Source organism: Shimia sp., assembly GCF_965227725.1.
In the GTDB taxonomy this organism is placed as follows: domain Bacteria; phylum Pseudomonadota; class Alphaproteobacteria; order Rhodobacterales; family Rhodobacteraceae; genus Shimia.
The window spans coordinates 115344-227914 of sequence record NZ_CBDDGH010000005.1 but is presented as its reverse complement, the minus strand read 5'-3'; the positions used below and the strand labels follow the sequence as shown (position 1 = coordinate 227914).

111 protein-coding genes, 2 tRNA genes, 1 pseudogene and 1 riboswitch (2 of these 115 cut by a window edge) are annotated in these 112571 nt (G+C 60.2%); of the genes and pseudogenes, 44 read left to right on the top strand and 70 right to left on the bottom strand.

Annotation, left to right across the window (positions count from 1 at the left end):
• The 13 genes and pseudogenes from speB to ACO07T_RS11315 form a co-directional block, all read right to left on the bottom strand.
• On the bottom strand, positions 1-174 hold the 5' portion of the coding sequence (gene speB / locus ACO07T_RS11375) for an agmatinase (protein ID WP_422049513.1). Its footprint begins 786 nt before the window's first position; only the first 174 of its 960 coding nucleotides appear in the window; it begins with the start codon at positions 172-174; its stop codon lies off the left edge, out of view.
• A gap of 112 nt (positions 175-286) precedes the next feature.
• Positions 287-2183: pseudogene (locus ACO07T_RS11370) on the bottom strand (acyl-CoA synthetase).
• 242 nt (positions 2184-2425) lie between these two features.
• Positions 2426-4219: an ABC transporter transmembrane domain-containing protein gene (locus ACO07T_RS11365; RefSeq protein ID WP_422049512.1), complete on the bottom strand. Its 1794-nt coding sequence runs from the start codon at positions 4217-4219 to the stop codon at positions 2426-2428.
• A 164-nt stretch (positions 4220-4383) separates the two neighbouring features.
• A tRNA-Gly gene (locus ACO07T_RS11360) sits at positions 4384-4457 on the bottom strand.
• 86 nt (positions 4458-4543) lie between these two features.
• Entirely contained in the window at positions 4544-4945 is a 402-nt protein-coding gene (locus tag ACO07T_RS11355; protein ID WP_422049511.1) for a RidA family protein, read from the bottom strand.
• 9 nt (positions 4946-4954) lie between these two features.
• Positions 4955-6148 carry a kynureninase gene (gene kynU / locus ACO07T_RS11350; RefSeq protein ID WP_422049510.1) on the bottom strand — a complete coding sequence of 398 codons (1194 nt, stop codon included), beginning with the start codon at positions 6146-6148 and terminating at the stop codon, positions 4955-4957.
• Between the two features lie 2 nt (positions 6149-6150).
• Entirely contained in the window at positions 6151-6990 is an 840-nt protein-coding gene (gene kynA, locus ACO07T_RS11345; RefSeq protein WP_422049509.1) for a tryptophan 2,3-dioxygenase, read from the bottom strand.
• Positions 6987-8603, bottom strand: a complete 1617-nt coding sequence (locus tag ACO07T_RS11340) for an AMP-binding protein (RefSeq protein ID WP_422049508.1) — start codon at positions 8601-8603, stop codon at positions 6987-6989. The genes kynA and ACO07T_RS11340 overlap by 4 nt, the downstream gene beginning before the upstream one ends.
• 2 nt (positions 8604-8605) lie before the next feature.
• Positions 8606-9766: an acyl-CoA dehydrogenase family protein gene (locus tag ACO07T_RS11335; RefSeq protein ID WP_422049507.1), complete on the bottom strand. Its 1161-nt coding sequence runs from the start codon at positions 9764-9766 to the stop codon at positions 8606-8608.
• Between the two features lie 140 nt (positions 9767-9906).
• On the bottom strand, positions 9907-10707 hold the full coding sequence (locus tag ACO07T_RS11330; RefSeq protein ID WP_422049506.1) for an enoyl-CoA hydratase family protein: 801 nt from the start codon (positions 10705-10707) through the stop codon (positions 9907-9909).
• 3 nt (positions 10708-10710) lie between these two features.
• Positions 10711-11160 (bottom strand): MarR family winged helix-turn-helix transcriptional regulator, encoded by a 450-nt coding sequence (locus ACO07T_RS11325; RefSeq protein ID WP_422049505.1) that lies wholly within the window; start codon positions 11158-11160, stop codon positions 10711-10713.
• Positions 11157-11915 (bottom strand): SDR family NAD(P)-dependent oxidoreductase, encoded by a 759-nt coding sequence (locus tag ACO07T_RS11320; protein ID WP_422049504.1) that lies wholly within the window; start codon positions 11913-11915, stop codon positions 11157-11159. Before ACO07T_RS11320 ends, ACO07T_RS11325 begins: the two co-directional genes overlap by 4 nt.
• On the bottom strand, positions 11912-14206 hold the full coding sequence (locus ACO07T_RS11315) for a bifunctional salicylyl-CoA 5-hydroxylase/oxidoreductase (RefSeq protein WP_422049503.1): 2295 nt from the start codon (positions 14204-14206) through the stop codon (positions 11912-11914). The genes ACO07T_RS11320 and ACO07T_RS11315 overlap by 4 nt, the downstream gene beginning before the upstream one ends.
• A 205-nt stretch (positions 14207-14411) precedes the next feature.
• On the opposite strand from ACO07T_RS11315, the gene ACO07T_RS11310 reads away from it, so the two are divergent.
• Positions 14412-15494 (top strand): alcohol dehydrogenase family protein, encoded by a 1083-nt coding sequence (locus ACO07T_RS11310; RefSeq protein ID WP_422049502.1) that lies wholly within the window; start codon positions 14412-14414, stop codon positions 15492-15494.
• A 2-nt stretch (positions 15495-15496) separates the two neighbouring features.
• Positions 15497-15880, top strand: coding sequence for a DUF1801 domain-containing protein (locus tag ACO07T_RS11305; RefSeq protein WP_422049501.1), 384 nt, complete (start codon positions 15497-15499; stop codon positions 15878-15880).
• Here ACO07T_RS11305 and guaD read toward each other — a convergent pair.
• Genes guaD through xdhA form a run of 4 tightly spaced genes read right to left on the bottom strand, consistent with a single transcriptional unit; the run spans position 15862 to position 21818 of the window.
• Positions 15862-17169, bottom strand: a complete 1308-nt coding sequence (gene guaD, locus ACO07T_RS11300) for a guanine deaminase (protein ID WP_422049500.1) — start codon at positions 17167-17169, stop codon at positions 15862-15864. The genes ACO07T_RS11305 and guaD overlap by 19 nt on opposite strands.
• 23 nt (positions 17170-17192) lie before the next feature.
• On the bottom strand, positions 17193-18035 hold the full coding sequence (xdhC, locus tag ACO07T_RS11295) for a xanthine dehydrogenase accessory protein XdhC (protein ID WP_422049499.1): 843 nt from the start codon (positions 18033-18035) through the stop codon (positions 17193-17195).
• Complete coding sequence (gene xdhB, locus ACO07T_RS11290; RefSeq protein ID WP_422049498.1) at positions 18032-20344, bottom strand: xanthine dehydrogenase molybdopterin binding subunit; 2313 nt, start codon at positions 20342-20344, stop codon at positions 18032-18034. Before xdhB ends, xdhC begins: the two co-directional genes overlap by 4 nt.
• Positions 20345-20354: 10 nt before the next feature.
• Entirely contained in the window at positions 20355-21818 is a 1464-nt protein-coding gene (gene xdhA / locus ACO07T_RS11285) for a xanthine dehydrogenase small subunit (protein ID WP_422049497.1), read from the bottom strand.
• 165 nt (positions 21819-21983) lie between these two features.
• Between xdhA and ACO07T_RS11280 the strand changes: the two genes are divergently transcribed.
• Positions 21984-22889: a LysR family transcriptional regulator gene (locus ACO07T_RS11280; RefSeq protein ID WP_422049496.1), complete on the top strand. Its 906-nt coding sequence runs from the start codon at positions 21984-21986 to the stop codon at positions 22887-22889.
• Positions 22890-23043: 154 nt separating this feature from the next.
• On the opposite strand, the gene ACO07T_RS11275 is transcribed toward ACO07T_RS11280, so the two are convergent.
• The 6 genes from ACO07T_RS11275 to ACO07T_RS11250 all read right to left on the bottom strand — a co-directional run bounded on the left by ACO07T_RS11275 (position 23044) and on the right by ACO07T_RS11250 (position 29413).
• The gene (locus tag ACO07T_RS11275) at positions 23044-24060 is read right to left on the bottom strand and encodes a diguanylate cyclase (RefSeq protein ID WP_348540476.1); all 1017 of its coding nucleotides are present in this window, start codon (positions 24058-24060) and stop codon (positions 23044-23046) included.
• Positions 24057-24644, bottom strand: coding sequence for a heme NO-binding domain-containing protein (locus ACO07T_RS11270; RefSeq protein WP_209060831.1), 588 nt, complete (start codon positions 24642-24644; stop codon positions 24057-24059). Before ACO07T_RS11270 ends, ACO07T_RS11275 begins: the two co-directional genes overlap by 4 nt.
• A gap of 68 nt (positions 24645-24712) precedes the next feature.
• Positions 24713-26464, bottom strand: coding sequence for a DUF4153 domain-containing protein (locus ACO07T_RS11265; protein WP_422049495.1), 1752 nt, complete (start codon positions 26462-26464; stop codon positions 24713-24715).
• A 129-nt stretch (positions 26465-26593) separates the two neighbouring features.
• The gene (locus ACO07T_RS11260) at positions 26594-28156 is read right to left on the bottom strand and encodes a trimethylamine methyltransferase family protein (RefSeq protein WP_422049494.1); all 1563 of its coding nucleotides are present in this window, start codon (positions 28154-28156) and stop codon (positions 26594-26596) included.
• A gap of 191 nt (positions 28157-28347) precedes the next feature.
• Complete coding sequence (locus ACO07T_RS11255; RefSeq protein ID WP_422049493.1) at positions 28348-29037, bottom strand: HAD family hydrolase; 690 nt, start codon at positions 29035-29037, stop codon at positions 28348-28350.
• A gap of 91 nt (positions 29038-29128) precedes the next feature.
• Complete coding sequence (locus ACO07T_RS11250; protein WP_422049492.1) at positions 29129-29413, bottom strand: DUF3572 domain-containing protein; 285 nt, start codon at positions 29411-29413, stop codon at positions 29129-29131.
• 84 nt (positions 29414-29497) lie between these two features.
• On the opposite strand from ACO07T_RS11250, the gene ACO07T_RS11245 reads away from it, so the two are divergent.
• The gene (locus tag ACO07T_RS11245; RefSeq protein ID WP_422049491.1) at positions 29498-30931 is read left to right on the top strand and encodes a diguanylate cyclase; all 1434 of its coding nucleotides are present in this window, start codon (positions 29498-29500) and stop codon (positions 30929-30931) included.
• A gap of 121 nt (positions 30932-31052) precedes the next feature.
• On the opposite strand, the gene ACO07T_RS11240 is transcribed toward ACO07T_RS11245, so the two are convergent.
• The 4 genes from ACO07T_RS11240 to ACO07T_RS11225 all read right to left on the bottom strand — a co-directional run bounded on the left by ACO07T_RS11240 (position 31053) and on the right by ACO07T_RS11225 (position 33328).
• Entirely contained in the window at positions 31053-31598 is a 546-nt protein-coding gene (locus tag ACO07T_RS11240) for a periplasmic heavy metal sensor (RefSeq protein WP_422049490.1), read from the bottom strand.
• Positions 31598-32017, bottom strand: a complete 420-nt coding sequence (locus ACO07T_RS11235) for a hypothetical protein (protein WP_422049489.1) — start codon at positions 32015-32017, stop codon at positions 31598-31600. Before ACO07T_RS11235 ends, ACO07T_RS11240 begins: the two co-directional genes overlap by 1 nt.
• Positions 32010-32594, bottom strand: a complete 585-nt coding sequence (locus tag ACO07T_RS11230; RefSeq protein WP_422049488.1) for an RNA polymerase sigma factor — start codon at positions 32592-32594, stop codon at positions 32010-32012. Before ACO07T_RS11230 ends, ACO07T_RS11235 begins: the two co-directional genes overlap by 8 nt.
• Positions 32595-32728: 134 nt before the next feature.
• Positions 32729-33328, bottom strand: coding sequence for an EF-hand domain-containing protein (locus tag ACO07T_RS11225; protein ID WP_422049487.1), 600 nt, complete (start codon positions 33326-33328; stop codon positions 32729-32731).
• A 253-nt stretch (positions 33329-33581) separates the two neighbouring features.
• On the opposite strand from ACO07T_RS11225, the gene ACO07T_RS11220 reads away from it, so the two are divergent.
• Both ACO07T_RS11220 and ACO07T_RS11215 read left to right on the top strand, forming a co-directional pair.
• Positions 33582-33959: a DUF983 domain-containing protein gene (locus ACO07T_RS11220; protein ID WP_209060847.1), complete on the top strand. Its 378-nt coding sequence runs from the start codon at positions 33582-33584 to the stop codon at positions 33957-33959.
• Between the two features lie 43 nt (positions 33960-34002).
• Positions 34003-34698, top strand: a complete 696-nt coding sequence (locus ACO07T_RS11215) for an NUDIX hydrolase (protein ID WP_422049486.1) — start codon at positions 34003-34005, stop codon at positions 34696-34698.
• 2 nt (positions 34699-34700) lie between these two features.
• On the opposite strand, the gene ACO07T_RS11210 is transcribed toward ACO07T_RS11215, so the two are convergent.
• The 3 genes from ACO07T_RS11210 to ACO07T_RS11200 form a co-directional block, all read right to left on the bottom strand.
• A complete protein-coding gene (locus tag ACO07T_RS11210; RefSeq protein WP_422049485.1) occupies positions 34701-35603 on the bottom strand; it encodes an EamA/RhaT family transporter in 903 nt (300 codons plus the stop codon).
• A gap of 62 nt (positions 35604-35665) precedes the next feature.
• Positions 35666-36553, bottom strand: a complete 888-nt coding sequence (locus ACO07T_RS11205; protein ID WP_422050499.1) for a fatty acid desaturase — start codon at positions 36551-36553, stop codon at positions 35666-35668.
• A gap of 22 nt (positions 36554-36575) precedes the next feature.
• On the bottom strand, positions 36576-36782 hold the full coding sequence (locus tag ACO07T_RS11200) for a DUF2061 domain-containing protein (protein WP_422049484.1): 207 nt from the start codon (positions 36780-36782) through the stop codon (positions 36576-36578).
• A gap of 130 nt (positions 36783-36912) precedes the next feature.
• Here ACO07T_RS11200 and ACO07T_RS11195 point away from each other — a divergent pair, with 130 nt between their 5' ends.
• Positions 36913-37770, top strand: a complete 858-nt coding sequence (locus ACO07T_RS11195) for a helix-turn-helix domain-containing protein (protein WP_422049483.1) — start codon at positions 36913-36915, stop codon at positions 37768-37770.
• Between the two features lie 69 nt (positions 37771-37839).
• On the opposite strand, the gene ACO07T_RS11190 is transcribed toward ACO07T_RS11195, so the two are convergent.
• Complete coding sequence (locus ACO07T_RS11190; protein WP_422049482.1) at positions 37840-38601, bottom strand: SDR family oxidoreductase; 762 nt, start codon at positions 38599-38601, stop codon at positions 37840-37842.
• On the bottom strand, positions 38598-40073 hold the full coding sequence (locus ACO07T_RS11185; protein ID WP_422049481.1) for a carnitine 3-dehydrogenase: 1476 nt from the start codon (positions 40071-40073) through the stop codon (positions 38598-38600). The genes ACO07T_RS11190 and ACO07T_RS11185 overlap by 4 nt, the downstream gene beginning before the upstream one ends.
• Before the next feature lie 77 nt (positions 40074-40150).
• On the opposite strand from ACO07T_RS11185, the gene ACO07T_RS11180 reads away from it, so the two are divergent.
• Positions 40151-40615: a DUF1203 domain-containing protein gene (locus tag ACO07T_RS11180; protein ID WP_422049480.1), complete on the top strand. Its 465-nt coding sequence runs from the start codon at positions 40151-40153 to the stop codon at positions 40613-40615.
• A gap of 220 nt (positions 40616-40835) precedes the next feature.
• On the opposite strand, the gene ACO07T_RS11175 is transcribed toward ACO07T_RS11180, so the two are convergent.
• Entirely contained in the window at positions 40836-41747 is a 912-nt protein-coding gene (locus tag ACO07T_RS11175; protein WP_422049479.1) for a 3-keto-5-aminohexanoate cleavage protein, read from the bottom strand.
• Between the two features lie 74 nt (positions 41748-41821).
• On the opposite strand from ACO07T_RS11175, the gene ACO07T_RS11170 reads away from it, so the two are divergent.
• On the top strand, positions 41822-42799 hold the full coding sequence (locus ACO07T_RS11170; RefSeq protein WP_422049478.1) for a GlxA family transcriptional regulator: 978 nt from the start codon (positions 41822-41824) through the stop codon (positions 42797-42799).
• 45 nt (positions 42800-42844) lie between these two features.
• Here ACO07T_RS11170 and ACO07T_RS11165 read toward each other — a convergent pair whose 3' ends face one another.
• The 4 genes from ACO07T_RS11165 to cobO are packed head-to-tail and all read right to left on the bottom strand — an operon-like array spanning position 42845 to position 45605.
• Positions 42845-44293 (bottom strand): cobyric acid synthase, encoded by a 1449-nt coding sequence (locus ACO07T_RS11165; RefSeq protein ID WP_422049477.1) that lies wholly within the window; start codon positions 44291-44293, stop codon positions 42845-42847.
• A gap of 3 nt (positions 44294-44296) precedes the next feature.
• Positions 44297-44641, bottom strand: a complete 345-nt coding sequence (locus tag ACO07T_RS11160; RefSeq protein ID WP_422049476.1) for a Lin0512 family protein — start codon at positions 44639-44641, stop codon at positions 44297-44299.
• Entirely contained in the window at positions 44638-44988 is a 351-nt protein-coding gene (locus ACO07T_RS11155) for a Lin0512 family protein (RefSeq protein ID WP_422049475.1), read from the bottom strand. Before ACO07T_RS11155 ends, ACO07T_RS11160 begins: the two co-directional genes overlap by 4 nt.
• On the bottom strand, positions 44988-45605 hold the full coding sequence (cobO, locus tag ACO07T_RS11150) for a cob(I)yrinic acid a,c-diamide adenosyltransferase (RefSeq protein WP_422049474.1): 618 nt from the start codon (positions 45603-45605) through the stop codon (positions 44988-44990). Before cobO ends, ACO07T_RS11155 begins: the two co-directional genes overlap by 1 nt.
• Positions 45606-45646: 41 nt before the next feature.
• Positions 45647-45863: riboswitch (cobalamin riboswitch) on the top strand.
• A 77-nt stretch (positions 45864-45940) separates the two neighbouring features.
• Between cobO and ACO07T_RS11145 the strand changes: the two genes are divergently transcribed.
• Genes ACO07T_RS11145 through cobJ form a run of 7 tightly spaced genes read left to right on the top strand, consistent with a single transcriptional unit; the run spans position 45941 to position 53927 of the window.
• Positions 45941-46324, top strand: coding sequence for a DUF1636 family protein (locus ACO07T_RS11145; RefSeq protein WP_209060876.1), 384 nt, complete (start codon positions 45941-45943; stop codon positions 46322-46324).
• A complete protein-coding gene (gene cobW / locus ACO07T_RS11140) occupies positions 46321-47358 on the top strand; it encodes a cobalamin biosynthesis protein CobW (protein ID WP_422049473.1) in 1038 nt (345 codons plus the stop codon). Before ACO07T_RS11145 ends, cobW begins: the two co-directional genes overlap by 4 nt.
• A 6-nt stretch (positions 47359-47364) precedes the next feature.
• A complete protein-coding gene (gene cobN, locus ACO07T_RS11135) occupies positions 47365-50655 on the top strand; it encodes a cobaltochelatase subunit CobN (protein ID WP_422049472.1) in 3291 nt (1096 codons plus the stop codon).
• On the top strand, positions 50652-51785 hold the full coding sequence (locus ACO07T_RS11130) for a cobalamin biosynthesis protein CobG (protein ID WP_422049471.1): 1134 nt from the start codon (positions 50652-50654) through the stop codon (positions 51783-51785). The genes cobN and ACO07T_RS11130 overlap by 4 nt, the downstream gene beginning before the upstream one ends.
• Positions 51785-52414, top strand: coding sequence for a precorrin-8X methylmutase (locus ACO07T_RS11125; RefSeq protein ID WP_422049470.1), 630 nt, complete (start codon positions 51785-51787; stop codon positions 52412-52414). The genes ACO07T_RS11130 and ACO07T_RS11125 overlap by 1 nt, the downstream gene beginning before the upstream one ends.
• The gene (gene cobI / locus ACO07T_RS11120) at positions 52411-53166 is read left to right on the top strand and encodes a precorrin-2 C(20)-methyltransferase (RefSeq protein ID WP_422049469.1); all 756 of its coding nucleotides are present in this window, start codon (positions 52411-52413) and stop codon (positions 53164-53166) included. Before ACO07T_RS11125 ends, cobI begins: the two co-directional genes overlap by 4 nt.
• Positions 53163-53927: a precorrin-3B C(17)-methyltransferase gene (cobJ, locus tag ACO07T_RS11115; RefSeq protein WP_422049468.1), complete on the top strand. Its 765-nt coding sequence runs from the start codon at positions 53163-53165 to the stop codon at positions 53925-53927. Before cobI ends, cobJ begins: the two co-directional genes overlap by 4 nt.
• Before the next feature lie 108 nt (positions 53928-54035).
• Here the strand turns inward: cobJ and ACO07T_RS11110 are convergent, their stop codons facing one another.
• A complete protein-coding gene (locus ACO07T_RS11110; RefSeq protein WP_422049467.1) occupies positions 54036-54770 on the bottom strand; it encodes a cobalt-precorrin-6A reductase in 735 nt (244 codons plus the stop codon).
• Between ACO07T_RS11110 and cbiE the strand changes: the two genes are divergently transcribed.
• Genes cbiE through cobF form a run of 6 tightly spaced genes read left to right on the top strand, consistent with a single transcriptional unit; the run spans position 54769 to position 59907 of the window.
• Positions 54769-55965: a precorrin-6y C5,15-methyltransferase (decarboxylating) subunit CbiE gene (cbiE, locus tag ACO07T_RS11105; protein WP_422049466.1), complete on the top strand. Its 1197-nt coding sequence runs from the start codon at positions 54769-54771 to the stop codon at positions 55963-55965. The two genes, ACO07T_RS11110 and cbiE, sit on opposite strands and share 2 nt — an antisense overlap.
• Complete coding sequence (locus ACO07T_RS11100; RefSeq protein ID WP_422049465.1) at positions 55962-56327, top strand: cobalamin biosynthesis protein; 366 nt, start codon at positions 55962-55964, stop codon at positions 56325-56327. Before cbiE ends, ACO07T_RS11100 begins: the two co-directional genes overlap by 4 nt.
• Positions 56324-57118, top strand: a complete 795-nt coding sequence (gene cobM / locus ACO07T_RS11095; protein ID WP_422049464.1) for a precorrin-4 C(11)-methyltransferase — start codon at positions 56324-56326, stop codon at positions 57116-57118. Before ACO07T_RS11100 ends, cobM begins: the two co-directional genes overlap by 4 nt.
• Before the next feature lies 1 nt (position 57119).
• Complete coding sequence (locus tag ACO07T_RS11090) at positions 57120-58436, top strand: cobyrinate a,c-diamide synthase (protein ID WP_422049463.1); 1317 nt, start codon at positions 57120-57122, stop codon at positions 58434-58436.
• Entirely contained in the window at positions 58433-59155 is a 723-nt protein-coding gene (cobA, locus tag ACO07T_RS11085) for a uroporphyrinogen-III C-methyltransferase (RefSeq protein WP_422049462.1), read from the top strand. The genes ACO07T_RS11090 and cobA overlap by 4 nt, the downstream gene beginning before the upstream one ends.
• Positions 59152-59907: a precorrin-6A synthase (deacetylating) gene (gene cobF, locus ACO07T_RS11080; RefSeq protein WP_422049461.1), complete on the top strand. Its 756-nt coding sequence runs from the start codon at positions 59152-59154 to the stop codon at positions 59905-59907. The genes cobA and cobF overlap by 4 nt, the downstream gene beginning before the upstream one ends.
• Here cobF and ACO07T_RS11075 read toward each other — a convergent pair.
• The 7 genes from ACO07T_RS11075 to ACO07T_RS11045 all read right to left on the bottom strand — a co-directional run bounded on the left by ACO07T_RS11075 (position 59904) and on the right by ACO07T_RS11045 (position 67734).
• Positions 59904-61049, bottom strand: coding sequence for an iron-containing alcohol dehydrogenase (locus ACO07T_RS11075; RefSeq protein WP_422049460.1), 1146 nt, complete (start codon positions 61047-61049; stop codon positions 59904-59906). The two genes, cobF and ACO07T_RS11075, sit on opposite strands and share 4 nt — an antisense overlap.
• Positions 61046-62428, bottom strand: a complete 1383-nt coding sequence (locus ACO07T_RS11070; RefSeq protein ID WP_422049459.1) for an aldehyde dehydrogenase family protein — start codon at positions 62426-62428, stop codon at positions 61046-61048. Before ACO07T_RS11070 ends, ACO07T_RS11075 begins: the two co-directional genes overlap by 4 nt.
• A gap of 95 nt (positions 62429-62523) precedes the next feature.
• Positions 62524-63888 (bottom strand): glutamine synthetase family protein, encoded by a 1365-nt coding sequence (locus ACO07T_RS11065; RefSeq protein WP_422049458.1) that lies wholly within the window; start codon positions 63886-63888, stop codon positions 62524-62526.
• Positions 63889-63963: 75 nt separating this feature from the next.
• Positions 63964-64998 carry a TRAP transporter substrate-binding protein gene (locus ACO07T_RS11060; RefSeq protein WP_209060911.1) on the bottom strand — a complete coding sequence of 345 codons (1035 nt, stop codon included), beginning with the start codon at positions 64996-64998 and terminating at the stop codon, positions 63964-63966.
• 52 nt (positions 64999-65050) lie between these two features.
• Positions 65051-66373, bottom strand: coding sequence for a TRAP transporter large permease (locus ACO07T_RS11055; protein ID WP_209060912.1), 1323 nt, complete (start codon positions 66371-66373; stop codon positions 65051-65053).
• On the bottom strand, positions 66373-66969 hold the full coding sequence (locus tag ACO07T_RS11050) for a TRAP transporter small permease subunit (protein ID WP_209060914.1): 597 nt from the start codon (positions 66967-66969) through the stop codon (positions 66373-66375). The genes ACO07T_RS11055 and ACO07T_RS11050 overlap by 1 nt, the downstream gene beginning before the upstream one ends.
• Entirely contained in the window at positions 66970-67734 is a 765-nt protein-coding gene (locus tag ACO07T_RS11045) for an N-formylglutamate amidohydrolase (protein ID WP_422049457.1), read from the bottom strand.
• A 130-nt stretch (positions 67735-67864) separates the two neighbouring features.
• On the opposite strand from ACO07T_RS11045, the gene ACO07T_RS11040 reads away from it, so the two are divergent.
• Both ACO07T_RS11040 and ACO07T_RS11035 read left to right on the top strand, forming a co-directional pair.
• The gene (locus ACO07T_RS11040; protein ID WP_247743799.1) at positions 67865-68728 is read left to right on the top strand and encodes a MurR/RpiR family transcriptional regulator; all 864 of its coding nucleotides are present in this window, start codon (positions 67865-67867) and stop codon (positions 68726-68728) included.
• Positions 68729-68997: 269 nt separating this feature from the next.
• Entirely contained in the window at positions 68998-70077 is a 1080-nt protein-coding gene (locus ACO07T_RS11035; protein WP_422049456.1) for a response regulator, read from the top strand.
• A 4-nt stretch (positions 70078-70081) separates the two neighbouring features.
• Here the strand turns inward: ACO07T_RS11035 and ACO07T_RS11030 are convergent, their stop codons facing one another.
• On the bottom strand, positions 70082-70672 hold the full coding sequence (locus ACO07T_RS11030; RefSeq protein WP_209060927.1) for an acyl-homoserine-lactone synthase: 591 nt from the start codon (positions 70670-70672) through the stop codon (positions 70082-70084).
• Between the two features lie 561 nt (positions 70673-71233).
• Between ACO07T_RS11030 and ACO07T_RS11025 the strand changes: the two genes are divergently transcribed.
• The 3 genes from ACO07T_RS11025 (at position 71234) to ACO07T_RS11015 (ending at position 73552) form a co-directional block, all read left to right on the top strand.
• The gene (locus ACO07T_RS11025; RefSeq protein WP_209078004.1) at positions 71234-71614 is read left to right on the top strand and encodes a hypothetical protein; all 381 of its coding nucleotides are present in this window, start codon (positions 71234-71236) and stop codon (positions 71612-71614) included.
• Between the two features lie 113 nt (positions 71615-71727).
• A complete protein-coding gene (locus tag ACO07T_RS11020) occupies positions 71728-73203 on the top strand; it encodes a sensor histidine kinase (protein WP_422049455.1) in 1476 nt (491 codons plus the stop codon).
• Between the two features lie 10 nt (positions 73204-73213).
• Positions 73214-73552, top strand: a complete 339-nt coding sequence (locus tag ACO07T_RS11015) for an Hpt domain-containing protein (protein ID WP_422049454.1) — start codon at positions 73214-73216, stop codon at positions 73550-73552.
• 9 nt (positions 73553-73561) lie between these two features.
• On the opposite strand, the gene ACO07T_RS11010 is transcribed toward ACO07T_RS11015, so the two are convergent.
• Positions 73562-73951 carry a response regulator gene (locus ACO07T_RS11010; RefSeq protein ID WP_422049453.1) on the bottom strand — a complete coding sequence of 130 codons (390 nt, stop codon included), beginning with the start codon at positions 73949-73951 and terminating at the stop codon, positions 73562-73564.
• A 196-nt stretch (positions 73952-74147) separates the two neighbouring features.
• Here ACO07T_RS11010 and ACO07T_RS11005 point away from each other — a divergent pair, with 196 nt between their 5' ends.
• A complete protein-coding gene (locus ACO07T_RS11005; protein ID WP_422049452.1) occupies positions 74148-74912 on the top strand; it encodes an enoyl-CoA hydratase/isomerase family protein in 765 nt (254 codons plus the stop codon).
• A gap of 56 nt (positions 74913-74968) precedes the next feature.
• Here ACO07T_RS11005 and ACO07T_RS11000 read toward each other — a convergent pair whose 3' ends face one another.
• Together ACO07T_RS11000 and ACO07T_RS10995 are read right to left on the bottom strand one after the other, a co-directional pair.
• Positions 74969-77212, bottom strand: coding sequence for a molybdopterin cofactor-binding domain-containing protein (locus ACO07T_RS11000; protein WP_422049451.1), 2244 nt, complete (start codon positions 77210-77212; stop codon positions 74969-74971).
• A gap of 3 nt (positions 77213-77215) precedes the next feature.
• A complete protein-coding gene (locus ACO07T_RS10995) occupies positions 77216-77674 on the bottom strand; it encodes a (2Fe-2S)-binding protein (protein WP_209060935.1) in 459 nt (152 codons plus the stop codon).
• Positions 77675-78089: 415 nt separating this feature from the next.
• Here ACO07T_RS10995 and gap point away from each other — a divergent pair, with 415 nt between their 5' ends.
• The gene (gene gap / locus ACO07T_RS10990) at positions 78090-79088 is read left to right on the top strand and encodes a type I glyceraldehyde-3-phosphate dehydrogenase (RefSeq protein ID WP_209060937.1); all 999 of its coding nucleotides are present in this window, start codon (positions 78090-78092) and stop codon (positions 79086-79088) included.
• A gap of 84 nt (positions 79089-79172) precedes the next feature.
• Positions 79173-79316: a hypothetical protein gene (locus ACO07T_RS10985; protein WP_209060938.1), complete on the top strand. Its 144-nt coding sequence runs from the start codon at positions 79173-79175 to the stop codon at positions 79314-79316.
• A gap of 82 nt (positions 79317-79398) precedes the next feature.
• Here the strand turns inward: ACO07T_RS10985 and ACO07T_RS10980 are convergent, their stop codons facing one another.
• Positions 79399-80211, bottom strand: coding sequence for an ABC transporter permease (locus tag ACO07T_RS10980; RefSeq protein WP_422049450.1), 813 nt, complete (start codon positions 80209-80211; stop codon positions 79399-79401).
• Between the two features lie 169 nt (positions 80212-80380).
• Here ACO07T_RS10980 and ACO07T_RS10975 point away from each other — a divergent pair, with 169 nt between their 5' ends.
• Positions 80381-80977, top strand: coding sequence for a GcrA family cell cycle regulator (locus ACO07T_RS10975; RefSeq protein WP_422049449.1), 597 nt, complete (start codon positions 80381-80383; stop codon positions 80975-80977).
• 191 nt (positions 80978-81168) lie between these two features.
• Here ACO07T_RS10975 and ACO07T_RS10970 read toward each other — a convergent pair whose 3' ends face one another.
• The 3 genes from ACO07T_RS10970 to ACO07T_RS10960 form a co-directional block, all read right to left on the bottom strand.
• Complete coding sequence (locus ACO07T_RS10970; RefSeq protein WP_422049448.1) at positions 81169-81990, bottom strand: prephenate dehydrogenase/arogenate dehydrogenase family protein; 822 nt, start codon at positions 81988-81990, stop codon at positions 81169-81171.
• Between the two features lie 194 nt (positions 81991-82184).
• Entirely contained in the window at positions 82185-83402 is a 1218-nt protein-coding gene (locus ACO07T_RS10965) for a multidrug effflux MFS transporter (RefSeq protein WP_422049447.1), read from the bottom strand.
• A 5-nt stretch (positions 83403-83407) separates the two neighbouring features.
• Positions 83408-85342: an AsmA family protein gene (locus ACO07T_RS10960; RefSeq protein WP_422049446.1), complete on the bottom strand. Its 1935-nt coding sequence runs from the start codon at positions 85340-85342 to the stop codon at positions 83408-83410.
• Between the two features lie 238 nt (positions 85343-85580).
• Here ACO07T_RS10960 and rimO point away from each other — a divergent pair, with 238 nt between their 5' ends.
• Both rimO and ACO07T_RS10950 read left to right on the top strand, forming a co-directional pair.
• Entirely contained in the window at positions 85581-86969 is a 1389-nt protein-coding gene (gene rimO / locus ACO07T_RS10955; RefSeq protein ID WP_209060948.1) for a 30S ribosomal protein S12 methylthiotransferase RimO, read from the top strand.
• A 44-nt stretch (positions 86970-87013) separates the two neighbouring features.
• The gene (locus ACO07T_RS10950; protein WP_422049445.1) at positions 87014-87382 is read left to right on the top strand and encodes a thiol-disulfide oxidoreductase DCC family protein; all 369 of its coding nucleotides are present in this window, start codon (positions 87014-87016) and stop codon (positions 87380-87382) included.
• On the opposite strand, the gene ACO07T_RS10945 is transcribed toward ACO07T_RS10950, so the two are convergent.
• From ACO07T_RS10945 to ACO07T_RS10930, 4 genes are all read right to left on the bottom strand, one after another.
• Positions 87379-87642 carry a DUF6455 family protein gene (locus tag ACO07T_RS10945; RefSeq protein ID WP_422049444.1) on the bottom strand — a complete coding sequence of 88 codons (264 nt, stop codon included), beginning with the start codon at positions 87640-87642 and terminating at the stop codon, positions 87379-87381. The genes ACO07T_RS10950 and ACO07T_RS10945 overlap by 4 nt on opposite strands.
• Positions 87642-87902, bottom strand: a complete 261-nt coding sequence (locus ACO07T_RS10940; protein ID WP_422049443.1) for a DUF6455 family protein — start codon at positions 87900-87902, stop codon at positions 87642-87644. The genes ACO07T_RS10945 and ACO07T_RS10940 overlap by 1 nt, the downstream gene beginning before the upstream one ends.
• Positions 87903-87974: 72 nt before the next feature.
• Positions 87975-88331 carry a YigZ family protein gene (locus tag ACO07T_RS10935; RefSeq protein WP_209083800.1) on the bottom strand — a complete coding sequence of 119 codons (357 nt, stop codon included), beginning with the start codon at positions 88329-88331 and terminating at the stop codon, positions 87975-87977.
• 3 nt (positions 88332-88334) lie between these two features.
• Positions 88335-89036: a M48 family metalloprotease gene (locus tag ACO07T_RS10930; protein ID WP_422049442.1), complete on the bottom strand. Its 702-nt coding sequence runs from the start codon at positions 89034-89036 to the stop codon at positions 88335-88337.
• 172 nt (positions 89037-89208) lie between these two features.
• On the opposite strand from ACO07T_RS10930, the gene ACO07T_RS10925 reads away from it, so the two are divergent.
• The gene (locus ACO07T_RS10925) at positions 89209-89454 is read left to right on the top strand and encodes a hypothetical protein (protein WP_422049441.1); all 246 of its coding nucleotides are present in this window, start codon (positions 89209-89211) and stop codon (positions 89452-89454) included.
• A gap of 1 nt (position 89455) precedes the next feature.
• On the opposite strand, the gene ACO07T_RS10920 is transcribed toward ACO07T_RS10925, so the two are convergent.
• Positions 89456-89707, bottom strand: a complete 252-nt coding sequence (locus ACO07T_RS10920; protein ID WP_422049440.1) for a DUF167 domain-containing protein — start codon at positions 89705-89707, stop codon at positions 89456-89458.
• 100 nt (positions 89708-89807) lie between these two features.
• On the opposite strand from ACO07T_RS10920, the gene ACO07T_RS10915 reads away from it, so the two are divergent.
• From ACO07T_RS10915 to ACO07T_RS10905, 3 genes are read left to right on the top strand one after another with little or no spacing between them, the layout of a single operon-like run.
• Complete coding sequence (locus tag ACO07T_RS10915; RefSeq protein ID WP_422049439.1) at positions 89808-90935, top strand: class II histone deacetylase; 1128 nt, start codon at positions 89808-89810, stop codon at positions 90933-90935.
• A 51-nt stretch (positions 90936-90986) separates the two neighbouring features.
• Positions 90987-91565, top strand: coding sequence for a nitroreductase family protein (locus ACO07T_RS10910; protein ID WP_422049438.1), 579 nt, complete (start codon positions 90987-90989; stop codon positions 91563-91565).
• Positions 91550-92272: an EI24 domain-containing protein gene (locus ACO07T_RS10905; protein ID WP_422049437.1), complete on the top strand. Its 723-nt coding sequence runs from the start codon at positions 91550-91552 to the stop codon at positions 92270-92272. The genes ACO07T_RS10910 and ACO07T_RS10905 overlap by 16 nt, the downstream gene beginning before the upstream one ends.
• On the opposite strand, the gene ACO07T_RS10900 is transcribed toward ACO07T_RS10905, so the two are convergent.
• Positions 92217-92522: a DUF1467 family protein gene (locus tag ACO07T_RS10900; RefSeq protein ID WP_422049436.1), complete on the bottom strand. Its 306-nt coding sequence runs from the start codon at positions 92520-92522 to the stop codon at positions 92217-92219. The genes ACO07T_RS10905 and ACO07T_RS10900 overlap by 56 nt on opposite strands.
• A 66-nt stretch (positions 92523-92588) precedes the next feature.
• Positions 92589-92993: a methylmalonyl-CoA epimerase gene (mce, locus tag ACO07T_RS10895; protein WP_209060970.1), complete on the bottom strand. Its 405-nt coding sequence runs from the start codon at positions 92991-92993 to the stop codon at positions 92589-92591.
• 173 nt (positions 92994-93166) lie between these two features.
• Here mce and ACO07T_RS10890 point away from each other — a divergent pair, with 173 nt between their 5' ends.
• Positions 93167-93895, top strand: a complete 729-nt coding sequence (locus ACO07T_RS10890) for a response regulator (RefSeq protein ID WP_422049435.1) — start codon at positions 93167-93169, stop codon at positions 93893-93895.
• Positions 93896-93982: 87 nt separating this feature from the next.
• Here the strand turns inward: ACO07T_RS10890 and ACO07T_RS10885 are convergent, their stop codons facing one another.
• From ACO07T_RS10885 to ACO07T_RS10865, 5 genes are all read right to left on the bottom strand, one after another.
• Positions 93983-94699 (bottom strand): GNAT family N-acetyltransferase, encoded by a 717-nt coding sequence (locus ACO07T_RS10885; RefSeq protein ID WP_422049434.1) that lies wholly within the window; start codon positions 94697-94699, stop codon positions 93983-93985.
• A gap of 144 nt (positions 94700-94843) precedes the next feature.
• Entirely contained in the window at positions 94844-96700 is a 1857-nt protein-coding gene (aspS, locus tag ACO07T_RS10880) for an aspartate--tRNA ligase (protein WP_209060975.1), read from the bottom strand.
• A gap of 92 nt (positions 96701-96792) precedes the next feature.
• A complete protein-coding gene (locus ACO07T_RS10875) occupies positions 96793-97440 on the bottom strand; it encodes a CPBP family intramembrane glutamic endopeptidase (RefSeq protein ID WP_422049433.1) in 648 nt (215 codons plus the stop codon).
• 103 nt (positions 97441-97543) lie between these two features.
• Positions 97544-98188 (bottom strand): aminotransferase class IV family protein, encoded by a 645-nt coding sequence (locus tag ACO07T_RS10870; protein WP_422049432.1) that lies wholly within the window; start codon positions 98186-98188, stop codon positions 97544-97546.
• Positions 98143-99270 carry an aminodeoxychorismate synthase component I gene (locus tag ACO07T_RS10865; protein ID WP_422049431.1) on the bottom strand — a complete coding sequence of 376 codons (1128 nt, stop codon included), beginning with the start codon at positions 99268-99270 and terminating at the stop codon, positions 98143-98145. The genes ACO07T_RS10870 and ACO07T_RS10865 overlap by 46 nt, the downstream gene beginning before the upstream one ends.
• Before the next feature lie 199 nt (positions 99271-99469).
• On the opposite strand from ACO07T_RS10865, the gene carB reads away from it, so the two are divergent.
• From carB to ACO07T_RS10845, 4 genes are all read left to right on the top strand, one after another.
• Complete coding sequence (gene carB, locus ACO07T_RS10860; protein WP_422049430.1) at positions 99470-102811, top strand: carbamoyl-phosphate synthase large subunit; 3342 nt, start codon at positions 99470-99472, stop codon at positions 102809-102811.
• Between the two features lie 287 nt (positions 102812-103098).
• Complete coding sequence (locus ACO07T_RS10855; RefSeq protein ID WP_422049429.1) at positions 103099-103920, top strand: hypothetical protein; 822 nt, start codon at positions 103099-103101, stop codon at positions 103918-103920.
• Positions 103921-104086: 166 nt separating this feature from the next.
• Complete coding sequence (locus tag ACO07T_RS10850; RefSeq protein ID WP_422049428.1) at positions 104087-105340, top strand: Hsp70 family protein; 1254 nt, start codon at positions 104087-104089, stop codon at positions 105338-105340.
• Positions 105341-105412: 72 nt separating this feature from the next.
• Complete coding sequence (locus ACO07T_RS10845) at positions 105413-106381, top strand: hypothetical protein (RefSeq protein WP_422049427.1); 969 nt, start codon at positions 105413-105415, stop codon at positions 106379-106381.
• Between the two features lie 258 nt (positions 106382-106639).
• Here ACO07T_RS10845 and ACO07T_RS10840 read toward each other — a convergent pair whose 3' ends face one another.
• Complete coding sequence (locus ACO07T_RS10840; RefSeq protein ID WP_422049426.1) at positions 106640-107869, bottom strand: acyl-CoA dehydrogenase family protein; 1230 nt, start codon at positions 107867-107869, stop codon at positions 106640-106642.
• 222 nt (positions 107870-108091) lie between these two features.
• On the opposite strand from ACO07T_RS10840, the gene ACO07T_RS10835 reads away from it, so the two are divergent.
• Positions 108092-108166, top strand: a tRNA-Gln gene (locus ACO07T_RS10835).
• A gap of 231 nt (positions 108167-108397) precedes the next feature.
• Positions 108398-109429 (top strand): AraC family transcriptional regulator, encoded by a 1032-nt coding sequence (locus ACO07T_RS10830; protein WP_422049425.1) that lies wholly within the window; start codon positions 108398-108400, stop codon positions 109427-109429.
• Between the two features lie 98 nt (positions 109430-109527).
• Here ACO07T_RS10830 and ACO07T_RS10825 read toward each other — a convergent pair whose 3' ends face one another.
• The 4 genes from ACO07T_RS10825 to ACO07T_RS10810 all read right to left on the bottom strand — a co-directional run.
• Positions 109528-109926 carry a tautomerase family protein gene (locus ACO07T_RS10825; RefSeq protein WP_422049424.1) on the bottom strand — a complete coding sequence of 133 codons (399 nt, stop codon included), beginning with the start codon at positions 109924-109926 and terminating at the stop codon, positions 109528-109530.
• A 112-nt stretch (positions 109927-110038) separates the two neighbouring features.
• On the bottom strand, positions 110039-110353 hold the full coding sequence (locus ACO07T_RS10820; RefSeq protein WP_422049423.1) for a hypothetical protein: 315 nt from the start codon (positions 110351-110353) through the stop codon (positions 110039-110041).
• A 31-nt stretch (positions 110354-110384) separates the two neighbouring features.
• On the bottom strand, positions 110385-111596 hold the full coding sequence (locus ACO07T_RS10815; protein ID WP_422049422.1) for an iron-containing alcohol dehydrogenase: 1212 nt from the start codon (positions 111594-111596) through the stop codon (positions 110385-110387).
• Positions 111597-111763: 167 nt separating this feature from the next.
• A protein-coding gene (locus tag ACO07T_RS10810) for a coniferyl aldehyde dehydrogenase (RefSeq protein WP_422049421.1) crosses the window boundary here: on the bottom strand, positions 111764-112571 show its 3' portion. It continues 644 nt past the right edge of the window; 808 of the gene's 1452 nt are visible here — the last part of the coding sequence; its start codon lies beyond the right edge, outside the window; the stop codon is at positions 111764-111766.

Genomic DNA, 112571 nt, shown 5'->3' with positions numbered 1-112571 from the left:
CGGGCCAAACCGCGCGCCGCTGCGCCATTGCGTGCCAAAATCAAACGGAGCACCAAGGATGGCCACATCCGCCTCCAGCGCGTCCCAATCGGCGACATAGGGCCGCTTGCCAAAGGTCGAAATCCCCACAAACGGCAAATCCAGCCGCCCGCTCTCATACCCGTGTCCCGCCATCTGCCGCTCCCTCTGTCCAGTTGCACCGGAGCGTGACCGCTTTTGCCCGCGGCGTAAAGAAAAAGGGTGCAGCCCGTGCCGCACCCTTTTGATTTTTCACGAAACTCAGCCGTTATGCCGCATCTTCGCCCAGCCATTCCCAGGCGTTGATGAAATCACCGAGCACTTTGCTGACCTCTTCATCAGAGGCGTCTCCGGTGCGCTTCACCTGAGCGATCAGACCGCGCTTTTTGTCGTCAATCACGTGGTCGATATGCGCAGGCACGCCCGCTTTGGTCAGCGCAGCATCATAGACGCGGGTGATCGCCGCCTTGCGCAGGTCCGGCTTGAAGATCTTGCCCACCGCCGTTTTGGGCAGCTCCGGCATGATCTCCACATATTTCGGGTGGGCGGCGCGCTCATGCACATGCACCTTGGCATGTTCCATCAGCGCCTCTTTGGACACGCTCGCCCCCTCAATCAGCTCCACATAGACACAAGGCACCTCTCCGGCATGGGCATCAGGCTGACCAATCGCACCCGCAAAGGCCACGTCATGGTGCGCCAGCAGCGCCTCTTCGATCTCTGCCGGATCGATGTTGTGACCACCACGGATGATCAGATCCTTGGCGCGCCCGGTGATCCAGAGATAGCCGTCCTCGTCAATCCGACCCAAGTCACCCGTGCGCAGATATTTTTCGTGGTGGTAAAGATCGACGTTCTTTTCCGCCTCGGTATAGGTGTTGCCCGCAAAGACCCCCGGGTTCGAGATACAGATCTCCCCCACCTCATCGCTGGCGCAATCCACCGGCCCTTCTGCTGTGTTCTTAATGATGCGCACATCCGTGTAGGGGAACGGCACACCAACAGAGCCCACCTTTTTGTTGCCTGTCGGTGGGTTACAGGACACCAGACAGGTCGCCTCGGTCAGACCATAGCCTTCCACGATGTCCACACCACAGGTGCTTTCAAACCGTTTGAACAGCTCCATCGGCATGGGTGCCGAGCCGGAGAAGGCGGTTTTCACTGAGGAGATATCCGCATCCACCGGACGCTGCATCAGCGCGGAAACGGCGGTCGGCACTGTGATGATGAAGGAAATCTTCCAGCGTTCGATCAGCTTCCAGAAGTTGTCGAAACACCCCTTCCCCGCGATAGCCCTGCGGCGTCGGGAAGACCACATGCGCGCCAGAGCTGATGGCGGCCTGCATGATCACATGCACCGCGAACACGTGGAACAGCGGCAGCGGGCACATGATGCTGTCTTTCTCGGTAAAGAGCAGACGATGGCCCAGCCAGCCGTTGTAGATCATGCCGGAATACATGTGCTGTGCCACTTTGGGCATGCCGGTGGTGCCGCCGGTGTGGAAATAAGCGCCCACGCGGTCCACCTTGCTGTCTTCAAAGTCCAGCGTGGTGTTGTATTTCGCCAGTTCCTTGTTGAAGTCCTTGAAGTCCGCATGGTGCGGGCCGCTCACCTTCGGACGGATCAGAGGCACAATCCAGGACTTTGGCGGGGTCAGATATTTGACCAGATCAATTTCCAGAACAGTGTGCACATGCGGCGCGTGGCGCACGGCCTCGGCCACTTTCTGGGCCACATCGGTCTTTGGGAAGCCTTTGAGCGTCACCACAACCTTGGCGTCCGTTTCCCGCAAGATCGCAGAGATCTGCTCCGGCTCCAGCAGCGGGTTGATCGGGTTTGCGATCCCGGCAACCATACCGCCCAGCAAGGTGATCAGTGTTTCGTTACAGTTGGGCAGCACGTAGGCCACAGTGTCCTTTTCACCGACGCCCAGATCGCGGAACATGTTGGCCGCCTGCGCCGTCTTGGCGTGCAGCTCTGCCCAGGTCAGCGTCTCCGCTTTGTCTTTGGGACCAGAGAAAATCTGGTAGCTCACAGCCGGACGATTTGGAAACTTCTCTTTGGTCCGGGTCAGCATCTCAAAGATGGTGCCCGGCAGGTCGCGCTCCTCCCACGGAGACTCCTGTTCAATCGCCTTCAGGTCCGCCAGCGTCTCAAAGGTCATAGTTGTCTTCTCCCCCCTCTTTATATTTGGGTTACGCCCGCCGTGCCCCAACACAAGCAAGCTTCCTTCCTCTCAGCATTAACAAAAACACTCTGTCCCCACACCTAGTCCAGCCGAACGTAAGGTAAGCCACCTTCAAAACATTACGTCAAGGTAAACCTAAAAGGGCACTGACCACGCCATCCCCCTCCAAAAGGTGATCTCCAAACGCACAGCGAATGGCGCTTGGAGATTGGCAATGCTCAGGCCGCGCCGGCGGTGAACTGTAGTCTGGCCAGCTTAGCATAAAGACCGCCTTCAGCCACCAGATCATCATGGCGTCCCTGCGCCACAATGCGCCCCTCTTCCATCACGATGATCCGATCAGCTTTCTTCACGGTTGCCAGACGGTGGGCCACGATGATGGTGGTCCGGCTCTGTGCCAGCTCATCCACCGCCGCCTGCACCAGACGCTCGCTTTCTGCATCCAACGCCGATGTCGCCTCATCCAGCAGCAGCACAGGCGCATCACGCAGAATGGCACGCGCAATGGCGATGCGCTGTTTCTGACCACCGGAAATCATCACGCCACGCTCGCCAAGCTGGCTGTCATAGCCCTCAGGCAGCGCTGTTATGAAGTCATGCGCCGCGGCCGCCTTGGCAGCGGCTTCCACCTCTGCATCGGTGGCATCAGGGCGGCCAAAGCGGATGTTTTCCCGCGCGCTATTGGCAAAAATCACCGGATCCTGCGGCACCAGCGCCATGTGCTGACGGAACTGATCCCGTTGCAGGTAAGCCAGCGGCATGCCGTCAAGCGTCACCTGACCCTCTTTGGGGTCATAAAACCGCTGGATCATTTGAATGATCGTGGTCTTACCCGCACCAGACGGGCCAACCAGCGCCACCGTCTCGCCCGGAGCAATGGTCAGATCAACCCCATCAAGGGCTGAGACATTGGGCCGCGATGGATATTGGAAAGACACATTGTCAAACACGATCTCCCCGCGCACCGGCGCGGCCAGCGCTTTGGGCTGTTCGGGGTCATTCACGCTATCCTGCGCAAAGAGCAGCTCCACCAGACGTTCGGTCGCCCCAGCCGCGCGCTGCAACTCGCTCCAGATTTCGGAAAGCGCGCCCACCGCGCCCGCCACCATCACGGAATAGATCACAAACTGCACCAGCACACCGACGCTCATGCCCCCGGCCCGCACGTCGCGCGCGCCCATCCAGAGCACGATCACAACGCCGGTGAAGATCAGAAAGATCACGATCATGGTCAGCAGTGCACGGGTGTTGATCCGCCGCATCGCCGCCGCCAGCGACAGGTTGGTCACCCGATCAAAAGCGTCACGCGATTGGGCTTCGTGGGTGAAGGCTTGCACGGTCTGCACCGACAGCAACGCCTCAGAAGCATTGCCGGAGCTTTCCGCGATCCAGTCCTGGTTTTCGCGGCTCAGCTTGCGCAGGCGCCGCCCCAGAACGAGGATCGGCACAATCACCATCGGCACTACCAAAAGCACCATCAATGTGAGCTTGGTGGAGGTGTAAAGCATCAGCACCAGACCACCGAGGAACAACAGCATATTGCGCAGTGCGATGGACACCGAGGAGCCGATCACCGACTGAATAACCGTTGTGTCCGTCGTAATGCGGCTCAGCACTTCGCCGGTCATCACGTTCTCATAAAACGCCGGGCTCATGCCGATCACGCGGGCAAACACCGCCTTGCGGATGTCGGTCACCACCAGCTCGCCAAGGCGCGTCACCAGTAGATAGCGCAGCGCCGTGCCCACAGCGAGCAGCGACGCAAAACCAAGCGCGGCGAGGAAATACTTGTCCAAAAGCGCATCGCTTTCGGTGCCAAAATTGTCCACCACGCGGCGTACCGCCACCGGCAGCATCAGCGAGACCGAGGCCGTCAGCGACAGCGCACAGAGCGCCAGAAACGCCAGCACACGATAGGGGCGCAAAAACGGGCCCAACCCGCGCAGCGCGCCAATGTTCTTGCTTTTTGCGCGGTCCTGGTCAGTTTCCGCGGCTTGTGGCCGTCTTGCCATCTGTCGCCCTTACTCTGGCTGAGGTGTTAAGCGTTAGTGACCAAGGAGCGCCCAAGGGTCAAGCGGTCAAAACCGCTACCGCGACAATAGCACCCCAAGAAACAGGGCAAAGCGGCCCACCGGCGGGTGGTTTGGAGCGTGTTTCATCTGAGGGAGATTGACCTTGGAGCGGGTAGCGGGAATCGAACCCGCACCTTAAGCTTGGAAGGCTCTTATGATACCATTTCACCATACCCGCCCGAGGTCCGGTTGATGTATTTCAGCGATTTGGGGAGGTCAAGAGACTTCCCCCATCCAATCGAAATTTATCGCAGATTTTTTGTCTCAGCCCTGCGCGATATGCGCCGTGGCCTCGATCTCCAACAGCGCCTCATCCTCCAGCAGATCCGCCACCACAACCAGTGACATGGCCGGGAAATGGCGCCCCATCACAGAGCGATAAGCCGCGCCGATCTCCTTCTGATGCGCCATATACTCTGCCTTGCTTTTCACAAACCAGGTGAGCCGCGCGATGTCACTTGGCGCACCGCCCGCTGCCTCCACAACGGCGCGAATGTTTCTCAAGACCTGCGTCATCTGGCCGATGAAATCGTGACATTCAAAGACCTTCTGACTGTTCCAGCCAATCTGCCCGCCGATGTGCAGCGTCCCATCCTCTGCCAACATGCCATTGGCATAGCCCAGCGCCGGGGCCCAGCCTTGCGGATGTATCTCCTTTAACGCCATCCTTCCCCCTCAGGTCACACGCGACCGCGTTTGATATTTTTCATATTTCCACAGATGGTTAGACATTACATCTTCAAGCACTTCAGCTGCGGCAACGATGTCTGCCTCATCCAGATAGAGCGGCGTGAAGCCAAACCGCATGATATTGGGCGCGCGGAAGTCCCCGATCACGCCACGATCAATCAGCGCCTGCATCGCCGGATAGCCGTGCTCAAAGGCAAAAGACACCTGCGAGCCGCGCAGCGTCGCCTCCCGCGGACTGGCCAATGTCAGCTCCGGACAGCGCGCTTCCACCTCAGAGATGAACAACTCAGACAGGCGCACAGACGCGGCGCGCAGATCCGCCATATCCACGCCTTCCCAGGCCTTTAACGCCTCCTGCAACACGGCAAGCTGCAAAATCGGCGGTGTGCCCACCCGCATCCGCTCCGTGGCGTTCGCGGGGCGGTAGTTCAGCTCCATGGCAAAGGGCGCATCATGGCCCAGCCAGCCGGACAGAGCAGGCGCAATGCTGTCAACAATATCAGGGCGCACATAGATGAACGCAGGCGCGCCCGGCCCGCCGTTCAGGTATTTATAGCTGCAGCCCACCGCGAACTCGGCACCGGATGCCGCGATGTCCACCGGCACGGCTCCGGCGGAATGCGCCAGATCCCAGATCATCACCGCGCCAACCTCATGCGCGCGTTTGGTGATCGCCGCCATGTCATGCATCCGGCCAGAGCGGTAATCAACCTGCGTCAGCATGACCACGGCCACCTCTTCGGTGATCGCGTCCATAACCTCGTCCGGCGCAGGCGTGCGCAGCGTGTAGCCCTGATCCAGTGTCTTGATCAGCCCTTCGGCCATATAAAGATCAGAGGGGAAATTGCCGTTGTCGCTCAAAATGACCTTGCGCTCAGGCCGCATCTTCAGTGATGCCGCCAACGCCTGATAGACTTTGATCGACAGGGTGTCACCGGTGGCAACAGAGCCTTCAGGCGCACCGATCAGCCCGGCGATCTGATCCCCGACCACTTGGGGTAAAGCCATCCAGCCCGCCGAGTTCCATGCGCGAATGAGCTGTGCGCCCCACTCCTCGGTGATGGTTTTCTGCGCCCGTTCGGCGGCTCCCTTGGGCAATACGCCCAGCGAGTTGCCATCCAAATAGATCACGCCCTCAGGCACATCAAAAAGCTCTTTTCTGGGAAGCGAAACGCCCATCGTCATAAGTCTCCGCGCAGATGCCAAAGTTCCGGGAACAGCTCCACATCCAGCATCCTGCGCAGATACTGCACGCCCGAGGTGCCACCCGTGCCGCGTTTGAACCCAATCACACGCTCAACGGTCGTAACATGATTGAATCTCCATCGGCGAAAATAGTCTTCCAGATCAACCAGTTTCTCGCCCAGCTCATAAAGCCGCCAATGGGTGTCCACATCCTCATAAACGATCTTCCAGCGCGCCTGCACTTCTGCCTCGGCTTGATGCGGCTGGGTCAGTTGCGGCGCGGGCATCTTGGCGGCATCGCCGTCCAGTTCCTCAAACAGAAAGCGGATCACCTCGTCATAAAAACTCGGCTGCGCCAGCTCGGCCTCCAGCACCGCTTTGGCCTCCGGCACATGCGCATGGGGTTTCACCATATTCGGATTGCGGTTGCCCAGCACATATTCGATCAGCCGATACTGATGGCTCTGAAACCCGGAGGACGGCCCCAGCGCCTCACGAAACGTGGTGTAATCCGCCGGTGTCATGGTGCGCAGCACATCCCAGGCCGAATTGAGCTGTTCAAAAATCCGGCTGACCCGCGCTAGCATCTTGAACATCGGCGAGAGATCCCGCGCCCGCAGCGCCTCCCGCGCAGCGCTCAGCTCATGCAAGGCAAGCTTCATCCACAGCTCACTGGTCTGATGCTGAATGATGAACAGCATCTCGTCATGCGCATCGCTCTGGGGGTGCTGCTGGCTCAGAATGCCGTCCAGATGCAAATAGTCCCCATAGGACATCGCATCCGCAAATCCCATTTTCGCCCCATCCGTTGCCGGATCGTAAGCCTTTGGTGTCATGTGTTTTCTTTCAGTCTGAACCGTTGAATTTTGCCGGTTTCTGTCTTGGGCAGCGCTGTGGTGAACACCACAGAGCGCGGATATTTGTAAGGCGCAATTGCCGCTTTCACATGGGTCTGCAGCGCCTCGGCCAAAGCCGCGTCTCCGGCAAAACCTTCCGCCAGCACCACATGCGCCTGCACGATCTCGCCGCGCGCCTCATCGGCCAACCCAATCACCGCGCATTCCGCCACGGCCTCATGGCCAAGCAAGGCGGCCTCCACCTCTGGCCCGGCGATATTGTAGCCCGAGGAGATGATCATATCGTCGTTGCGCGCGGCAAAATGGAAATAGCCATCCTCGTCCTGCCAAAACGCATCACCGGTGATGTTCCAGCCGTCCTGCACATAGTCCACCTGACGATCCCCGCGCAGATAGCGGCATCCGGTTGGACCACGCACCGCCAGCCGGCCAACCTCGCCACGTGGCAGCGTCGCGCCATCCGGCCCGATCACCTTGGCTTCATAGCCGGTCACAGGCTTGCCGGTGCAGGCCGGGCGATGATCGTCAAAGCGATTGGAGAGGAAGATATGCAGCATCTCCGTCGCCCCGATGCCATCCAGCATCGGCTTGCCGGTCTTCTCCATCCAAGCCTCATAGACCGGCGCAGGCAGGGTCTCTCCCGCACTCACAGCGGCGCGCAGGCTCGACAGATCCGCGCCTTCTTCCATGGCCGCCAACATCGCGCGATAGGCCGTCGGCGCGGTGAAACACACCGTCGCCTTAAAGGTCTCGATGATCTCAATCATATTGGGCGGCGTGGCCTGCTCCAGAAGCGTTGCCGCCGCCCCAAATCGCAGTGGGAAAATCGCCAGACCACCCAGCCCGAAGGTAAAAGCCAGCGGCGGGGAGCCGACAAACACATCATTTGGCGTAACATCCAGCACCTCCCGCGCATAGCCATCCGCAATGATCATCAGATCGCGGTGAAAATGCATCGTGCCTTTGGGTTGCCCCGTGCTGCCGGAGGTAAACCCGATCAGCGCCACATCATCCGCGCTGGTGGCAACCGTTTCAAACATCACAGGTTTTTCCAGCGCCAGACGGTCCAGCTCCGCATCATGATTGGCGGTGCCGTCAAAGCCGGTCACCTTCAGCCCGTCACATTGCGCCGCACAGGCCTCCATCTCTACCATCAGGCGGGTGTCACAAATCGCGTGGCTGATCTCTGCGGTCTGCACATATTTGCTCAGCTCCACCGCGCGCAGCATGGGCATGGTGTTGACCACGACCGTCCCCGCTTTGGTCGCCGCCAGCCAACAGGCCACCATGGCCGGATTGTTGGCCGAGCGAATGAGCACCCGATTGCCGGGTTTCACCCCCAGATCTTCGACCAGCACATGGGCCAGCCGGTTGGTCCAATCGGTCAGCTCCTTATAGGTCCGCCGGCGTCCGTTCCCGATCAGCGCGGTGTGATCCCCAAACCCCTTGGCCACCATCCCATCGGTCAGCTCCCAGCCCGCATTGAGCTGTTCCGGATAGTCAAATCCCGCCAGCAAAAGCTCCGACCAAAGCGCTTCGTCCGGCAGGTTGTCCCGCGTGAATGTGTCCTGATGTGCCGATGGTCCCAACATGTTCAAACACCTCCTGCCGCATGTGCCGCCAATGTCTGACGCGCGATCACCACGCGCTGCACATCGCTGGCCCCTTCATAGATCCGGAGCGCGCGGATCTCGCGATAAAGCCGCTCGACCACCTCGCCGGATTTCACCCCGTCCCCGCCAAAAAGCTGCACCGCCTTGTCGATCACCTGCTGCGCCTGATCGGTGGCAAAGAGCTTGGCCATGGCGGCCTCTCGCGTCACCCGCGGGGCGCCGCTGTCTTTGGTCCAGGCCGCGCGGTAGATCAGCAAAGCTGCGGCATCCACGTCCAACGCCATATCCGCAATATGCCCCTGCACCATCTGCAAGTCACTCAGCGGCGCGCCCTGCACCTTGCGCGCCTGCACCCGCGCCAAGGCCTCATCCAGCGCCCGCCGCGCAAAGCCCAGCGCTGCAGCGGCAACGGTGGAACGGAACACATCCAGCACCGACATCGCAATGCGAAACCCCTGCCCAGGCGCGCCAATCAAGGCCTCTGCCGGAACGCGGCAATTCTCAAAACGCAGGGTCGCAAGCGGATGCGGCGCAATGGTTTCAAGCCGCGCCACCACCGACAGCCCCGGCGTGTCCGCCGGCACCACAAAGGCGCTCAGCCCCTTGGCACCCTCCCCTTCACCGGTGCGGGCAAACACAGTGTAGACATCGGCAATCCCGCCGTTGGAAATCCATGTCTTCTCGCCATTGAGAACAAACCATTCCCCCTCGCGCGTTGCCGTCATCGTGCTGTTCGCCACGTCAGATCCCGACTGCGGCTCCGTCAGCGCAAAGGCCGCAATCGCCTCTCCAGCGCGTGTCTTTGGCAGCCACTCAGCTTTCTGCGCCTCGGTGCCAAACAGGGAAATCGCGCCGGTCCCCAGCCCCTGCATGGCAAAGGCAAAATCCGCCAGACCGTCATGCCGCGCCAGAATTTCCCGGCTCAGGCAGAGGCTGCGCACATCCAGCACGCCATCCATCGAGGCCGTGGCGTTCAGCAAACCCGCCTGCCCCATCCGCGCCACAAGATCTCGACAGCTCTGATCCACATCGCCATGATCCACAGCCCCAAGCACCTCAGCCGCCCAGGCCTCCACCTCACGCGCCCGCGCGCGATGTGCCTCCTCAAAGAAAGGCCAGTCCAAAAACGTCTGATCCGCCAAGTCAAAGCCTCCTTTGCTTCCTCTTGCCCCAAGTATCCCGGGGGTGTGGGGGCTGGCCCCCATCTAAACCTGCGTATGGGGGCTGGCCCCCATTTAAACCTGCGTATGGGGGCTGGCCCCCACTTAAGCCTGCGCGCGCCTCAATCCCCCACAAAGACAGGCCGTTCCTTGGCCACAAAAGCCTCATAGGCCCGCCGGAAATCCTGCCCCTGCATACAGATCGCCTGCGCCTGCGCCTCCGCCTCAATCGCCTGCTCAATCGACATGGCCCATTCTTGCGCCAGCATGGTCTTGGTCATCATATTGGCAAAACCCGGCCCCGCCGCGATCCGCTGCGCCATAGACTGCGCCGCGCCATAAAGCTCCTCTGCCGCCACCAAACGGTTGAAAAAGCCCCAGCGTTCGCCTTCCTCAGCGGTCATGGCGCGGCCCATATAGAGCAGCTCCGCCGCGCGGCCCTGCCCGATGATCCGCGGCAGGATCGCACAGGCGCCCATGTCACAGCCCGCAAGCCCGACACGGTTGAACAGAAACGCGGTCTTGGCCTCAGGCGTACCGATGCGCAGATCGCTCGCCATGGCAATGATCGCCCCGGCCCCGGCGCACACACCATCCACTGCCGCAATGATCGGCTTGCCGCAATTCACCATCGCTTTGACCAGATCCCCAGTCATCCGGGTGAAGGCCAGCAGCTCTTTCATGTTCATCTCTGTGAGCGGCCCGATGATCTCATGCACATCGCCGCCGGAGCTGAAATTGCCGCCATTTGGAGCAAAGACCACCGCCTTCACCTCATCATCATAGGCGAGATCGCGAAACCAGTCGCGCAGCTCGGCATAGCTGTCAAAGGTCAGCGGGTTTTTCCGCTCCGGCCGGTTCAGCTGCACCGTCGCAATGCCATCCACAACCGTGCAAAGAAAATGCTCCACATCTGTGCGCATCGCTCAGATCTCCCTGTCTTCCAAAGTCTCAATCAGACGCTCAAGCCGCGTGGCCATGCCGTCCACATCTTCCGCGTTAAGCCCGCCCAGCATCTCGTCAATCCAGCCTTCATGGGTGTCCGCATGCTCGGCAAAGGCTGCGATGCCCTTCTCGGTCAGCTTCACTTTAGAGGCCCGCCGATCGCCAGGGACCGCCACCCGCTGCGCCAGACCTTCGTCTGAGAGCTTGTCGACAATCCCCGTGACATTGCCATTAGAAACGCGCAGCAAATCGCTGATCTCACTCATCTTTTTCCCTTCAGGGAAACGCGCAAGGACGCTCATCACATCAAAGCGCGGCAGGGTGCTGTCAAACTCCCGGCGCAGACGGCGGCGCACCTCATCCTCGATCATGCCCGAGGCCTTCAAAAGCTTTAGCCACAACCGCAGCCGCGCTTTGCTCAGCTCACTCATATTTCGCCTCCCGACAGGCTCATCGCCGTCCCGTTGACCGAGCGCGCGGTCTCACTGCAGAGCCACAGCGCCGCGCCTGCGACCTCATCAACCTCGATGAACCGCCTCTGCGGATTGCCCCGCATAAGGCTCGCGCGCGCCTTCTCCGCATCCATCCCGGTCTTCTCCATGATATTGGCCACAGAGCGGTCCAGCATCGGCGTGTCCACAAACCCGGGGCAAATCGCATTCACGGTGATCCCGCTCTCCGCCATCTCCAGCGCCGCCGCGCGGGTCAGCCCCACTACCCCGTGTTTCGCCGCGCAATAGCCGCTCACATAGGGGTAGCCTTTCAGCCCCGCGGTCGAGGCCACCGCAATCAGCCGCCCCCAGCCCGCGCTCTGCATATCGCCCAGCGCCGCCTGCCAGATGTTCATCACACCCAGCAGGTTCACCTCCAACATGTCCCGCATCTGATCAGGCTGCATCTTGGCAAAGGGCACGCTGTCTGCCGCGCCCGCATTGGCCACGGCCACCGCGACGGGTCCGGACAACGCGCGCGCCTCCGACAGTGCGGTGCCCAGCGCGGCGGCGTCGGTCACATCCGCCACTTTCCAGCCAATGAAGCGGTGTTTGCCAGCGACCTCGCGAAGCGGCCCTTCGCGTCTGCCCACAACGGTGACCCTTGCACCGGCGTGCGCCATCGCTTCGGCAATCGCCGCGCCGACGCCGGTGCCGCCGCCCGTGACCACCACATGTTTGCCCTCAACACTCATACCCGGATCATCTCCGCGTCTCGGTCGGCCAACCGCCAGGCCTGATCGCGCCCGGCCTCATAAGGCAGCGGCCAGCGCGCATGCCGATCGCCAATCCGCGCGGCCTCATGCAGCGTCCAGTAAGGATCAGCCAGATGCGGGCGTCCAACCGCCACCAGATCAGCGCGCCCTGCCATCAGTATCGAATTGGCGTGATCGGCCTCATAGATATTGCCCACAGCCATGGTCGCGATTGCTGCCTCATTGCGGATGCGATCAGAAAACGGTGTCTGGAACATGCGCCCATAGACCGGTTTGGCCTCGGTGCTGGTCTGCCCCGCACTCACATCAATGATGTCGGCCCCCGCCTCTTTGAACGCTTTGGCAATCTCAACCGCCTCCTGCGGTGTCACACCATCCTCACCGAGCCAATCATTGGCCGAAATCCGCACTGACATCGGCTTTTCCGCAGGCCAGACCGCCCGCATCGCCGCAAACACCTCCAGAGGATAACGCAGCCGGTTCTCCAGAATGCCGCCATAATCGTCTTTGCGCTGATTGCTCACCGGAGAGATGAAGCTCGACAACAAATACCCATGCGCCGCGTGCAGCTCGATCATGTCAAAGCCAGCGCGCTCCGCCATCTGCGCCGCCGCCACAAACTGATCCCGGATCATGTCCATATCTGCCCGCGTGGCTTCGCGCGGCACCGCATTCTGTCCGCTCCATGGGATCGCTGAGGCAGAGATAAGCTCCCAATTGCCACTCCCCAAAGGCGCATCCATCTCTTCCCAGCCCACTTGGGTGGAGCCTTTGCGCCCCGAATGGCCTATCTGGCAGCAGATCTTCGCATCCGTCTCCTGATGCACAAAATTCGTCAGCCGCGTCCAGGCCGCCTCATGCTCCGGCGCATAAAGCCCCGGACAGCCCGGCGTGATCCGCCCCTGAGCACTCACACAGGTCATCTCGGTAAACACCAGCCCTGCCCCGCCTTTGGCGCGCTCGCCATAGTGGATCAGGTGCCAGTCGGTGGGACAGCCCTCAACCGCTTTATATTGCGCCATCGGCGACACCACGATGCGGTTTTGCAGATCCATCTCGCGCAATTTATACGGCGTAAACATCGGGGGACGCACGGGTGCATCTTTTGAAACGCCTGCCTGCGCCTGAAACCAAGCCTCCGCGCTCTCAAGCCAATCTGCATCGCGCAGACGCAGGTTTTCGTGGCTGATCCGCTGGCTGCGCGTCAACAGCGCATAGTTGAACTGCACCGGATCAAGATCAAGATAGCGCTCAACCTCCTCAAACCACTCCAGCGAATTGCGCGCTGCCGATTGCAGCCGCAGCACATCGAGCCGCCGCTCGTCCTGATACCGCTCAAACGCCGCCGCCATGGTTGGCTCGCTGTGCAGAAACTCCGCCAGCGCAATCGCACTGTCAAAGGCCAGCCTTGTGCCAGACCCAATAGAAAAATGGGCCGTGGCTGAGGCATCGCCCAACAGCACCACATTCTCATGATGCCAGGTCTCACAGAGCACGCGCGGGAAGTTCATGAACACCGCCGAACCCCGCAAATGCGCCGCATTGCTCATCAGATCATGCCCACCAAGGTGATCGGCAAAGACCACGCGGCAGGTCTCCACGATCTCCTCTTTGGACATGTCTTCAAACCCGAAGCTATCCCAGGTCTCCTGCCCGCATTCCACAATGAAGGTCGCGGTGTCATCGTCAAACTGATAGACATGCGCCCAGATCCAACCGTGCTCGGTTTTCTCAAAAATGAAGGTAAAGGCGTCGTCAAATTTCTGATGCGTGCCCAACCAAACAAATTTGCAGGCCCGCACATCTATCTCAGGCTTGAAGTGATCGGCATAGGCCTCCCGCACACGGCTGTTCAGCCCATCACAGCCCACCACCAGATCATACTCCGCGCGGATCGCCTCCACATCGTCAAACTCCGCCTCAAAGCGCAGTTCGACCCCAAGCTCCCTTGCACGATCCTGCAGCAGGATCAGCATCTGCCGCCGGCCAATCCCGGCAAACCCATGCCCGCCAGAGACCGTCCGCACCCCGTCATGCACCACCGCAATGTCGTCCCAATAGGCAAAGTGATCGCGGATCATCTGCGCGCTTTTGGGATCATTTTGGGAGAGGTTCTCCAGCGCGTCATCTGACAGCACCACGCCCCAGCCAAAGGTGTCATTGGCGCGGTTGCGCTCATACACCGTGATCTCATGCGACGGGTCGCGCAGCTTCATGGAAATGGCAAAGTACAGCCCGGCGGGACCGCCGCCCAAACACGCAATACGCATACACCCCTCCTGATGCGTCTTTCGCGAGGCCCAAACGCCCCGTCACACAATCAGGCTAGGGTGAGTCGGAATTTACTTCAAGCTTGAAATTTCAAACTTAAAGATTTCTCCTGCGCGGGATTTCCAAGCCCCCGCTGTCGAAAACCCATTGCACCGCGCCCACGCCCATGGTTCGATCCAAGTCCCAAAACGCAAAGGACACGCCATGACCCTGCCCGCCTCAATGTCCGCCATGATCCTCACCGGCCACGGAGATATGGACAAATACGAATGGCGCACCAACTGGCCCGTGCCACAGCCTAGCGCTGGCGAAGTGCTTGTGCGCGTGCGGGCCTGCGGCATGAACAACACCGATGTGAACACCCGCGCGGGCTGGTATTCCAAGGCGGTCACCGGCGCGACGTCAGGTGCCACCGAGGAAACGCCCGACGGCGAAGACCCAAGCTGGGGCGGCAAGCCGCTCGCCTTCCCCCGCATCCAAGGCGCAGACATCTGCGGCGAAGTGGTGGCCGTGGGCGATGGTGTCGCCGCTTCGCGCATTGGCGAGCGCATCATCACCGACTGCTGGGTGCGCGACCCGGAGGATCTCACTGACAAAACCAAAACCGGCTATGTGGGATCCGAGATTGATGGCGGCTTTGCGGAATACTGCGTCCTGCCCGCACGCAATGCGCTCAAAGTGGTCTCGGACCTCTCAGACGCCGAGCTTGCCACTTTCTCCTGCTCCTACTCCACCGCCGAAGGCATGTTGACCCGCGCGCAGGTCACAGCCGCTGACACGGTGCTCGTGCCCGGCGCATCCGGTGGCGTCGGCGGCGCGTTGATCCAACTCGCCAAACGGCGCGGCGCGCAGGTGATCGCCATGGCCAGCGAAGCCAAACACGCCAATGTGGCCGAACTTGGCCCCGACCGCATCCTGCCCCGCGCACCAGACAACCTGCGCGCCGCTTTGGGCGCTGAGAAAATCACCGTGGTCGCAGACGTAGTGGGTGGCCCCTACTGGCCCAAGCTCATCGACATTCTGGATCGCGGCGGGCGCTACACCTGCTCCGGTGCGATTGCCGGGCCGATGGTGGATTTGGACCTGCGCACTATGTATTTGCGCGACCTCACCTTCACCGGCTCCACCGTGATCGATCTGGAGGTCATGCCCAACTTGATCCGTTACATTGAGGCCGGCGAAATCAAGCCCGCGCTTGCCGCCACCTACCCGCTCTCAGAGCTTAAGGCCGCGCAATCTGCCTTCATCGCCAAAGAGCACACCGGCAATATCGTGGTCACCCCCTGAGCATGTCTGTTGACGCCTATTTCGCCGCGCTGCCCGAAGCTCCACGCGCCCAGCTCACTGCGGTGCGTGCGGTGCTTCAGGACGCGGCAAAGGCGAAAAACATCCCGCTCAGCGAAAGCCTGAAATGGGGGCAGCCCAGCTTTGCCCCGCCCCGCAAACTGGGCACCCCCGTGCGCTTGTCCTGGTCCGAGAAAGCCCCGGACCATTGCGCTTTTCTGGTGCATTGCCAGACCACTCTGGTGGAAAGCTGGCGCCACATGTATGGCGCGCGCTTCACCTATGACGGCTCCCGTGCCGTGCATCTCCCGCTTGCGTCAAGCTTGCCTGAAGATACCCTGCATCAGATGGCCGTCATGGCCTTCACCTATCACGCAGCCAAAACCTGAGCTTTCTGCGCCGCACCGGCCACATAGGTCTGTGCCACCGCGCGGTCATCACCCATCATCATCAGAACAAACAGCTCCTCAGCCAGCGTTTCGGCAGCCTCCATCCGCAGCGCCATGGCAGAGGTCGCACGCGCATCAAGCACCACAACATCCGCCGCGCTGCCCAACTCCAGCGTGCCAATCTCATCCGCCATGCCAAGCGTCTGCGCATTGCCGCGCGTGATCCAGTGAAACGCCTGATAAGGATGCAGCGCCTGCCCCTGAAGCTGCAACACCTTGTAGCCCTCATTCAACGTCTGCAGCATCGAATAGCTCGTGCCCGCGCCAATATCGGTGGCGATCCCGCTCTGAATGCCCCGCGCTTTCAGCCCACCCTGATCAAACAGGCCGGAGCCGAGAAACAGGTTGGAGGTCGGGCAAAACACCGGATGCGCCCCGGTTTCTGCCAGCGCGTCAATCTCGCGCGGCTCCAGATGGATGGCGTGGCCCAAAAACAGCTTATCGGTCACCAAACCGGCCCGCTGATAGACATCCAGATAGTCCCGCGCCTCCGGATAAAGCTCCTTGGTGAAGGCGATCTCAGCTTTGTTTTCGCTCAGATGCGTCTGCACAAAACAGTGCGGATGCTCCGCCACCAGCGCGCCAGACATCTCCAGCTGTTCGGGGGTCGAGGTGATCGCAAACCGTGGGGTGATGGCATAGCGCGCACGGCCCTGACCATGCCATTTGGCGATCAGCCGCTTGGTCGCGTCATAGCCCTCCTGCGCGCTGTCCATCAGGCCCTCTGGCGCATTGCGGTCCATCATGGTTTTGCCGCCGATCACGCACATGTCGCGCCGCGCGGCCTCAGCAAAGAAAGCCTCAGCAGAGGTTTCATGCACCGAGCAAAACGCCATCGCAGTTGTGGTGCCATGACCGGTCAGCTGGTCATAAAACGCCGCCGCCATCCGCGTGGCATGGTTGGCATCCGCAAAGCCCAACTCGGCGGGGAATGTGTAGTTGTTTAGCCAATCCAGCAGCTGTGAGCCCCAGCTGGCAATCACCTGCACCTGCGGAAAATGCAGATGCATATCAATGAACCCCGGCATCAGCAGATGCGGACGGTGATCCACCACCTCCGCACCCTGCGCCTTGGCCACCACATCGGCGTGCTCCCCCATGGCGATGATCCGGCCATCCGAAATCAGGATCGCGCCATCCTCAAGATATTGAAAGCTCGCCACATCTTCGGGCCCCTGCGGCTCTGCCACAAAGTTCAACACGCGTCCGCGCAACAGTTTTTGCACCATTCTTTGACCTCTCTAAGGCCGCCTCACATGGTGGGTGAAGCAACCGGTTCTGCGGCAGGTTCAGAGGTCAATGCCGCGATCACATCTGCCACAACAAGGGCTGCAATCACGGACGGCCGCTTGTCGCGGCTACCGCGCACCCCCGGGACCATCCCGATGGGGCAATTCAGTGTTTCCGTGCTTTGCCCCTCACAATGCGTGCGGGCAAAACTCTCAAATTTCGCACGTTTTGTGGCGGATCCGATCATCCCCACCCAACATGCGTTTCCTTTTGCAAGCGCTTCAGATGTCAGCAGAAAATCCAAAGCGTGATCATGCGTCAGAACAATGAACGCACTGCCGTGAGGCGCGCTGCGCACCTCGGCTTCCGGCAATGCGGTCAGGCGCTTTTCAACACAAGCGCCTGCCATGTCAAGTTCCTCGGCGCGGCTGTCCACCAGCACGCAACGCACGGGCAAATGCTGAAACTGATCCGCCAAGGCACGCCCCACGTGGCCCGCGCCAAAGACATAGACATGGGGCAGCGCCGCCTCAGAGCGCGTAACGTCTGCCACCGCCTCTGCACGCGCTGCCGTATCCATCTTGTTCAGTGTCAGCTCCACACGTCCGCCGCAGCACTGGCCGATCTCCGGCCCCAGCGGCACATCCATGTGACCGGTCTCCGCGCCAAGGCGCAGCAGTTTGCGCGCCTCATCCAGCGCCATATACTCAAGCTGCCCGCCCCCAATGGTGCCGGTCATGGCGTGGGGCGCGACAAACATCACAGCGCCTTCTTCGCGGGGCGAACTGCCCCGCACGCGCGTGATCTCCACCCGCATCACCGCGGGTTCGCGGTCCAGAAACGCTATGAGGTTTGCTGCTTTCATCCGCGCATCCGCTCCACCGCCATCAGCACACGCTCCGGCGTTGCCGGCGCATCCAGACGTGGGCATTCGGCGTAATCCGCAACTGAGGCCACCGCCATGCCCAGTGCTTCAAACACACAGATCGGCAACATAAACGGCGGCTCGCCGACTGCTTTGGAGCGTTTGATGGTCAGCTCGCGGTTTTCGGACCAATCCGCCAGATTGACGTTGAACTCGCGCGGAATGTCCCCCGCCAGCGGGATCTTATAGGTGCTTGGCGCATGGGTCTTCAGCTGGCCTTTCTGGTCCCACCAAAGCTCCTCGGTGGTAAGCCAGCCCATGCCCTGCACAAAGGCGCCCTCAACCTGCCCTTTGTCTAGAACAGGGTTCAAAGACTTGCCCACATCATGCAGCACGTCGGCACGATCCACCGTGTACTCGCCGGTCAGCGTATCCACCGAAACCTCGGCCACCGCCGCACCGTATGCATAGTAATAGAACGGGCGCCCCTGCCCCTTTTCGCGGTCCCAATGGATCTTCGGCGTTTTGTAGAACCCCGCCGCCCAAAGCTGCACCCGCGCCATATAGGCCTGTTTGATGAACTCGCCAAAGGTGAACACCTGATCGCCCACATGCACCTCATTAGGCGCAAACTTCACGAGCAGTGCATCCACACCAAAGTGATCACAGGCCCAACGGATCAGCCGTTCCTTGATCTGGTCACAAGCATTCAGCGCCGCCATACCGTTCAGATCGGTGCCGGAACTCGCCGCCGTGGCGGAGGTATTGGGCACTTTCTCCGTGGTGGTTTTGGTGATCTTGATGTGATCAATATCCACCTGAAACGCCTCGGCCACCACCTGCGCAATCTTGGTGTTCAGCCCTTGACCCATCTCTGTGCCGCCATGGTTCAGCATGATCGAGCCGTCATTGTAGATATGCACCAGCGCCCCGGCCTGATTGTACCAGGTGGCGGTAAAGCTGATCCCGAATTTCACCGGCGTCAGCGAGATCCCTTTGCGGATGATCCCACCTTTGGCGTTGTGCGCCAGCACCGCTGCGCGACGCGCCTGATAGTCCGAACTCTGCTCCAGCTCCTCGACCAGCCGCGGCATGACATTGTCTTCTACCGTCTGGTGATAGGGCGTCACATTGCGATCCGTGGTGCCGTAGAAATTCGCCTTGCGGACCTCCAGCGGGTCTTTGCCAAGCTTGTAGGCAATCTCTTCGATCATCCGTTCCGCAGCAACAACACCCTGCGGCCCGCCAAAGCCGCGAAACGCGGTGTTGGAGACCGTGTTGGTCTTCATCGGGCGGCTTTGCAGCTTCACATGCGGATAGAAATAGGCGTTGTCGGCGTGAAACAGCGCGCGGTCGGTCACCGGTCCTGACAGATCAGAGGTCCAGCCACAGCGCGCAGCAAAGACATTGTCCACCGCCTCGATCCGGCCCGCGTCATCAAAGGCCACGTCATAGTCCACGACAAAATCATGGCGCTTGCCGGTGCTCTCCATATCCTGATCACGGTCAGGGCGGATTTTTACCGCACGGTTCCACTTCTTTGCGGCCAGCGCGGCCACGGCGGCAAACTGGTTCATCTGGCTTTCCTTGCCGCCAAACCCGCCGCCCATGCGCCGCACATTCACCACCACCGCATTGTTGGGCACACCCAGAACATGGGCCACCATATGCTGCGCCTCACTGGGGTGCTGGGTGGAGGAATGCACAATCACATCGTCATCTTCGCCCGGCATGGCAAAGGCAATGTGCCCTTCCAGATACATGTGATCCTGCCCGCCAATACGCATCTGCCCCGCGATGCGATGGGCCGCATTGGCCTGCCCTTCGGCGACATCTCCGCGCTGCAAGGTCATCGGATCGGTCACATGCGGATAGCCCTTGGCCACCGCCTCATCCGCTTCAATCACGTGATCCAGCGGCGCATACTCGATCTGCGCCAGCTCCACTGCGCGGCGGGCAATGTCGCGGCTTTCGGCCACCACGGCAAAAAGCACCTGCCCCCAGAACTCGACGGTTTCAGTGGCAAACAGCGGCTCGTCATGCCGCCCCGTGGGGCTCACGTCATTCACGCCGGGCACATCCTCAGCGGTCAGCACATCCACCACACCGGGGGCCGCGCGCACCGCGCTCAGATCCATCGACACGATCTTTGCATGGGCCACTTTTGCCGTGCCAAAATAGGCGTGCAACGTGCCCACCGGCTCGGCGATGTCATCACAGTAATCCGCCCCGCCGGAGACATGTTTGATCGCACTGTCATGAATAAGGTCGGTGTGCGCCGAACCACGGATAGAGACATTCTGTTTCATCATTCTCTCCTCACGCGCTCGCTAGGCGGGCATCTTCGCCCTGCTGTTCCAGCCAGAACCGGCGGAACAGGTTCTGGGCCACTTTCATCCGGTAATCCGCCGTTGCGCGCATATCGCTGAGCGGTTGGAAATCCTCAGGCAGTTTCGCTGCCGCCGCCAAAAGGCTGGCCTCGCTCCAGGGCTGGCCAACCAAAGCCGCCTCTGCCGCCGTTGCCCGTTTGGGCGTGGCCGCCATGCCGCCAAAGGCCAGCACCGCTTGGGTGATAATACCATTTTCAACGGCAACATTCATCCCAACCGCCACAGAGGAGATATCCTCCTCGCGTCGCTTGGAAATCTTATAGGCCGCATGATGCGCCCCAGCATTCTCTGCTGACAGGCGCGGAATGGTGATGCTCTCCACAAACTCACCAGCGGCGCGGTCCTGTTTGCCATAGGCGATGAAGAAATCTTCCAATGGCAGCACCCGCCGTGCATCGCACTTGCGCAGAGTGATAGATGCGCCAAGCGCAATCAGCACCGGCGGCGTGTCACCAATCGGGCTGCCGTTGGCGATATTGCCGCCAATCGTGCCCATATTGCGCACCTGCCAGCCGGCAATGCGATCCCAATAATCCACCAGATGCGGATAATGTTGCGCAATCACATCCTGCGCCTCGGTGTAGGTCACCCCGGCGCCAAATGTCACCGCATCCTCGGTGACCGCAATTTCTTTCAGCCCGTCAAGCTGGCCGATGAAAACCGCAGGCGAAATGCGTTTCAGAAACTTGGTCACCCAAAGCCCCACATCGGTGGAGCCCGCCACAATGGTCGCCTCCGGCTCGGCTTCCAGAACCGCGGCCAGATCATCCACATCCGCAGGCAGGATCGCGCGGCTCTCGCCTTTGGCCACTTCCACCCGCGCCCCGTCTTTCAACGCGCCCAATTTTGCGGCCACCGCCTCGCGCTCAGTTGCCAGATGTTCGGCGGAGAGCGTGCCATATTCCGTCACCGCCTGCGCAGCGCGAATGATCGGCGCATAGCCGGTGCAGCGGCACAGATTACCCTGCAGCGCGGTTTCCACCTGCTTCACCGTCGGGTGCGCATGGGCCATCCACAGCGCGTAAAGCGACATGACAATCCCCGGTGTGCAGAAGCCACATTGGCTGCCGTGGTGCTCTACCATGGCCTGCTGAACCGGCGACAAACGCCCGTTGGTGCCGCCGAGATATTCAATGGTCACCACATGACAGCCATCCAGAGTCGCCAGAAAGCGAATGCAAGCATTCACTGTCTCATAATGCAGCCCCTGCGGTGTCAGCCGCCCGACCATCACGGTGCAGGCGCCACAATCGCCCTCCGCACAGCCTTCTTTGCTGCCCGTAAGGCGTTGATCAATCCGCAAAAAATCCAGAAGCGTGTCGTCCGCTCCCACATCGGAAAGAGAGACCTCACGGCCGTTGAGTAAAAAGCGTATTTCGCTGCGGTGCTGCATCCTGACCTCTTGCTGGGAGTCGGCACTTAGGTGGCCACAAGCTACTCTATCTGCTCTTTCGTCTTCAATGAAACGAGGGTTTTAGAAAATCTATTTCAATGATTTATTGAAAATCGCCCGCCATTCCGGCAGTAAACTGTCCCTCAGCCACATATGGAGCGAGAAATGCCGTATCTTGAAAGCCTGAGAGTCTTTGTGCGTGTTGTGGAGCTGGGCTCGATCACCTCTGGTGGGCGGGATCTGCGGCTGACCCCGGCCGTGGCTTCAAACCGGGTGAAGGAGCTTGAGACCCGTTTGGGCGTGCGTTTGTTCAACCGCACCACCCGCAACCTCTCGCCCACCGAGGTCGGCAAGGTGTTTTATGAACACGCCCGCAAAGTGATCACCACCTTGGAGGAAGCCGAAGCGGTGGTCGCCGGGTTCTCCGACAATCCGCGTGGCACCATCCGGGTCACCGCGCCCTTGGGCGTGGGTCGCCGCATCATTGCGCCGCTTATCCCTGCCTTCACCGAACAGCACCCGCATGTGGACGTGCGCCTGCGCCTGTCTGATCGCACGGTGGATATGTTTGAGGACGGTCTGGATGTGGCCTTTGTCCTGGGCGAGCTGAAAGACAGCAATCTCAAACTGCGCAAAATCGCCGATTGTGAGCGCGTGCTTGTGGCCTCTCCGGAATATCTCGCCCGCGCCGGCACCCCGCAAACCCCCGAAGATCTGCTCGCAAATCACAACTGCCTCTTGCTGCGCTTCCCGCGGTCACCGGAATATTTCTGGACCCTGCAAACCGACGCAGGCCCGCAGAAAATCGAGGCCAAAGGTCGGTTTGATGCGGACGACGGGGATGTGCTCACCCAATGGGCACTTGAAGGGGCCGGGATTGCCAACAAACCGCGTTTTGACGTTTCCGCCGATCTTGCCAGCGGCGCGCTGGTTGAGGTGCTGCCTAACACCCCGCCGCTACCTGCATCCTTTGGTTGCCTCTATCCGCACCGCAAGCTGCAAGACCCGAAAGTGCGCCTGTTTGTCGATTACATCGCCACCGAAAGCCGCAACCGCATCGCCCAGCTATAGAACCTCCGCCAGCAGGAAAATGAGCTTGAACTCTTCCTCTTAAGACTCTGGCAACCTTCTATTTAAATGCAGTCTGGGTGCGCCCCCAAAAGAAAAAGCCCCGCAACACGCGGGGCCATCATCTCGACATATCGGCGCTGCTCAGGCGCGCAGATCAGGATCCCACCGCCAGCGGGCCGTTCTCACGCAGCTCGGGCCGATAAAGCGTGAAGGTCGCGCGCCCATCGTGCTTGGAGGCATAGAGCGCCGTATCAGCATCATCCATCAGCTCTTCAACGCTGGTGTCCGCCGTGCCGGTGTAGATCGAAATCCCCACGCTCGCAGAGACCTCGCACACAGCGTCTTTATAGGGTACCGGTGCCTCCACCTCTTTGATGATCCGCTCAGAAATCCGGCCCAGCACCTCCTCATCGGTGTTGCCCTTGATCACCAGCACAAATTCATCGCCGCCCACACGGGCAACCACATCCGCATCCCGGCTGCTTTCCACAAGCACCCGCGCCACATGCTGCAGAACCACATCGCCCGCCGCGTGACCCTTGGTGTCATTGACCTCTTTGAAGAAGTCCAGATCCACATGCAGCAGGCCAAAGGGCTTACGCTCCTCCACCAGACGCGGCAGGATCAGATCCAGCGCACGGCGGTTTTTCAGCCCGGTCAGCGTATCGGTGTAGGCCTGCTCCTCAGCGGCAACCTTGGCGCCCTGCAGGCGCTGATTGAGCTTGCGGCTGGCTTCCATGGCGGCTGATTTGGCCTCCACCAGATAGAGCATCTCAATCGTCAGATCGGTGGCCGCAAAATCCGCCGCATTCAGATCATAGTCGCGCACCGCATCCAGGATCGAAATCCCAAAGCTCAGGTTCACAACCGCACCACCTTTGCCGTCGTGCATCAGCACGCCTTTTAATCCGGTCGGCGGATCAGAGCGTTTCTTGAGGTGCAGTTTCTTACCCGCCGAGGCCATCAGGCGCGACATGGAGGTGATGGCATGCGGGCGGTTCAGTTCAAAAACGTCAAAGAAGCCCGCGCCGATCAGCGCCTGATCGGGGAAAATCTTGGTCAGCGTGGGGCCCGCATGGGTGATGCGCCCCTCTTTGTCGAGCTGCACATGCATCGGACACATCACGTCCAGCATTTGCGTCATCTCACAGATCTGGTCCAATTCGCTCACTGGGCACGCGCCCCCAACTCAAACTCACGCCCACTGGCAAAGGCATTCACAACCAGTGTAATATCAACCACCTCAGCATCCTGCTCTGCGCCCTTGTGCTCCAGAAAGACCAGCGCGCCATAGTCATCCGCCATGGTGCGCAAAATGCCAATCATCACATGGCCAAACCCCAGCTGGGGGTGTCGACAGGTCAGGCTATAGCATTCCGATGAATGCTCGCGAAGTTCCATACTCGGCAGAATAAGGTCATCCACCGCCAATCTCGCGCGTTCCGGCAAATCGTCCAGCGAATGCAAAAAATCCACAAAATCCACGCCGCCAAAGCGTAACAATCGCCTGAGCGCTTCGACATTCGGGTGGGTCACAAGATAGGTGCCAATGTCCTCAAGCACCGTTTCAAGCGGCGCGCCGATAACCTCGGACGCGGCTTTGATCAGGTCCTCGGTCACGCTGTCTTCGTAGTGCAGCATGGCTTCAAAATCGGTGGTGTCCACATCGGCAAGCCGGCACACCTCAACCCACCGCGGCTGACCATAGCTGTCGCGGACAAAGCACTGAATCGCTCTGTTGATCAAGCCGTGCATGCATTCACCTTTCTTACCAAGACCCATAAGATCAGAGCGGTGTTAAGATTTCCCCAACGCGCCCAAAACTAAAACTCTGGTGTAAGCTCCATATCACCGATCCACAGCGATTGACGACTGCTCGGAGCCACCTCAAACTTTCCATCCAGTATATCCCTCAGTTGTCTGAGGGTCACCCGATCACCTTCTGATCTGGCGATTTTTTCTCCCACAGCGAGCGACCTGCCGACCTCATACACGCTAAATACGTCAACTTTGCGTGCTGCCACTGGCAAAAATAGGATCCCCACACGCCCAGCGTGTGTAGGATGGAAATCACCAAACAGCAAAACGCATCCGGGATCCGGCGCGCTTTCGCAAATATCCGCCCAATCTTCCAAACGATAGAGCGCAATATCGCTCATATCACGCGCGGTCACCACCGCTTCCGGCGGCAGAACCGTCAGATTGGCGGCAAATCTTTCTGCAGGTGCAACTCGCGCGTTGCCATGAAAGCCCTGCGCATATTCCCAAGAGCTCTCCGCCGACTGCGCCGCCTCCACGGCGGCCTGCCACTCGGGTTTACCGGCGGCAAAATCCGCGCTCAAAGCAGCCAATCCGGCCTGCCCTGCATGGCCCCATTCCGCTTGCATCTCCCAAAGCGCCGCATCCTGCGGCGTCACTTTCTCTGCCACGATACGGGCCAGCTGAGATTGGGTCGAAATGCGCTCCACATTCAGCACCGGCGTCTGCCAAAGCGCCAGCAGCAACAGCATGCCCACCGCGATGGTGATATTGGCCTGACGGATCCGCGCCATCCACGCGCCGCGCAGCACCACCGCCACCGCATAGCTGACCGCATGCAGCCCCACCACCAGTACCGTGCAGGCCGCTGCCAGCCGCGCCGGTGTCCAACCGTATTGCGCCACGCGCAGCCACAGCGCATAGCCGGCCAGCCCGGTCAAAACCGGCAACAACAACGCCAAGGCCGAGGTCGCTGCGCGCATCAACGGAGTTTGCACCGCATCCACATCGCTGCGGTCCAGCGCCACGCTGATCAGCGTGATCATGGCCAGCGCCACCGCAAGCAAAGTTGTCGCGCGGCTCAAATTGCCAAACAGATCGCCTGGCGCCTGCATCAAGGCCGCGCCCACAAACACCAGCACCACCACCAGCACCACCGGCACCAGAAGGCGCAGCAGACGCATCACCAGAAATGGCGAGATATAGTCGCGCAACTCATGCACCACAGAGAGGCCAACCCCCAGCGCCGCGCCGGAGATCACAAAGGCCGCGCCCTCAATGTCCAAGAGATCCTCAATGATCGTGAGACCCACAATCTCCAACAGCGCATTGCTCAGGAAGATCACCGCCCAGATCAGCCCGACAAACAGCCAGGCCGCAGAGTAGCGCACAAGGATGCCCCAGCTCACATCAAACAGATGGCCATAATCCCGCAGGCTGTGACGATCCCGCAGCGTCGCGGCGGCAAAGGGCGTGCCAATCAGCAGAAACAGCGCCCAGGCGATAATGGGATGCTGCGCTGCGCCAAAAGCGTCCAACGTGTCAAAGCGCAGCCCCGACCATGTCAGCAGGGCCGCCGCCAGCGCAGAGAGACCAAGCGCAGGCAAAGCCGCACGTACAATGCGATGCGGGCCGCTCAGCCCCATCAAAACAGCAAAGAAGCCGGAAACAAATCCCGTCAGGGCAAGATAAGCCAGTGGATGGCTGACAATCTCATGCGCTTTTTCAATCAGCGCCCAGATGGCCAATCCAGCCAAACCGCCCACACCAGCCATTTCCGCACGCCCTGCGGCCGCGTAGCCTTCCCGCTTGTGCATGGCCTACCTCCAACCAAACTTGCGGACTCTCTATATCGGGTTGGCGATAAAAAACAACGTCTTGATAAGCCTACCTTGAAGTGAGGCGGCCTGCCGCCACCCCGCCGCAACCACACTGTGTGCCACGTCTCAGAAATCTGTGGGCGCGCCACCTTCGGCTTTGCGCCGTTCTACAAATTCGGCCAATTCCTCGCGGATTGCCGCGTCCATGGGCGGTTCTTCATATTGGCTCAGCACATCCTTGAAGATGTGATGCGCGCGTTCGGCGGTCCATGTGCCACCCGCCGCCTGAAAGGCTTCAAAGTTGCGCCAGTCCGAAGCAAAGGGCTGATAAAACGCGGTGGTGTAGCGCTCCTGCGTGTGTTCGATCCCGAAGAAATGACCGTCAGAGCCCACCTCGCGGATCGCCTCCAGCGCAACCTCCGCCTCCCCCGTGGCCCAGATATCCGGCTCCAGATAGCGCTGGATCATCTGCACCACTTCGCAATCCATGATGAACTTCTCAGGGCTGGCAATCAGCCCGCCCTCCAGCCATCCGGCGGCGTGATAGACCATATTGGTGCCCGACTGCACAGCGCTCCACAGGCTGTTGGAGGTCTCCCACATGGCCTGCCCGTCCGGCACATTGGCCGCGCAGACGCCGCTGGCGCGCATCGGCAGACCGTAAAACCTCGCCATCTGCCCAGTCATCTGGGTCGCCCTCATATATTCGGGCGTGCCAAAGGCGGGCGCACCGGATTTCATGTCTACATTGGAGGTAAACGTGCCAATCGCGCAGGCCACACCGGGGCGGATATACTGCGCCAGCGCCACCGCGCTCAACGCCTCCGCCAGCGATTGCGCCACCGCACCCGCCATGGTGACCGGTGCCATCGCCCCCGCCAGCGTGAAAGGCGTGACCACCAGCGCCTGATTGCGCCGCGCCAGCCGCATCCAGCCATCGATCATCGGCTCATCATGTTTCAGCGGCGAGGTGGAATTGATGTTGGTGAAGATATGGGGCCGCGCTTCAAAGGCCTTATGGCTCAATCCGGCGGCAATCCGCACCATCTCCATGGCATCTTCCACCCGCTCCGCCCCCAGCGAATAGGTGTGTACCGCTTTGTCGGTCAGGGTCAGCGTGTCAAACAGCACATCCAGATGGCGCACGGAAGCATGGATGTCCTGCGGCTCCACCGGATAACCGCCGGAGAAATGGATGCAGTTGAAAAACTGTGTGAGCCGCAGCAGGTCCGCACATTGCGCCCGTGTGCCCGGCACCTTCCGGCCCAGCTCCAGATCCCAGTAGTTTGGCGGGCTCGACACATTGCCAAACAGGATGTGCCCTTCCCCCATCACCAGTTGCCGATCCGGGTTGCGTGGGGTCAGAGTCCAGCTGCGCGGCGCCTTGGCGACCATCTCCATGACAAAGCTGCGGTCCATGAACACGCGGTCCTCCACCACGCGACAGCCTGCCTCTTTCAGGATCTGGAGCGCTTCGCCGTTGAAGAACTGAATGCCGATTTCCTCAAGGATACGCATCGCCCCGTCATGAAGGCGCGCCACCCCGTCCTCTGACAAAGGCTCCGTCGGCCGATCCGTGTTGACCGGCAAGCGCCATGGCATCTGTTCCAGACCAACCGAGCGCCCGCGTCGAGCGGCCCGTCCGCCGCTGCGCTTGCCCCTGCGGGATGTCTCTTCTGCTTCAGACATGGCGCTCTCCTTCTCCGCGTCCTTTTCAGGAAACGCTGACCCGCGTGAGATTCCTGCGCTTTTTCGACAAAACCTGTCGCTTTTGAACTCCGTCTGTGCCTTGGGGACCGAGCGCAGCCCAAAAGAAAACCCCGCCACCTCTTGGTGCGGGGTCTTTTGACTTTCTCAAATGGTGCTATCTGCCGGTCAGATCAGGCGCCCAGCCACTCCGGCAAATGGCCAATGTTGGGCAGTACCACATCCGCCAGCGGGGCCAGCTCCGCCTCTTCTGCCACACCGGTCAGCACGGCCACGGTCTGCATGCCTGCCCGCCGGCCGGCCAAAAGATCATGGCTGCTGTCGCCAACCATCGCCACCCGCGCCGGATCAAGCGCCACATGCCGGGCAAAGGCCAACAGCGGGTCCGGATCAGGTTTCGCCCCAAAGCCGCTGTCAAACCCGGCGATGAAGTTGAAACGATCCACAACCCCGGCTTCCTGCAGATGCGCCCGCGCGCCAAACTCCGTGTCATTGGTCATCACGCCAAGCTTGAGCCCCTGCGCAATAAACCCGTCCATCAACGGCCCAAGCGGCACCGCCGGTGCAAGCGAAGCCTCTGCCGCCTCAAGCATCAACGTGTGCTCAATCGCGTCCACATCGCCGCCCGGCACCACGCTGGCCACAGCCTCAGCCGCCTCGCGGTTGGTGCCTGCAATCACAAAGCTCTCCGGCAAAAAGGCCTCCGCGCTCAGGTCAAACTGCAGCGCCCCTGCGATCTGCGCCGCCAGCGCCGCGTCCCCATCGGCAAAGCGCGTGATCATCCGCGCTGCCCATCCGTTCCACGTCGCCCCAAAATCAAACAGCGTGCCGTCTTTATCAAACAGAAGCCCGTCTACCCGCATCCTATCGCCTTTGTTCCTTCGCCCCGCGCCAAGCGCCTCACCCGCGCACCCTGCACCGGCGGTGCCCCCGCGCGCAAGAGGCGTCCTATATTCAGGTCCAATGGGCCCGCGACTCACCCAAAAGAAGATTCGCCGCCATCAGCGGCACGTCATAGGGGAGATCATTGGCATCACAAAATGAGACCACCCAGGCATCGTCCATCGTTAAGAACTCCAGCACAGAGCCCATGAAATCAGAATCACTTGCCCGCTCGCGCAGGTCGTTAACCGAGGCACCAGTAGCCCCCATGAAGACTCCGACCACTTCATCTTGGGTCACCAACCAGCCTAAAGCCTTAATAGCAACGGTTTCCGCCACTTCTTGAGAAACTCTCATTTGCTCCCACTTTCGAAAGAGTTTGTTAACCAATGATAAGCCAAAATGAACAGGTCCCGTTTTTCACAGTTTTCAGGTTTTCTTATGGCAGCTCATGTCTTGATCGTCGACAGTATCTCGGCGAACCGCATCTTGTTAAAAGTCAAACTGACTGGTGTTTTTGCTCGTGTTGAGCAGGCCGCCAGCGCAGGGGAAGCTTTGGATCTGCTCCACGCAGAAACACCGGACCTGCTGGTTCTGGGCGGTGACCTTGTGGACATGAGCGCACTGAAACTTTGCAAACTCGTTAAAGAGAACCCGGCTTTTGCCCATCTGCCCGTGTTGATCGCCAACACCGAAGGCACCCGCATGGATCGGATCGACGCCCTGCGCGCCGGTGCCGATGACGCCTTTGACATGTCTGTCAGCACCGATGCGCTTTTGGCGCGCATCCGCAGCATCATCCGCGCCCGCAGCTCTTATGAAGAGTTGCGCCTGCGCGAACAGGCGGGCCAGATCCCCGGCCTTGCAGAGCAGGTGTCAGGCTTTGAAGGTCCGGCACAGGTGCTGATCGCCTCCTGGAACGCCGCTGAAGGGCTGCTGTGGAACGCGCAACTGCAAGCCTGCGTGCCGTATGGCCTACGCCAACAGCCGATCTCCCAGATCGCGCAGGACATGTCGCAGTTTGCTGCGCCGGATGCGATTGTGATTTCCCTGCGCACCGCAACGCCTGATGAGTCCCTGCGCCTTCTGGCAGAGGTGCGCGCCCGCGCCACCACCCGTCAGGCCGCTGTGCTTGTGGTGCTGGACGCCGAAGACGACACTGCCCGCATCAACGCGCTTGATCTGGGCGCCAACGATGTGTTGATCGACGGCTTTGATGCCGAAGAGGCCGCCTTGCGGCTCGATGCGATGATTGCCCGCAAGCGCCTGACTGACCGTCTGCGCAAACGCGTTGAGGATGGCCTCACCGCCGCCGTCACCGATCCGCTCACCGGTCTGTTCAACCGCCGCTACGCGATGCCGCATCTCACCAAACTGGCGCAGCGCGCCCACAGCCAGCGCGGCGATTTTGCTGTGATGCTGGCCGATCTGGACCACTTCAAAGAGGTCAACGACCGCTATGGCCACGCCGCTGGCGACATCGTTCTGGCCGAGATCGCCCGCCGGATGCGCCGCTGCCTGTCTCAGGCAGATCTGATTGCCCGCATGGGCGGTGAAGAATTCATGATTGTGGTGCCGGTTGAGGATGTGACCGCCGCCGAGCAGGTCGCCCAGCGCCTCTGCGATGTGGTGCGCAGCGAGCCTGTCTACCTGCGCGGCCGCGACATTCAGATCCCCGTGACCGTCAGCATTGGTGTGGCCATGGGCAGCGACCTGATCAAGGCCAAGTCACCGGACTGCAAATCGACACAGCACCTGCGCCTTGCCGCCCATGACGGCATTGCCTCTGCCCTGCTGGACCGCGCGGATCAGGCACTTTACGGCGCGAAAGCCGAAGGTCGGGACAAGGTCACCCTGTCCTGCTCCGCAGCCTGACACAGCCGCCTACGCCAACAAAAAAGCGCTTCCAATCAAAGCGCCTCTCTGCCCTCGGGCACCTTTTTTTTCAGACAGGCCAGCTCGCCTTTGTCAGACCTGAGCCGCCTGCCCCACAAGGTCAGTTTTTGTGCTTGCCGTCCTTGTGGCCATCGCCGTGTTTGCCTTTGCGGCCATGTTTCAGCTCTTCTTCCAGACGATCGGCATAAGCAGCACGCTCCGCATCACTCATATCGCTGATCCGCTTCAGAAAGCTCTCCCGCGCGAGCGTCCGCCGGTTCACCCCCGCCTCATCCAGAGCCACCACGGTGGCCTTCAGCGCTTCGCCGTCAAACGGGCTCTGCCGCAACAAGCTCAGCGCCTCAAGGTAGCGCGCCTGATCTGCCTGCCGATCCACAGAGGCAGAACGGTAGCTGCGGCGGATCTCCCGCCCCACGGCGCGTTTGTCCTCAAAGCTCATCGCCCGCACAAAGGGCGCGGTGAACCTGTCTCCGGCCACGGGGGGGCCGTCGTGACGTTTGAAACTGAAAATCGCGCCGCCGACCAACCCGATGATCAGCACATTGAGGGTCACGGACCCGATCAACAGCACCCGCAGCGCGCGGCGTTTTTTGCCCTTTGGCGGCTGCCCATCGGTTGCGCCGTTTGCACCAGTGTCTTGTGTCATCATTCTTCCTCCACGCCCAGGGTCAGGGCGTAGCTCACATCCAGATCAGAAAGGTAAGTTTGCGCAACTTCCCCATAGAGATCGAGGCCCAAAGTGTTCTGCATCAGGGCCGTGCCTGAGGAAACACCAATCCACACCCCGGCCAACCCGGCCACAGCCACCCCGCTGAGCGAGGGCCATCCGCCCAGCGCCTGCAACAGCGCGCGCCACCAGCCGCCCGCTTCGCGGCTTGGGCTTTGGGGGGCACCCTGTGCGGCTTGCTGTGCCGCCTGCTGGTCTGCCTGAACGGTCTCGGCACTCTCCAGCACCCGCGCCATCAAGTCAGGCGACGGCTCTGCCAGCGCATCGCTCTTGGCAGAGGCAAACAGATCCTCAAGCATGTCGTCGTCAAACATCTTGTCATCAAACTTATCAGCCATCTGTATACCCCAGTGCTTCGCGCTGTCCGGCCAGTGCCTGTGCCAGCGCCCGTTTTCCGCGCGAGGTCAGGCTTTCTACCGCCTCTACGCTGATCTCCATGATCTCGGCAATCTCAGGATTGCCCAACCCTTCTATGTGACGCAACACCACCGCCAGACGCTGCCGCTCCGGCAGGCTGTTGAGCGCGGCTTGCAAAGCGTCATTGCGCGCCTGATCCTGCATCTGCTGCGCCGCCGATTTGGCGTCATCTTCCGGCTCCGGCACAGCGTCCAGCGCCACGCCCCGCGACTTGCGCAGCCGGTCGGTGCAGAGGTTGGCCACCACACGATAGAGCCATGTGGTCACTTTGGCCTCGCCCTGCCGCCAATCCGGCGCTTGTTTGAAAAGGCGGATCATCGCCTCCTGCGCCACATCTTCGGCCTCCGCCCGATCCCCCAGCATGCGAAACGCCTGCGCAAACGCCCGCGGCGTCAGCCGCAGCGTCAAGCTGCGCGCCGCAGCACCGTCTCCATTGGCGTATAACACCAACAAAGCGTCATCGGGCATCTCGTCCTGTTGATCGTAAGGCATCGTCATCGTCTCAAGGGCTACCCGCTGCGCCGGTGCTGCGCAATCGCTCCGGTGATAAGGCCGGATAAGCGATGCGCAGCAGGCTCAGGCCGGGACGGTTGGACGGGACATCTCCCACCGCCCCGGTCAGCTCGACCGGATCAGTTGTCCTGTGTCGCTGCCTCACCCCGTTTGACTGTGCCGCGCGCTTCCTTGGCCGCGTCCCATTCTTCCTGACTGATGCTGCCGTCACCATCGGTATCAAGCGCCTTGAACATCTTGGCCTTGCGCTCTGCGCGCTTGTTTGCGTGCTTTTCCTTCATGGCGTCATATTCCGCCTTGCTGATCTGGCCATCCGCGTCGCTGTCCAGCCGCTCCAGCATCTTGCCGATCCGGTCGCCCTTGGGTTTCATCTCCTCTGCAGAGAGCTGACCGTCCTCATTGGCATCCAGCCGGTCAAACATCCGGTCCACACCTTTGGCCATACGCGCATTGCCAGAGGCCTCCGCATGGGCCCGCATCTCATCGCGGGAGATCAGATCATCGTCATTGGCATCCACCCCGTCAAAACGCGCCTGCGCCTGTGCCTCAAGCTCCGCGCGGGTCACCACACCGTCGCCATTGGTGTCCAGCATTTCAAAAGCGGGCATGTGGTGGCCGCGATGGGAACGGTCCTTGCCACCCTCTTTGGCGGAGGCCCCAACAGCCGTCACACCCAATGCTGCGATCACAACCGCGCCGATCATCAGTTTGCTTTGCATCTCGATCTCTCCTCTTTAGGCATCGTCCAATGTGGCTCATTGCCTGTTTGGTGCAGATAGAACGCGCCGCCCCCACCATTCCGTCGCAACTTTTTTCGATTTTTTTGCGCGCGCCCTTCTTTGGCCTTTCCCAGCCCTCGCAAGTGCCCCCGCAAGCCCCTTCCTTTGCGACATCCCGCCGCAAGGCATTTTGACCTCTTTAATCTGCACGCCCGCTACATCATTTTGACCGGATCGAACGCGAGGACATGTGATGAGCGAGACAACGGCAGCATTGGAAGACAGACCTTTAAAACCTGCCCTGATGCGCGGCTGGCGCCGCAAATGCCCAAATTGTGGCAATGGCCCGATGCTGAAGGGCTATCTGAAGGTGCGCGACCATTGCCCGGTCTGCAAACAAGAGCTGCATCACCACCGCGCAGATGATGGCCCCGCCTATCTGACCATTCTGATCGTCGGCCACCTCATGGCCCCGCTCCTGCACGTGGCCTTTGTGCACTGGCGACCAGAACCTCTTATCCTCTTTACAATTTTTGCGGTTGGCTGCGTCGCGCTCTCGCTCTACCTTCTTCCTCGACTGAAGGGGGGCGTGGTCGCGTTTCAATGGGCGCGCCGCATGCACGGGTTCTAGTGATCCGTCCCAAGACCCCTCAAGCTGAGGGGAGCATACGGGCATGACGATCGACAAAACCGCCATTCGGGACGCCGCAACGGTCATCGTTCTGCGGGATCGGTACACCGATCCCCGCATTCTGATGGGCCAGCGCGGCGCCAAAGCGGCTTTCATGCCCAACAAGGTGGTCTTCCCCGGCGGCGCGGTGGACGCGGGGGATGCGGACATCGCCCTTGCCACACGTATCTCCGATTTCTGCGCCGACCGTCTGCGCGAAGACAGCGCCCGCGATCTGTCTCATGCGCTCTGCGTGGCCGCCATTCGCGAGCTGTGGGAAGAAACCGGGCTGATCCTTGGGCAGAAAGGCAGCTGGTCAGAACCGCCAGCGCCGGATTGGGAAAGCTTTGCCGCCACCGGCCATGTCCCCACCGCCGAAGCGCTGCAATTTGTCTTCCGCGCCATCACGCCCCCGGGCCGCCCGCGCCGCTTTGATGCGCGCTTCTTCCTTCTGGACGCCGATGAAATCGCCACCGATCTGGATGATTTCTCTGCCGCCTGCGAAGAGCTCTCCCACCTTCAGTGGATCCCGCTGAAAGACGTGCGCGCCTTTGACCTGCCTTTCATCACCGAGGTTGTGCTCGCCGAAATCGAAGCCCGCGTGACCGACCGCGATCCCCCGCCCTCGGTACCGTTCTTCAAAAACTACGACGAAGCCAGCCTGTTCATGCAACTCTATGGCCGCATACAGGACCGCTGAGCCTAGGCCAACAGGATCAGCCCCACAATCGACGCCGCCAAAAGCGCCATGCCAAGGTATTCCCGCCGGCTGATCGTCTCACGGAAGATCAGCACCGTGCCCAGAATGCCAAACACCAGCTCGATCTGCCCCACGGTTTTCACATAAGCCGCGTTTTGCAGCGTGAAGGCCGTGAACCAGCAGAAGGTGCCGCCCATGCTGGTCAGCCCGATGAAGCCCGCACTGCGCCAGGCGCTCAGCACCTTGGCCACTTCGCCGGGCTCGCGCAGCTTCAGCCAGACCCACATGCCCGCCATCTGCATCGCCGTCACCGCCGCCAACGTCACCAACGCCCGCTGCATCGGCGCATCCAGTGCCACCTGCAAAGAGGCCCCACGATAACAGACCGCCGACACGCCAAAGAGCGCCCCGGCCAACAGGCCCAGCGCCGCCGAAGGGCTGAGAAACCGCCGCCAGCCCTGCTGGTTGGCCTCAATCGGCCCCGACAGTACCAAAACTCCGGCCACACCGACAAAAATCGCCGCCATCCCAAGGGCAGAGACCGCCTCACCCAGCACCAAAATGCCAATCAGCACCGTCAGCAGCACCTCGGTTTTGATGAAAGCCATGCCCACGGCAAAATTGCGTCGCCCAAACAGCATCACCGTACACACGGTCGCGGTGATCTGCGCCGCGCCGCCCACAATGCCATAGCCCCAGAAGGCCCAGGACAGCGCAGGCAGCGCTACCTGCCCCAAGGCGACAAGCGTCAGCAGAATGGCCGCGGCAATCGGCGCGGAATACACAAACCGCGCAAATGTGGCCCCGGCGGCGGAGAGCTTCACCTGTGCGAGGTGTTTTTGCAGCATAAAACGCACGGTCTGAAAGGCGGCTGCGGCGACGGAGGCAATGATCCAGAGTTCCATGCCGCTCTTGATGCACGCCTAAGACGCTGTTGTCACTGTGGAATAGCCACCCGCGGCAGGTCTCACCCGCCTTTGCGCCACAGCGGATGCGCCACCGGATCTTTGCGCTGCCAGAAATAGCGCCGGAACACCTCACCGTAAGAGGCAAAATAATAGCCGTCATTGCGCGACAGATAGCGCGCCCGATGGCTGCGAAACAGTTTGGGCAGCTGATACCACGCCACTTTGGGGTGCATATGATGCACCACATGCAGGTTGTTGTTGAGAAAGACCCAGGACAAAGGCCCGCGATCCTCAATGATTACCGTCCGCCCCCGCGCACGCTCATGCGCCTGATGCTCCAGAAAGGTGCGGATTTTCAAAATCGCCATCGCCACATAGGCACAGCACCCAAACGCCCATCCCGGCATTTGCCCAACACCCACCAGCCACCAGATCACCACTGCCACCGCAGGCACATGCCACAGCCAGCCGCGCAGCACCGCGCCATTCCCTGCCCGAATGGCCCGCCAATCCGCAGCCATGAAACAGATCTGCCCCACCAGCGGCCCCAGCAAAAGCCTGCCCGCCAGCGTGTTGTTCCACAGCAAAACCCGCTGTCGCCATTTGGGCAGCGCCGCCCAATCCTCGGCATAAAGGTAATTGCTCTCCGGATCGTCATAAGGATCGGTCAGCCGGCTGTCCAAATGATGCGCCAGATGGGTGTCGCGAAACCGCAGATACGGCACAAAAAGCCCCAGCGCCGGAAACACCAAAACGGCATTCAACGCCTTGTTTTCAAACGGGTGTCCGTGCAGGATCTCATGGCTCAGCGAGCTGTGCAGCGCCATGGCCACAACCGTCAGCCCCATACCCAAAGGCAGCCACAACGCCGCGCCCCAGACAGTGCCCAGCGCAAACAGCGCATAGCACAAAAGAAGCAACCCAAGGGTGGGCCATTCCACCCGCATCTGCACTTTCTTGGGCTGCGCCCTATCCACACACACGCCCCCAGGACACCCGCGCCCAGACCCGCTCATAGATCACATAGCAGCTCAAGCCGATGGCTGTGTTGATCGCCGCCATCTTGCCGCCCATCGCCAAAGAGCCCGTCGCCCAAAGCCCCACCATGGCCATGGACATCAGCCCAATCACATTCCAGATCACCGCTTTCACAATCGAGCGTTTGGGAGTTTCCATCGCCGCGCCTTTTCTTCGTTCTAGTCCCGCTCACGATCTCGTGAGCACAAACAGAGCTATCGCGCCGCGGTGCGTTTCAGAATTCCGAATATGATTAACAAAAATCGCCATAGGTGATATTAATCATCACATGATCGAAAATATCGACAAACGGCTCCGCGCCGACCGCTTCCGCCAGCGCCTTGCCACCGCCATGCAGACCAGCGCCATGTCTCAGGCCGCGCTCGCGCGCACCATCGGCGTGGACCGCTCCACCATCAGCCAACTCCTCAAAGACGAGGGCGCGCGGCTGCCCAATGCGCAGGTTGTCGGCGAATGCGCGGCGGCGCTTGGGGTCTCTGCCGACTGGCTGCTCTCGCTCACCGACCGCCCGGAAAACACCGCCGATATTCTCGCCAATGCCCTCACTGTCACCAAAGCCCCCCGTGCGCTGGTGGATGAACAGATCTTCGCCTGGCACCAAGAAGCCGCAGGCTACAAAATCCGCCACGTCCCCGCCGCGCTGCCTGACATGCTCAAAACCGATGAGATGTTGAACTGGGAATACTCGCCGCATCTGGGCCGCACCGCAGAACAGGCCATCAACGCCTCGCGCGACCGGCTGGATCTGATGCGCGCCTCTCAATCGGATTATGAAATCGCCCTGCCGCGCCACGATATGGAATCCTTTGCCCGTGGCGAAGGCTACTATCGCGGCCTGCCCGCCGACATCCGCGCCCGGCAACTCGCCCATTTCGCAACCCTCACAGAACAGCTCTACCCGCGCCTGCGCCTCTACCTGTTTGACGCCCGCCGCCTCTACTCCAGCCCGATCACCGTCTTCGGCCCCCTGCTCGCCGTGCTCTATCTTGGCCGCAACTACCTCGCCTTTCGCGACACAGAGCGCGTGACCTCCTTCACCGAGCATTTTGACAATTTGGTGCGTCAGGCCGACATCAGCGCCCGCGACATCCCCGCCCATCTGGAAAGCCTCAAGGCCAGGCTGTAACCCGCCAAGGCTTCTCATTCGGAAAATATCCTGGGGTGGCCACCGCTTGCGGTGGCAGGGGCAAAGCCCCTAAACCTTCGGGTCCGGATTCACGGTAAACCCGTCCACGGCAATCACCTGCCCGCTGACCATCCGGGCTTTGTCGGAACAGAGAAACACCGCCATATCAGCCACATCGCCCGCCTCCACAAAGGCCCCCAGCGCCGTACCACTGGCATAGCCCTCATAGACATCATCGCGGCTCATGCCCTTGGCGGCAGCCTCCCGCGCCAGCACTCCCTCCATCCGTGGCCCCTCCACCGCGCCGGGGCAGATCACATTGGCCCGCACGCCATAGCCGCCCAGCTCCATCGCCAGGGTTTTGGTCAACCCGATCACCGCCCATTTTGCAGCCGCATAAGGCGCACGATACGGGTAGCCATATTGCCCCGCCGTGGAGCTGGTCACCACAATCGCCCCCCGCCCGGCGGCTTTCATCATTGGCGCGGCGTATTTGGCGGCCAGAAACGCGCCTTCCAGATTGACCGCCACACAGGCCTGCCAGTCCTGCAGTTTTACATCCTCCACTGCCGCTGTCGGCCCCGCAACTCCGGCATTTGCGCAAAGCGCGTCGAGCCCGCCCCAGGCGGCCTGCACCTCCGCTAACAGCGCAGCCACGCCTGCCTCATCGGTCACATCAAGCTGCGTTTTGAGCCAGCTCTCAGGCACGCCAGCCAAAGCCGCGCCATCCAGATCCGCCACCCAGACCTGCCAGCCGTCGCGCGCAAATGCCTCCGCCATCGCGCGCCCAATGCCAGAGCCGCCCGCCGTGATCAGAACCCGCCTGCTCATCGCGGCTGCCCCACATAGCGCCCAGCGCCCTCAGGGGCGGGCAGCGCCGCCTGCGCGTCACAGATCATCGTCAGATTGGCGGCAATTTCGGCGCTAAACGGCGCAGGCCGCCGCGTCTCAAGGCTCACATGGATCAGGATATGCTCCCCCGTCGCCAGAAGTCTCTCACCCGCATACATCTCATGCCAGACATGCATCTTCTTGCCTTCGCCCATCAGCACGCGGGTGCGCACCTCGATCACGCTGCCCAGATGGGTCTCGTCAATGTGCCGGATATGGGTCTCCGCCGTGAAAAAGCTCCCGCCCGTGGCGATATAGGCCTGATCACAGCCAATAATCTCCATCAGCCGGTCAGTGGCATCGGCAAAGGCATGCAGATAGCGGCTCTCGGTCATATGCCCGTTGTAATCCAACCAATCGATCGGCACCGCCCGGCGCACCGTCACAATCGGCTGGCTTGGGTCCACAATCTCGCTGGCCTTGCGCACCATGCCCGCCTCGGCAGAGAGCTTTGCGTCATGTTTGTTCAGAACCGCTCCGGAGGCAAAATCCTGCGCCTTCAAGGCCCGCATCATCGACACAAGGTTGTTGTCGCGAATGCGCTCCATCTCGCGAATGCTCATATGGCCAGATTGGTCATCAGACTGCCCCGCAATCAGATCCACCAGCTCCTCGGTGAATTCCGGCACATCCATCAGCTTGGTCCAGGGCCATTCCAGCGCGGGGCCAAACTGCGCCATGAAATGCTTCATCCCGGCCTCGCCACCCGCCACACGATAGGTGTCAAACAGCCCCATCTGCGCCCAGCGAATGCCAAAGCCCATACGGATCGCCTCATCAATCTCCTCGGTGGTGGCAATCCCGTCTTTCACCAGCCACAGCGCCTCACGCCAAACCGCCTCCAAGAAACGGTCCGCAATATGGGCATCAATCTCCTTGCGCACATGCAGCGGGAACATCCCTACCCCGGTCAGAATCTCCTTCACCCGCGCCACCATCTCCGGTGGGTTTTTCTCGGTGGGCACCACTTCAACCAGCGGCATCAGATAAACCGGGTTAAACGGATGGGTCACCACAATCTGCGCAGGCCGTGTGGCACAGCCCTGCAATTCACTTGGCTTAAAGCCACTGGTGGAGCTGCCAATCACCGCGTCTTCAGCGCAATGCTCCTGCAGCGTCTGATAGACCTTCCGCTTCAGCTCCAGCCGCTCCGGCACGCTCTCCTGAATCCAAGCCGCGCCGTCCACAGCTTCAGACATGGTCTCATGAAAACTCAGCGCGCCCTCAGCCGGCAAAGCCGTGTCGCTCAGCCCCGGCAAGCTCACCCGCGCATTGGCAATCACCTCGCCAATCTTGCGCTCTGCCTCCGGGTCCGGGTCAAACACCCGTACATCCCAGCCATTGAGGAGAAACCGCGCCGCCCATCCGCCGCCAATCACCCCGCCGCCAATAATCGCTGCTGTCTTTGTCATCCCGTGTCCTTTCCGCATGATACGGGTCGCTGCACCTCTGTGCGCGCCCTAGTCTCCCTCAAAAAAGGAGACCGCCTATGTCTGTTCATTTTCATCCGCTACCCGCCGCCGCGGTGGCCGCAATCCGCGCGAGCGGCATCGACGCCTACGGCAATCTCGTGGAGCGCGCGATTTGCGAAGGCCCCGGTCACCCCTGCCGTGCCTGCCTGACAGAAACCGCCGCTGGGCAGCCATTCCTCACGCTCGCCCATCGCCCCTTTGAAGGGCAGAATGCCTTCACCGAAACCGGCCCGATCTATCTCTGTGAGAACTGCGCAGGCACGCCGCCAAGCGCCGACCTTCCGGCGATCCTCAGCGCGCCCAGCCATATTGTGCGCGGCTACAGCGTGGACGAGCGCATTGTTTACGGCACCGGCCAGGTCACCCCGACGGCAGAGATCAGCACCTATGCCGCCACGCTGCTGGCGAGGGACGACATCGCCTTTGTCGATGTGCGCAGCGCGTCTAACAACTGCTTCCTGTGCCGGATCAAACCCGCCTGAAACCCGCCGCTCTGCCGCGCGCACAAAAGGCCGCGCAACGGCCTTTCTTAACCATTGCACCGCCGACTCAGGGGCCGTTTTTGGCACCGACGCAATACCGTAGGGATACCGACGCGATACTGACGTGTTGTGTTTTTGGCCAAACAGCGCGCGGTGGGCCCAAAAACCCGCAAGCCTTACCCCGCCGCGCGCAGCTGTTGCGCCGCCCTCCCGCAAGGCCTCAGCCCTTCGGCGCGCGTTTCACCAAGCCAAGCTTTTCGCGCACTTCCGCCGGGCCAATCACCCGCGCGCCCATGTTCTCAATGATGGTGCCCGCACGCTCCACAAGCTGCCAGTTTTCCGCCAGCACCCCTTTGTCGAGCCACAGGTTGTCCTCCAGCCCCACGCGCACATTGCCCCCGGCCAACACCGCTGCCGCGACATAGGCCATCTGATTGCGCCCCAAGGAAAACGCGCTAAACGTCCAGTCTTCCGGCACATTGTTGACCATCGCCATAAAGGTGTTGAGATCATCCGGCGCGCCCCACGGCACGCCCATGCAGAGCTGAACAAGCGCATTGGGCTCCAGCACACCATCTTTCACAAGCTGTTTGGCATACCACAGATGCCCGGTGTCAAAGGCTTCAATCTCAGGCTTAACCCCCAGATCTGTCATCATTTTTCCCATCGCCGTCAGCATGCCCGGCGTGTTGGTCATCACATAATCGGCTTCGGCAAAGTTCATCGTACCGCAATCCAATGTGCAGATTTCCGGCAGGCATTCCGCCACATGGGCCACCCGCTCGGTGGCCCCCACCATATCCGTGCCCGCCACGGTGGGCAGAGGGGTTTCCACCCCGCCAAACACCATGTCGCCGCCCATGCCAGCGGTCAGGTTCAACACCATATCGACCTCACTGTCGCGAATGCGGTCTGTCACCTCGCGATAAAGCCCCAGATCACGGCTCGGCGCACCTGTTTCCGGATCGCGCACATGGCAATGCACCACCGCCGCACCGGCCTTGGCCGCGGCAATCGCGCTGTCGGCAATTTGCTTCGGGCTGCGCGGCACATGCGGGCTGCGATCCTGCGTCCCACCGGATCCGGTCACGGCACAGGTGATGAAAACCTCACGATTCATTTGCAGCGGCATGGCGATTCCTTTCTTGCTCCTTGCCCAACCGTACTGCTCTTGCGGCGCAACACTTTTCATTTTACGAAAATTACATGACTGAATCCGCAGAAATTGGCGTTTTTCACCGCAACCCCGCGCCGCTCAACACCGCCATTCTGGTGCTGGATGAGTGCAACACGCTGAGCTTTGCCGCCACCGTAGACCCCATGCGCGCCGCCAACCGCCGCGCCGGAAAAACGCTCTTCAAATGGCAGTTTTTCACCGCAGAGGGCACGCCTGCTGCCCTCACCAGCGGCCTTGAAATCACCGGCCCCGCGCTCTCAGACCTGGATAAATGTGATCTCCTGTTTGTGGTGGCGGGCTTTCGTCTGGAAGAACAATCCACCCCGCGTCTGCGCGCCTCGCTGCGCCGAATTTATAGTGCAGGTGCCTCGCTCGCCGCCATCGACGGCGGACCCTGGCTGCTCGCGCGCGCTGGCCTTCTGGATGGTCATGAAGCCACCACCCACTGGGAAGACCTCGAAAAATTCTCTCAACAATTTCCGCAGGTTAAAACGCTTCAAGACCGGTTTTGCCTGTCAGGGCGCATCGCCACCTCGGGCGGTGCCAGCCCCTGCATCGATATGATGCTGCATCTAATTTCCACCCGCTTCAGCCCCGATCTCGCGCGCCGCGTCGGCAGTGCTTTTCTCTATGATCCGATGCCCTCTCAGGCACAAAGCCCCACCTCAACCCCACGCCAGATGCGCCAGCACCCGCAGGTCGGGCGCGCGCTGGATGTCATGGCCCGCGCTCTTGACACGCCGCTATCCATCCCCGCCATCGCCTCCATCATCGGCACCTCAACCCGCACGCTGGAGATGCGCTTTGCCGCGCATCTGAACAGCTCCCCACAGGCGACTTACATGCATCTGCGCCTCGAAGAAGCCCTGCGCCTCGCCACAGACACCCGCCTGCCAGTGCGTGACATCGCCCTCGCAACAGGCTTCAACAGCCCCACCAGCTTCGCCCGCGCCTTCAAAAATGCCCACGGCAAATCCGTCCGCGACCTGCGCCGCAGCCGGAGCTAAACCCTTCATTCTGCTAAAAATACTCCCGCCGGAGGCATCGAAGTTTTAGCGCGCGGCTGCCAGGATACCGTCCACATCCAGATGCGCTTCAACGTGATCTGCCAGACGATCCAGCACCGCCTGCACGGTGGCGTCATAGCCCTCGTTGCCTACCTGCGCTCCCAGCGCGCTCAGCCAGGCCCGGCGGAACCCATCATCGCGGAACATACCGTGCAGATAGCTCCCCGACACCTGCCCACCCGCAGAAACCGCGCCCTCATCGCGCCCGTCCACCTGTGCAAAAGGCCGCGCCCGATCCGGACCATCCGTGCGCCCGATGTGGATTTCATAGCCCCGGAAGGCCTCGCCGGAGGCCACATGCACGGCTTCGGTTTCCGTCAGACGTTTGTCCGGTGTCATCACCGTTTCCACGTCCAAAAGACCAAGACCTTCGGTTTCTCCAGCCGGGCCTTCGATGCCCTCAGGGTCCTTCACAACCGTGCCAAGCATCTGATATCCGCCACAAATCCCAAGCACATGGCCACCGCGCCGCACATGCGCCGCCAGATCCACATCCCAGCCCTGCTCGCGCAGAAACGCCATATCGCCGCGGGTCGACTTGCTGCCCGGAATGATCACCACATCTGCATCGCCGGGGATCGGCTCCCCCGCGCGCAGCATGGTCAACGACACGCCCGGCTCCTGTGCCAGCGGGTCCAAATCGTCAAAATTCGCAATCCGCGACAGCCCCAGACAAACCACTTTCAAGCCGCCGTCACGCTCAGCATTTTTGATGTCCAGCGCGTCCTCGGCAGGCAATTTCCACGCCTCCCCGAAGTAGGGCAACACCCCAAATCCGGCCCAGCCTGTGGTCTCTTTGATCAGGTCATAGCCATCGTCAAACAGACTCGGATCGCCGCGAAACTTGTTGATCAGAAAGCCCACAACCAGCGCCGCGTCCTCTTCCGATATCACCGCCTGCGTCCCGACAACTTGCGCAATCACGCCGCCCCGGTCGATGTCTCCGGCCAGCACCACGGGCACATTCGCGGCCTGCGCAAAGCCCATATTGGCGATGTCACCGGCCCGCAGATTGACCTCCGCCGGGCTGCCCGCGCCTTCAACGATCACCAGATCACTTTTTGATTTCAACCGGTTAAAGCTCTCAAGCACCGCCTCTAGCAGTTGCGGCTTAAGCTTGGCATATTCCCGCGCCTTCACCGTGGTCAGCCTCTTGCCCTGCACCACCACCTGCGAGCCCACATCGGTCTCCGGTTTCAACAACACCGGGTTCATATCCACGGTGAGCGCCTTGCCGCAGGCCAGCGCCTGCAACGCCTGCGCCCGCCCGATCTCGCCCCCGTCAGAGGTCACCGCCGCGTTGTTGGACATGTTCTGCGGCTTGAACGGTGCAACCGACAGACCGCGCCGCGCCGCCGCCCGGCACAGCCCCGCCACCAGCATCGACTTGCCCACGTTGGAGCCTGTGCCCTGAATCATAATTGCCTTGCCCATGGCTCAGCCCTGTTTGGGGAGGAAGGCCTCCACCGCCGCTGAGGCGATGACAAGCACGTTTCCATCATCGGGATTGGTCACATTCATCCCCCCAAAGACCGCTTTCACCTCGGCGCGCCCACGCGGCAAACGTTCTGCCAAAGCGTCACAATCGACCTCCTCCGGCTCTTGCACCCCCACGGTAACTTGCACGCGCATCTCTTTGGGATCTTTACCTAAAGCGGCAAACATCGGGATTGAAGAATGCCGGATTGCATCCTCGATCGCACGGGCGGCGGCCTTGGTGTAGTCCTGTCCGTATTGGTCGCTGCCCATGCCCATTTCGATGATGAAACGCTGCTCGCTCATGCCGCGACCTCCACGTCCAAAGCAACCGAGATCGCCACATTGGCCATCACCGTCGGGTTGCCGCCATCAGTGCGCGGCACGTCCAGCCCGCCTTTCACCGGCACAACCGTGACCTGCCCATAAGGGAAAATCGCCGCGATCACTGCTGTGTCAATCTTGTCTGGCTGCTGCACCGCCACCTCAACGGTGATGATCATCTCTGATTTGTCTTTGCCAAAAAGCTCCGCCAGATTGATCGAATTGTGCCAAAGCGCGTCTTTTACAGCGCGGCTCGCCGCCTCGGTGTAATCCTGACGTCTGAGCGAAGAGCCCATGCCAAATTCGGTGAGCAGACGTTTGATCGCCATCAGAATTCCACCCCCGCCTGCGCCTTGATGCCATCGCGGAACGGATGTTTCAGCAGGGTCATCTCCGTCACCAGATCAGCGGCCTCAATCAGCTCCGGCTTGGCATTGCGGCCGGTCAAAAGAACGTGAGTCATCTCCGGCTTTTCGTTCAGCAGAAAATCGACCACGTCGTCGATATCGAGATAATCATTGCGCAGCGCGATGTTGATTTCATCGAGCATCACAAAGCGGTTCTCAGGGTTGCGGATCAGCTCCTTGGCCAATTCCCAGCCCGCCTGCGCTTTGGCAATGTCGCGCTCGCGGTCTTGCGTTTCCCAGGTAAACCCTTCCCCCGACACATGAAATTGCACTTCATCGGGGAAGTGCTCTTCCAGAAAGGCCCGCTCTCCCGTGGCCATCGCGCCTTTGATAAACTGCACCACAGCCACCGGCATACCATGTGCGATACAGCGCATAATCATGCCAAAGCCCGACGAGCTTTTGCCTTTGCCCGGCCCGGTGTGCACGATGATCAGACCTTTTTCTTCGGTCTTTGTGGCCATCATCCTGTCTCGCGCCGCTTTGATTTTGGCCATCTTGGCCTTGTGGCGTTCGTTCTGATCCGTGTTTTCAGACATTCCTGCCCCTCCGTTCGCGCTTGACTTAGCCGCAATCATTGCCCATTCGGGTTGTCGCTGGTTTCTGCTCGATTTGAGCAGGTGAAAAGGGAATGTGAAACGGGTCCAACGTCAAGGCCCAAAGCGCAGCCGCCCCCGCGACCGTGACCGGAGAGGTCCGCCACAGCCACTGGAGAGATCCGGGAAGGCAGGTGGACCACCAGAGCCCAAGCTCTGAGATCCGCAAGCCGGGAGACCTGCCAGCGCAAATGACATAAACCGGACGGGGTGTTTCGGTGTCGGGCTCTCCACAGATGTCCCGTGTTTGCCCCGTCCCTGAAAAGGGACCAGATCTGATGGCTGATGCAAATGCTCCAGTCGAATTGCTTGTCTGCACCACCTGCCGTGCCGGCCAGCCAACCGACGTCGAAGGGCCGCGCCCCGGCACGCAATTGTTTGATGCGCTCACCGCCTCAGACCTGCCGGAAAACGTGACGGTGAAAGGCGTTGAGTGCTTTTCCAACTGCGATTTTGGCTGCTCGATCACCGTGCGTGGCGGCGATGAGCGCTGGACCTATGTCTATGGCAATTTCACCGGTGCAGAAGACGCGGAACTGGTCGCGGACGGCGTGAGCAAATATGCCGCCACCGCTGACGGGCTGGTCCCGTGGCGCGAACGCTCCACCCATTTCCGCAAAAACTGCATCGCCCGCATTCCCCCATTGGAGATCCCCGAATGAGCACTCTTGAAAAACTCCCCGTCACCGTCATCACCGGCTTTCTGGGATCCGGCAAAACGACACTGGTGCGCAACCTGATGACCAAGCCACAGGGCAAACGCCTTGCGGTGATCGTCAATGAATTTGGCGATGTGGGTGTGGACGGCGAGATCCTGAAATCCTGCGCCATCCCGGATTGCCCGGCAGAAAACATCATGGAGCTGGCCAACGGCTGCATCTGCTGCACCGTTGCGGATGATTTCATCCCCACCATCGAAGCGCTCATGCAGCTTGAGCCGCGCCCGGAGCACATCCTGATTGAAACCTCTGGCCTGGCTCTGCCAAAGCCGCTGCTGAAGGCTTTTGACTGGCCCGATATCCGCTCCAAAATCACGGTGGACGGCGTGATCGCACTGGCCGATGCAGAGGCTGTGGCCGATGGCCGTTTTGCCCCAGATGTGGCCGCAGTGGATGCCCAGCGTGAGGCCGACGAAGGTCTGGATCACGAAACCCCGCTTTCCGAGGTATTTGAAGATCAGATCAGCTGCGCGGACATCGTTTTGCTGACCAAACCGGATCTCGCAGGCCCCGAAGGTGTGGCCAAAGCCAAGGAAATCGTGCTGGCCGAAGCGCCGCGCCCCCTGCCCGTGGTCGAAGTGGCCGAAGGCGAAGTGGACCCGCGCGTGATCCTCGGCCTGGAAGCCGCCGCCGAAGATGATCTGGAGGCTCGCCCCTCCCATCACGATGGGCACCACGACCATGAACATGACGATTTCGAAAGCGTTGTGATTGACGTGCCAGAGCAAACCGATCCCGCAGCTTTTGCCGCCAAGATCGAGAAAATGGCAAAAGATCTCAACATCCTGCGCGTCAAAGGCTATGCCGCCGTCGAAGGCAAACCCATGCGTCTTCTGGTGCAGGCTGTGGGCGCGCGCGTGCGCCATCAGTTTGACCGCCCATGGAAGCCTGAGGAAGGCCGTCAGGGCCGCATGGTCGTGATTGCGGAACATGATGACGTAAATGTGGATGCGATCCGCGCCGCTCTGGTAGACTAAACGCCCATGCATGTAGTCTTTCGCGAAAGTCACGGCCTTGATGAGGCCGAAACCCCAATGGATCTGGGTCAGTCACCGGCTGACCTTGTGGTACTGTCGTTTTCCGACAGCGATCTGGGGGCTTTCGCGGCAGGCTGGCATCGCAGCAATGGCGATCTGCCAACGCTGCGCCTTGCCAATCTGACAGCATTGAAACACCCGCTGTCCGTCGACACCTACATCGAACAGACGCTGTCTGGTGCCAAAGCCATCCTGATCCGTCTGATTGGCGGCATCTCTTACTGGCAATATGGCATCCAACAAGTTCAGGCACTTGCGGCGGAAAAAGGCATCGCCCTTGCCGTGCTGCCTGCTGACGGACGCCCGGACACCCGGTTGGACGAGGTCTCAACCCTGCCCGTATCCACCCTGCACCGCCTGACCCACCTCTGTGACACCGGAGGCGCTGTGGCCGCGCAGGCCGCGCTCGCGCAACTGGCACTGGCCGCAGGGCTCTATGCAAAGCCGGTCATGGGCTCCAAAGCGCTGCCCGACCACGGCGGCTGGACACCCGAGACAGGTCTGTCTGACCCGCTCAGCGGGCGCGACGCTGCAAAGCCACTGATAGCCCTGACGTTCTATCGCGCCTACGTCAGCGCCGCTGACACCGCGCCGATTGAGGCACTTTTTGCAGAATTTCGCGGACGCGGCTTTGATGTGGTGGGCCTGTTTGCCCCCTCCCTCAAAGTCCCTTCCTCTGCCGCCTGGCTGGCCGACACCCTGCGCGCTCTGAAACCCGCCGCCATTGTCAACGCCACCTCTTTCTCCGGCAAAGGCGCGGATGGCACTTCGCCTCTGGACGCCACCGAGGCACCGGTCTTTCAGGTCGCACTGGCCACCTCCCGAAAGAAAGCCTGGGCCGAGGCAGAGCGCGGCCTCGCGCCCTCTGATCTCGCCATGCACGTTGTGTTGCCAGAGGTCGACGGCCGTCTCTTTGCCGGTGTGGTCTCTTTCAAGGAACCCGGCAAAAAAGACGCCGCGCTGGAATATTCCCGCTTTGCCCACCGCCCGCTACCCGACCGCATCACCGCTGTTGCAGACAAGGTTGAGGGCTGGGTGCGGCTGGCGCAAAAACCCAACGCTGACAAACACATGGCCTGTGTGCTGTCGACCTATCCGGGCAAAGACTGGAACATGGCACACGCCGTGGGTCTTGATCCGCTGGCCAGTGTCGAGGCGATCCTGTCTGACTTTGCCGAGGACGGCTTTGACACGGGAGAAGGTGAGACAGCGCCTCTCGCAGACGCCCTGCTCGGCGAAACGATCTCTTGGTCGCTGGCCGACTACAAAGCCGCCCTCTCCACCCTGCCGGAAACGCTGCAGGCAGATCTCGCAGAGGCTTGGGGCGCGCTGGAGGATGATCCCACCGTTTCCGAGGGGGCTTTCCCTTTCAAGGCCACAAAACGCGGCAACATCCTGATCGCCTTGCAGCCCGAGCGCGGCACCGATCAGATACGTGAAGACGAATACCACGATCTTTCGCGCGTGCCGCGCCATTCCTACGTGGCCTTCTACCTGTGGCTCCGCCAGACCCAATCCACCGACGCGCTTTTGCACATCGGCGCCCATGGCACGCTGGAATGGCTGCCCGGTAAATCCGTGGCCCTGTCTGAGGCCTGCTGGCCAGAGGCGCTCATTGGCGACGTGCCGGTGATCTACCCCTTCATTGTGAACGACCCCGGCGAGGCGGCGCAGGCGAAACGCCGCATAAATGCACTCACCCTTGGCCACGTGCCGCCCCCGCTGAAAGCCAGCGCGACGCCACAGCGTTTTGCCCGGCTTGAGACCCTTCTGGATGAGTTCTCCAACGCCGACGGGCTAGACCCCAAACGCCGTGACCGACTGCAATCGGATATCAAAGACGAGGCCGAAGCCCTTGGCCTACAATCAGAACTTGGGCTGGATGACGCCACCTCTCTGGCAGAGGCGATCACCCGCATCGACACCTTTGTCTGCGACATCAAGGAAAGCCAGTTTGGCGATGGCCTGCATGTGTTTGGCCGCGCGCCCACCGTCGAAGGGGCGTTTGACGCCAGCGCCTCGGCTGATGCCGAACGCGCATCCCTGACCCGCGCGCTGGCTGGCAAACGCATCGAGGCCGGCCCCTCCGGCTCGCCTTATCGCGGGCGCAAAGACGTGCTGCCCACAGGCCGCAATCTCTTCACCACCGATCCGCGTTCCGTGCCCTCACGCTCGGCCTATGCACAAGGCGTGAAGCTCGCCGAAGAGCTGGTGCGCCGCCACCTTCAGGAAGAGGGCGACTACCCCAAGAACCTGATTGTCGATCTCTGGGGCAGCGCCACCATGCGCACCGCAGGCGAAGAATTTGCCATGGCGCTGCATCTCTTGGGCGCAAAACCGGTCTGGGACAAAGGCAGCGAGCGCGTCTCCGGTGTTGAAATCCTGCCCATCGCCCTGCTGGAACGGCCCCGCATTGACGTCACCCTGCGCGTCTCTGGCCTCTTCCGCGATGTCTTCCCAACGCTGTCCACCCTCTTTGGTCAGGCGGTCAAAGCCTTGGCAGAACGCGACGAAGCCGCCGATTGGAACCCATTCGCGGGCCGCATCACGGCCCCTCGCGTCTATGGCCCCGCGCCCGGTAGCTACGGCCTTGGCATGGGCCACGACATCGAAAACTACTCTGAGGAAGGCCGCAAAGCCGCTGGCGAGGCCTGGCTCAACGCGTCCTCTTACGCCTTTGATGGCGACAAGATCACCAAAGACGCGGATGGCATCCGCGCGCTGGTGGGCGCCGCTGACAGCTTTGTGCATTTGCAGGACATGCCCGAAACCGACCTCCTGCTGGCGTCCGATTATGCCACCCATGAGGCAGGCTTTGCCGCCGCACAAAAGATCACCGGCGGCAACGCCAATCTCTATCATGTGGACAACACCAACCCGGAAAATCCCCGCGCCCGCAGCCTCACCGAGGAAATCGCACGCGTGGTGCATGCCCGCGCCACCAACCCGGATTGGCTGGCTGGCATGATGCGCCATGGTTTCCGGGGCGGTGCCGAAATCGCGGCCGCGCTGGAGCATATGGCCGCTTTTGCCAATCTTGCAGGCGCGGTGCCGCCGCAGCTGTTTGATGCCTACCACGACGCCACTTTGGGCGACTCGGAGGTGGTCACCTTCCTTGAAAAGGAAAACCCGCAGGCGCTGGCCGCCATGCGGGACCGCTTTGCCGCGCTGCATGAGGCCGGTCTCTGGATCACCCGCCGCAATTCCATTCTCGCAGAGCTGGAACGTCTGGCATGACCCGCCCCAGCGCCAAAGGCTGGTGCCCCGGCGCCTATAAGCCGATGATGTCCGGTGACGGTCTGGTGGTGCGCGTGCGCCCGATGCTGGCGCGGCTCACACAGGCTCAGGTGCTGGGGCTCTGCGCAACCGCACTTGAGTTTGGCTCCGGCCTGATTGACCTCACCAGCCGCGCCAACCTGCAAATCCGTGGTGTGGCGGAGGCCGATCACGAGGCCGTTCTGGCACGTCTCGCAGGTCTCGGCCTGCTGCCTGATGACCCCATGCTGGAAAGCCGCCGCAACATCCTGATCCCGCCGCTCTGGCAGGCCGGAGACGAAACCGACCAGATCGCAAATGCGCTGGTGGCCCGTCTGGGCGATTTCCCCGAGCTGCCCGCCAAAATGGGCTTTGCCATCGACATCGACGGCGCACCGCAATTCACACAGAACTCAGCAGATTTCCGGCTGGAGCGCACCTCTGACGGCGCTTTGATCCTGCGCGCAGACGGCGCATCCCGTGGGCGTCCGGTCACCGCCGCCACCGCTGTGGACGCGCTGATTGACATGGCAAACTGGTTTGTCAAAACCGATGGCCCAAGCCGCCGCCGCATGGCCGCGCATGTGGCCATGACCGCCCTGCCCGCCGACTGGCAAGCCGCCTTGCCCACCGCCCCCGCAGAGGCTCTGCGCCCCGGCGCAACCGGCCTTGGCACCGTCTTTGGCGCAGCCTTTGGCCAGATCGAAGCCACCGCGCTGGCCGCATTGGTGCAGGCAACACAGGCCGATGCGATGCGCGTGACCCCTTGGCGGCTTTTCCTGCTCGAAGGAGTGGAACCGGTTGAAACCGCCGACTTCATCACCGAATTCAGCGATCCACTTCTGGACATAGATGCCTGCCCCGGCGCGCCATTGTGCACCTCCTCCACCGTTGAGACCCGCCCCCTTGCCCGCGCATTGGCCGCCACGGCCCGCGGCGCACTGCATGTCTCCGGCTGCGCCAAAGGCTGCGCCCGCCCGCGCCCCTGCGCCACCACCCTTGTGGGCAACAACGGCGCATTTGATCTTGTCAAAAACGGCCGTCCATGGGATGCGCCCACAAAAACCGGCCTCACGCCGGACCAGCTGACCACCGCCTTGGGAGAATTTTGATGCCTTACGAATATGAGAAGAATGGTCAGGCGATCTATGATGAAAGCTTTGCCACCATTCGCCGCGAGGCAGCGCTAGAGGGCTTTGACGCAGACGAAGAACAGGTTGTTGTGCGCATGATCCACGCCGCCGGCATGGTTGGTCTGGAACAACATGTGAAATTCACCCCCGGCATGGTGGCTGCGGCCCGCAAAGCCATGGAAGACGGCGCGCCGATCTTCTGTGATGCGCGCATGGTCAGCGAAGGCGTGACCCGCCCGCGCCTGCCTGCGGACAATGATGTGATCTGCACCCTGCACGCCGAGGGCATCCATGATCTGGCCAAGGAGATGGGCAACACCCGCTCTGCCGCCGCGCTGGAACATTGGCGCGACCGTCTGGGCGGAGCGATTGTGGCCATCGGCAACGCCCCCACCGCGCTGTTTCACCTCTTGAACATGCTCGAAGACCCTGAGTGCCCCCGCCCCGCCGCCATCATCGGCTGCCCCGTGGGCTTTGTCGGCGCAATGGAAAGCAAAGACGCGCTTTGGGCGGACCAGCCCGTGCCCTGCATGATCGTCGAAGGCCGCCTCGGCGGCTCCGCCATGACCGTGGCAGCGATCAACGCAATCGCGAGCCGCAAAGAATGAGCGCGTCCAGCACCACCCATGGCATCACCCAGGGCACCATCCACGGCGTTGGCCTCGGCCCCGGCGATCCCGACCTCATGAGCGTGCGCGCACACCGTCTTCTGAGCGGTGCCAAACATGTGGCCTTCTTCCGCAAAGCAGGCCGCAAGGGCCAAGCCCGCCAGATTGTCGAAGGGCTGCTGCCCAAGGGCGTGATCGAATTTCCGATGGAATATCCGGTCACCACCGAAATCCCGCTGTCTGATCCGCGCTACAATGAGATCTTGTCGCAGTTTTACGAGGATGTGACCCAGCATCTGATCCGCCTCGCTCAGGCGGGTGATGATGTTGTTGTGCTCTGCGAAGGCGACCCGTTCTTCTACGGCTCTTTCATGCACATCTATGAGCGCGTGCGCCAAGTTGTGCCTGTCAATGTGGTGCCCGCCATCACCGGCATGTCCGGCGCATGGACAGCCACAGGCGCGCCGATCACCTGGGGGGACGATGTGCTCACCGTGCTCACCGGCACCCTGCCCCAAGACACGCTGACCGATTACATTTCCCGCACCGACTCGCTGGTGGTGATGAAAATCGGCACAAACTTTGAGAAGGTCATCGCCGCCCTCAAATCCGCAGGGCGCTACGAGGATGCCTGGATCGTGCAATACGCCACCATGCCCAAGCAGACCGTGACAAAACTCTCTGAAATGACAGACGACGTGACGCCTTATTTCTCCATCATCGTTGTGCACGGTCAGGGGCGCCGCCCATGAGCGCGTCAGAGAAAGGCTGGGTCCAGATCGTCGGTATTGGCCCCGGTGATGAAGCGCTGGTGACCCCACAGGTGCAGGCCGCGCTGGCTGAGGCCACCGATGCGGTGGGTTATATCCCTTATGTGGAACGTGTGGCAGCCAATCCGAACCTGACCCTGCATCCGTCAGACAACCGCGTTGAAATCGACCGCTCCCGCCATGCGCTGGAGATGGCCTCTGAGGGCAAACGTGTGGTTGTGGTCTCCTCTGGCGATCCGGGCGTGTTTGCCATGGCTGCTGCGGTGTTTGAGGCGGTGGAACATGGCGAGGCTGCATGGCGCGATCTCGACATCCGCGTGCTGCCCGGCATCACTGCCATGCTGGCCGCCTCTGCGGCTTGTGGCGCGCCACTGGGCCATGACTTCTGCGCCATCAACCTCAGCGACAATCTCAAGCCTTGGGAGCTGATCGACAAACGCCTGCGTCTGGCCGCTGAGGCAGATTTCGCCATGGCGTTCTATAATCCGCGCTCCAAGTCCCGCCCAGAAGGCTTTGAAAAAGCGCTTAAAACCCTGAAAGACGCCTGTGGCGACAACCGCCCGATGATCTTTGCCCGCAATGTGTCGCGCCCGGATCAGACCATCAAAATCGTGCCACTTCAGGACACCACGCCGGATATGGCAGACATGCGCACCGTGGTGCTGCTTGGCTCCAGCCAGACCCGCATCATCGAGCGCAATGGCGCGCCGATTGTCTACACGCCCCGCTCGGTGGCTGGGTAAATGTCGGTCATGGCCCCTCGCCAAAAGGGCCGCGACCGATCCTGGGAGGAAGCAAAGCGCCCTCCCGTGGGGAGGGTCGGGCGCGGCCCGTCTACGCCGGGCCAAACTTCAGTTATTGACCCAGGCCAAAACCGCCTCGGGTGTGGCAACCGCCGCCCTCGGTGGCAAGTCGGGCCGGTCAATCATGATCACCGGAATGTTCAAAGCCCGCGCGGCGTGCAGCTTGGCCTCTGCCCCGACGCCCCCGGCGTTTTTGCAGACCACCACTTCCACGCTGTGCTGCTCCATGAGCGCCCGATCCCCGGCCACATCAAACGGCCCCCGCGCCACAACCACGGTGTGATTTGGCACGGCGGGCGCGACTTCCGGCTGATCCACAAGGCGCAGAATATAATGATGCTGCGGCTGGGCGGCAAAGGCAGGCAGATTAAGCTTGCCCAGCGCCAGCAGCACGCGCTTTTCTGCCCCCTCAAGCGCCGCCACAGCTCCCTCAATATCAGCCACATGGCACCAGTCATCCCCCGCCTGCGCCTGCCAGGCCGGGCGGGTCAAAGCGATCAGCTCAACACCTTCCTGCGCACAGGCATGATAAGCGTTCCAGCTCATCTGCGCGGCAAAAGGATGTGTCGCATCAATCACATGGGTGATGCTATTGTCCCGCAAATAGGTGGCCAGCCCGTCAATACCGCCAAATCCCCCCACCCGCGTGGGCAAAGGCTGCTCTTTGGGCTTGGCGACACGCCCCGCATAAGAGAAAACCGCGTCAAAACCCGCGCGCGCCACAGCTTGAGCCAAAGCGCTGGCCTCGGTTGTGCCGCCAAGAATAAGGAGTTTGGTTGTCATGTCAGTTGATCCTTGGCTCACCATCGTCGGGCTGGGCGAAGATGGCCCAGATGGCCTCCCCCCTGCAAGCCGCAAAGCGCTTGAAGACGCCGAAGTTGTCATGGGTGCGGCGCGCCACCTGTCGCTGTTGCCACAGATCACCGCTGAGACCGTGACATGGCCCGTGCCCTTCGCCGACGGCCTCACACTCTTGCTGGAAAAACGCGGCCGTCAAACCGTTGTGCTCGCCTCAGGCGATCCGTTCTGGCACGGCGCGGGCGGCAGCCTCACCAAACATCTGGAGCCCGGCGAATGGCGCAGCCTGCCCGCGCCCTCCACCATGTCCCTCGCCGCCGCCGCACTCGGCTGGCCTCTGGAAAGCACCACCACCATGGGCCTGCATGCAGCCCCCTTTGCACGCCTGCGCCCGCATCTCGCCAACGGCGCCCGCGCCATCGTGACCCTGCGCGATGGCGACGCCGCGTCCGATTTTACCGCTTGGCTCACGGGCATCGGCTTTGGCGAAAGCACTTTGCATGTGCTTGAGGCTCTCGGCGGCCCCCGCCAACGCATCCGCCAAACCGCCGCGCAAGAGATGACCTTCACTGACATCACACACCCCGTGTCCGTCGCGATTGAGGCTCAAGGCGGCCCTGCCCTCACCACAGCCTCCGGTCGCGCGGATACCTTCTTTGACAATGATGGTCAGATCACCAAACGCCCGGTACGCGCCCTGACCCTTTCCGCACTCGCCCCTTTGCCCGGCGAGCATCTCTGGGACATCGGCGGTGGCTCCGGCTCCATCGCCATCGAATGGCTGCTGGCCCACCCGCGCACCCGCGCCACCAGTGTGGAGATCAACGCGGACCGCGCTGCACGTATCAAAGCCAATGCTGCCTCCCTCGGAGCCGATCGCTTGAACGTGGTGACCGGCGCCGCACCGGAGGCCCTGGCCGGTCTGGATGCCCCGGATGCCGTTTTCATTGGCGGTGGCATCAGCGAAGAGATGCTCCAAACCGTCTGGCAGCAAATGCCCGAAGGCGCGCGTCTGGTGGCCAACGCCGTAACGCTGGAGGCAGAAGTGCTTTTGGCCAATTGGCAGGCACAAAACGGCGGCGACCTCTTGCGCATCGAGCTTGCGCATGCCAACCCCTTGGGCCGAAAACGCGGCTGGAAATCCGCTTATCCCATTGTGCAATGGAGCGTCACAAAATGAGAGTTGCCGGTTTTGGCTTCCGACAATCCGCCACGCTTGAGAGCCTGCAGGCCGCCTGGATGGCCGCGCAGCCTGCAGGTGTGTCGGCGATTGCCGCACCGGACGACAAAGCGCAAACGCAGGTGTTCGCGGCCTTTGCCGATACTCTTTCTCTGCCCGTGATCTCTGTGACCCCACAGGATATGCACGCGGCCACCACTGTGACCAACTCTGCAAAAGTGCGCGAAAAACGCGGCACCGGCTCCGTCGCCGAAGCCTGCGCGCTGGTGGCCGCTGGCGCATCCGCCACATTGCTGCAAACCCGCGTCATCTCAGAAGACCGTATGGCCACCTGCGCCATTGCTGAAGGAAGCTCCACATGACCGTTCACTTTATCGGTGCAGGCCCTGGTGCGGCCGATCTCTTGACCTTACGGGGTCGCGATCTGATCGCCTCTTGCCCGGTCTGCCTCTATGCGGGCTCTCTTGTGCCGGATGAAATCCTGTCACACTGCCCCCAAGACGCGCGCATCATCAACACTGCGCCGCTGGATCTGGATGCCATCGTCGCCGAATGCAAAGCGGCCCATGAGAAGGGGCAGGATGTGGCGCGTCTGCACTCTGGTGACCTTTCGGTTTGGTCCGCCATGGGGGAACAGCTGCGCCGCCTGCGTGCCGAGGGCATCCCGGTCTCTGTCACCCCCGGCGTGCCGAGCTTCGCCGCCGCTGCTGCGGCGCTGGAAACCGAGCTCACCCTGCCCGGTCTGGCACAATCCGTGGTGCTGACCCGCACCCCCGGGCGCGCCTCCTCCATGCCAGAAGGCGAAACGCTCAAGAACTTCGCCGCCACAGGCGCGACCCTTGCGATCCATCTGTCCATCGGCAACCTCGATCACGTGATCGCTGATCTGACCCCCGCCTATGGCGCAGGTTGCCCGGTGGCCGTGGTTTACCGCGCCAGCTGGCCGGACCAGCAGATCATCCGCACCACGCTCGCCACTCTGAAGGCCGATGTGACCGAAAACATCACCCGCACAGCGTTGATCCTCGTTGGCCCCGCCCTCGCAGGCGAAGGCTTTGACGAAAGCTGCCTTTACGCCACCGAATATGACCGCCGTTATCGCCCGCAGACCGCAGACAGCCCGTGGTCGAGCTGGCAGCATGGAGACGACTGACATGACCACCACCATGCCCCCCGGCATCCTGATTTCCGCCCCTTCCTCCGGCACTGGCAAAACCACCGTGATGTTAGGGCTGCTGCGTGCGCTGGCCGAAGATGGCCTGAACGTGCAGCCGTTCAAATCCGGCCCGGACTACATCGACCCGGCGTTCCACCACGCAGCCGCGCGCCGTCCTGCGTTCAATCTGGACACATGGGCCATGCCTCCCACACTCGCTGGCGGGATATCAGAACAGGCGCAAGGCGCGGACATCATTGTTGCCGAAGGCTCCATGGGCCTGTTTGACGGCGTGGCCACACGCGGCGAAAACGGCTTTGGCAGCTCTGCGGAAACCGCGCTGATGATGGGCTGGCCTGTGGTGCTGGTGATCGACGTGGGTGGTCAGGCCCAATCGGCCGCCGCCACCGCGCTGGGGTTCAAAACCTACAACCCGGATCTGCCCTTTGCTGGGGTGATCCTCAATCGCTGCGCCTCTCCGCGCCATGAGCGCCTCGCGCGTCTGGGCATGGATCAGGCGGGCATCAACGTGCTGGGCGTGCTGCCGCGGCGTGGCGATCTTGCCCTGCCGGAGCGCCACCTTGGCCTCATTCAGGCGATTGAACATCCCGATCTGGAAGAGGCCATCACCGGCTACGCCGCCTTCTTGCGCGAGCACGTGGATTTGGAAGCCATCAAAGCAGCAGCCAAAGCAGGCCCCGCGCGCACAGGGCAGCTGCCCAAACCTCCGGCACAACGTATCGCCCTGGCGCGCGACGCGGCCTTCAGCTTCACCTATCCGCACCTTCTGACCGGTTGGCGCAACGCGGGTGCAGAGATCCTGCCCTTCTCTCCGCTTGCCGATGAAGCCCCTGATGCCAGCGCCGATCTGGTTTGGCTGCCCGGCGGCTATCCCGAACTGCACGCAGGCACGCTGGCCGCCAATCAGACCTACCTGACAGGCCTGCGCAAACACGCTGAAACCAAACCGGTGCACGGCGAATGCGGTGGCTATATGGCGCTCGGTCAGGCCTTGATCGACAAAGAGGGCAATCGCCACGAAATGGCCGGCCTTCTGGGGCTTGTCACTTCTTATGAGAAACGCAAGTTCCACCTCGGCTACCGCCAAGCGACGTTGCAGGCCCCCATGCTGGGCTTTGACACCGGCGCACGCCTGCGCGGCCACGAATTCCACTATTCCACCATTCTGGAAGAACCGGATGCCCCGCTCGCCCAAGTTGGCGATGCAGACGGCAACCCTGTGCCGGAAACCGGCTCCATCAAGGGCAACACCACTGGCACCTTCTTCCACCTGATTGCAGAGGCCTCAACATGACCGGCTTTGTCAGTTTCGTAAGCTCCGGCCCAGGTGATCCCGAGTTGCTCACCTTGAAGGCGGTTGACCGCCTGCAAAAGGCGGAGGCCGTGCTGTTTGACGATCTTTCCGCAGGCCCCATTCTGGAGCACGCCAACAAAGAGGCAGATCTTGTTGGCGTGGGCAAACGCGCAGGCCGCCCGTCGCCCAAGCAACACCACGTCAGCCAGCTCTTGGTGGACTACGCACAGTCCGGTGCCCATGTGGTGCGCCTGAAATCCGGTGACAGCGGTATTTTTGGCCGTCTGGAAGAAGAGATAACCGCGCTCAAAGAGGCTGGCATTGATTTTGAAATCATCCCCGGTGTGACGTCGGCCAGCGCCGCCGCCGCTGCTGCTGGCATCCCGCTGACCCGCCGTCTGGTGGCGCGCCGCGTGCAATTTGTCACCGGTCACGATGTTGCAGGCGCTCTGCCCGGCGATCTCAACCTTCAGGCTCTGGCGGACCCCGGTGCCACCACCGTGCTGTTCATGCCCAAGCGCACTTTCCCGGAACTGGCCGAAAAGCTCTTTGCCACCGGCCTACGCCGCGACTGCCCTGCGCTCCTGGCCGAAAGCGTGTCCCACCCGGAACAGACACTCACCCGCACCACGATGGAAGAGCTCGCCAAACAGCTGGCGGAAGAGATTTCTTCTGCGCCGGGCATCATTCTCTTCGGCGAACTGGCAGATCCCAAATGACCACGCTGTCTCTTGTTGGCATTGGCTCAGGCAACCCGGATCACCTCACCCGACAGGCGCTCAAAACACTGGAGGCGGCAGATGTCATCCTGCTGCCGCGCAAGGGCGATGAGAAAACCGAGCTCGCCGATCTGCGCCGCATGATTGCCGCAGAGCTTCTGACAACTGCGCCCAAGATCGTCGAATTTGACTATCCGGTGCGCGACGCCGATACGCCGAAATATCTCGACGGGGTAAACACCTGGCACGATGCACTTGCCGCGATCTGGCAGGATCTCATCGCCACGCATGCTCCCTCTGACGGCCATGTGGCGCTGATGGTTTGGGGCGATCCGTCGCTCTATGACAGCACCTTGCGCATCGCAGATCGCCTGATTGCACGCGGCATCCCGCTGACTGTGAATATGGTGCCCGGCATCACCTCGCTGCAGATGCTCACCGCCGCCCACGCCATTCCACTCAACACTTTGGGCGATCCGGTCCAGATCACCACGGGGCGCAAGCTGCGCGAAGACGGCTGGCCCGAAGGTGTTTCAACTGTGGCCGTGATGCTCGATGGCAGCTGCTCTTTCCAGCATCTCGATCCCGAAGATCTGCACATCTGGTGGGGCGGCTATGTGGGCATGGACCAGCAAATCCTGATCGAAGGCCCGCTGGCAGAGGTCTCCGCCAAAATCATCAAGGCCCGCGCAGATGCACGGGCCGAGATTGGTTGGATTATGGATATCTATCTGCTGCGCAAAGCGGCTTAAATAGTCGCCTCAAACAGCGCTGTGAGGTTCGCCTCAGTCAGCTCCACCGGGTTGCCACCGCAGCTCGGATCAATCAGCGCGCCTTTGACCAGTTCAGGGATGGCATCCGCGTTCACGCCAAGGTCAGACAGCTTGCGCGGAATGGCAAAGCTGTCGTTGAAACCCTGCACAAAGGCGCGGAACCCATCAAAGCCGCCTTCAACACCCAGATAGCCCGCAGCGCGATCAAACCGCTCGGCAATTTCAGGCGCATTCAGCTCCAGAACCGCCGGCATACAGACCGCATTTGTGGTGCCGTGGTGCGTGTTAAACATCGCGCCCACCGGATGGCTCATGGCATGGATGGCGCCAAGACCTTTTTGGAATGCCGTCGCGCCCATCATCGCCGCACTCATCATATGCGCACGGGCTTCCAGATCTTTGCCATCGGCATAGGCGCGCGGCAGGTTCTCGATCACCAGCTTCATGCCTTCCAGCGCAATACCCTGGCTCATCGGATGATAATGCGGGCTGGAATAGGCCTCCACACAATGGGCAAAGGCATCAAGCCCGGTGCCTGCGGTGATGAACTGCGGCATGCCCACGGTGAGCTCCGGGTCACAGATCACGATGGCTGGCAGCACCTTGGGGTGGAAGATGATTTTCTTCTCATGGCTCACGGAATTGGTGATGACGCTGGCGCGCCCCACCTCAGAGCCAGTGCCCGCAGTTGTCGGAACAGCAATGATCGGTGCAATCCCGTCAGGATCGGCACGGGTCCACCAATCGCCAATGTCCTCAAAGTCCCAAACCGGACGGGTCTGGCCAGACATAAAGGCCACCATCTTGCCCAAATCAAGGCCTGAGCCGCCACCAAAGGCGATCACCCCGTCGTGCCCACCGGCGCGGTAGACCTCAAGACCCGCCTCAAGGTTCTTCTCGTTTGGGTTCGGATCAACTTCGGAGAACATCGCCCGCCCAAGCCCGGCAGCTTCCAAAAGATCCAGTGTCGCCGTGGTGATCGGCAGATCCGCCAGACCTTTGTCCGTCACCAGAAGCGGCTTCCTCATGCCAGTTGCCGCGCAGGCATCTGCCAGCTCTTTGATGCGGCCAACGCCAAATTTCACTGCAGTCGGGTAAGACCAGTTGCCAACAAGTGTCATGATGTCACCTTTTTCAGATGGTAGGATTTTGGACGTGTGAGGTTCTGGAAACCAATCACCGAGAGACCTCCACCACGTCCTGTGTTTTTGCAGCCGGTCCAGCACAGGCCCGGATCAAGGTAGTCCGCACGGTTCATAAATACCGTGCCGGTCTCGATCTCATTGCCCACACGCTCTGCGCGTTCGACGTCTTTGGTCCAGAGGCTCGCCGTCAGACCAAACTCGCTGTCGTTCATCAAAGCAATCGCCTCTTCGTCAGAGGAGACCTTCATGATGCCCACAACAGGGCCGAAGCTCTCATCACGCATCACGCGCATCTCATGGGTCACATCGGTCAGAATCTGCGGCGTGAGGTAAGCCCCGCCATCATCCTCAGCAAAAGTCTCAATATGCGCCGTCGCCCCGGCTTCAAGTGCTTCCGCAATCTGCGCGCGCACCTCATCAGCAAAACGCACATTGGCCATCGGGCCAATCGTGGTCTCTTCCTCCAGCGGGTTGCCCAGCTTGTAGCCGTTCACAACCGCCACAGCCTTTTCTACAAAGGCATCATAGAGGCTCTCATGCACATAGATGCGCTCGATGCCACAGCAGCACTGACCAGAATTGAACATCGCCCCGTCAATCAGCGTGTCCACCGCCGCATCCAGATCCGCATCTTCCATGACATAGCCCGGATCTTTGCCGCCAAGCTCTGTGCCAACGCCCGTAAATGTGCCCGCCGCTGCGCGCTCCATGGCCTGACCACCGCCGACAGAGCCTGTGAAGTTCACAAAATCAAACGCATTGCCCGCAATAAGATCATTGGTCACGTCATGGCTCAGGAAGACATTCTGAAACACATCTTCCGGTACACCTGCGCTGTGGAAGGCCTGCGCCATGCGCTCGCCCACAAGAAGCGTTTGCGTCGCGTGTTTCAGCATCACGGTGTTGCCCGCAATCAGTGCAGGTGCCACAGTGTTGATCGCGGTCATGTAAGGGTAGTTCCACGGCGCCACCACAAAGACCACGCCGTGCGGCAGGCGCTTGATATAACGCTTAAACGTCTCGTCCTCGCCAACCTGGATATCCGCCAGCGACTCCGCCGCGATATCCGCCATATAGCTTGCGCGCTCATTGAAGCCGCCAAACTCCCCGCCGTAGCGCACCGGGCGGCCCATCATCTTGGCAATCTCCGGCACGATCTCATCATTCATCGCACCCACAGCGGCCACACCGGCCATCACCAAATCAATCCGCTCCTGCAAAGGCCGCGCGGCCCAGGCTTTCTGCGCGTCCTTTGCACGTTTGGCCGCAGCAAAGGCCTCATCAGCACTCAGCACAGGTCTTTCTGCAAAAACCGACCCATCGATCGGAGAGATACATGTCAACATGCCGCTCATGGCAACACTCCATCCATAAGGGGCACAACGCCCCGCTTTCTCATTCGTCAAATATCCCGGGGAGTGTGAGGGGCTGGCCCCTCACCTCTTCCGGCTTACGCCCGTTCAAACCCGCGCGCAATTTCCCAATCAGTCACCACCGCGTCAAAGGCTTCCTGCTCCCATTCTGCCATCCGCACATAATGGTCAACCACTTCGCTGCCCATGGCCTCGCGCAGCATGTCAGAGCCGCGCAGCGCCTCGGTCGCATCACGCAGGTTTGTCGGGATCACATTGTTGCCTGCCTCATAAGCATCACCGGTCAAAGGCGTGCCCGGATCAAGCTTCTCTTCGACGCCCTTGATGCCTGCTGCCAGCATCGCTGCGATGGCCAGATAGGGGTTCATATCCGCTCCCGGCACCCGGCATTCCACGCGCACAGCCTTGCTGCCATCGCCGCACAAACGGAAAGCGGCCGTACGGTTGTCCACCGACCAGACCTTGGCGGTCGGCGCAAAGCTGCCCTTCTGGAAACGCTTGTAGCTGTTCACATAAGGCGCAAGGAACACAGTGATGTCATCGGCATATTTCAGCAAGCCACCCAGATAGTTTCGCGCCAGATCGGACATGCCCAGATCTTTGTCCGCATCATAAAACGCAGGTACGCCATCTTTGGTCCAAAGCGACTGGTGCACATGGCTCGCGCTGCCCACTTTGTCCTGATGCCACTTTGGCAGGAAGGACACCGCATGGCCTTGCTGCCAGCCAATTTCCTTGGCCGCATGTTTGGAAATCGTATGGTTTTCGGCCGCGTCCATGGCGCTGCCGTAGCGGATGTTGAGCTCTTCCTGCCCAGTCTCCGCCTCCCCTTTGGAGCCTTCCACCGGAATGCCCGAGGCATAAAGCCCGTTGCGCAGCGCGCGCATCACGCCTTCTTCCTTGGTGGTCTGAAGGATGTGATAATCCTCATTATACGCGCTGATCGGGGTCAGGTCGCGATAGGCCGTCTTGCCCAGTTCCTCAAAGCTCTGCTCAAAAATGAAGAACTCAAGCTCGGTTGCCGACACCGCTTCAAAGCCCATCTCCGCAAGCCTTGCGATCTGCTTTTTCAGCATCGCGCGTGGAGAATGCGCAATGTAGTGGTGGCCGTGGTGATCCATCACGTCACATATCACCAACGCAGTGCCGTCCAGCCACGCCGCCCGGCGCAAAGTGCTCAGGTCCGGCTTCATCAGATAGTCGCCATAGCCTGCCGCCCAGCTGGTTGCGGCATAGCCTTCCACCGTGTGCATCTCTAGATCGGTCGCCAGCAGATAGTTGCAGCAATGGGTCTCTTCCCACGCGCTGTCCACAAAATGCTGCGCCACAAACCGCTTGCCCATCAAGCGACCCTGCATATCCACGATACAGGCCAGAACAGTGTCAATTTCGCCGCTCGCGCTCAGGCCACGCAGCTCATCAAGGGTCAGATTGCCAGACATCAAATGCGCCTTCTTTGTTGAGTGCCGAAGCCCCATCGACGGACGGGGCTTCGAAAGATGTTATTGCCGAAAGACTTAGCCGTAACGGTACGGACGACCCGCCGCCTGCATGTCTGCGTTGTACTTGCGGAAAATCTCCACAACTTTTGCCTTAGTCGGGCTTTCCGCTGCGATCTCATCCCAGAATTTCACAGCTGCGGTTTCCACCTGTGCCCATTCTTCATCCGGGATAGAGGTCAGCTGCATCTTGGTGCCGTTCACACGCAGATTGGCCTCACCACCCCAATACCACCACTGGCGATAGTAGTGCGACTGGTCACAGCAAACGCGGAACAGGGTCTGCAGATCTTCTGGCAGCTCGTTCCAGCGGTCTTGGTTGGCAAAGAAGCTGCCCGCCCATGCGCCGGAAATGTTGTTGGTCAGGAAGTAGTTGGTCACATCGGCCCAACCCACGGTGTAATCCTCTGTGATGCCCGACCATGCGATGCCGTCAAGCTCGCCGGTCTGCACGGCCACTTCGATGTCTTCCCATGGCAGGGTCACCGGCACCACGCCAAACTGGCTGAGGAAGCGGCCCGCGGTTGGGAAGGTGAAGATGCGCTTGCCTTTCAGATCCGCCAGCGAGTTGATCGGGTCTTTGGTGGCAAAGTGGCAAGGATCCCATGCACCGGCGCTGATGTGCTTCACACCAACTTTGGAATACTCTTCGTCCCAGATCTCGTTCAGGCCATACTGGTTGAACAGCACAGGCACATCGAGGCTGTAGCGGGAGGCAAACGGGAAGTAGCCGCCAAACACGGTCACCTCGGTGGGCGACGCCATGGAGTCATCGTCAGACTGCACCGCATCAATGGTGCCACGCTGCATGGCGCGGAACAGCTCGCCGGTCGGCACCAGTTGGTCAGCGTAGAAGAGTTCAATCTGCATACGGTCGCCCGCAATCTTATTGAACATCTCAATCGCCGGATCGATCACATGCGCTGCCAGCGCCGGGCCGGCATAGGTCTGCATGCGCCATTTGATGGTGCTTTGCGCAATCGCCGGTGTCGCCAACGGTGCCGCAACTGCGCCAGCGCCAGCGGCTTGAAGAAACTTACGTCTTGTCGTCATCTCTTACTCTCCTTGTTGAATCTGGCCCCGTTTTCGGCGCTCTGTAGATTTTTTATTTTCCGTAGACATATTCCGGCAGCCACAGCGCGATCTGTGGGAAGATCATCACCAATGTGAGTGCCAGAACCATGACAAACACGAAGGGCACGATGCTGCGATAGATGTCGCGCAGGGTGACTTCGCTTGGTGCCATGGCCCGCATGAGGAACAGGTTATAGCCGAATGGCGGTGTCATATAGGCGATCTGTGTGGTGATCGTATAAAGCACGCCATACCAGATCAGATCGAAGCCAAGCGCCTTCACCAGTGGCACATAAAGCGGCGCCACAATGACCAGCATCGCTGTGTCGTCCAGAAAGGTGCCCATCAGGATGAAGCTCAGCTGCATCAGGATCAGGATCATCCAGGGATCAAGCCCCAGCTGCTCGGTGAACAGATTGTCGATGGCTTTCACCGCGCCCAGCCCGTCAAACACCGCGCCAAAGCCCAGTGCGGCGAGAATGATCCACATGAACATGCAGGAAATGCCCAGCGTGCTGCGTACAGAGGTTTCAAACACCTCCCGTGTCATCCGCCCCTTCAGCACCGCGGCCACAAATGCCGTGATCGCACCAATCGCCGAGCTTTCCACCAGCGAGGTCCAGCCGTTCACAAAAGGCACCATCATAGTAGCAAAAATCACAATCGGCAGCAGCCCTGCCCGTAGCAGGCGCAGCTTTTCTGCGCGCGAAATATCACGATCCGCCTCAGGCAAGGCCGGGCCAAGCTCCGGCTGAATACGGCAGCGGATCACCACGTAGAGGATGAACATCGCCGCCATCATCAGGCCCGGGAACACACCGGCCAGCCACAGCTGCCCCACCGGTTGGCGCGCAATCATGGCGTAAAGTACGAGCACCACAGAGGGCGGCACCAGAATGCCAAGGCTCGATCCGGCCTGAATGACCCCGGTCACCATACGTTTGTCATAGCCGCGTTTGAGCAGCTCCGGCAGTGCAATGGTTGCCCCGATTGCCATGCCCGCAACGCTCAGACCGTTCATCGCCGAAATCAGCACCATCAACAGGATGGTGCCAATCGCCAGACCGCCCCGCACCGGTCCCATCCAGACATGGAACATCTTGTAGAGGTCGTCGGCGATCTTGGATTCACTGAGCACATAACCCATGAAAATGAACATCGGCAGCGTCAGCAGCGGATACCATTTCATCAGCTTCATCGCGGCGGAGAAACCAATATCGCTGCCCCCCGTGCCCCACAGCAGCACCGCTGCCAGAACACCCACAAAGCCAATGGCCCCAAAGACCCTCTGCCCCGTCATGAGCATCAGCATCATGGTCGAGAACATCAGAATGGCGATCATTTCATAAGACATCAGTAGTCAACTCCACGCATCCGCGCGATGTCTTTGAACAGTTCAGAGACCGCCTGTAAGAACATCAGAATAAAGCCAAAAAGCATGATCAGCTTGATTGGCCAGAGAACCGGCCGCCACGCAGTCGGGCTGCGCTCGATATAGCCGATGATTTCACTCGCCGCCTCTTTGCCGCCGGTGACATAGGCCCAGACCAGATCGCGATAGAATGCATAAGGCTCGACGCCAAAGTGCCCCAGCGAATAGGCGCTGGAACCCACCGCCCCATGAATGAGGATCGCGATATAAAACATCAGGAAGAACACGGTCATCGCGTCCACCGTGGCGCGCTGGCGCAACGTCCATTCCCCGTAAAACAGGTCCATCCGCACGTTCGATCCAAGCTGCATCGAATATGGTCCGCCAAGGATGTAGTAGGTCACCATGGCAAACTGCGCCATCTCCAGCGTCCACAGCGAAGGCGTCGCAAAAGTCTTTGAGAAGGAGGACCACAGCAAAATCGCCATCATGACGAAAATCCCGTACATGATGAACCGCCCGATCCGGCGGTTAAATCCGTCGATGCCACGAATGTAGAGCCGCACAAGCTTTGGCATTTACAGCCCCTCTTCCGTCGTAGAGTTGTCAGCGAGCGTGTGAAGGCCAGCACGCAATGCGCCTTCGATCACGTCAGCCATATGCGCAATCTGCGCCTCAGTGCGCAGCAGATCATTGCGCACCTCAAGCATCACATTTGCCACCTTATTTTTCAGGCCATAGAGCTGCAGAGAGTGGGTCACGCCGTCTTCCGGCCCATAAGGTACATTGCGCTGCACATCATGCTCAGAGTCCGAAAGCGCCTCCAGCATTCCGTCCGCCAGTCGCGTGTCCCGGTCATGCAACACGCCAATCTCCACCGCGCGCGGTGCGCCGTGATAGACCGGCGTAAACGAATGCACGGTGACCAACGCCTTGGGCTCCACCAAAACCAGGACCTGCTCCACCGCAGCCCGGAATGGCACATAGATCTGCTGCACACGCGCATCGCGCGCATCCGATGACAGATCAACATTGCCCGGAATGTCAAAAACCTCGCTGCGCTGGGGGATCGCGCTCTCCGCTTCGGGCGGGCGATTGCAGTCATACAACAGACGCGACACGCCACCGGCCACCAAGGTGCTGCCAAAGCGCTGCGCCAGAAGCCGTGTCAGCGCAAGCGCCCCCGGATCCCAAGCCACATGGCTCTCGCGCACGTCATCGCTCAGCCCAAGTGTGCCAAAGCAATCGGGGAAATGATTGGAAGCGTGCTCACAGACAAACAGCACATCACCAGGTGCAACCGCCCCTTCAACATGTACCACTTCGTCGTCTTCTAAAGTCATTGGTGCCCCCTTTGTGAACAAACTTCTTCAGGAGCTTATCTTCTGTCAATAATTATTCTGAAAATTCTTCTTCTTTCGAAAAAACTCTGAAACTATGCTTACAGAAACAGCAGAGAGATGGGGCACCCCCTTGGCAGACACCGCGCAGGAAAAGATTAACAAGGTTTATGAAAGCCTTACGCGCGCAGAGCGGCAGCTCGCAGGCGTGATTCTGGAAAACTATCCTATGTCCGGCATGGGCTCGATCACGCGACTTGCCGAGAAAGCGTCTGTCTCCACCCCAACAGTCGCACGTATGGTGCAAAAACTCGGCTATTCCGGGTTTCCCGAATTTCAGGATACTTTGCGGCAGGAAGTGGAAGCGCGCTTTTCCAACCCCATCGCCAAACATGAAAGCTGGGCGCAGAGCGCCCCCGAAGAGCACCTTCTCAACCGTTTCACCGAGGCTGTGATCGGCAATATCCGCCAAACTCTGGCAAGCGTTGATCCCGCACAGTTTGACGCGCTGGCCGCGCTGCTCGCTGATGAAAGCAATGCGCTTTATATTACTGGCGGGCGCATCACCCACGCGCTCAGCGAATATCTGCACCTTCATATGCAGGTCATTCGCGCGCGCGTGCGCCATATCCGGTCCACCTCAAACGCATGGCCGCACGACCTGCTGGACATTTCCGAAGGCGATGTTGTGCTGATCTATGACATCCGGCGGTATGAAAACTCCACCTTACGGCTTGCCGAAATCGCAAAGGCGCAGGGTGCGCGTGTGGTTCTTATCACCGACCAATGGCAAAGCCCGATCAGCCAATACGCGGAGATTTCGCTGAATTGCCGGATCGAAGCCCCTTCGGCCTGGGACTCCACGATTGCCATGATGCTCTTGTCCGAAACCTTGATCGCCGCCGTTCAGGAAGCCTCTTGGGGCCGGACCGAACAGCGCATGCGCACGCTGGAAGACATGTTCGACCAGACAAAGATCTTCCGAAAATTTGTTTGAGCGAGCACCTGCCGTCAGTTTCACCCCAGGGTGGAAGTTAGGGCAAACGAGAACCTCAAACATCCGTAGTTGCGCCTAAGCTTATGATTTTGCACGGATAGATTTCCTAACAAATCCTTAATTTTTTCGAATCAAGTCAATCTTTCGCCGTTTTCTGGACGCATTCGCTTTGCAACATCTGACCAAGGCCGGTGGGCAGAAGCCGCGTCGGCACTGTTGGTTTGCGTTTCACGCTTTATCAGACAGGCAGCCACAGAAAGGGCTGAGACATGAAGATATTGGCCGTCGATGACGACGAGAGCATTTGCGCGCTTCTGGCGGAGGCCGTCGCGACCAAAACCGATCACACCATCGTCACGGTGCCTTCGGGCCCCGAGGCCATCCGCGCGATTGCCAAAGCCAAGGTGCCTTTTGACTGTTTCCTGCTCGACATCCAGATGCCCGTGATCGATGGCATCACGCTGGCAGGCAAAATCCGTAAAACCAAAGGCTATGCACGCACGCCCATCATCATGCTGACCGCGATGTCTCAGAAGAAATACATCGATGCAGCCTTCGCTGCGGGCGCGACGGATTTTGTCACCAAACCTTTTGATTTCCTGGAGCTTTTCAGCCGCATTTCTCTGGCGCACCGCATTATCTCCGAACAGCACCGCATCACCGAAACCGCCAGCGAAATGGCGGCCTTGAAGCGGGATCTTCTGGAAACAACGACCCACAGCCTCAAAGAGCCCATTGAACTCACTGGGGTGACGCAGATGGTTGGATATGTTGCTTTTGAAAACCACCTGATGGGCCTGCCCCGCTCCACCCTGCTGCGCAGTATGGCCTTCGCAGTTAAGGTCGACACCATTCAAAGCGCCTATACCGCGCTCTCGCCTGTCGCCTTTCGGCGCATGCTTACGGATGTCTCCAGCGAGCTGATGTCGGTGGTGGCGGACAATGACGCAATCGCGACCTATCGCGGCAATGGCGTTTTTCTGTGCGTAGCCCCGCGCACCCGATCCTTTGAAAACACGCACGTCGAAGCCGCGCTCAACGAGCGCCTAAGCTACGTTCCGTCAACGCAGATTGATGGTTTGATGAGCAAAACAACGGTCGGAGAGCCGCAAACCCTGCGCACCCTGACACGGGCAGGCGCGGTTCTGGCCTTGCAGCGTGCAGTCGCCAATGCGGAAATACGAGCCACCAGCCAGCGCAGCAGCTTTGCATATTTGCGCAAGACAATGCGCCATCATCCTGGCAGCGGGTTCCAGACCGAAATGGAACGCCGCGCTTATGAGCATCTGCTCCAAGACGCTTTGCGTGAAGACATCGACACGCGCCCCGCAGCAGCCGCTTTCAGCTAACGCCTCAGTGGCGGTGGGTGTTGGACAGATCCATACGCGCAACCTGCACCGGAAGCCCGTCCACCAGCATGATCGGCCCTGCCGCTTCTGCCACCAGACCAAGACGTCTGATCCAACGCGGCCAAACTGCGGGCACCAGACCCAGAACATGTTTGGCGTCCATGGACCGTGCTGTGGTGATCAGCTTTTGCATCAGCTGCGTCTGCACTTCCATGCGCTGCTCAGCTGGCACATCCCGCGCCACAAAAACCCGGCTGGCGTCAAATACTCTCGGATCAATGGGCGCTTCATCAAACAGCAGGTTGCTGGGAATTGACTCCAACATGCCCTTCTGCGCGTCCCGCACCATATAAGAGTACATGCCACATCTTGCGGTGGTCGGTGTCAAACGCACCCCGGCAAGCACACGCTCGCCTTCATGAACCGCAATCCAGCTGCTTGCTGGCGTGTCGTACTGATCGTATTCCATACCCGCCACTTCTGGCAGGTCCCATTTATTTTGTACAATGAAGGACTGTTTGCGAGCCCTTAGTAGGTTGACCATCAGTTCGCCATGCTTGTGCATGTTCTCGAACGAGAGGGTCGTCGTCAGCATATCCATTCTCTCTCCGGATACCTCTTTGCCCCTTCCCAACCGTGTACACTGACAAATCCTAAAAAATTGTATTCACTCACAACAACGCCGATTTTCGGATGCAAAACACACGCAACCGACCAATCATCGCATCACCCATAGGTAGAAAGTTCGCGCTTAGACAAAGAGTACGGCAGACAAAAGTTCGGAACAGAAAAACGAACTATATCCATACAAAATAGTGACTTAACTCATAGCCCACCAGAGTTTACCACCTAGAAAAAGCGCTCCCCCAAACACCCATAGCACGATTGAGGCACAAATTTAGTTAAACATCTAGTGAAAAAGTTCACTAGGTGAAGTTTGTTGAGTGTTTCTGTAATGTGAACACAGTTTTTCTAATTTTAATGCAATTTTATGTATTAAATTTACCATTCGTAAAGCTTTTGGTCCGATTTACAGGATAGGTGGGGACCAGAAATGACTTCGTAAATTCTCCCCGGCAAGACCATCAAAATGCCGCTTTCCAAAGTGAGATTCGGCAAACACCCCATCCAAGGGGCCGTCAGTTCGGAGGATGCCATGCAGACCTATTTTTTGAATTTTCACATCAAAGGTGAAATCGCGCATACGCTGCTGCTCTCTGAGCCGGAGCCAAAGCTTATGGTCGACATTTCAGCACAAACAGCCACCGAGTCCGACGCCCCCGGATTTCGCTACCCGCGCCGCGTGAGCTTCACCGTACGCGACAAGGCACTTATCGAGCGGTTCCGCACCACTGTCTCCCCCGGAGACGTGATCGAAGCCACAGGAACCTTTGATCAGTCCGGCTATGTGCCCCATCACAGAGGGCATATCGACACAACGTTCGAATTGCTCGATTTTGAGATCTCCCGCCCGGAGATGGAGCTTCAGCACAACGGTCGCGTCTTCAAAACCGATCACAGCGCCCCTGCGCATTAAACCCGCGTGGCCGCTGGCCTCCCACCAAGATTACGCATCCTTCAGATGCTCGGGTCATCGCGCCAAACAGATTGAACGCACCGCGTCGGTCACTCTCACTTGGATGTTGCAGAATGCACATTGAACAACCTGAAAAGACGGCGCGATCCACACGAATGACCCGCCTGTTTGGCAAACCTTTGCGCGGTCTGTTTCCTATCGCAGCCCATCCGGTTGAGGATACCCGCCGCCTACATCAGGAAATTCACGACTTTGCGCTTGGCGGCATCACCCTCTTCTGGCAGCGCCAAGGCATCTACGCCGGTGCCGGTTTTCTCTGTGGCTTCTATTTTTCCTGGAGCCTTGCTGCGTTTTGCTACCTGTTCATTCAGGCCACCGATCTGTTTGACAACTCGATCTGCTACAAGGTGATCAACCGCACGGATCATTCCTTGCGCCACAGCCAGCGCTTGCTCCGTGGCTTGTCCCTATCAAACGCGCTTTCCGCCGCCTCAATCGCCACCTTCATTCTGCTGCTGGCGCGCCTCGAAGGCCCCGGTCAGCACTTTATGTCGCTGTTCTTCCTGTTCGCCGCTGGCCTTTTTGCCGCCGTAAACAATCACCAGCTGACGCAAATTCTGGGCCTTCGGCTGATCACTTACGGTGTAATTTTCATCTACATCCCCGTGTCAGACATCCTGGCCCAAGGCGCATCCTTTGATTCCAAACTCTGGCTCCACTTTGCGACGGCCCTGTTTGTGCTCTATTTCGTGCTTGAGTGCTCCACGATTTTCCTGCGCATGTATCAGCGCACTCTGGACCAGATGGATGAGCTGCGCGCAGAGCGGGACAAGGCACGCGAAGGCTATGAGCTCAAATCCCAATTTGTTTCGGTTGTCAGCCACGAGCTGCGCACGCCACTGACCTCCATCACCGGCTCCCTTACTCTGCTGCGTGAAACCGATCTGGCCAAAAATCCAGACAGCGCCAGCCGCATGCTTGAGATCGCGCATAAGAACAGCAAGCGCCTCAGCAAACTGATCAACGATCTGCTCGACATCCAGAAGATGGAAGCCCGCAAGATGGTCTACCATTTTGCCCCTGTCGATCTGGGCCAACTGATACATGACGCGGCACAATCCATCACGCCTTACGCGGATCAGTTTGAAATTGTGGTGCGCACAGCGCCGCCGCCTCAGCCTCTCACCGTGCGCGGCGACAATGAGCGCCTGATGCAGGTGCTCGACAACCTGCTGTCCAACGCCGTGAAGTTCTCCCATTCCGGCGGCTATATTGAGCTTGGCGCGCGCCTCGAAGGCGGGTGCGCCATACTGGAGGTGCGCGACTACGGCATCGGGGTTCCGCCGGAAAGCAGTCACCTGATTTTTGACAAATTCCAACAGGTGGATACGTCTGACAGCCGCAAGTTTGACGGCTCCGGGCTTGGCCTCTCCATCGCTCAGCAGATCATCGAAGACCATGGCGCCGCCATCGACTTTGAGAGCACATTGGGCGAAGGCAGCCGTTTCTTTGCAATCTTCCCGCTTTGCGACACAGAGCAGGACATCAGCATTGAACTCCCCCAATCCCCCGCACAGCAAGACGCCTGAGTCCGCAGCCATGTTTCCGTCCAAATATCAAAGGAAGTTTGCCGGATTGCGCCGTCGTTTTCTCTCTGGCCTGCCCGCGCGGGAAGCGGAAATCGAAGATCTCACCGCCACGCTGCTGGAGCACGGCGCGTCCCCCAAAGCGCTTGAAGAGCTTTATCTCGCCACACACAAACTCGCCGGCATCAGCGGCACCTACGGCCTCAGGAAACTCGGTGATCTGGCGGAAGAGGTGGAACAATTGCTGGAGCCCGTGCGTCTCAGGCTCCCCACATCCCACGAACTCGAAAGCATTCTGGTCGCCACGGACATTCTCAGCGAGGAGCTGGGCGAGGTGATTGCCACCGCCTGAGGAGGCTTCTCAGCGGGTCTGTTGCGCCGCGATCAACTGGCGCAGCTGATCTGGCAACGCCACCGGGTCAAACGGCTTCTGAATGGCGCCAATCGCGCCCTCCCGGATCTCGTCTTCATCTTTGGACGCTATGTCTTTTGATGTCATGAACACCGCTGGAGTCTGCGCAAGCTCCGGCAAAGCACGCATCGCAGCCAGCGTTTCCACGCCACTCAGGCCCGGCATCATCACATCAAGCACCATCAAATCGGGCGCAAAAGCCACCGCCTGTGCAAGCGCATCTTCGCCGCTGGCACATTGCAGCACTTCAAACCCTCCAAGTTCCACCAACGCGAGAAGTGTAATCTCCCGAATATCGGGATCATCCTCGACATGTAGAATTTTGCGAAGCTCCGTCATCCGCAGCCACCCCAATACCCCATTACCATCACCACGCTGGATACCCTATCCGCTGAACCGCTCTGAGAAAAGCCTCCACAGTTTTGCCCGATGACAGCAGCCAATTCATGACGCGGCGTAGCCAATGAGCGCCCGACTTGAGCGATGCCCAATTTTACCGCAGCCTGAGAGCATTCGCGTCCGCACAGGAGATGTCATGGCAACGCCCCCCCTTTTGAAAGAGCGCATCGGCAGCGCAATGGTGCTGACCCTCAATGATCCGGCCCGGCGCAATCCGATCGGGGCGCCCTTGCGCGCTGCTTTGTCAGAGGCTCTCGAAGAGATTGAGACCGACACAAGCATCCGCGCGGTCATCCTCACGGGGGCCGGTGGCCATTTCTGCTCAGGCGGCGATATCGCTGCGATGGACGCACCAATGCGGCGGAAGCGGATCAACTTTGAACAGGTCAAACGGCTGGCCAATCAAATCACCGGCGCGTCTGTTCCCGTGATCGCCGCCGTTGAAGGCTGGGCCGCCGGCGCTGGCCTGTCTCTTGCGATGATGTGTGACACGGTGATTGCCGCAAAATCAGCCCGCTTCCTATCGGCCTTTCCAAAGATCGGCCTGATGCCGGATTACGGCCTGCTCGCGTCCCTGCCCGCCCGCATCGGCCAAGCGCGCGCGCGTCAAGTGATGCTCTATGCCCGACCGGTTGATGCCCCAACGGCACTCAGTTGGGGGATGGCGGATGACATGGTGGAGGATGGAGACACCCTTAAGGCCGCGCTCAGCCTCGCGCAGCACGTGGAAACACTTGGGCCAGAAGCTCTGCGCGCGATCAAGGCCTTCAGCTCCGGGCGACTGGACAGCGCCATCGATTATGAGCGCGATGTGCAGCCGCGCCTGCTCGGCAGCGACAATGCCAAAGAAGGGCGCGCTGCTTTCTTTGAGAAGCGGCCTCCACGGTTCATCCCCGACTGACAAAAGAAAAACCCGCCGAAAACGTCGGCGGGTTTTTATGTTTCAGATCGTTTCGATCAGACGAAGTCGATGTGATGGTAGAGCGGCAGCTCCCGAATGCGTTGCCCCGTCGCGGCAAAGATCGCATTGGCCAAGGCAGGCGCGGCAGGCGGCACCGGAGGCTCGCCAATTCCGCGGATCTTCTCGGCGTTCTCCAGCCCTTTCACGAAGATCTCTGGGCACTGCCGCATCCGCATGCCTTCCGCATCCCAATAGTTGGCCTGCTCCACCATCCCGTCGTCGTAGGTGATTTCACTGTTGATCGCGTGACCAAGCGCAAAGACTACACCACCCTGCACGAGGTTTTCAAAGTTCACCGGATCGAGCACACGGCCAACATCCGCAGCGACCCAGACCTTGTCGATGGTGATCCCATCCTCAGTGTTTGTCACCTCAATCACTTCAGCTGTTGGCACGCCAAAACTCTCCACAAAGGCGACGCCTCGGCCTTTGCCTTCCGCAAGCGGGCTGCCCCAGTTGGACATCTCACCAACGGTTTCCAGAACCTTGCGCGCCACTGGGTTGTTGATCAAACGAATGCGCTCCTTCAGCGGATCAGCCCCCGCTTCATGGATCAACTCATCCAGCATACAGTCAAAGAAGAAGCCACCTGCGGAGGCCCCAACCGAGCGCCAGCTCGATGTGGGGGCCAACTCCGGCACGCGATAGGCCCGCATCCGGTAGTTGTCTAAGCTGTAGGGTGCATCCCAAGCCCCGGCGGCAATCTGCGTATCCGGCCCCGGAATGCTCATGCCCAACCGCCCCATCTGCGAGGCCACCACCGAAGGCATAGCGATCTGCAAATCTGCGGCCACGACTTGGCCGTTTTCCACCGCACCAGAGGCCCGCGCCATCCCAATGTGGCGTGTAAAGTCATGGGCAAAGTCTTCTTCGCGGCTGTAGGTCAACTTGACCGGCGTGCCCCGCATTTTATTGGCGATCTCCGCAGCCATTTTGACATGTTCCAGCTCCAACCTGTGGCCAAAGCTGCCGCCCATGTAGCAGTTGGTCAAATCCACCTGAGCGGGCTCATGCCCGGTGATCGCAGCCACCTGCTGTTGCAACATGATCTGCACTTGGTGCCCGGTCCAAACCGTCACTTTGTCATCTTCCACCAAAACCGTGGCGTTCAACGGCTCCAACGGCTGATGCGCCACATAGGGCACGCGATATTCCACGTCCAAAGCCTTGCCGTGCGCTTTCTTGGCCTCATAGACGTCGCCTTCATCACGCCAAACCTTGTCGAGCCGGTCGCCGCTAAAGGACTCAGCGACCATATGCCAATGATCATCCTGCCGCGCGGGATAAGGCGCCTCATCCCAATCAAAATCAATGGCTTGCGCGGCCTGAATGGCGCGCCAGGTATTGTCGGCCACAACCGCGACACCACCGGTGACCTCAACAATCTTCTGAACGCCGCGCATCTCTTTGGCGGCGCTTGCATCATAGCTCTTCAGGCCACCGCCCTTGCGCGGGTTGCAGACCACAGTCGCATGCACAGCGCCTTCGACCTCAACATCGATGCCATATTCCAAAGTGCCAGTGGACTTCGCCAGAATATCCAGCCGCTGCATGGGTTTGCCCAGCAAACGCCATTCGCTTGGGTCACGCAGCTTGATGTCCATCACCGGCTCAAGCTTTGCCGCCTCCGCGGCCAGCTCGGTGTATTTCAGCGCGCTTCCGTCCGGCAGCTGCACCGCACCATTGGCCGTCTTCAGCTGCGCAACCGGCACTCCGCTTACGTTGGACGCCGCCAGCTTGAGCGTTTCACGCGCAATCGCTCCCGCTTCGCGCAGTTTCACATAGCTGTCAGGCACCCCGCTGGAGCCGCCCGTGATCTGCAAGCCCAACAGTTTGGCAAACCCCGACATCACGGTCCGCGCGCTTTCTGCGACAAAACTTGTGTCGCCCGATTGGAACGGCACCCCGTCAGCTGAAAGCGCCCGGTTCCAATAGGCCTTGTCAGGCTTGCCAAAACTGGTCTCAACCTGATCCAACTCGATGTCCAGCTCTTCGGCAATCAACGCCGCTTGCACATGGGCAATCCCCTGCCCCTTGTCCCCGTGCGGCCCGATCAACGTGACTTTCTCGCTGTCGATAATCACCCACGGATTGAAGGTCGCGGCCCCATCCGCCAGCCCTTCTTTCAGAGGGTTTTCATAAGGTGTCTTCACACGGTAGACGCCAAAGGCCACCCCGCCCATAACAGCGGCGGCGCCAAGCAAAAACGAACGGCGGGCGATCTTTCCAACAGTCCCCATGGCTTACACCTCCTGCAATTTGGAGGCTGCGGTTTTCACCGCTGCACGGATACGCGGATAGGTGCCACAGCGGCACAGATTGCCGCTCATGGCGTCATCAATGTCTTCATCCGTCGGGTTCGGAATATCAGACAACAGCGAGGCCGCCTGCATGATCTGCCCCGACTGGCAGTAGCCACATTGCGCCACCTGATGCTCCACCCAGGCTTCTTGCACCGCATGCAAGGCACCGGGCTGTCCCAGACCGTTGATGGTGGTCACTTCGCCATCCACATCCGCCACAGGCGTCTGGCAGGAGCGCACCGCAACTCCATCAATATGCACCGTGCAGGCCCCACAAGCAGCAACACCGCAGCCATATTTCACACCTTTGATGTTCAGCTCATCTCTGAGCACCCACAGAAGCGGCATGTCGTCTTCGACATCCACCTCATGTTTTTTTCCATCCACGATCAATTGCATAAGCTGTCTCCCGTTCGTTGGAACCATTCGCGTTAGCCTCCAGATAACGCAGCTTCGTAAAAAATCACTCGCAGATCGTGCCAAATCTCAAAGACGCTGGGTCAATCGCTTGTGATGCCCTCATCCGACCGACTTCTCGTGGCTGGTCAGCGGACCTGCGTGCGCCCGCTGCAACTCGCTGATTCGGCACAACCGGAGAATTGCGCCAGCCCCACCTTGTTAACCAACTCTTTACGAACAGCCCGAGAATGTTAGCGATACCGTGAGCGGCACCGATACCGCAACCGATAGCGGCATCGGTGCAGTTTATCGCTAACACACTCATAATTCACGGTATTTCACCTTCCGCAAAGACAACGCGGCGACTATAGCAATACCCAATCCCTATTTATCCGCGCAGCTACAGGAGCGCCTCATGACTGTTACCGTCGGCATCAATGGTTTTGGCCGTATTGGACGTTGCACTTTGATGCACATCGCAGAGGAAGCGCGCGAAGATGTGCGCGTTGTCAAAGTGAACGCCACCGGCCCGCTGGACACCGCAGCTCACCTGATCCGTTATGACTCCGTACACGGCCGCTTCCGCAACGAAGTTGTGGCTGGCAACGGCACCATGGATGTGGGCATGGGCCCGATGCGCATGTACTCCACCTACGACATGGACGAGCTGGACTGGGACGGTGTGGACATCGTTCTGGAATGCACCGGCAACTTCAACGACGGTGAGAAAGCCAAAAAGCACCTGGAGCGCGGCGCCAAGAAAGTGCTGATCTCTGCCCCAGCGAAAAACGTGCAGAAGACCATCGTCTTCGGTGTGAACGATCATCAGCTCGAAGCCAACGACAACATGATCTCCAACGGCTCCTGCACCACCAACTGTCTGGCGCCTGTGGCCAAAGTCCTGAACAACGCTTTCGGCATTGAAAGCGGCATCATGACCACGATCCACGCCTACACCGGTGACCAGCCAACCCTGGACCGCCGCCACAACGATCTCTACCGCGCCCGTGCCGCTGGTATGTCCATGATCCCGACCTCCACCGGTGCCGCCAAGGCGCTGGGTGAAGTGCTGCCTGAACTCAAAGGCAAGCTCGATGGGTCCGCAATCCGCGTGCCAACCCCAAATGTGTCTGCCGTGGATCTGACCTTCACCGCATCCAAAGACGTCACCGCCGAAGATGTGAACGCCGTGATGGCCGAAGCCGCTGCCGGTGAAATGAAAGGCGTTCTGGGCTATTCCGAATTGCCGCTGGTTTCGGTTGATTTCAACCACACCACCGAAAGCGCCACCTTCGCAGCAGAGCAAACCAAAGTGCTCGGCGGCCGTCTGGTGCGCGTGCTGGCATGGTATGACAACGAATGGGGCTTCTCCGCACGTATGGCGGATGTTGCTGCCAAAATGGGCCGCATCTAACCCAAACCCATACTAAATCTTGCGCCCTCGGATGGGGTCAGGCATATCTGCTCTGACCAATATCATCCGGGGGCGCAGTGCTTCATGACCAATCCCATCGCTGTTTTTCTCGTCTTGCTCTTTCTGACGGGTTTGGGTTTGGACATGCTGTTCAACGACAGCGCCGCCTCACTGCTTTTGGCCAAGAAGTTCTTCGAACTGATCGAATGGGTCGCCTTCTGGCGTTAGTCGGAACCGCCCAGCACAAAGAAAAAGGGCTGCTCTCGTTTCCGAAATCAGCCCCCAAGCATTCTCAATCGTTTGACGCCGGTCAGCTCTTGAGCCGATAGCCGGTTTTCAGCATCCACCACGCAATGGTGCAGAGCGCCGCGGTGACCGTTGCCACAACCACCAGCCCCAGCACCGGCGCGCCGTCAGACACCCCGATCACGCCATAACGTGTGCCATCAATCAGATAGAAGATCGGGTTCACGCGGGTGAAGCTCTGCAGCACCGGCGGCAAGGCCTCAACGGAATAGAATGTGCCGGAAAGAAAGGCCAAGGGGGTCACGATGAAGTTTGTGATCGCCGCCATCTGATCGAACTTCTGCGCAAAAATACCAGCCACGATGCCAACGGCGCCCATCATCGCGCCGCCAAGCGCAACAAACAGCAACGCCCAAAGCGGGTGTGCAACCCCCTGCCCCAGAACCAGCCCCACAACGACGCTCATGGCCACGGCCACAAACAGCCCCCGTGCCACCGCGCCAGCCAGATAGCCAAGCACCATTTCCAGCGGAGCGAGCGGCGGCATCAGCGTGTCGACAATATTGCCCTGCACTTTGGAGATCACGATTGAGGAGGAGGTATTGGCAAACGCATTCTGGATCACCGTCATCATCATGATACCGGGGATCAGAAAGGTCAGAAACGGCACGCCCATCACATCGCTGCGGCTTGGCCCGATCGCGATGGAGAAAATCAGCAGGAACAAACCCGCGGTCACCAGAGGCGCCAGAAGGGTCTGTGTCCAGACGGACATAAACCGCAGAATCTCCCGCTGCGCGAGGGTCTGCAGCCCCAGCCAATTTACGCGCCCAAAGCGGCGCACACCCATTTGCAACGGTTGATCGCTCTTTGCCATGTCTCTCTGCCCTCACTGAGTTGTGCCTGCTGCGCCATTGTCCGCGATTGTCCGGGCGCGAAGTGATTCTTCGCCTTGTAACTCGGGCTGGGGTGGCTAGAATAGGCCCCTGACCAAGAAATGCAGAGGCGGCCTTAGGCGGGCCGCTTTTTAGCTGAGGAAGTGACGAATGTCCTGGACCGACGAGCGCGTAGAGCTGTTGAAAAAAATGTGGGGCGAAGGCCAATCGGCCAGCCAGATTGCCAAGGAGCTCGGCGGCGTGACCCGCAATGCCGTGATTGGCAAAGTCCATCGTCTGGGCCTTTCCAACCGCACCACCGGCAGCACCGCGAAAGCCGAGAGCAAACCAAAGGCAGAGGCCAAGCCAAAGTCAGCGCCCAAACCCAAGGCCGCGCCAAAGCCAAAGGCGGAGCCCAAAGCTGAAGAGGCAAAGCCGGAACCCAAGACCGAGCCTGCGGTTGCCGCGCGTCCGCCACAGCCTCTGCGCAAGGCCATCATCCCTGCGGGTCAGCCGCTGCCGCCGCAACCTTCCGCCAATGAAATCAGCCCAGAGGCGCTGGCCAAGGTCAATGAGGTGGAGAAAACCGCCAAGAAGCTCTCTCTGATGGAGCTGACCGAGCGCACCTGCAAATGGCCTGTCGGCGACCCGGCAACCGAGGATTTCTGGTTCTGCGGCCTGCCTGTGCAAGCCGGCAAACCTTACTGTGAGGCCCATGTCGGCGTCGCCTTCCAGCCGATGAGCTCGCGCCGCGACCGCAAACGCTAAAGCGCTTCACAATCAGACAAGCAAAAGCCCCGTCGATCCCAATCGCCGGGGCTTTTCTTTTTGAGCGCCACCTAGCGTTAAAGCCGCCCGGCCTCCGGGCCTATGCATCAAAACGCATCCAAAGAACTTAAATCTCTGGATGCGCGGGCCTTTCTCATCGAGGCTTGCACCATGATTGCTGCAATTGCCCTCTAGGCTGCAGGTGACACGCTCTGTCCCTGAACAAGAAGGGTGGCCTGTTCAAATTGATCGCGCAGCACTTCGGCCTTCTGGAAGAACGCCGCGCGTACCTCCTTGGCATAGGGGTTGGCCACCTCAATCGCGTGCAAAACCGTGGGCGGATCATCCTGCACCATGCCCACAGCTTCCCGCAGCAGATCAAAGCTCGCCGTGGTCAGGCGCTCAGGCAGCGGCCCCAGATCCGTCATCACCTTGCCGATCAGGTGGGTCAGCCCCTGCACCATCGCCAACTCGCGGTCATGATCCTCTGCTGTGGTCACAATCACATTCAAACCCCGTTGGCGCAGAAAAGCGGCTATCCGACGCCAGCGGGTGCCGCGCACCGGACACAGCGCGATCTTGCGTCCTTTCACGCTCTCCTTCGCACTTTGCGGTCCAAACAGCGGATGGGTTCCTAAAATCTCCACATGTGGCGGCAGGTGCGCCTGCATATCCGCCATGGGAGCCACTTTGACGGAGCCCACATCCATCACCACCGTGCCAGGTTTCAGATGCGGGGCCAGCGCCCGGCACACATGCGCCATACGCGCCACAGGCACCGCCAGGATCACCACGTCACACTGAGCCACCTCTGCCAGCCCTTGCAACGCCAGCCGCCGCCCATCCGGCAGCACAGCGCGGCTGTACGCTGGATCACAGATCGTCAGCGCGCATTGCCCAGCCAGCTCACGCGCCACCAACCGGCCAAAGCCGCCAAAGCCCACCAGCCCCACGCGGAGCTGCGCCTGCGCGCCCAGTTCGGCGCCATCTAAAAGTTTGAGTTCATGTCCCATGACCGGACCCCTTGTCTATCGGGCCACGCCTGTCGGGGGTCTCATGTCTTGGAAGGTTTTTTGGCTTCATCCCCGGCAAACGCGGCGGATGATAATGCTAAAGACCCCGCCACTATGTGGTCAGGGGATAATAGATGCCAAAAAAGATGCCTTCAGTGCTCATGCCTGCTTCGTGCCACAGGGAAATTGCCCGGTCAAGCCGCTTCTGAGGTCTCCTCAAGCGGCTCTTTGATATCAAGCCAACGCACGTAAATCGCGCATAGAAGGGAAATCACCACACAGCCGATCATCAGCCCATAGAGCAACAAAACGCCATTCTGCGGCGTCAGCACAGCGCCGGTCACGCTGGTCATGACCGCGCCGATTGCCACGCTCATCGCGCCAGATAGCCCGGAAGCGCTGCCGGCCAGTTTCGGGCGCACCGACATCGCGCCGCTGTTGGTCGATGGCAAAGTTAATCCGTTGCCAATGCCCACAAATATCACCGCGCTGGTGAAGGTCACCGGATGCACAAATCCGGCCAGAACAATCACAAGCCCCAGCAGCAGACCAAACAGACCAACCACCCGACCGGAGAGAATGAGGATCCACAGCGGCAAACGCTGCGCCAGTTTTCCTGACAGGTAGGAGCCAAAAGAAAACCCAATCGCAATCGCGCCAACCGACATTCCAACAGAAGAAGGACTAAGGCCAAACACCTCTGCCCCGACCAAAACGGAGCCGGTGATATGCACGTAAAACGCACCGACAGAAAAGCCGCTGCAGAGGGCATAGCCCCAGAAGCGCCGGGATTTCAGAAGCGCGGGATAGGTGGCAAACTGCTCGCCCATGGTGGCCGCGCGGTCGGTATTGGTCTCGCCCAGATCCCGCCAGCACAGCGCCAACAATCCAAATCCCATCACCAGATAAACCACAAAGCTCGCGCGCCAGCCAAAACTCTCATGCAGCAACCCGCCCACCGTTGGCCCCAACATTGGCGCAATGGCCATGACCATAGAGATATAGCCCAGCTTGCTGGCGGCCTCCTGCGGTCCGTGCATATCGCGCACCACCGCCCGGCTCAGCGCGATGCCAACCACCCCCGCGGTCTGCAACATCCGCCAGAAGAGGAACCCTTCGATGCTTGCCGCCCAAAGGCATCCCGCCGATCCGAAGGTAAAAATCGCCAGCCCCCACAGCATCACCGGCCGGCGCCCATAGCGATCTGACAGCGGCCCGATCACCACCTGCAAAATCACTGTGATGGCCAGAAAGCCCCCGAGCGAGAGGTTGGCAACCGCGTAGTCCACGTCAAACTCCGCGGCAATGGCCGCCATAGAGGGCAGGAACATATTGAGCGACAGCACCGACATGGCTGTCAGCAGCACCAATGTGTTCAGATGTGGCGGGCTCCGCCCCGGATCATCCGTCACGCGCTTCAGTTCCCACCCAGAAGGTTCAGCAGACCTTTCTTGGCTTCATTCTCCAGCTTGTCTTTAATCGCATCCTCGGTGGATTGGCCCTCTTCGGCCTGCAGCCCAAGCTCACCTTGCACAGCCTCTTTCACACTGTCCTCAATGGCATCCAAATCCGCTTGAAACCCGCTTTTGATGGCGGCTTCCAGATCCGGCACGATGCTCGGATTGTGCCAACTGCCACGGATTTTCACCGGCACCATCAGCGCAGGCCCATCTTGGCCGCGCACCTGCGGGGTGAACAGATAATCAATCGTCTGCAGCCCAAGCCCTACCGTGCCTGCCCCTGTCGCCGCCAATCGCGGCAGCCCCATGACCAAGTCCTGATTGCTGAGCACGCCTTCTGAAATCGTCCAGCTCGCCGCCATATTGTCAAACACCGTGGTACCGCCGGTCACATCCCCGCGCAGCAGACGGTCCAGATCAATCCCGTCGATGGTGCCGCGCCCGACAGAGAGGTTGCCCTCCCCGCTCATGGCGTTCATCAGCGCATCCAGAGTGTTGCCAGAGCTCAAAAACGTGCCCCGCGCATCTGCTGATCCGGTGAACCGGTCAATATCCGCAGTGGCGGACAGGAACGGCTTCAGCCCGATCTGCGCCGCCGTCAGATCACCGCGCACCGAAAGACCGTTGCGGTTGTTGGCCACAAAGGTGCCCTGCACCGTTCCACCAAAGGCGGCCATTTCATTGATCGTTGCCACCGCGCGCGCATTTTCGATTTCCACCGTCGCGCGGGTTTTGCCCAGTACGATCCCGCCAAGGTCCATTTCTTCCGCCGCAAAGCTGATTGTGCCATCCACAAAGTTCAGCGCACTTGCATCAATCGGATCCTTTGACCACCCGCCGGTCTCAGCGCCCCCACCAGCAGAGGTTGTCTCTGCCGGTTGCGCGCTGCCGGCCAGTTGCAGCCGCCTTGTGGCCACCTGCGCCGCCACTTTGGGGCGCACGCCGTTCAGGTCCACATCCGCTTGCAGTGTCAGCGCATTGCCCAGCGCCTCAAGGCTCCCGCCGCGCAGGGAAAACAACCGCTCCCGGGTCAGCGTCACATCACCTGAGGCCGCCAACGGCCCGTCAATGCCCCCCGCTCCCAGAGCCGCCAGAAAGGCAGCCCCGTCGCTTGCCTCAACCTCCAGCCGCCCGCTGGCTTCCGGTGCCAGGCCAAACTGGCCTTCAAAGCCCGCGCGCCCACCAGCTGCGTTCAATGCAAGTGAAACACGGGTGTTCGCTCCCCGGAAAAGCCGCAGAGGATCGGTCACCGTCGCCTCAGCAGCAATCTCCTCTCCGAAAGGTGCCGCGCTTACAGAAAACTGAGCCGGAGCAGTCACCTCAGGCCAGCGCAACTCAAGGGCCAGCCCGGCAATATCCTGAACCAACGCGCCATTTTCTACATAGCGCACACGCGCCTCACTCAGAACCAGACGTTCCAGCGTGATCCGGCTGAGCGCGCTTGAAGCCTCAGTAGACGATGCTTCCGCCGCTGGCTCCGTTGGCTCAGCGCTCGCAGCGCCCCTCCCCGCCTCCAACTCCCAGTTTGCGCGCCCGTCTTGCGCCACTTCCAAAATCACATCTGGGGCCACAAGCTCCACGGTCTTGATGCGAATGTCCCCGCCCATTGCGGCCATCACATCCACGCCGATCACTGCGCTTTCCGCTTGAAACATCGGCCCTTGCTCAGACCATGCGGCATTGGCAAATGTCACAGCCTCCGTGCGCACGCCAAGCACCGGAAACCAGCTGATGCCAACCTCGCCCTCAAACGCCAGCTCCCGTCCGGTCTGCGCTTTCACCTGATCTGCCGCCAATTTGGCGATCTTCTCGCCCGGCAACGCCACCACCAGCACCACCGCAGCAACCGCCAACAGGGCCACCGCCGCCAAAATCCCTCGGATCACCTTCATCAGAAGACCTCTCCCTACTGCTCTGCAACCAGCCTAGAGCGCGAAAAACAGGCAAGCAACGGCCCTTCCTGCGCGACAGGCCCAAATTTCTTCAAACCAACGTGCGAAAAGCGCGACACAGATGCCATGCGCGGACGCTTGCAAGCTCCCAATCCCCCAAGCGCGCCTGAGCTTTCTGCCGCTAAGCTGCCCCCGATCTCCCTTTGCCAAACCCGCGGCGCTGCCCTATATGCACGCCATGTCCAGCAATCCGCCCGATCTCCGCCCCGACCTCGCCCGCGCAACCCTCACCGGGGACGCACGTCCCGGCCAGCCCACCATCGGGATGGTGTCGCTTGGCTGCCCCAAAGCGCTGGTGGACAGCGAGCGCATTCTGACGCGCCTGCGGGCCGAAGGCTACGGCATTTCGCCAGACTATTCCGGCGCTGATGCGGTGATCGTGAACACCTGCGGCTTTCTGGACAGCGCCAAGGCCGAGAGCCTTGAGGCGATTGGTGAGGCCATTCAGGAAAACGGCAAGGTCATCGTGACCGGCTGTCTTGGCGCTGAACCGGAGTATATCACCGGCACCCACCCCAAAGTGCTCGCCGTGACCGGTCCCCACCAATATGAACAGGTGCTTGATGCCGTGCATGGTGCGGTGCCACCCAGCCCAGATCCGTTCATCGACCTGTTGCCTGCCAAGAACGTCTCCCTGACGCCGCGCCATTACAGCTACCTCAAGATTTCAGAGGGTTGCAACCACAAGTGCAAGTTCTGCATCATCCCGGACATGCGCGGCAAACTGGCCTCGCGTCCGGTGCACGCAGTGCTGCGCGAAGCGGAAAAACTGGTCGAAAATGGTGTGAACGAGCTCTTGGTGATTTCTCAAGACACCTCCGCCTACGGCCTTGATCGCAAGTATTCGACCCACCCGTGGAAAGACCGCGAGGTGCGCAGCCACATCACCGATCTGGCGCGCGAGTTGGGCCAATTGGACGCTTGGGTGCGCCTGCACTACGTCTACCCCTACCCGCATGTGCGCGAGTTGATCCCGCTGATGGCGGACGGTCTGATCCTGCCCTATCTGGACATCCCGTTCCAACACAGCCACCCGGACACGCTCAAACGCATGGCCCGCCCGGCGCATACCTCCAAAACCCTGACAGAGATCGCCGCGTGGCGTGACATCTGCCCGGACATCACCCTGCGTTCCACCTTCATTGTCGGCTACCCCGGCGAAACCGAAGAAGAATTCCAGCATCTGCTGGACTGGATGGACGAGGCACAGCTCGATCGCGTCGGCTGCTTCCAGTATGAAAATGTCGACGGCGCCCGCTCCAACGATCTGCCTGATCATGTCGCACCGGAGCTGAAGCAAGAACGCTGGGAACGCTTCATGGAGAAGGCCCAGGCGATTTCTGAGGCCAAACTCGCGGCAAAAGTGGGCCAGGTGATGGATGTGATCGTAGATGACATTGACGCAGATGGCATCGCCACCTGCCGCACCAAAGCCGACGCCCCTGAAATCGACGGCAACCTGTTCATTGACGAAGGCACCGAGGGGCTTTCTGTCGGACAGATTGTCACGGTGGAAGTGGATGAAGCTGGGGAATACGACCTCTGGGGTTGCCTGAAGCAAAGCTGACCACCGTGCAGTCCAATCAGGCGCTCCACAAGATCGGAGCGCCCATGAGCGACGAAACACGGGTCCTTTTCAACGCAGACTGCCCGATCTGCAACGCCGAAATCTGCCATTACCGCGCCTACACCAAGGCGCGCGGCCTTAACGTGGTCTATGATGATCTGAACTCCGACGCGCTGTCAGATTGGAAGATCGACCCGGACACCGCCGCACGGCGTCTGCATGTGGTCAAAGACGGCGAGCTATACGTCGGCGTTGCCGCCTTTGTCGCGCTTTGGTCAGAAATGCCGCGCTACCGCTGGATGGCCACAATCGTGCGTCTGCCGGGCATCTGGCAGCTGTCCAACGGGATTTATGAACGTATCCTTGCGCCCTGGCTCTATCGCAAGCATCTCAAGCGCAGCCGGAAGGCTTAATGCGGTGCCAAACGCACCATCAGCGCGGCGTGGCAGCAGAACTCTGGCGGTGTCTTATGCTGCCCTGCTTCCCCCAACCAGGATTGGCACTCGGCCACATGCGCACAGGTTCGGCAGCGCGTGACCATCCCTGTGTACTCCTGCACGCTCAAACGCCCCTCAGCCATCATTTCGCTGAGGGAGACCCCCATCTTGCGGCCCATGCTGCGCGTCAGCCAGAAATGCGTCGCCGGATCGCCCAAAGGCACAACAACGCCCATCAGACCTGCGCCTCCAAGCGCTTTAGCAGCTCGGCATTGCGACAATAGATCGGCGCGCCATCATCTTGAGCCTCAGCCGATTTCATGCGCAGCGCACAGCGCGCGGGTTGCAAGCATCCCGAGCAACGGACCACCGCGTCTGAGATCTCATCACGTCTCAACGCGCCTTTGATCGCGGCCTCCTGCAAATCCACCCCAACGTGGGACGCCATATCGTCAAACAAAGCCGCGTGGCGTTTGATTTTTTCCAGCCGATCCATACGAAAAACTCCTGTTTCGCTTGCAAACAAGCTAACAGGCTTCGCCGTATGGTCCCTTGATGTGCATCAATCTCAGCTTTTTTGCGCATCCAGATAGGCGTTCACGCAATCCTGCACCCGACGAAAGCGATCTCCGCCCAGTTTCACCCCGCCATACCAGCGCGTGACAACCACGATGTGATCCGTGATCCCCTCGCGCTCCAGCATCCGCAAAATCACCAATCCCGCACCGCTTTCGCCGTCATCACCTTTCAGTGGTGTGCCGTCACTCAAAAGCGCCGCCCAGGTGTTGTGGGTGGCTTTGGCGAATTTCTTGTTCCGCTTCAGATCCTTGAGGAACCGATCCGCCGCCGCGCGATCCGTCACCGCGCCGCCGGACACCGCATATTTGCTGCCCCGATCGGTGACCACATTGGTCAGTTGCAACATGGCCTACAGACCTGCCGCCGTGCGCTTCACAATCGCCACACGAGAGGCGTTGGGCGGGTGTGTGCCCAAAAACTGGTTGCCCGGATCCGGTGTGCGCTCAAAAAAGCCCACCCCGATCAGCGGATCATATCCCGCTTTCTTGGTCAAAACGGTGCCGAGGCTGTCCGCTTCCAGCTCATATTCCTTGGAGAACGACCGAGAGCCAACAGAGGCACCGAGGTTTGCAGCCGCGTCCACAGAGCTTGCGCTGCCCCCGGCGAGGCCCACAAGAATGGCGCCCAATGCGGCCCCCGTCAGCGCATCGGCCTGCGACCGGGTCAAATGCCCTGCAATATGGTGTGCCGCCTCATGGCCCATCACAAAGGCGAGCTCATGCTGGTTGCGCGTCTCCGCAATCAGCGGCGCGGTAAAAATGATCAGGGGGCGGCCGTTCTTGTCAACGGTCTGAAAGGCGTTGGCCGGAATATCGGTGCGCGGGTCCACTGAGATTTTGTAGTCGCAATCGGTGCCGCGTGGCGCTCTTGCGCGGCACTCCCGCTCAGCCACAGGCTCCATCTGCGCAATGATCGGCGCAAGCCGCGCCTCGGCCTGAGACACGCTGATTTTCGGGGCCTTGGGCTGCGGCGCGCTGCGCTGTTGCGGCGCTGTTGTGGTTGTGACTTCACAGGCCGTCAACGCCGCCCCTGCCACAGTGGCCAGCAACATCGCACGCCACGGTCTTTGTCCAGATTTCAGCCCCTGCATCCGTCGTCCTTCCCAGCACCCCAATCTTCTAAGGCGCTCACAAATATGTCGTCTTCCCGAATTTACGCCTCCGCTGTGGCCGAGACCAGAGGGAAATGCTTGCACCCGGTCCCCGATGCGCTAGGCTCACAATATGTTCAGCATCGAGCACGAATTTGACTCCACCGTTGTCACGCTTGTCGATGAAGGCGCCGCCCCTCTGGGAGAAGATGTGGTGATCCACATGTTTGAAGAATGCGTCACCATCGAACAATATGATCCGCGCACTGACAGCATTCAAAAAATAACTCTTTCCACAGCACAGGTGCAGGATCTCACCGCCGCGCTGGACTTGCCTGAGGGTGTTTACATGCTCAAGCGAGACCCTGACAAAACGTGAGCTAGTCCAACCGAAAGACCTTTTCGCGTGAGGTCTGCCCGCGCACAAGGGTCAGCCGGGATTTGGCAACACCCATGGCCTTTGCCAGCAATTTGGCAACGGCCGCATTGGCTTTGCCGCCCTCCGGCGCAACCGTGACATAGACCCGCAATATATCGCCATCCTGCACCACCGCGTTGCGCGAGGCCTTCGGTGTGACCCGCACCGCGATTTCCGCGCCCGGCGTGAGGGACATCTCAGGGGCCTTTGCCATTCTCTCGATCTCCAATGCAAAACCCTTTGGGCGAACAATGATTTACATTCCACAAATGCCCCGCATAGGGTAGCCCTCGCAATGAAACGGGGGAAGCTGAATGGCCGCACGCAACAAAACCGGGTTCTTTTTTGATGAAAAGTGCTTCTGGCATGCAGGTGGCAACTACGCGCTGACCCTGCCCGTTGGCGATCTTGTGCAACCGCTTGCTGCAGGTGGGCTTCCTGAAAGCCCTGAGACCAAACGCCGCCTCAAAAACCTCATGGATGTCACAGGCTTAACCGCAGACCTTGAGGTGCGCAGCGCTCCCGCAGCCACCACAGAAATGCTGGCCCGCGTGCATCCCGGCGACTTCCTTGGAAAGTTCAAATCGGTCTCCGATGCGGGCGGTGGTGAAATAGGTTTGCGCACACCTTTCGGCAAAGGCGGCTATGAGATCGCAGCGCTCTCCGCAGGGCTCGCCAGCGAAGCTGTCCGCGCCGTTGCCGCAGGAGAGCTGCAAAACGCCTACGCCCTGTCGCGCCCACCGGGTCACCACTGTTTGCCCGACTGGCCCAATGGCTTCTGCCTGCTCGCCAATATCGCGGTCGCCATCGAAGCCGCACAGGCGCAGGGGCTTGCCCAGCGTGTCGCCGTGCTCGACTGGGATGTGCACCACGGCAATGGCACCGAGGCCATCTATTATGAGCGCAGCGATGTGCTCACCATCTCGCTCCATCAGGAAAAGAACTACCCGCTCGACACCGGCGACGCGACAGATCGCGGCAAAGGTGCGGGTCTTGGCACCAACATCAACGTGCCCTTGCCGCCCGGCGCGGGCCACAACAGCTACCTTCATGCCATGCAGCAGATCGTTATCCCTGCGCTGCACAGCTTTAATCCCGACATCATCATCGTGGCCTGCGGTTTTGACGCCGCCGCCTTTGATCCCCTCTCCCGCATGCTCGCCACCGCGGACACCTTCCGACAGATGACCAAACAGGTCATGGCCGCCGCCGAAACGCTCTGTGAGGGCAAACTCGTGCTGGTACATGAGGGCGGCTATTCTGAGGCCTATGTGCCATTCTGCGGCCATGCGGTGATCGAAGAGCTTGCCGGCTCTGACATCCGCGCCGAAGACCCGATGGCGGCCTCACTAGACATCCGCCAGCCCAACGCCCGGGTTGAGGCCTTCTTTGCCACGCTCATTGATGAGATGGCCGCCACATTCGCAAGCCCGCCCGGTTGAAATCACACCGGGCCACGCCAACATACCTACTCAACTCCCAAGGGAGAGGACATGCCACAACCAAACCAAGCCGCGCTGGATTTCCTGCTCAGCCGCCGCTCACGCCCCGCCAAAACGCTGGTCGGCCCTGCGCCATCACGCGCCGAACTGGAACCCTTGCTGGAGGCCGCTTTGCGCAGCCCGGACCACGGCAAACTTGAGCCTTGGCGGCTCATCGTTTTGGAACGCAAAGCCTTGCAAAAATTGGCGGGTCTCATCCCCGAACGCGGCGCCGCCCTGGGCATCGAACCTGAAAAGATCACCAAGGGTCAGGATCAATTCGCCAAGGCAGATCTCGCAGTCGCGGTGATTGAATCCCCCGTGCTGAGCGAAAAAGTCCCGGCGATTGAGCAATCATACTCCGCCGCCTGCGTGTGTCTGCAACTTCTGAATGCATCCTTGGCTGCCGGATGGGGCGCCAACTGGCTTTCCGGCTGGGCCAGCCATGATCGTGGATTTGTGGAAAAAGGCCTGGGCCTCACACCCCATGAAAAGGTCGCAGGCTTCATCCACATCGGCACCGAAAAAGTCGCGCCCCCGGAGCGCCCCCGCCCCAATATGGAGACAAAGGTCACATGGCTGTTGGATTGATCCTCTCATCCTTTGGCAAAACCCTCGGCCAATTGGGAGACCCGCGTTTTCGCCGGGTGCTCTTCAAAGGTATTGGCCTGACATTTGCCCTGCTCATCGCGGTTTACACGCTGTTCCTGATGTTTTTGAACTGGCTGGGGGCCGCCGCTTGGGTACAGGAACTTCTGGGCAATATTTCTTGGGTCGGCGATCTTTTCACCGCCGCCTCGCTGTTCCTGATGATCTTTCTGTCCGTCTTTCTGATGGTGCCGGTCGCTTCGGCCATCACATCCCTGTTTCTGGATGAGGTGGCGGATGCGGTCGAAGATCGCCACTACCCCCACCTGCCTGACGTGCCTGCGGTGTCCTTTGGCGAAGGCCTGAAGGATTCGGTGAACTTTCTCGGGGTGCTGATTGCGGCGAACCTGCTGGCGCTGATCGTCTATGCGATCTTCACGCCGTTTGCCCTGTTCATCTTCTGGGCTTTGAACGGCTTCCTGCTGGGGCGTGAATATTTTCAGCTCACCGCCATGCGCCGCGTGGGCCGGGCGGAGGCCAAAAAGCTGCGCCGCAAACATGGCGGCGCAATCTGGCTTGCAGGGATCTTGATGGCGATGCCGCTCTCAATCCCGCTGGTGAACCTGCTGATCCCAATCCTAGGGGCCGCGACGTTTACCCATCTGTTCCATCAACTGGAGCCGATACGGGCGCATCCCCCATCCGGTTGAACATGTCGAGATCACGCACGGTGATCATACCGGATGTGATGATCCAGAACGCAATTGCCCAGATCACCGCCGACGCAAGGGTGGTGATCTTTGCTTTGGCCTTCAGATAATGATGCTCCGGTGCTCCTGCGTGGGTGCCGGGCACCACATCGCCCAAATCCCCCTGGGTTTGCAGGCGAATCGGGATCACAATCAGAAAGGTCATAAACCAGATGACCGCGTATAAAACGATGGCTGAGGTGATCCCCATTGTGTGCTCCTCCAAAAAAGTCAGCGGGCAAAACTGCCCGCTTTCCTACCCAAATATGTGGTTTGATCAGACCTGTTCAAGCTCGACAAGGCAGCCGTTGAAGTCCTTTGGGTGCAAAAACAGCACCGGCTTGCCATGCGCCCCGATCTTGGGCTCTCCACTGCCCAGAACCCGCGCGCCTGTCTCTTTCAGATGGTCACGCGCCGCCAGAATATCATCGACCTCATAGCACACATGGTGAATGCCGCCTGACGGGTTCTTTTCAAGGAAGCCATTGATAGGACTGTCTTCTCCCAGCGGGTAAAGCAGTTCGATCTTGGTGTTTGGCAGCTCGATGAACACCACCGTCACCCCGTGATCCGGTTCGTCCTGCGGCGCGCCTACCTTGGCCCCCAGCGCATCACGGTATTGCGCGCTCGCAGCCTCCAAATCGGGCACAGCAATCGCCACGTGGTTCAGTCGTCCAATCATTTTTGTCCTCCATGGATCGCTTTGGTCCCGCTCACCGCTGTTATGGGATTTGCATCGCGCGCGCGCAAGCGGCAGGGCGTCGCGGCGGCGATTAACGCTTCGTTAGTCATGTGCTGGCTAGCCTGAGTCCATGTGAATGTTTCAGTTAGTTTGCTTCGTTGAGGATTTCAGCCATGAATGACCAGTCCCCATTCTCCCCATTGACCTCGCCATCAGCCGCGCGGCCGCTTCTGGGTATGACCGTGCTTGTGGTCGAAGACAGCCGCTTCGCTTCTGATGCCCTGCGGCTCATGTGTGTCCGCTCCGGCGCGCGCATCCGCCGCGCAGACTGCCTGACCTCCGCCCGCCGCCACCTGCAAATCCATCTGCCCACGGTGATCATCGTGGATATGGGCCTGCCAGACGGCTCTGGCGCGGAGCTGATCGAAGAGCTGCACCATGCCTCCCCACGGGTCGAGCTGATCCTGGGGACATCGGGCGATGATTTTGCCGAAGACAGCGCATTGGCTGCAGGCGCAGACGGGTTTATCGCCAAACCTTACGGCAGCCTGTCCTCCTTCCAGCAGGCCATCCTGTCACGACTGACCGAAGGCTACCGCCCCACCATCGCGCGCATCGCCGATAATGAGGCCATCCAGCCCGATCCGGTCGCTTTGCGCGATGATCTGATGCACGCTGCCGACACGCTTCAGGAAACCCCTGAACAGGCTCTTAAAGACGGTGTTGTGGACTATGTGGCGCAATTCTTGGGCGGCATCGCGCGCAGCTCGGAGGATGCATCCCTGCTGAGCGCCGTACAAGCGGTGGAACGTGCCCGCAGGGCAGGTCAGATGCCAACCGCAGATGTGGCCCATCTCACCGGCGTGGTGCAGGACCGGCTGGCGCAAACCGCCACCATCTGATCGCCCGCCACCGCGCTCTAAACCCAATACGCCAGCGGCGCATGAAAGCGTCACTGCGACAATGCCTTGCCCAGACGATCTGGGAGGTTATCCCAGCGTCGGGTCTCCGCTCGCACGCACAAGTCGTGTCAGATCGCTCAGACGCTCTTTCTGCTGCCCTGCCGCATCAAAGTTGCTCGGCGAGAGCCAGACATCAAAGGTCGCCTTGAGCGCAGGCCATTCCTGATCAATCGCGGCAAACCATGCGGTGTCCCGGTTGCGCCCCTTGTAGACCAGCGCCTGACGGAACACGCCTTCAAAGCTAAAGCCCAGCCGCTGGGCCGCACGCCGCGAGGGCGCATTCAGCGCGTCACATTTCCACTCATACCGCCGATATCCGGCCTCAAAGGCCCATTGCATCATCAGAAACATCGCCTCCGTCGCCGCAGGCGTGCCCTGCATCATCGGTGCGAAGTTGATATTGCCCACCTCAATGGACCCCGCTTCCGGCGCAATCCTGAGGTAGGAGGCAACACCTGTGAACGTCCGGTCCGCTTTGCTGTAGATCGCATAGAAGAAATGATCGGGGTTCGCGACGGTCTCCCGCACCCAGCGATGATACTGCGCTGAGGAATGAAAAGGCCCATACGGCATGTAATCCCAAACCCAGTCATCAGACTGATAGGCCCGATACAGCAACGCCGCATGCGCCTCCGCATTCAACGGCTCCAGCCGCACATAACGCCCCTCCAAGACTGCCCCTGTTGGGCGTGGTGGCGCCTGCCAATTCGGCACGGCAAATCCAACAGGTCTTGGCTCAGTCATTTGGTATTCCTTCGTTTCCCGAAGTAGTGGCACAGCGCCCAGACTTGGCCAAGCCTTTGTTCACGGTCCAGACGAACGACGCCCCAAAAGAAAAGGCCGCCCTCACCTTCGTGAAAGCGGCCCTTTGTTGGCTTTTTACGCGGATCACTCCTGCGGGATCACCCGCAGACCCAGCTCCATCAACTGATCGCTGGAAGGATCGTTGGGCGCGTTCATCATAAGGTCTTCGGCGCGCTGGTTCATCGGGAACATCATCACTTCGCGGATGTTCTGCTGATCGGCCAGCAGCATCACGATGCGGTCCACACCAGCCGCACAACCACCGTGGGGTGGTGCGCCGTAAGAGAAGGCTTTGTAAAGCGCGCCAAAGCGCTCTTTCACTTCCTCTTCGCCGTAACCGGCAATCTCAAACGCCTTCAGCATGATTTCAGGCTGGTGGTTCCGGATCGCGCCAGAAACCAGCTCATAGCCGTTACACGCCAGATCGTACTGATAGCCTTTGACCGCCAGCGGATCGCCGTTCAGCGCATCCAGACCGCCCTGCGGCATGGAGAACGGGTTGTGTTCAAAGTCGATCTTGCCGGTCTCTTCGTCTGCTTCATAGATCGGGAAGTCCACGATCCAGGCAAATGCAAAGCGATCTTCGTCGATCAGGCCCAGCTCTTTGCCGATCACGTCACGCGCACGGCCTGCGATCTTTTCAAAGGCTTTTGGTTTGCCCCCCAGGAAGAAGGCCGCGTCGCCCACGCCCAGACCCAGCTGCTGGCGGATCGCCTCGGTACGCTCAGGGCCGATGTTCTTGGCCAGCGGGCCAGCGGCTTCCATGCCACCTTCCACTTCGCCGGACTTCAGCTTGGCCTGCGCCTCTTTCACCGAAATGCCCAGCTCTTGGGCTACGCTGTCTGCAGTCTTGTCGCGCCAGAAGATGTAGCCCATGCCCGGCAGGCCTTCGCCTTGGGCAAATTTGTTCATGCGGTCACAGAACTTGCGGCCACCACCGGTTGGTGCCGGAATGGCGCGCACTTCGGTGCCTTCCTGCTCCAGCAGTTTGGCAAAGATCGCAAAGCCGGAGCCTGCGAAGTGCTCGGAGACCACCTGCATCTCAATCGGGTTGCGCAGGTCCGGCTTGTCAGAGCCATACTTTAGCGCAGCTTCCGCATAAGGGATCTGCGGCCAGCTCTCTGGCGCGTCCACCTTGCGGCCGCCACCGAATTCTTCAAACACACCGGCCAGAACAGGCGCGATGGTGTCAAAGACGTCCTGCTGCTCCACAAAGGACATCTCCATGTCGAGCTGGTAGAAGTCGGTTGGGGAGCGGTCAGCGCGCGGGTCTTCGTCACGGAAGCACGGCGCGATTTGAAAATATTTGTCAAAGCCCGCAACCATCATCAGCTGTTTGAACTGCTGCGGTGCCTGTGGCAGCGCGTAGAACTTGCCCGGATGCAGACGGGACGGCACGAGGAAGTCACGCGCACCTTCCGGCGAAGAGGCTGTGATGATCGGGGTCTGATACTCGCGGAAGCCCTTGTCCCACATGCGCTTGCGCATGGAGGAAACCACATCAGAGCGCAGCACCATGTTCTGCTGCATCTGCTCACGACGCAGATCAAGGAAGCGGTACTTCAGGCGGGTTTCCTCAGGATACTCCTGATCGCCAAACACCATCAGAGGCAGCTCGTCTGCCGCGCCGAGGATCTCCAGATCACGCACAAACACCTCGACCTCACCGGTCGGGATCTTGTCGTTGATCAGGTCAGCATCACGCGCTTTGACGTTGCCATCAATACGGATACACCACTCGCTGCGCACCTTCTCCATTTGGGAGAAAACCGGGCTGTCCGGATCACAAAGCACCTGCGTGATGCCAAAGTGATCGCGCAGGTCGACAAACAGAATGCCGCCGTGGTCACGGATGCGGTGCACCCAGCCAGACAGGCGGACGGTCTCGCCCACGTTGGATTTGTTCAGGTCGGCGCAGGTATGGCTGCGATAGGCGTGCATGTGCGGCCCCTCTTTCAGGGTGAAAAACAATGGTCGCGCCGATACACCTTTTTGAGGCCATAAAGTCAAGGTCCGCACCGCGCGAAATGGCGCTAAAACGGCCGCACAACGTTGCCGGAGTAGAAAAACACACCCAACCCCAGCAGAAAGATGATGTTGCCCGCAATCGCATGCATCAGCACCGCCAGCGGGAAAGAGGCGCGCTCTTTGTAGGCATGGGCAAAAATCACCCCGCCCACAAAGGTCATGATGGCCACGACCCAGCTCCAATACATCAGATGTGCCAACGCAAAGAGCGCCGCATTCAGCCAGATCGCCGCCCAACCGTTTGGCAGGATCGCTTTGTAGCGGCGAAAGAACAGCGGGCGAAACACCAGCTCCTGTGGCAATGCAGAAACAAACGGATAGAAGATCAGGATCACCACCATCAATTGCGGCTCGTTCCTTACGAGAAAGAACAAGGCCTCCGGTGCAAACAGCATCGTCACCACAAAACAGGCCGCAAACATCAGGGCTGTATAGATCAGCATCTGCCGCAGCTTGATCTCCGCCATCCCCTCGCGCAGCGCCCGCCAGCGAAAGCCCGGCGTCAGGTGCAAGAGAAGGATCCCAAGCGCAGTGAGCGCAAAAAGCGCGGAGAACATCACCGTGGCCGGCAGCAAAGTGGCAATCAGCACCGGCGCAAGGACAAACAGGATCAGAAACTCGGCCCAGAGCCGGGTGGTGTTTTGTGCGGGCAAACTGCTGTCCTCAATCGGTTTTGCCCGAAGAATTGCGCGCGCATGTTTCAATTTCAAGACAGAGTGAGGGCTCGCATCGCCGCCGCAGGCCTCAGCCCTGCACCTATTGGACCACCGCCGGGATTTCCCCGCGCAACGCATTTGTCAGATGCAGAGCTTCCGCCGCACGCAAATCCGCCTCACGCAGCACCGCTTCGCGCAGCGCCCCCGCCTCAATCAAACTCTGCCGATACACCCCTGGCAAACAACCCGACGCAACCGGCGGCGTAAGCCGAACACCGTCATCCATTGTCAGCACCAGATTGGTGATGGTGCCCTCACACAGCTCACCGCGCTCATTGAGAAACAGCCACTCCTGCACACCCTCAGGCAACTCCGCCCGCGCTGCATCATAATACGCACGCCGCGTGGTCTTGTGCTGCAACAGCTGATCCTCGGAGGACAAACGGTCCGGATGTATCCGGCACACCCAAGGCTTTGTCGCCGCTGCGGGCATCTCTGCGGTGGTGATCTCCACATCCCCGGCCGCGCCCAATGTCAGACGGCAGCGCAAATCGGTGGTCGCCTCCAAGGCCTCAACCGCGCGCAACACATCTGTTTCAGAAAAAGCAAAGCCCAGCGCCTGCGCAGAATGCTTCAGCCGCGCCAGATGCAGGTGCAGCCGCGCCACGCCCGCCCCCGGCACAAAGCGAAAGGTCTCAATCAGGCGGGTTCCGGCTGGAACGTCTTGGCAAAGCGGGCTTTCCACAGCGCTTCCTCATATTCATCAGGCGCCTTGCTGTCCCAGACAACACCGCCGCCCACGTTCAGCACAGCTTGCCCGCCCTCAAGCAGCATCGTGCGGATCGCCACGCTGAACTCAGAGCTGCCGTCCGGCGCTGCCCAGCCGATTGCACCACAGTAGATCTCACGGGGCCACGGCTCCAGATTACGCAGGATCTCCATCGAGCGCAGCTTGGGTGCGCCGGTGATAGACCCGCAAGGGAACAGCGCCTGCAAAATATCGGCAAGCTGCGCGTCTTCCTGCAACTGCGCCTCAACGGTAGAGGTCATCTGATGCACGGTTGCATAGCTCTCCACCTCAAACAGCTGCGGCACCTTCACGCTGCCCGGCTGCGCCACACGGCTGATGTCATTGCGCAGAAGATCCACGATCATCAGGTTCTCGGCACGGTTCTTCTCGTCCTGCGCCAGCCACGCCTTGCGACGTGCATCCTCTGCCGCGTCTTCACTGCGGGGCTGCGTGCCTTTCATCGGGCGTGTTTCAATCCGGCCCGCCGCGTCGGTGCGGAAAAACAGCTCCGGCGAGCGTGACAGGATTGTCGGCAGCCCCGCCTGTTTGATCAACGCCCCATGGCCAACCGGCTGGCGCGCCGCGAGCGCGGCATAGAGCGCTTCGGCATCTCCGGACACAGCTGCATCCATCGGAAACGTCAGATTCGCCTGATAGATATCGCCAGCACCGATGTAGCCATGCACCCGGTCAAATGCCGCGCGATAGGTGGCCGCACTCCAGCGCGGCGCAAATGCGCCCAGATCAAACCGCGCATCTGTGGAAAGCGCCTTGGCCGCCGTTGGCGCGCGAAACACACCAAACTGCATCAAAGGCAGCCGCCGCGCCTTGGGCAGCATCCGGCGCAGCCGTGGCTCCAGCACATAGCCAAGCTCATAGCTTACATATCCTGCAAGCCAAAACCCTGCCGCCTGCGCCTGTCTCAGCACGTCAAAGGCCAGATCCACCTCATGTGGCTCCGTCACCGAAATCACATGCTCCGCCGCATCAAACAGCGTCGCATGCCCGTTTGGCCCGTGATCAAAGCGAATCTGCACCTGTATCCCCTGTCGGCGAAAGTTGTCTTCTGGTCATATACGGCGCATTTTGGCAAATGACAGTGGTGAAAGCGGCAGATCATGACAAAATCCCGCTCCCCCGGTGATCCCTCTTGCACGTTGTCGCCTGATGCGTATAACCCACGACAATTTGCGCATTCGGCGTCTCCCACCACGCCCTTCTAGCCCGAGGTTTATCATGCCAAAAAGAACCGACATCTCCTCGATCATGATCATCGGGGCCGGCCCCATTGTGATTGGTCAGGCCTGCGAATTTGACTACTCGGGGGCGCAAGCGTGTAAAGCGCTGCGCGAAGAGGGCTACCGCGTTATTCTGGTGAACTCCAACCCGGCGACTATCATGACCGACCCCGGTCTGGCGGATGCCACCTATATCGAGCCAATCACGCCGGAAGTTGTTGCCAAGATCATCGAGAAAGAGCGCCCTGACGCGCTCCTGCCCACCATGGGCGGTCAGACCGGCCTCAACACCTCCCTTGCGCTTGAAGAAATGGGTGTGCTCGACAAATTCGGCGTCGAGATGATCGGCGCAAAACGCGACGCCATCGAAATGGCCGAAGACCGCAAACTCTTCCGCGAAGCCATGGATCGTCTGGGCATCGAAAACCCACGTGCCTCCATCGTGACCGCACCTAAGAAAGAAGACGGCTCCGCTGATCTGGACGAAGGCATCCGCCTTGCGCTGGAAGAGCTGGAAAGCATCGGCCTGCCTGCCATCATCCGTCCTGCCTTTACTCTGGGTGGCACCGGTGGCGGCGTGGCTTACAACCGCGAAGACTATATCCATTTCTGCCGCACCGGCATGGACGCCTCCCCGGTGAACCAGATCCTCGTGGATGAAAGCCTGCTGGGCTGGAAAGAATATGAGATGGAAGTGGTGCGCGACAAAGCGGACAACGCCATCATCGTCTGCGCCATCGAAAACGTCGACCCGATGGGCGTGCACACCGGCGACTCCATCACTGTGGCGCCTGCGCTCACGCTGACGGACAAAGAATACCAGATCATGCGCAACCACTCGATCAACGTACTACGTGAGATCGGCGTGGAAACCGGCGGCTCCAACGTGCAATGGGCGGTGAACCCGGCAGACGGCCGCATGGTTGTGATCGAAATGAACCCACGTGTGTCCCGCTCCTCTGCGCTGGCCTCCAAAGCGACCGGTTTCCCGATTGCCAAGATCGCGGCCAAACTGGCTGTGGGCTACACGCTGGATGAGCTGGACAACGACATCACCAAAGTCACCCCGGCCTCCTTTGAGCCGACCATCGACTATGTTGTCACCAAGATCCCGAAATTCGCTTTCGAGAAATTCCCGGGCTCCGAGCCGCACCTGACCACTGCGATGAAATCCGTGGGCGAAACCATGTCCATTGGCCGCACCATCCACGAATCCATGCAAAAAGCACTGGCTTCCATGGAAAGCGGTCTGACCGGGTTTGATGAGGTCGAAATCGAAGGCGCGGATGACAGTGCCGAAGGCAAAGCCGCTGTGATCAAGGCGATCAGCGTCGCCACCCCGGATCGCCTGCGCACCATCGCGCAAGCCATGCGCCACGGCCTGACCAACGATGAGATCCACGGCGTCACCATGTTTGACCCATGGTTCCTAGATCGCATCCGCGAAATCGTGGACGCCGAAGAGGGCGTGCGCAAAAACGGCCTGCCGGTCACCGAAAAAGAGCTGCGCGCGCTCAAAATGCTCGGCTTCACCGACGCACGTCTCGCCAAACTCTCTGGCCGCGATGAAGACAACGTGCGCCGCGCCCGTCAGAACCTCGGCGTGACCGCCGTGTTCAAGCGCATCGACACCTGTGCCGCCGAATTTGAGGCGCAGACCCCTTACATGTACTCCACCTACGAAACCCCAATGATGGGCGAAGTGGAATGTGAGGCGCGCCCCTCTGAGCGCAAGAAAGTCGTGATCCTTGGTGGTGGCCCGAACCGCATCGGTCAGGGCATCGAGTTTGACTACTGCTGCTGTCACGCCTGCTACGCGCTGACCGAGCAGGGGTATGAAACCATCATGATCAACTGCAACCCAGAGACCGTGTCCACCGACTATGACACCTCTGATCGTCTGTATTTTGAGCCGCTCACCTTTGAACACGTGATGGAAATCCTACGCGTTGAGCAGGAGAACGGCACCCTGCACGGCGTGATCGTACAGTTCGGCGGCCAGACCCCGCTGAAGCTGGCAAACGCGCTCGAAGAAGAAGGCATCCCGATCCTCGGCACCACGCCAGACGCCATCGACCTTGCTGAAGACCGCGAGCGGTTCCAGGCGCTGGTCAACGAGCTGAAGCTGAAACAGCCTAAGAACGGGATCGCCTCCACCGACGCCGAAGCGCTTGCGATTGCAGATGAAATCGGCTTCCCGCTGGTGATCCGCCCATCTTATGTTCTGGGTGGCCGCGCCATGGAAATCGTGCGCGACATGGGCCAACTGGAGCGCTACATCGCTGAGGCGGTTGTGGTCTCTGGCGACAGCCCCGTTCTGCTCGACAGCTACCTCTCCGGCGCAACCGAGCTGGATGTGGACGCGCTTTGTGACGGCAAAGACGTGCATATCTCCGGCATCATGCAGCACATCGAAGAGGCAGGCGTTCACTCCGGTGACTCCGCCTGCTCCCTGCCGCCCTACTCGCTGGACAAAGAGACCATCGCGGAAATCGAGCGTCAGACCCGCGCCCTTGCGCTGGCCTTGAACGTGGTTGGCCTGATGAACGTGCAGTTCGCTGTGAAAGACGGCGAAATCTACCTCATCGAGGTGAACCCACGTGCCTCTCGCACCGTGCCGTTTGTCGCGAAATCCACCGACAGCGCGATTGCTTCCATCGCCGCGCGCATCATGGCGGGTGAAAAACTCGCGGACTTCCCCAAACGTGCCCCTTACGTGGAACTCGACGCCACCAAGGATCAGCCAATTGCGGATCAGATGACGCTGGCGGATCCCAACATGCCTTGGTTCTCCGTGAAAGAGGCCGTGCTGCCGTTTGCCCGCTTCCCGGGCGTCGACACCATCCTCGGCCCGGAAATGCGCTCCACCGGCGAAGTCATGGGCTGGGACCGCAGCTTTGCGCGCGCCTTCCTGAAGGCACAGCTCGGTGCAGGCATGGAGCTGCCAACCTCCGGCAAGGCCTTCATCTCCGTCAAAGACGACGACAAGACCGACGCGATGGTCGAGGCAGCCAATATCCTGATCGAGCTTGGCTTCTCTGTGGTGGCAACCGCTGGCACCGCCACATGGCTAAGCGAACAAGGCGTGGATTGCACCAAGGTGAACAAAGTCTACGAGGGCCGTCCAAACATCGTGGACCACCTCAAAGACGGCGACATCTCTCTGGTGATGAACACCACCGAAGGCGCACAGGCCGTCAACGACAGCCGCGAGATCCGCTCCGTGGCACTGTTTGACAAGATCCCCTACTTCACCACCGCCGCCGCCTCCAACGCGGCAGCACGGGCCATGAAAGCCCGCGAAGAAGGCGACCTGGAAGTGCGTTCGCTACAAGGCTGAGCATACAAAATGCTCCTGAACAGAAAGCCGCCAACAAGGCGGCTTTCTTGTTTTTGGTTACTGATTTTGCACGAGCTAAGGGCTGAAAACCTGTTCAAATTCAGTTTTCTCACCTCCCAAAGACATCGCTTTGTCATTTGTCTGCCAACTCTATCAGGTGGACTTTCACTTAAAAACGAGTCTTAAAATCCCCGAGAGATCCTTCTTCCTTAGCCCACAGAGAGCCTTTCCCGATGCGGCACAATGAAAGCCCAAGCTGGTACCTTATCTTTGCCATCTGGGGAGACATGTATGATGCAAAATCAGTGAACAGTTTGGCGGCCTCTGTTCTAAAAAAGGCAAGTGTCAAACCAAGCATCGTTTTGATGACTGATCGCATTCGACCAGATGTAGCGCCCTATATTCATCAAGAATTGATCCCAGAGAGCTTTCGCAACCCTCGATTTTTCGGTGGCGGCTATCCGGTCAAACTTGCCGCGTTTGGCCTGTCCAAAATTCCCCAAGACACCCCTTGCGTCTTCTTGGATCTCGACAGCGTCGTTTTAGGGGACTTAACGGCAATCGCTCGATTGGTCTCGCCAGAGAAACCATGTTTTATGCTCAACTCGGGCACCACACGCTTTAATGCGTTGAGCCGAGCTCTTCATCGCCTCACGGCCGGGCGCAGATTTGTTTGCGGAAACTCATCTGTGATTGCATTTCATACATCCATCGCTCCCAGCATCCCCGACGCATTCCTTCAGCATCACACCGCCGCCGGGGACGTCTCCAAGAAATACCTCCAGAGTGATGATCAATTCATCTCCTGGTACCTGGGCGACAAAATAAGAAGCATGCCAGATCGTTGCGCTGTGATGTTCCGCAGAGAATTTTTATCGCGTTTTCTGTGGTGGACGACATTTAAGGCTCGATTGCCCACTACAAAATCCAGGCGCCAAGAGATCACCGTCGTCACCTTAAATGGCGAGGAATTCAAACCTGAACGTCTCCTGAGCTATCCTGACGGCCACCTTATAGTGGAACGCAAAGGTCGACGTGGCGCCTGGAACACCGAGACATTCGGGGATTTGAAGCATCGTATTCTTCAAGAACTCAAAGCACTCTCCTGAAGTTTTTCAACCGATCCCGCCTATGCACCGGCCCGAGCGATCCGTTGAGGCAAAGTCAGGTTTGGCCAATGAACTCAACTTAAAAACTGCGCCAAGAGATGCGCTTGACAGGCCCCTGCCCGCTCCCTAAAACCCGCGCCTTTCCCTGCCGCGCGGAGACCGGACCATGAGCACCAAACCACACACTTTGGGCATCGATTTTGGCACCTCAAACTCCGCCGCGGGGCTGATGGTGGAGGGTGCCCCACACCTCATCACCTTTGAGGCCGGTCAGACCACCCTGCCCACCACTTTCTTCTTTGACTACGACAGCCGCGCCACGCTTCTGGGTCAACCCGCCAATGATGCGCTCCTTGAGGGCGAAGAAGGCCGCTTCATGCGCGCGCTCAAGCGGGTACTCGGCACCACACTCATGCATGAAAAGCGCCAGATCCTGAACGAGCGCGTGACCTTTGTGGAGATCATCGCCCGCTTCCTGCGCCACATCAAACATCAGGCCGAAGCCCAGACCGGCCACAGCTTCACCCACGCCATCTCCGGCCGCCCGGTGGTCTTTCACGGCAACAATGACCCGCGCGAGCAACAGGCCGAAGACGACCTGCGCGCCTGCTATCTCGCCGCCGGGTTTTCCGAGGTCACCTTCCTCTCTGAGCCCGAAGCGGCTGCGATTGCCTGTGGCGCACATGAACACCGTGGAGAAACCGGCCTGATTGTCGACATCGGCGGCGGCACCTCGGATTTCTCTGTGTTCCGCACCACCGACACCGGTGTGGAAATCCTCGCCAACCACGGCATCCGCATCGGCGGCACCGATTTTGACCGCGCGCTGAGCTTTCATCATGTCATGCCGCTGCTGGGCAAAGGTTCGCCCCTGCGTGACACATTCGGCAAAGGCACCCTGCCTGCCCCCAACGCCATCTTCCACGATCTCGCCACCTGGGAGAAAATCCCCTTCCTCTACAACGCCCGCACCCGCCGCACCGTCGAGGACATGCTGCGTCAGGCGGAAGAACCCGAAAAGCTCGCCCGCCTTGAAACCGTGCTGCGTGACGAGCTCGGCCATGAGCTGGCCTTTGATGTGGAACGCGGCAAAATCGCCGCCAACAACGGCGACGCCAACGCCAAGATCAGCCTCTCGGAAATCGAGCGTGGCCTTGAGCAGCCGGTGAGCGGCGAAATTCTCACCGCACTCCTGTCCGATCACGCCAAACAGCTGCACGTGGCCGCTGAAGACACCCTCGCTATGGCGAATTGCACTCCAGCAGACATCGACCGCGTGATTTACGTTGGCGGCTCCAGCCTTCTGACAGTGGTCTCTGGCACCATGAAAACCGTGTTTCCAGACGCAGAGCACACCTTTGCCGAGGTCTTCACCGCCGTGGCAGACGGGCTGGCCCGGGCCACGGAACTGCGCCGCTAGTCAGGCGTTCTTAAAACCTCCCGCACTTCAGTACGCTCTTGACCCAAGCGCGAAAGCGCCAAAGCTGGCCTTATGCCCAGCGCCCCGCCATCAGACGCATCGGTCGCCCATCTCGCCATGCTCCGCCCCGGCACGCCCCTCTGGATGCGTGACCCGCGCCGCACGCCCGTGCGGCTCATCAGCGTCCGCCCGGACATCGCAAGCTTCACTGTGGAAGTGCGCGCCTTCGAAGACACCGGCGCGCGGTGGTCCTTTCCAGTTTGGCAGGCAGAGAAATTCCTCTGCGCGCCAACCTCTCCCAAGCTGCCGCAGGCTCAGATCAACGAACTCGAAGCCGCATGCGCCCGCCTCAATCAACCGCTGCACATCCCAATTGACACAGCCAAGCGCGCCACCACCGAAATCCGGCTGCAACGCCTCACCGCGGAAGCCAGCGACTGGCTGTCCGCCAACGGCCACCTCGCCGCCCCCATAGCAACGCCCGAAAACTTCTCGGCCTTCACCAACCCCAAGGCGCTGAGCAACTGGCTCCGCCATCACAATGTCCTTTCGCTCGAACAAGACATCGCCCCCCGATACGTCAGCAATCCTCACGCGGGCGAAACCATCAAGGCCCATCGCCTTGCGCTGGCAGAGCTTGGCCTTTGCCCCTATGAGGGCCGCATCCTGCGCGATGTTGAGGAGCTCTCCGGCGACAAAGCACTCCCACACCGCATGCGCCACATCCTCGCCCGCCTTGCTTTCCTGCGCGCCGCTTTTTCACATCTCGGCACGTCCCAAGTGCTTCTGTACCGCACCATCTACTCAGACAGCCCACTTACCGCCCCGCGCAACACCGGCTTTGTGTCCGCCACCTTCAGCCTCGCGGTTGCAGAGCGCTTTCTGAAAGACGGTATCACCAAAGCCCACAGCGCCCTGCTCACACAGCACGTCCCGGTGACCCGGCTTTTTATGACCCATCTGGAAACGCCCCAAATGCGCGCGCCCTACGCAGAAGCCGAAGCCCTCCTGCTCTTTGATCCCAACGCCTCCCCATTCTGAGTCGGTACGAGATCATCACAAAGCATGCTTCTCATTCGTCAAATATCCCGGGGGCTTGGGGGCTGGCCCCCAATTCAGACCAAAGTGGAAACCCCACGTCCGCCTCACCAGCGCCAAGGGCACGGTTAAATCACCTTCCCCACCCCAAACACCCGTAACCCAATGAAAAAGGCGCCACCTCCCGGGCCGCGCCTTCCAAATTCCCTCCGATCAGACACCGCCGCCATGCAACCACTGGTCTGATACAGAAACGCGGTGTCAGACCTTTTCCTGCGTGTACTGGCGCAGCTCTTTGCGCGCCACCTGCCGGCGATGCACCGCATCCGGCCCGTCAGCCAGCCGCAATGTGCGCACATGTGTCCAGGCCTGCGCCAGCGGGGTGTCCTGTGAAATCCCGGTGCCGCCGTGCATCTGCACCGCTTCATCAATCACCTTCAGCGCCACATTCGGGGCCACCACCTTGATCTGACTGATCCAGGGCGCCGCCGCACGGGCATCCCCCTGATCCATCATCCAGGCGGTTTTCAGACACAGCAGACGCGCCTGCTCGATCTCCATCCGGCACTCGGCAATGATGTCGTAGTTCGCCCCCAGATGCGCCAGCGGCTTGCCAAAGGCTTCCCGGTTCAGCGCGCGTTTGCACATGCGCTCCAGCGCCACCTCAGCCTGCCCGATCGCACGCATACAGTGGTGAATGCGCCCAGGCCCAAGCCGCCCCTGCGCGATCTCAAAGCCCCGACCTTCGCCCAGCAACAGATTCTCCGCAGGCACGCGCACATTGGTGAATTTGATGTGCATATGCCCGTGCGGTGCATCATCCTGCCCATAGACCATCATGGGGCGCAGAATCTCGATGCCCTCGGTGCCCGCAGGCACCACAATCATCGACTGCCGCTTATGCACAGGAAGCTCCTCGCCCCCGGTTTTCACCATGACGATATAGACCTTACAGCGCGGATCCCCCGCCCCAGAAGCCCAGTATTTCTCGCCGTTGAGCACATAATCATCGCCATCGCGCACACAGGACATGGACACATTGGTGGCATCCGAACTCGCCACATCCGGCTCCGTCATCAGATAGGCAGAGCGAATCTCCCCATTGAGCAGCGGCTTTAGCCACCTGTCCTTCATGGCCTCGGTGCCATAGCGCTCAAACACTTCCATGTTGCCGGTATCCGGTGCGGAGCAGTTGAACACCTCAGCGCCCAGCGGCGTCTTGCCCATCTCCTCGGCAAAAAACGCATATTCCACGGTAGAGAGCCCGAATCCCTTGTCCGAATCCGTCAGCCAGAAATTCCACAGCCCGCGCTCTTTGGCCTTGGCTTTTAACCCTTCCAGAATCTCCGCCTGCCGCGCGGTATAGGCCCAACGGTCCTCTTTGCCGATCTCCGCATGGTACTCCTCCTCCAAAGGCATGACCTCATCACGGATCATCTCTTTGACCTGCGCCAACAGGGCCTCATTCTCCGGCCGCATTCCCAGGAACATTGGCTCTCTCCTCTCTATCGCTTTGCCCCACCATGTCGTTGCCCCTCCCCCTTTGTCCACGACAGGCGCTGCGAAATGACGCGAGGTCTTCAAAAACCCAGTGTTTATTGGACATGCATTCTTTCGCGAAAATTTTTTGTACCGAGTGGCAAATTTTTCGCCAAAAAGCTCATTTCGGGTCTTGCACCTCCCAGCCGCTCTAAGTAAATACCGCCACACAGTTGGGGTGTAGCCAAGTGGTAAGGCACCGGTTTTTGGTACCGCGCACCGTAGGTTCGAATCCTACCACCCCAGCCACTTTCCTCTGAAAGCATGACACAGCACACAGCCAACACAGGTTGGATATCCCATGCATTTCACCCGCGTCCTCTGCTCCCTGCCTCTCGCACGACACTGCACGCCACACTCTCTCCCGTCGCCAGCGCGTACAAAGCTGCCCATCCCCCTCGCCCCATGGTGAATTTCATCACATGAGTTTTACACTCAGGGGAGTTTGATTTTTTCGGACAAGCCTCTATTTTCGGTCTCATGATAGTCAGAGCCAACACTCGATCCGCGACCATTCTGAAGGTCATTTGCGAGCACGCCGAAAAACTTGGCGTCGATGTGGATGCTTGTCTGGAAGGCTCCGGCATCAGTCAGGACGAGGTGTCCGATCCGCAAGCCCTGCACAACACCGAGCAAGAGCTGCAGATCATCATGAACTTCATGCGGCTTGCGCCACGCAGCGTGGGCCTTGGCTGGATTGTCGGGCGCGACATGCATGTGCACGCCTTTGGGATCTGGGGTTTTGCGATTCTCACCAGCCCCACCTTGCGCTCCGCCATTGAGACCTCGCTTGATTACATCAACCTCTCCTCCTCGATTGCCGACTACAGGCTTGAGGAATTTGGCGAGCGCGCGCAGCTGACCATCAACATGGACGGCATCCCGGACACCGCACAGCGCTTCATTCTAGAACGCCACTGCGCCATTTCAGTGAACTTCATTCAGGAAATCCTGCTGGCGCCGGGTCAGGTCGGGTTTAAGATCGAAACGCCTGAACCCGAGGCGAGCTATGGCCTTGATCTCTCCATGATCAGCAATCTGCCGGTTCTGACCGGCCAGCCCGCCTATGCGCTGTCGTTCCCGTCAGCCCTGCTGGATCAGCCGCTGGCAAAATCTGATCCGGTCTCGCTGCGCTTCTGCCTGGAACAATGCGAAGCCCTCTCCCAGAACGCGGCAGACATCCTGCCGCCCTGGTCGCAGAAAGTGCGCGACGCGATTTTGGACAATATCTCCAGCGAGCATAAGATCGAGGAGATCTCGGAACGGCTCACCGTGACAGAGCGCACCCTGCGCCGCCGCCTCACCGAAGAAGGCACCAGCTTCCGCGAACTTTATGCCGATGTGCGCATGGCACTGGCGCATGAGCTGCTGCAAACGGCGGGCCTCAACGTGGAGACCGTGGCCTGGCGCGTGGGCTATTCTGAGCCTGCAAGCTTTGCCCGCGCCTTCTCCAAGAAATTTGGCCAGACACCGGGCGAGGTGCGCCGCTCCAACGTGCCGCGCGTCGCCTGACAGGCGCGCACACGCGCTTCACAACACATGAAAAAGCCCCGTCTGGTTGCGCACCTGCGGGGCTTATTGGTGTTTATGAGAAGGCCATCCTGCCGCGATCAGACCCCAACCGGATGACGCCGCTTGATCCAGTCGCCTTCCTCTCCCGGTTCCGGCAGAATCTCCCCGCCCTCCATGACCCAGCTTGCCGGCACATCCGTGATGTCCATGACAATCTGGCTCATATCGATCCCGACATGGGCATGGATCGACGCGGTGATCCGGCTCACAAGCGCGGCCTTCTGCGCCTCACTATGCCCTTCGCGAATGCTGGCAAACAGAAACACGGCTTTCCCGTCAATCGCCAGCTGCGGCGCATCCTCAAAAAAGAACGCATGCACGAACGCGCGCGGCGCGCGGGTGACATCACAGTGAATATCCGTAATGTCTTCGGCGATGCGCTTTTTGGCGTGTGCTGAAATGACACCGTGAACGGCATTGCACATATAGAGAGGCATGTGATCTTCCTTCCCAAAGCGCGATCCGAAGGGGGCTTGTGTTTCCGGCCCCCAATGCGCGGCCCTATCCTAGTTTAAAACGTGCCCCTCCCAAAGGGGCACAAATCTCGGTCTATTGCGGGTCGCGTATTGAGGTCACAACCTCATTTGGCGACAACCCGGTCCGCGCCATGCAGATCTCTCCCAACTCTCGCAGCAGCGCCGTGCGCTCTCCGCGTTTCAGGCTGCGGTTTGCGTGCATCGAGGCAACCATCGCAGTGGACGGCGCAGCGGCGGTAAACCCGCTGCCCTGTGGCACCACGATCCAGTCGATATCTGCTGCCGCAGCAAAGGCCCGCTGCGTGAATGCACTGATGGCTGCTCTTAGGGCGAATTGAACCTCCGTTGAGATCTGCCCTTCCTGAACAACACACATAACTGAAATCATTCACTAATTCCTCATTGGAAGGCATATGCCTTCACCCAAAACGCACCGACCGGTCGCCACTTTCCACAGATTTCAGGATCGCGACCACATCCGCCTTGCGCATCACGCGCGGCACCGCATAGGAGCTGCGCGCTTCCGCCAGCGCCTCTTTTGCAATCGCGTCAAAATCCGCAGGCTGCACATCTTTCAGGTTCACAGGGATGCCCACACGCTCCGCCAGCGCATCGACACGGGCAATGAACTGATCCACCTGTTCGGGCGCAAAAGCATCGCCCTCAGTGCCGCTCAGCATCCGCTCCAGCTTGGCATATCGCTGCGCTGAGGCGGTCTTGTTGAACCGCAGCACCCGCGGCAGCAGGATCGCATTCGCGAGCCCATGCGGCGTGTTGTAATGCGCGCTGATCTGGTGGGAAATCGCATGCACATAGCCAAGGCTCGCCTTGCTGAAGGCATAGCCCGCCAGAAAGGAGCCCAGCGCGACCATTTCCCGAGCGTGTTCATCCGCCCCGTTCTCATAGGCCACCGGCAGGAACTTGACGATCAGCTTGATCGCCATGGCGGCATCCCGGTCTGTGTCTGCAAAGCGGTTGCGCGAGGTATAGGCCTCAATCGCATGGGTCAGCGCATCCATTCCGGTCGCGGCCGTCATCGGGCCGGGCAGAGATTTCAGCAGGCCCGTGTCAAACGCGGTTGCGATGGGGATATATTTGGGATCCACAAAAAACGTCTTCTTGTGGGTCTCCGTGTCCGAAATTACCGCCGCGCTTGTCACCTCAGAGCCGGTGCCGGAGGTCGTGGGCGCCACATAAAACGGCAGCGGCGGCTGTTTCACCTTCAAAATGCCGGTCAGCTGCGCCAGAGACTTTTTGCTGGTGCTGGCCGCCGCAATCACTTTGGCCGCATCAATGGCAGAGCCGCCGCCCACCGCCAAAACCGCATCACATTGCCCCGCCCGGCTTGCGGCCAATCCGGCCTCCACGACGGCAAAGGTGGGGTTCGGGATGATGCCGTCAAACACCGTGACCGTGCAACCCGCCCCTTCGAGAAAGGCAATCAGCTCATCCAGCATCCCGTTCTTCAGCAAGAAGCTGTCGGTCACCAGCAAAGGGCGCTTCTGCCCGCTGATCACCATCAGATCCGCCAGCTTCAACACAGCCCCCTGCCCTGAGAAAATCAGCGGCTTTTGTGGCGGAAAAAACGTGGAAAGCGCGCGCAGGGCATAGGTGATCGGGGAGCTTATCATCTGTCAATCTCGGAGAAAGGCATGGGCCCAGCCGTCTTCAAAGGCGCTGGGAGAGGTAAAGAGCCGAAGCGCGCGCACGTCGCGCTTCGGTGTGGTCTATGCGGGATCATCTGTGCGGGGAGGAACCGCAAGGTGCAGATGACCCCAGAGGCCTGAGCCTGCTCAGCTTAGGGCTTTTTGAAGCGCCACAGCTGGAATTTGACCATGATGTTGAAGAACATGTTGTTCCAGGGTGCTGCGACCCATGCGTTGCCGTCAAAACGCCCCTTGCGCACAACCGCCTTGGCTTTGGAGAAGTTCAGGAAGCCTTCCTTGCCGTGGTAGTGCCCCATGCCAGACGGGCCAACCCCGCCAAACGGCATGTCGTCGACCATGGTGTGGGTCATCACTTCGTTGATGCAAACCCCGCCGGAGTGAGTCTCGTTCAGGATCTTCTCGCCCCGCGCGGTGTCCCAGTCAAAGTAGTAAAGCGCCAGCGGACGGTCCCGGTCGTTCACATAGTCGATGGCCTCTTCCAGCTTGTCATATGGCACAACAGGCAGCAGCGGGCCAAAGATCTCTTCCTGCATCACACGCATGTCGTCAGACACATCGGTGATCACATGCATTGGCAGCTTGCGGGTGCCCTCAAAGCTGTCGTTGCTTGGGTTGATGACCTTGATGGTCGCGCCTTTTTCTTCGGCGTCACGGATGTTGTCCACCAAGCGGTCGCGCTGACGCTCGGTGATGATGGAGGTGTAATCCGAGTTGGACGCCAGCGTTGGATAATGCTTGGCAATCGCCTTGCTGAAGGCCTCCACAAAGGCGTTCATCTTGCTGCGCGGCACCATGATGTAATCCGGGGACACACAGACCTGACCTGCGTTCAGACCTTTGCCAAACGCGATCCGCTTGGCCGCTTCTTCCACCGGGAAGCTGTCGTGGATGATCGCAGGCGATTTGCCACCCAGCTCCAGCGTCACCGGAGTGAGGTTC

Excerpts from the sequence above, each read along its gene's own strand:
- ACO07T_RS11020 (WP_422049455.1), top strand. The coding sequence starts at position 71,728 with ATGCACATTGAACAACCTGAAAAGACGGCGCGATCCACACGAATGACC.
- ACO07T_RS11340 (WP_422049508.1), bottom strand. The coding sequence starts at position 8,603 with ATGTTGGGACCATCGGCACATCAGGACACATTCACGCGGGACAACCTG.
- ACO07T_RS11035 (WP_422049456.1), top strand. The coding sequence starts at position 68,998 with ATGAAGATATTGGCCGTCGATGACGACGAGAGCATTTGCGCGCTTCTG.
- ACO07T_RS11155 (WP_422049475.1), bottom strand. The coding sequence starts at position 44,988 with ATGGCGATCAAACGTCTGCTCACCGAATTTGGCATGGGCTCTTCGCTC.
- ACO07T_RS11245 (WP_422049491.1), top strand. The coding sequence starts at position 29,498 with ATGGCAGCTCATGTCTTGATCGTCGACAGTATCTCGGCGAACCGCATC.
- ACO07T_RS10905 (WP_422049437.1), top strand. The coding sequence starts at position 91,550 with ATGGCTGTTGGATTGATCCTCTCATCCTTTGGCAAAACCCTCGGCCAA.
- ACO07T_RS11355 (WP_422049511.1), bottom strand. The coding sequence starts at position 4,945 with ATGGCGTTAAAGGAGATACATCCGCAAGGCTGGGCCCCGGCGCTGGGC.
- ACO07T_RS10890 (WP_422049435.1), top strand. The coding sequence starts at position 93,167 with ATGAATGACCAGTCCCCATTCTCCCCATTGACCTCGCCATCAGCCGCG.
- ACO07T_RS10830 (WP_422049425.1), top strand. The coding sequence starts at position 108,398 with ATGATAGTCAGAGCCAACACTCGATCCGCGACCATTCTGAAGGTCATT.
- xdhC (WP_422049499.1), bottom strand. The coding sequence starts at position 18,035 with ATGAAAGCAGCAAACCTCATAGCGTTTCTGGACCGCGAACCCGCGGTG.
- ACO07T_RS10915 (WP_422049439.1), top strand. The coding sequence starts at position 89,808 with ATGGCCGCACGCAACAAAACCGGGTTCTTTTTTGATGAAAAGTGCTTC.
- ACO07T_RS11170 (WP_422049478.1), top strand. The coding sequence starts at position 41,822 with ATGACTGAATCCGCAGAAATTGGCGTTTTTCACCGCAACCCCGCGCCG.
- ACO07T_RS11240 (WP_422049490.1), bottom strand. The coding sequence starts at position 31,598 with ATGACACAAGACACTGGTGCAAACGGCGCAACCGATGGGCAGCCGCCA.
- cobW (WP_422049473.1), top strand. The coding sequence starts at position 46,321 with ATGAGCACTCTTGAAAAACTCCCCGTCACCGTCATCACCGGCTTTCTG.
- ACO07T_RS10840 (WP_422049426.1), bottom strand. The coding sequence starts at position 107,869 with ATGTTCCTGGGAATGCGGCCGGAGAATGAGGCCCTGTTGGCGCAGGTC.
- ACO07T_RS10885 (WP_422049434.1), bottom strand. The coding sequence starts at position 94,699 with ATGACTGAGCCAAGACCTGTTGGATTTGCCGTGCCGAATTGGCAGGCG.
- ACO07T_RS11175 (WP_422049479.1), bottom strand. The coding sequence starts at position 41,747 with ATGCCGCTGCAAATGAATCGTGAGGTTTTCATCACCTGTGCCGTGACC.
- ACO07T_RS11015 (WP_422049454.1), top strand. The coding sequence starts at position 73,214 with ATGTTTCCGTCCAAATATCAAAGGAAGTTTGCCGGATTGCGCCGTCGT.
- ACO07T_RS10920 (WP_422049440.1), bottom strand. The coding sequence starts at position 89,707 with ATGGCAAAGGCCCCTGAGATGTCCCTCACGCCGGGCGCGGAAATCGCG.
- cobJ (WP_422049468.1), top strand. The coding sequence starts at position 53,163 with ATGAGCGCGTCAGAGAAAGGCTGGGTCCAGATCGTCGGTATTGGCCCC.
- ACO07T_RS10960 (WP_422049446.1), bottom strand. The coding sequence starts at position 85,342 with ATGAAGGTGATCCGAGGGATTTTGGCGGCGGTGGCCCTGTTGGCGGTT.
- ACO07T_RS11210 (WP_422049485.1), bottom strand. The coding sequence starts at position 35,603 with ATGGAACTCTGGATCATTGCCTCCGTCGCCGCAGCCGCCTTTCAGACC.
- ACO07T_RS11000 (WP_422049451.1), bottom strand. The coding sequence starts at position 77,212 with ATGGGGACTGTTGGAAAGATCGCCCGCCGTTCGTTTTTGCTTGGCGCC.
- cobF (WP_422049461.1), top strand. The coding sequence starts at position 59,152 with ATGACCACGCTGTCTCTTGTTGGCATTGGCTCAGGCAACCCGGATCAC.
- cobA (WP_422049462.1), top strand. The coding sequence starts at position 58,433 with ATGACCGGCTTTGTCAGTTTCGTAAGCTCCGGCCCAGGTGATCCCGAG.
- ACO07T_RS10855 (WP_422049429.1), top strand. The coding sequence starts at position 103,099 with ATGTATGATGCAAAATCAGTGAACAGTTTGGCGGCCTCTGTTCTAAAA.
- ACO07T_RS11265 (WP_422049495.1), bottom strand. The coding sequence starts at position 26,464 with ATGCACAAGCGGGAAGGCTACGCGGCCGCAGGGCGTGCGGAAATGGCT.
- ACO07T_RS11185 (WP_422049481.1), bottom strand. The coding sequence starts at position 40,073 with ATGACAAAGACAGCAGCGATTATTGGCGGCGGGGTGATTGGCGGCGGA.
- ACO07T_RS11260 (WP_422049494.1), bottom strand. The coding sequence starts at position 28,156 with ATGTCTGAAGCAGAAGAGACATCCCGCAGGGGCAAGCGCAGCGGCGGA.
- ACO07T_RS11130 (WP_422049471.1), top strand. The coding sequence starts at position 50,652 with ATGACCCGCCCCAGCGCCAAAGGCTGGTGCCCCGGCGCCTATAAGCCG.
- ACO07T_RS11100 (WP_422049465.1), top strand. The coding sequence starts at position 55,962 with ATGAGAGTTGCCGGTTTTGGCTTCCGACAATCCGCCACGCTTGAGAGC.
- ACO07T_RS11270 (WP_209060831.1), bottom strand. The coding sequence starts at position 24,644 with ATGCACGGCTTGATCAACAGAGCGATTCAGTGCTTTGTCCGCGACAGC.
- ACO07T_RS11315 (WP_422049503.1), bottom strand. The coding sequence starts at position 14,206 with ATGCGTATTGCGTGTTTGGGCGGCGGTCCCGCCGGGCTGTACTTTGCC.
- ACO07T_RS11165 (WP_422049477.1), bottom strand. The coding sequence starts at position 44,293 with ATGGGCAAGGCAATTATGATTCAGGGCACAGGCTCCAACGTGGGCAAG.
- aspS (WP_209060975.1), bottom strand. The coding sequence starts at position 96,700 with ATGCACGCCTATCGCAGCCATACCTGCGCCGACCTGAACAAATCCAAC.
- ACO07T_RS11330 (WP_422049506.1), bottom strand. The coding sequence starts at position 10,707 with ATGCGCACAGATGTGGAGCATTTTCTTTGCACGGTTGTGGATGGCATT.
- ACO07T_RS11030 (WP_209060927.1), bottom strand. The coding sequence starts at position 70,672 with ATGCTGACGACGACCCTCTCGTTCGAGAACATGCACAAGCATGGCGAA.
- cbiE (WP_422049466.1), top strand. The coding sequence starts at position 54,769 with ATGTCAGTTGATCCTTGGCTCACCATCGTCGGGCTGGGCGAAGATGGC.
- ACO07T_RS11160 (WP_422049476.1), bottom strand. The coding sequence starts at position 44,641 with ATGAGCGAGCAGCGTTTCATCATCGAAATGGGCATGGGCAGCGACCAA.
- ACO07T_RS11365 (WP_422049512.1), bottom strand. The coding sequence starts at position 4,219 with ATGGCAAGACGGCCACAAGCCGCGGAAACTGACCAGGACCGCGCAAAA.
- ACO07T_RS11005 (WP_422049452.1), top strand. The coding sequence starts at position 74,148 with ATGGCAACGCCCCCCCTTTTGAAAGAGCGCATCGGCAGCGCAATGGTG.
- ACO07T_RS10975 (WP_422049449.1), top strand. The coding sequence starts at position 80,381 with ATGTCCTGGACCGACGAGCGCGTAGAGCTGTTGAAAAAAATGTGGGGC.
- ACO07T_RS10980 (WP_422049450.1), bottom strand. The coding sequence starts at position 80,211 with ATGGCAAAGAGCGATCAACCGTTGCAAATGGGTGTGCGCCGCTTTGGG.
- mce (WP_209060970.1), bottom strand. The coding sequence starts at position 92,993 with ATGATTGGACGACTGAACCACGTGGCGATTGCTGTGCCCGATTTGGAG.
- ACO07T_RS11010 (WP_422049453.1), bottom strand. The coding sequence starts at position 73,951 with ATGACGGAGCTTCGCAAAATTCTACATGTCGAGGATGATCCCGATATT.
- ACO07T_RS10925 (WP_422049441.1), top strand. The coding sequence starts at position 89,209 with ATGTTCAGCATCGAGCACGAATTTGACTCCACCGTTGTCACGCTTGTC.
- ACO07T_RS11190 (WP_422049482.1), bottom strand. The coding sequence starts at position 38,601 with ATGAGCAGGCGGGTTCTGATCACGGCGGGCGGCTCTGGCATTGGGCGC.
- gap (WP_209060937.1), top strand. The coding sequence starts at position 78,090 with ATGACTGTTACCGTCGGCATCAATGGTTTTGGCCGTATTGGACGTTGC.
- ACO07T_RS10940 (WP_422049443.1), bottom strand. The coding sequence starts at position 87,902 with ATGGATCGGCTGGAAAAAATCAAACGCCACGCGGCTTTGTTTGACGAT.
- ACO07T_RS11250 (WP_422049492.1), bottom strand. The coding sequence starts at position 29,413 with ATGAGAGTTTCTCAAGAAGTGGCGGAAACCGTTGCTATTAAGGCTTTA.
- carB (WP_422049430.1), top strand. The coding sequence starts at position 99,470 with ATGCCAAAAAGAACCGACATCTCCTCGATCATGATCATCGGGGCCGGC.
- ACO07T_RS10995 (WP_209060935.1), bottom strand. The coding sequence starts at position 77,674 with ATGCAATTGATCGTGGATGGAAAAAAACATGAGGTGGATGTCGAAGAC.
- ACO07T_RS11225 (WP_422049487.1), bottom strand. The coding sequence starts at position 33,328 with ATGCAAAGCAAACTGATGATCGGCGCGGTTGTGATCGCAGCATTGGGT.
- ACO07T_RS11205 (WP_422050499.1), bottom strand. The coding sequence starts at position 36,553 with ATGCGGGTGGAATGGCCCACCCTTGGGTTGCTTCTTTTGTGCTATGCG.
- ACO07T_RS10815 (WP_422049422.1), bottom strand. The coding sequence starts at position 111,596 with ATGATAAGCTCCCCGATCACCTATGCCCTGCGCGCGCTTTCCACGTTT.
- ACO07T_RS11075 (WP_422049460.1), bottom strand. The coding sequence starts at position 61,049 with ATGACACTTGTTGGCAACTGGTCTTACCCGACTGCAGTGAAATTTGGC.
- ACO07T_RS10950 (WP_422049445.1), top strand. The coding sequence starts at position 87,014 with ATGAGCGACGAAACACGGGTCCTTTTCAACGCAGACTGCCCGATCTGC.
- ACO07T_RS10845 (WP_422049427.1), top strand. The coding sequence starts at position 105,413 with ATGCCCAGCGCCCCGCCATCAGACGCATCGGTCGCCCATCTCGCCATG.
- ACO07T_RS10820 (WP_422049423.1), bottom strand. The coding sequence starts at position 110,353 with ATGATTTCAGTTATGTGTGTTGTTCAGGAAGGGCAGATCTCAACGGAG.
- ACO07T_RS11320 (WP_422049504.1), bottom strand. The coding sequence starts at position 11,915 with ATGAGTGTTGAGGGCAAACATGTGGTGGTCACGGGCGGCGGCACCGGC.
- ACO07T_RS10900 (WP_422049436.1), bottom strand. The coding sequence starts at position 92,522 with ATGGGGATCACCTCAGCCATCGTTTTATACGCGGTCATCTGGTTTATG.
- ACO07T_RS11025 (WP_209078004.1), top strand. The coding sequence starts at position 71,234 with ATGCAGACCTATTTTTTGAATTTTCACATCAAAGGTGAAATCGCGCAT.
- cobN (WP_422049472.1), top strand. The coding sequence starts at position 47,365 with ATGCATGTAGTCTTTCGCGAAAGTCACGGCCTTGATGAGGCCGAAACC.
- ACO07T_RS11090 (WP_422049463.1), top strand. The coding sequence starts at position 57,120 with ATGACCACCACCATGCCCCCCGGCATCCTGATTTCCGCCCCTTCCTCC.
- ACO07T_RS10910 (WP_422049438.1), top strand. The coding sequence starts at position 90,987 with ATGCCACAACCAAACCAAGCCGCGCTGGATTTCCTGCTCAGCCGCCGC.
- ACO07T_RS11280 (WP_422049496.1), top strand. The coding sequence starts at position 21,984 with ATGCCGTATCTTGAAAGCCTGAGAGTCTTTGTGCGTGTTGTGGAGCTG.
- ACO07T_RS11255 (WP_422049493.1), bottom strand. The coding sequence starts at position 29,037 with ATGCGGGTAGACGGGCTTCTGTTTGATAAAGACGGCACGCTGTTTGAT.
- kynU (WP_422049510.1), bottom strand. The coding sequence starts at position 6,148 with ATGGGCGTTTCGCTTCCCAGAAAAGAGCTTTTTGATGTGCCTGAGGGC.
- ACO07T_RS11070 (WP_422049459.1), bottom strand. The coding sequence starts at position 62,428 with ATGAGCGGCATGTTGACATGTATCTCTCCGATCGATGGGTCGGTTTTT.
- ACO07T_RS11060 (WP_209060911.1), bottom strand. The coding sequence starts at position 64,998 with ATGACGACAAGACGTAAGTTTCTTCAAGCCGCTGGCGCTGGCGCAGTT.
- ACO07T_RS10945 (WP_422049444.1), bottom strand. The coding sequence starts at position 87,642 with ATGGGCGTTGTTGTGCCTTTGGGCGATCCGGCGACGCATTTCTGGCTG.
- ACO07T_RS11180 (WP_422049480.1), top strand. The coding sequence starts at position 40,151 with ATGTCTGTTCATTTTCATCCGCTACCCGCCGCCGCGGTGGCCGCAATC.
- ACO07T_RS11235 (WP_422049489.1), bottom strand. The coding sequence starts at position 32,017 with ATGGCTGATAAGTTTGATGACAAGATGTTTGACGACGACATGCTTGAG.
- ACO07T_RS11045 (WP_422049457.1), bottom strand. The coding sequence starts at position 67,734 with ATGACTTTAGAAGACGACGAAGTGGTACATGTTGAAGGGGCGGTTGCA.
- ACO07T_RS11220 (WP_209060847.1), top strand. The coding sequence starts at position 33,582 with ATGAGCGAGACAACGGCAGCATTGGAAGACAGACCTTTAAAACCTGCC.
- xdhA (WP_422049497.1), bottom strand. The coding sequence starts at position 21,818 with ATGCAGCACCGCAGCGAAATACGCTTTTTACTCAACGGCCGTGAGGTC.
- cobI (WP_422049469.1), top strand. The coding sequence starts at position 52,411 with ATGAGCGCGTCCAGCACCACCCATGGCATCACCCAGGGCACCATCCAC.
- ACO07T_RS10935 (WP_209083800.1), bottom strand. The coding sequence starts at position 88,331 with ATGTTGCAACTGACCAATGTGGTCACCGATCGGGGCAGCAAATATGCG.
- ACO07T_RS11145 (WP_209060876.1), top strand. The coding sequence starts at position 45,941 with ATGGCTGATGCAAATGCTCCAGTCGAATTGCTTGTCTGCACCACCTGC.
- guaD (WP_422049500.1), bottom strand. The coding sequence starts at position 17,169 with ATGGTGCAAAAACTGTTGCGCGGACGCGTGTTGAACTTTGTGGCAGAG.
- ACO07T_RS11195 (WP_422049483.1), top strand. The coding sequence starts at position 36,913 with ATGATCGAAAATATCGACAAACGGCTCCGCGCCGACCGCTTCCGCCAG.
- ACO07T_RS11215 (WP_422049486.1), top strand. The coding sequence starts at position 34,003 with ATGACGATCGACAAAACCGCCATTCGGGACGCCGCAACGGTCATCGTT.
- ACO07T_RS11055 (WP_209060912.1), bottom strand. The coding sequence starts at position 66,373 with ATGTCTTATGAAATGATCGCCATTCTGATGTTCTCGACCATGATGCTG.
- ACO07T_RS11200 (WP_422049484.1), bottom strand. The coding sequence starts at position 36,782 with ATGGAAACTCCCAAACGCTCGATTGTGAAAGCGGTGATCTGGAATGTG.
- ACO07T_RS10825 (WP_422049424.1), bottom strand. The coding sequence starts at position 109,926 with ATGCCTCTCTATATGTGCAATGCCGTTCACGGTGTCATTTCAGCACAC.
- xdhB (WP_422049498.1), bottom strand. The coding sequence starts at position 20,344 with ATGAAACAGAATGTCTCTATCCGTGGTTCGGCGCACACCGACCTTATT.
- ACO07T_RS11050 (WP_209060914.1), bottom strand. The coding sequence starts at position 66,969 with ATGCCAAAGCTTGTGCGGCTCTACATTCGTGGCATCGACGGATTTAAC.
- rimO (WP_209060948.1), top strand. The coding sequence starts at position 85,581 with ATGTCCAGCAATCCGCCCGATCTCCGCCCCGACCTCGCCCGCGCAACC.
- ACO07T_RS11305 (WP_422049501.1), top strand. The coding sequence starts at position 15,497 with ATGTCTGTTGACGCCTATTTCGCCGCGCTGCCCGAAGCTCCACGCGCC.
- ACO07T_RS10970 (WP_422049448.1), bottom strand. The coding sequence starts at position 81,990 with ATGGGACATGAACTCAAACTTTTAGATGGCGCCGAACTGGGCGCGCAG.
- ACO07T_RS11325 (WP_422049505.1), bottom strand. The coding sequence starts at position 11,160 with ATGAGTGAGCTGAGCAAAGCGCGGCTGCGGTTGTGGCTAAAGCTTTTG.
- cobO (WP_422049474.1), bottom strand. The coding sequence starts at position 45,605 with ATGTCTGAAAACACGGATCAGAACGAACGCCACAAGGCCAAGATGGCC.
- ACO07T_RS11065 (WP_422049458.1), bottom strand. The coding sequence starts at position 63,888 with ATGTCTGGCAATCTGACCCTTGATGAGCTGCGTGGCCTGAGCGCGAGC.
- ACO07T_RS10985 (WP_209060938.1), top strand. The coding sequence starts at position 79,173 with ATGACCAATCCCATCGCTGTTTTTCTCGTCTTGCTCTTTCTGACGGGT.
- ACO07T_RS11125 (WP_422049470.1), top strand. The coding sequence starts at position 51,785 with ATGCCTTACGAATATGAGAAGAATGGTCAGGCGATCTATGATGAAAGC.
- ACO07T_RS11230 (WP_422049488.1), bottom strand. The coding sequence starts at position 32,594 with ATGACGATGCCTTACGATCAACAGGACGAGATGCCCGATGACGCTTTG.
- cobM (WP_422049464.1), top strand. The coding sequence starts at position 56,324 with ATGACCGTTCACTTTATCGGTGCAGGCCCTGGTGCGGCCGATCTCTTG.
- kynA (WP_422049509.1), bottom strand. The coding sequence starts at position 6,990 with ATGACACCAAAGGCTTACGATCCGGCAACGGATGGGGCGAAAATGGGA.
- ACO07T_RS10930 (WP_422049442.1), bottom strand. The coding sequence starts at position 89,036 with ATGTTGCTGGCCACTGTGGCAGGGGCGGCGTTGACGGCCTGTGAAGTC.
- ACO07T_RS10850 (WP_422049428.1), top strand. The coding sequence starts at position 104,087 with ATGAGCACCAAACCACACACTTTGGGCATCGATTTTGGCACCTCAAAC.
- ACO07T_RS11110 (WP_422049467.1), bottom strand. The coding sequence starts at position 54,770 with ATGACAACCAAACTCCTTATTCTTGGCGGCACAACCGAGGCCAGCGCT.
- ACO07T_RS11310 (WP_422049502.1), top strand. The coding sequence starts at position 14,412 with ATGACCCTGCCCGCCTCAATGTCCGCCATGATCCTCACCGGCCACGGA.